The 110,761-nt window shown below is 62.2% G+C and carries 118 protein-coding genes, 1 tRNA gene and 1 pseudogene (2 of these 120 cut by a window edge); 60 read left to right on the forward strand and 60 right to left on the reverse strand.

Annotated features, from left to right (window positions below; genetic code table 11):
• Window positions 1-389: the 5' portion of a tRNA (N6-threonylcarbamoyladenosine(37)-N6)-methyltransferase TrmO gene (tsaA, locus tag AC0JZ4_RS03935; protein ID WP_471885139.1), read on the reverse strand. 139 nt of this gene lie to the left of the window's left edge; 389 of the gene's 528 nt are visible here — the first part of the coding sequence; it begins with the start codon at window positions 387-389; its stop codon lies beyond the left edge, outside the window.
• Window positions 390-552: 163 nt separating this feature from the next.
• Here tsaA and AC0JZ4_RS03940 point away from each other — a divergent pair, with 163 nt between their 5' ends.
• Window positions 553-1,137, forward strand: a complete 585-nt coding sequence (locus AC0JZ4_RS03940) for an IMPACT family protein (protein WP_471885140.1) — start codon at window positions 553-555, stop codon at window positions 1,135-1,137.
• A 376-nt stretch (window positions 1,138-1,513) separates the two neighbouring features.
• Here the strand turns inward: AC0JZ4_RS03940 and AC0JZ4_RS03945 are convergent, their stop codons facing one another.
• Window positions 1,514-3,097: a peptide chain release factor 3 gene (locus AC0JZ4_RS03945; RefSeq protein WP_471885141.1), complete on the reverse strand. Its 1,584-nt coding sequence runs from the start codon at window positions 3,095-3,097 to the stop codon at window positions 1,514-1,516.
• Between the two features lie 98 nt (window positions 3,098-3,195).
• Between AC0JZ4_RS03945 and dut the strand changes: the two genes are divergently transcribed.
• Complete coding sequence (gene dut / locus AC0JZ4_RS03950) at window positions 3,196-3,666, forward strand: dUTP diphosphatase (protein WP_471885142.1); 471 nt, start codon at window positions 3,196-3,198, stop codon at window positions 3,664-3,666.
• A 14-nt stretch (window positions 3,667-3,680) separates the two neighbouring features.
• On the opposite strand, the gene AC0JZ4_RS03955 is transcribed toward dut, so the two are convergent.
• Complete coding sequence (locus AC0JZ4_RS03955) at window positions 3,681-4,619, reverse strand: IS110 family RNA-guided transposase (RefSeq protein WP_471885143.1); 939 nt, start codon at window positions 4,617-4,619, stop codon at window positions 3,681-3,683.
• Window positions 4,620-5,568: 949 nt separating this feature from the next.
• On the opposite strand from AC0JZ4_RS03955, the gene cysK reads away from it, so the two are divergent.
• The gene (gene cysK, locus AC0JZ4_RS03960) at window positions 5,569-6,558 is read left to right on the forward strand and encodes a cysteine synthase A (protein WP_471885144.1); all 990 of its coding nucleotides are present in this window, start codon (window positions 5,569-5,571) and stop codon (window positions 6,556-6,558) included.
• Window positions 6,559-6,565: 7 nt separating this feature from the next.
• Here cysK and AC0JZ4_RS03965 read toward each other — a convergent pair whose 3' ends face one another.
• The 8 genes from AC0JZ4_RS03965 to rsmI all read right to left on the reverse strand — a co-directional run bounded on the left by AC0JZ4_RS03965 (window position 6,566) and on the right by rsmI (window position 15,024).
• Window positions 6,566-8,101, reverse strand: a complete 1,536-nt coding sequence (locus AC0JZ4_RS03965) for a YifB family Mg chelatase-like AAA ATPase (protein WP_471885145.1) — start codon at window positions 8,099-8,101, stop codon at window positions 6,566-6,568.
• A 185-nt stretch (window positions 8,102-8,286) separates the two neighbouring features.
• On the reverse strand, window positions 8,287-9,234 hold the full coding sequence (gene gshB / locus AC0JZ4_RS03970; protein ID WP_471885146.1) for a glutathione synthase: 948 nt from the start codon (window positions 9,232-9,234) through the stop codon (window positions 8,287-8,289).
• Window positions 9,235-9,376: 142 nt separating this feature from the next.
• The gene (locus AC0JZ4_RS03975) at window positions 9,377-10,489 is read right to left on the reverse strand and encodes a sn-glycerol-3-phosphate import ATP-binding protein UgpC (protein ID WP_471885147.1); all 1,113 of its coding nucleotides are present in this window, start codon (window positions 10,487-10,489) and stop codon (window positions 9,377-9,379) included.
• Window position 10,490: 1 nt separating this feature from the next.
• The gene (gene ugpE / locus AC0JZ4_RS03980; protein WP_471885148.1) at window positions 10,491-11,339 is read right to left on the reverse strand and encodes a sn-glycerol-3-phosphate ABC transporter permease UgpE; all 849 of its coding nucleotides are present in this window, start codon (window positions 11,337-11,339) and stop codon (window positions 10,491-10,493) included.
• A gap of 9 nt (window positions 11,340-11,348) precedes the next feature.
• Window positions 11,349-12,233 (reverse strand): sn-glycerol-3-phosphate ABC transporter permease UgpA, encoded by an 885-nt coding sequence (ugpA, locus tag AC0JZ4_RS03985; protein WP_471885149.1) that lies wholly within the window; start codon window positions 12,231-12,233, stop codon window positions 11,349-11,351.
• A gap of 78 nt (window positions 12,234-12,311) precedes the next feature.
• Entirely contained in the window at window positions 12,312-13,634 is a 1,323-nt protein-coding gene (gene ugpB / locus AC0JZ4_RS03990; RefSeq protein ID WP_471885150.1) for a sn-glycerol-3-phosphate ABC transporter substrate-binding protein UgpB, read from the reverse strand.
• A gap of 126 nt (window positions 13,635-13,760) precedes the next feature.
• Window positions 13,761-14,129 carry a YraN family protein gene (locus tag AC0JZ4_RS03995; protein ID WP_471885151.1) on the reverse strand — a complete coding sequence of 123 codons (369 nt, stop codon included), beginning with the start codon at window positions 14,127-14,129 and terminating at the stop codon, window positions 13,761-13,763.
• On the reverse strand, window positions 14,113-15,024 hold the full coding sequence (rsmI, locus tag AC0JZ4_RS04000) for a 16S rRNA (cytidine(1402)-2'-O)-methyltransferase (RefSeq protein ID WP_471885152.1): 912 nt from the start codon (window positions 15,022-15,024) through the stop codon (window positions 14,113-14,115). The genes AC0JZ4_RS03995 and rsmI overlap by 17 nt, the downstream gene beginning before the upstream one ends.
• 255 nt (window positions 15,025-15,279) lie before the next feature.
• Between rsmI and dnaN the strand changes: the two genes are divergently transcribed.
• The 4 genes from dnaN (at window position 15,280) to pyrF (ending at window position 18,491) form a co-directional block, all read left to right on the forward strand.
• The gene (gene dnaN, locus AC0JZ4_RS04005) at window positions 15,280-16,398 is read left to right on the forward strand and encodes a DNA polymerase III subunit beta (RefSeq protein WP_471885153.1); all 1,119 of its coding nucleotides are present in this window, start codon (window positions 15,280-15,282) and stop codon (window positions 16,396-16,398) included.
• Window positions 16,399-16,542: 144 nt separating this feature from the next.
• On the forward strand, window positions 16,543-17,136 hold the full coding sequence (gene pmtA, locus AC0JZ4_RS04010; RefSeq protein WP_471885154.1) for a phospholipid N-methyltransferase PmtA: 594 nt from the start codon (window positions 16,543-16,545) through the stop codon (window positions 17,134-17,136).
• A 69-nt stretch (window positions 17,137-17,205) separates the two neighbouring features.
• A complete protein-coding gene (locus AC0JZ4_RS04015; RefSeq protein WP_471885155.1) occupies window positions 17,206-17,793 on the forward strand; it encodes a histidine phosphatase family protein in 588 nt (195 codons plus the stop codon).
• A 5-nt stretch (window positions 17,794-17,798) separates the two neighbouring features.
• A complete protein-coding gene (gene pyrF, locus AC0JZ4_RS04020; RefSeq protein WP_471885156.1) occupies window positions 17,799-18,491 on the forward strand; it encodes an orotidine-5'-phosphate decarboxylase in 693 nt (230 codons plus the stop codon).
• A gap of 23 nt (window positions 18,492-18,514) precedes the next feature.
• Here the strand turns inward: pyrF and AC0JZ4_RS04025 are convergent, their stop codons facing one another.
• Window positions 18,515-19,573, reverse strand: coding sequence for a right-handed parallel beta-helix repeat-containing protein (locus AC0JZ4_RS04025; protein WP_471885157.1), 1,059 nt, complete (start codon window positions 19,571-19,573; stop codon window positions 18,515-18,517).
• A 64-nt stretch (window positions 19,574-19,637) separates the two neighbouring features.
• Here AC0JZ4_RS04025 and AC0JZ4_RS04030 point away from each other — a divergent pair, with 64 nt between their 5' ends.
• The 3 genes from AC0JZ4_RS04030 (at window position 19,638) to AC0JZ4_RS04040 (ending at window position 21,460) form a co-directional block, all read left to right on the forward strand.
• Window positions 19,638-19,925: a DUF1330 domain-containing protein gene (locus AC0JZ4_RS04030; protein WP_471885158.1), complete on the forward strand. Its 288-nt coding sequence runs from the start codon at window positions 19,638-19,640 to the stop codon at window positions 19,923-19,925.
• A gap of 186 nt (window positions 19,926-20,111) precedes the next feature.
• Window positions 20,112-21,092 carry a complex I NDUFA9 subunit family protein gene (locus tag AC0JZ4_RS04035; protein ID WP_471885159.1) on the forward strand — a complete coding sequence of 327 codons (981 nt, stop codon included), beginning with the start codon at window positions 20,112-20,114 and terminating at the stop codon, window positions 21,090-21,092.
• 107 nt (window positions 21,093-21,199) lie between these two features.
• Complete coding sequence (locus AC0JZ4_RS04040) at window positions 21,200-21,460, forward strand: hypothetical protein (RefSeq protein ID WP_471887939.1); 261 nt, start codon at window positions 21,200-21,202, stop codon at window positions 21,458-21,460.
• A gap of 61 nt (window positions 21,461-21,521) precedes the next feature.
• Here AC0JZ4_RS04040 and AC0JZ4_RS04045 read toward each other — a convergent pair whose 3' ends face one another.
• Window positions 21,522-22,325, reverse strand: a complete 804-nt coding sequence (locus AC0JZ4_RS04045; protein ID WP_471885160.1) for an undecaprenyl-diphosphate phosphatase — start codon at window positions 22,323-22,325, stop codon at window positions 21,522-21,524.
• Between the two features lie 167 nt (window positions 22,326-22,492).
• Here AC0JZ4_RS04045 and AC0JZ4_RS04050 point away from each other — a divergent pair, with 167 nt between their 5' ends.
• The 9 genes from AC0JZ4_RS04050 (at window position 22,493) to AC0JZ4_RS04090 (ending at window position 32,651) form a co-directional block, all read left to right on the forward strand.
• Complete coding sequence (locus AC0JZ4_RS04050) at window positions 22,493-23,185, forward strand: glutathione S-transferase family protein (protein ID WP_471885161.1); 693 nt, start codon at window positions 22,493-22,495, stop codon at window positions 23,183-23,185.
• Window positions 23,166-24,368 carry a tRNA epoxyqueuosine(34) reductase QueG gene (gene queG / locus AC0JZ4_RS04055; RefSeq protein WP_471885162.1) on the forward strand — a complete coding sequence of 401 codons (1,203 nt, stop codon included), beginning with the start codon at window positions 23,166-23,168 and terminating at the stop codon, window positions 24,366-24,368. Before AC0JZ4_RS04050 ends, queG begins: the two co-directional genes overlap by 20 nt.
• A complete protein-coding gene (locus AC0JZ4_RS04060) occupies window positions 24,365-25,237 on the forward strand; it encodes an SDR family oxidoreductase (protein ID WP_471885163.1) in 873 nt (290 codons plus the stop codon). Before queG ends, AC0JZ4_RS04060 begins: the two co-directional genes overlap by 4 nt.
• A 381-nt stretch (window positions 25,238-25,618) precedes the next feature.
• On the forward strand, window positions 25,619-26,026 hold the full coding sequence (locus tag AC0JZ4_RS04065; RefSeq protein ID WP_471885164.1) for a septal ring lytic transglycosylase RlpA family protein: 408 nt from the start codon (window positions 25,619-25,621) through the stop codon (window positions 26,024-26,026).
• A gap of 111 nt (window positions 26,027-26,137) precedes the next feature.
• On the forward strand, window positions 26,138-27,427 hold the full coding sequence (locus AC0JZ4_RS04070; RefSeq protein WP_471885165.1) for an RsmB/NOP family class I SAM-dependent RNA methyltransferase: 1,290 nt from the start codon (window positions 26,138-26,140) through the stop codon (window positions 27,425-27,427).
• A 127-nt stretch (window positions 27,428-27,554) separates the two neighbouring features.
• Complete coding sequence (locus AC0JZ4_RS04075; protein WP_471885166.1) at window positions 27,555-28,832, forward strand: imelysin family protein; 1,278 nt, start codon at window positions 27,555-27,557, stop codon at window positions 28,830-28,832.
• Between the two features lie 45 nt (window positions 28,833-28,877).
• Window positions 28,878-30,416, forward strand: coding sequence for a di-heme oxidoreductase family protein (locus AC0JZ4_RS04080; protein ID WP_471885167.1), 1,539 nt, complete (start codon window positions 28,878-28,880; stop codon window positions 30,414-30,416).
• Window positions 30,416-31,558, forward strand: a complete 1,143-nt coding sequence (locus AC0JZ4_RS04085; RefSeq protein ID WP_471885168.1) for an imelysin family protein — start codon at window positions 30,416-30,418, stop codon at window positions 31,556-31,558. Before AC0JZ4_RS04080 ends, AC0JZ4_RS04085 begins: the two co-directional genes overlap by 1 nt.
• Before the next feature lie 4 nt (window positions 31,559-31,562).
• Window positions 31,563-32,651 (forward strand): DUF1513 domain-containing protein, encoded by a 1,089-nt coding sequence (locus AC0JZ4_RS04090; protein WP_471885169.1) that lies wholly within the window; start codon window positions 31,563-31,565, stop codon window positions 32,649-32,651.
• A 49-nt stretch (window positions 32,652-32,700) separates the two neighbouring features.
• Here the strand turns inward: AC0JZ4_RS04090 and AC0JZ4_RS04095 are convergent, their stop codons facing one another.
• Window positions 32,701-33,108, reverse strand: a complete 408-nt coding sequence (locus AC0JZ4_RS04095) for an ester cyclase (RefSeq protein WP_471885170.1) — start codon at window positions 33,106-33,108, stop codon at window positions 32,701-32,703.
• Window positions 33,109-33,401: 293 nt separating this feature from the next.
• On the opposite strand from AC0JZ4_RS04095, the gene AC0JZ4_RS04100 reads away from it, so the two are divergent.
• From AC0JZ4_RS04100 to AC0JZ4_RS04140, 9 genes are all read left to right on the forward strand, one after another.
• Entirely contained in the window at window positions 33,402-33,851 is a 450-nt protein-coding gene (locus tag AC0JZ4_RS04100; RefSeq protein ID WP_471885171.1) for a PaaI family thioesterase, read from the forward strand.
• Complete coding sequence (locus AC0JZ4_RS04105; RefSeq protein WP_471885172.1) at window positions 33,848-34,486, forward strand: 5'-methylthioadenosine/S-adenosylhomocysteine nucleosidase; 639 nt, start codon at window positions 33,848-33,850, stop codon at window positions 34,484-34,486. Before AC0JZ4_RS04100 ends, AC0JZ4_RS04105 begins: the two co-directional genes overlap by 4 nt.
• A gap of 83 nt (window positions 34,487-34,569) precedes the next feature.
• Window positions 34,570-36,147, forward strand: a complete 1,578-nt coding sequence (gene guaA / locus AC0JZ4_RS04110) for a glutamine-hydrolyzing GMP synthase (protein ID WP_471885173.1) — start codon at window positions 34,570-34,572, stop codon at window positions 36,145-36,147.
• 118 nt (window positions 36,148-36,265) lie between these two features.
• Window positions 36,266-36,556, forward strand: coding sequence for an AbrB/MazE/SpoVT family DNA-binding domain-containing protein (locus AC0JZ4_RS04115; RefSeq protein WP_471885174.1), 291 nt, complete (start codon window positions 36,266-36,268; stop codon window positions 36,554-36,556).
• The gene (locus AC0JZ4_RS04120; protein WP_471885175.1) at window positions 36,553-36,942 is read left to right on the forward strand and encodes a type II toxin-antitoxin system VapC family toxin; all 390 of its coding nucleotides are present in this window, start codon (window positions 36,553-36,555) and stop codon (window positions 36,940-36,942) included. Before AC0JZ4_RS04115 ends, AC0JZ4_RS04120 begins: the two co-directional genes overlap by 4 nt.
• Window positions 36,943-37,103: 161 nt before the next feature.
• Window positions 37,104-37,712, forward strand: coding sequence for a YkoF family thiamine/hydroxymethylpyrimidine-binding protein (locus tag AC0JZ4_RS04125; protein WP_471885176.1), 609 nt, complete (start codon window positions 37,104-37,106; stop codon window positions 37,710-37,712).
• Window positions 37,713-37,751: 39 nt separating this feature from the next.
• Complete coding sequence (locus AC0JZ4_RS04130; protein ID WP_471885177.1) at window positions 37,752-38,570, forward strand: ABC transporter permease; 819 nt, start codon at window positions 37,752-37,754, stop codon at window positions 38,568-38,570.
• On the forward strand, window positions 38,567-39,358 hold the full coding sequence (locus AC0JZ4_RS04135) for an ABC transporter ATP-binding protein (protein WP_471885178.1): 792 nt from the start codon (window positions 38,567-38,569) through the stop codon (window positions 39,356-39,358). The genes AC0JZ4_RS04130 and AC0JZ4_RS04135 overlap by 4 nt, the downstream gene beginning before the upstream one ends.
• A gap of 31 nt (window positions 39,359-39,389) precedes the next feature.
• Window positions 39,390-40,409, forward strand: a complete 1,020-nt coding sequence (locus AC0JZ4_RS04140) for an ABC transporter substrate-binding protein (protein WP_471885179.1) — start codon at window positions 39,390-39,392, stop codon at window positions 40,407-40,409.
• Between the two features lie 24 nt (window positions 40,410-40,433).
• On the opposite strand, the gene AC0JZ4_RS04145 is transcribed toward AC0JZ4_RS04140, so the two are convergent.
• Together AC0JZ4_RS04145 and AC0JZ4_RS04150 are read right to left on the reverse strand one after the other, a co-directional pair.
• Window positions 40,434-40,988 carry a methylated-DNA--[protein]-cysteine S-methyltransferase gene (locus tag AC0JZ4_RS04145; protein ID WP_471885180.1) on the reverse strand — a complete coding sequence of 185 codons (555 nt, stop codon included), beginning with the start codon at window positions 40,986-40,988 and terminating at the stop codon, window positions 40,434-40,436.
• Window positions 40,989-41,147: 159 nt separating this feature from the next.
• Window positions 41,148-41,312 (reverse strand): hypothetical protein, encoded by a 165-nt coding sequence (locus tag AC0JZ4_RS04150; RefSeq protein ID WP_471885181.1) that lies wholly within the window; start codon window positions 41,310-41,312, stop codon window positions 41,148-41,150.
• A 176-nt stretch (window positions 41,313-41,488) separates the two neighbouring features.
• Here AC0JZ4_RS04150 and AC0JZ4_RS04155 point away from each other — a divergent pair, with 176 nt between their 5' ends.
• The 6 genes from AC0JZ4_RS04155 to AC0JZ4_RS04180 all read left to right on the forward strand — a co-directional run bounded on the left by AC0JZ4_RS04155 (window position 41,489) and on the right by AC0JZ4_RS04180 (window position 45,325).
• Window positions 41,489-41,836, forward strand: coding sequence for an ArsC family reductase (locus tag AC0JZ4_RS04155; protein WP_471885182.1), 348 nt, complete (start codon window positions 41,489-41,491; stop codon window positions 41,834-41,836).
• A 40-nt stretch (window positions 41,837-41,876) separates the two neighbouring features.
• On the forward strand, window positions 41,877-42,305 hold the full coding sequence (locus AC0JZ4_RS04160) for a putative toxin-antitoxin system toxin component, PIN family (RefSeq protein WP_471885183.1): 429 nt from the start codon (window positions 41,877-41,879) through the stop codon (window positions 42,303-42,305).
• Window positions 42,302-42,532, forward strand: coding sequence for a toxin-antitoxin system HicB family antitoxin (locus tag AC0JZ4_RS04165; protein WP_471885184.1), 231 nt, complete (start codon window positions 42,302-42,304; stop codon window positions 42,530-42,532). The genes AC0JZ4_RS04160 and AC0JZ4_RS04165 overlap by 4 nt, the downstream gene beginning before the upstream one ends.
• Window positions 42,533-42,535: 3 nt before the next feature.
• Window positions 42,536-43,009, forward strand: coding sequence for a Cys-tRNA(Pro) deacylase (gene ybaK / locus AC0JZ4_RS04170; RefSeq protein ID WP_471885185.1), 474 nt, complete (start codon window positions 42,536-42,538; stop codon window positions 43,007-43,009).
• A gap of 104 nt (window positions 43,010-43,113) precedes the next feature.
• Window positions 43,114-44,367, forward strand: coding sequence for an aminopeptidase (locus tag AC0JZ4_RS04175; RefSeq protein ID WP_471885186.1), 1,254 nt, complete (start codon window positions 43,114-43,116; stop codon window positions 44,365-44,367).
• 202 nt (window positions 44,368-44,569) lie between these two features.
• Entirely contained in the window at window positions 44,570-45,325 is a 756-nt protein-coding gene (locus tag AC0JZ4_RS04180; RefSeq protein WP_471885187.1) for an AAA family ATPase, read from the forward strand.
• Between the two features lie 47 nt (window positions 45,326-45,372).
• Here AC0JZ4_RS04180 and xseA read toward each other — a convergent pair whose 3' ends face one another.
• On the reverse strand, window positions 45,373-47,094 hold the full coding sequence (gene xseA, locus AC0JZ4_RS04185) for an exodeoxyribonuclease VII large subunit (protein WP_471885188.1): 1,722 nt from the start codon (window positions 47,092-47,094) through the stop codon (window positions 45,373-45,375).
• A 336-nt stretch (window positions 47,095-47,430) separates the two neighbouring features.
• Between xseA and AC0JZ4_RS04190 the strand changes: the two genes are divergently transcribed.
• Entirely contained in the window at window positions 47,431-47,655 is a 225-nt protein-coding gene (locus AC0JZ4_RS04190; RefSeq protein WP_471885189.1) for a hypothetical protein, read from the forward strand.
• A 31-nt stretch (window positions 47,656-47,686) separates the two neighbouring features.
• Here AC0JZ4_RS04190 and AC0JZ4_RS04195 read toward each other — a convergent pair whose 3' ends face one another.
• Window positions 47,687-49,546 (reverse strand): hypothetical protein, encoded by a 1,860-nt coding sequence (locus AC0JZ4_RS04195; RefSeq protein ID WP_471885190.1) that lies wholly within the window; start codon window positions 49,544-49,546, stop codon window positions 47,687-47,689.
• A 118-nt stretch (window positions 49,547-49,664) separates the two neighbouring features.
• On the opposite strand from AC0JZ4_RS04195, the gene AC0JZ4_RS04200 reads away from it, so the two are divergent.
• A complete protein-coding gene (locus AC0JZ4_RS04200) occupies window positions 49,665-50,738 on the forward strand; it encodes a glycosyltransferase (protein ID WP_471885191.1) in 1,074 nt (357 codons plus the stop codon).
• Complete coding sequence (locus tag AC0JZ4_RS04205; RefSeq protein ID WP_471885192.1) at window positions 50,735-51,112, forward strand: GtrA family protein; 378 nt, start codon at window positions 50,735-50,737, stop codon at window positions 51,110-51,112. Before AC0JZ4_RS04200 ends, AC0JZ4_RS04205 begins: the two co-directional genes overlap by 4 nt.
• 2 nt (window positions 51,113-51,114) lie before the next feature.
• On the opposite strand, the gene AC0JZ4_RS04210 is transcribed toward AC0JZ4_RS04205, so the two are convergent.
• On the reverse strand, window positions 51,115-52,101 hold the full coding sequence (locus AC0JZ4_RS04210) for a Gfo/Idh/MocA family protein (RefSeq protein ID WP_471885193.1): 987 nt from the start codon (window positions 52,099-52,101) through the stop codon (window positions 51,115-51,117).
• A 256-nt stretch (window positions 52,102-52,357) separates the two neighbouring features.
• Here AC0JZ4_RS04210 and AC0JZ4_RS04215 point away from each other — a divergent pair, with 256 nt between their 5' ends.
• On the forward strand, window positions 52,358-53,305 hold the full coding sequence (locus tag AC0JZ4_RS04215) for an aldo/keto reductase (RefSeq protein WP_471885194.1): 948 nt from the start codon (window positions 52,358-52,360) through the stop codon (window positions 53,303-53,305).
• Between the two features lie 110 nt (window positions 53,306-53,415).
• On the opposite strand, the gene AC0JZ4_RS04220 is transcribed toward AC0JZ4_RS04215, so the two are convergent.
• From AC0JZ4_RS04220 to infC, 9 genes are all read right to left on the reverse strand, one after another.
• Complete coding sequence (locus tag AC0JZ4_RS04220) at window positions 53,416-54,033, reverse strand: hypothetical protein (RefSeq protein WP_471885195.1); 618 nt, start codon at window positions 54,031-54,033, stop codon at window positions 53,416-53,418.
• 73 nt (window positions 54,034-54,106) lie between these two features.
• The gene (pheT, locus tag AC0JZ4_RS04225) at window positions 54,107-56,554 is read right to left on the reverse strand and encodes a phenylalanine--tRNA ligase subunit beta (protein ID WP_471885196.1); all 2,448 of its coding nucleotides are present in this window, start codon (window positions 56,552-56,554) and stop codon (window positions 54,107-54,109) included.
• Complete coding sequence (locus AC0JZ4_RS04230; RefSeq protein ID WP_471885197.1) at window positions 56,551-57,210, reverse strand: hypothetical protein; 660 nt, start codon at window positions 57,208-57,210, stop codon at window positions 56,551-56,553. Before AC0JZ4_RS04230 ends, pheT begins: the two co-directional genes overlap by 4 nt.
• 3 nt (window positions 57,211-57,213) lie before the next feature.
• Window positions 57,214-57,489: a DUF2442 domain-containing protein gene (locus tag AC0JZ4_RS04235; protein ID WP_471885198.1), complete on the reverse strand. Its 276-nt coding sequence runs from the start codon at window positions 57,487-57,489 to the stop codon at window positions 57,214-57,216.
• Window positions 57,470-57,706, reverse strand: a complete 237-nt coding sequence (locus AC0JZ4_RS04240) for a DUF4160 domain-containing protein (RefSeq protein ID WP_471885199.1) — start codon at window positions 57,704-57,706, stop codon at window positions 57,470-57,472. Before AC0JZ4_RS04240 ends, AC0JZ4_RS04235 begins: the two co-directional genes overlap by 20 nt.
• Before the next feature lie 4 nt (window positions 57,707-57,710).
• Window positions 57,711-58,793: a phenylalanine--tRNA ligase subunit alpha gene (gene pheS / locus AC0JZ4_RS04245; protein ID WP_471885200.1), complete on the reverse strand. Its 1,083-nt coding sequence runs from the start codon at window positions 58,791-58,793 to the stop codon at window positions 57,711-57,713.
• Between the two features lie 130 nt (window positions 58,794-58,923).
• Window positions 58,924-59,328 carry a 50S ribosomal protein L20 gene (rplT, locus tag AC0JZ4_RS04250; RefSeq protein ID WP_471885201.1) on the reverse strand — a complete coding sequence of 135 codons (405 nt, stop codon included), beginning with the start codon at window positions 59,326-59,328 and terminating at the stop codon, window positions 58,924-58,926.
• A 40-nt stretch (window positions 59,329-59,368) separates the two neighbouring features.
• Window positions 59,369-59,572 carry a 50S ribosomal protein L35 gene (rpmI, locus tag AC0JZ4_RS04255; protein WP_046793986.1) on the reverse strand — a complete coding sequence of 68 codons (204 nt, stop codon included), beginning with the start codon at window positions 59,570-59,572 and terminating at the stop codon, window positions 59,369-59,371.
• 198 nt (window positions 59,573-59,770) lie between these two features.
• Entirely contained in the window at window positions 59,771-60,307 is a 537-nt protein-coding gene (gene infC, locus AC0JZ4_RS04260) for a translation initiation factor IF-3 (RefSeq protein WP_471887778.1), read from the reverse strand.
• 182 nt (window positions 60,308-60,489) lie between these two features.
• Here infC and AC0JZ4_RS04265 point away from each other — a divergent pair, with 182 nt between their 5' ends.
• From AC0JZ4_RS04265 to AC0JZ4_RS04275, 3 genes are all read left to right on the forward strand, one after another.
• A complete protein-coding gene (locus AC0JZ4_RS04265) occupies window positions 60,490-61,305 on the forward strand; it encodes an alpha/beta hydrolase (protein ID WP_471885202.1) in 816 nt (271 codons plus the stop codon).
• Window positions 61,306-61,425: 120 nt separating this feature from the next.
• Entirely contained in the window at window positions 61,426-62,040 is a 615-nt protein-coding gene (locus AC0JZ4_RS04270; protein ID WP_471885203.1) for a transglutaminase-like cysteine peptidase, read from the forward strand.
• A 146-nt stretch (window positions 62,041-62,186) separates the two neighbouring features.
• Entirely contained in the window at window positions 62,187-63,773 is a 1,587-nt protein-coding gene (locus tag AC0JZ4_RS04275) for a sensor histidine kinase (protein ID WP_471885204.1), read from the forward strand.
• Between the two features lie 88 nt (window positions 63,774-63,861).
• On the opposite strand, the gene mbfA is transcribed toward AC0JZ4_RS04275, so the two are convergent.
• Window positions 63,862-64,845, reverse strand: coding sequence for an iron exporter MbfA (gene mbfA / locus AC0JZ4_RS04280; RefSeq protein ID WP_471885205.1), 984 nt, complete (start codon window positions 64,843-64,845; stop codon window positions 63,862-63,864).
• Window positions 64,846-65,095: 250 nt separating this feature from the next.
• On the opposite strand from mbfA, the gene AC0JZ4_RS04285 reads away from it, so the two are divergent.
• Window positions 65,096-66,202: a TRAP transporter substrate-binding protein gene (locus tag AC0JZ4_RS04285; protein WP_471885206.1), complete on the forward strand. Its 1,107-nt coding sequence runs from the start codon at window positions 65,096-65,098 to the stop codon at window positions 66,200-66,202.
• A gap of 194 nt (window positions 66,203-66,396) precedes the next feature.
• Window positions 66,397-67,500 carry a TRAP transporter substrate-binding protein gene (locus AC0JZ4_RS04290; protein WP_471885207.1) on the forward strand — a complete coding sequence of 368 codons (1,104 nt, stop codon included), beginning with the start codon at window positions 66,397-66,399 and terminating at the stop codon, window positions 67,498-67,500.
• An 81-nt stretch (window positions 67,501-67,581) separates the two neighbouring features.
• Here the strand turns inward: AC0JZ4_RS04290 and AC0JZ4_RS04295 are convergent, their stop codons facing one another.
• Window positions 67,582-67,749: a hypothetical protein gene (locus AC0JZ4_RS04295; protein ID WP_471885208.1), complete on the reverse strand. Its 168-nt coding sequence runs from the start codon at window positions 67,747-67,749 to the stop codon at window positions 67,582-67,584.
• Between the two features lie 158 nt (window positions 67,750-67,907).
• Between AC0JZ4_RS04295 and AC0JZ4_RS04300 the strand changes: the two genes are divergently transcribed.
• The 3 genes from AC0JZ4_RS04300 to AC0JZ4_RS04310 all read left to right on the forward strand — a co-directional run bounded on the left by AC0JZ4_RS04300 (window position 67,908) and on the right by AC0JZ4_RS04310 (window position 71,074).
• A complete protein-coding gene (locus tag AC0JZ4_RS04300; RefSeq protein WP_471885209.1) occupies window positions 67,908-68,537 on the forward strand; it encodes a TetR/AcrR family transcriptional regulator in 630 nt (209 codons plus the stop codon).
• A 138-nt stretch (window positions 68,538-68,675) separates the two neighbouring features.
• The gene (locus AC0JZ4_RS04305) at window positions 68,676-69,851 is read left to right on the forward strand and encodes an MFS transporter (RefSeq protein WP_471887779.1); all 1,176 of its coding nucleotides are present in this window, start codon (window positions 68,676-68,678) and stop codon (window positions 69,849-69,851) included.
• A 113-nt stretch (window positions 69,852-69,964) separates the two neighbouring features.
• Complete coding sequence (locus AC0JZ4_RS04310; RefSeq protein ID WP_471885210.1) at window positions 69,965-71,074, forward strand: alpha/beta hydrolase family protein; 1,110 nt, start codon at window positions 69,965-69,967, stop codon at window positions 71,072-71,074.
• 95 nt (window positions 71,075-71,169) lie between these two features.
• On the opposite strand, the gene AC0JZ4_RS04315 is transcribed toward AC0JZ4_RS04310, so the two are convergent.
• Window positions 71,170-71,691 (reverse strand): GNAT family N-acetyltransferase, encoded by a 522-nt coding sequence (locus tag AC0JZ4_RS04315; RefSeq protein ID WP_471885211.1) that lies wholly within the window; start codon window positions 71,689-71,691, stop codon window positions 71,170-71,172.
• Window positions 71,692-71,904: 213 nt separating this feature from the next.
• On the opposite strand from AC0JZ4_RS04315, the gene AC0JZ4_RS04320 reads away from it, so the two are divergent.
• Together AC0JZ4_RS04320 and lepA are read left to right on the forward strand one after the other, a co-directional pair.
• Entirely contained in the window at window positions 71,905-73,197 is a 1,293-nt protein-coding gene (locus AC0JZ4_RS04320) for an MFS transporter (protein ID WP_471885212.1), read from the forward strand.
• 106 nt (window positions 73,198-73,303) lie between these two features.
• A complete protein-coding gene (gene lepA / locus AC0JZ4_RS04325) occupies window positions 73,304-75,127 on the forward strand; it encodes a translation elongation factor 4 (protein WP_471885213.1) in 1,824 nt (607 codons plus the stop codon).
• Window positions 75,128-75,734: 607 nt separating this feature from the next.
• Here the strand turns inward: lepA and AC0JZ4_RS04330 are convergent.
• The gene (locus tag AC0JZ4_RS04330; RefSeq protein WP_471885214.1) at window positions 75,735-75,974 is read right to left on the reverse strand and encodes a hypothetical protein; all 240 of its coding nucleotides are present in this window, start codon (window positions 75,972-75,974) and stop codon (window positions 75,735-75,737) included.
• A 232-nt stretch (window positions 75,975-76,206) separates the two neighbouring features.
• Here AC0JZ4_RS04330 and AC0JZ4_RS04335 point away from each other — a divergent pair, with 232 nt between their 5' ends.
• Window positions 76,207-78,018, forward strand: a complete 1,812-nt coding sequence (locus AC0JZ4_RS04335) for a methyl-accepting chemotaxis protein (protein WP_471885215.1) — start codon at window positions 76,207-76,209, stop codon at window positions 78,016-78,018.
• Between the two features lie 94 nt (window positions 78,019-78,112).
• Here the strand turns inward: AC0JZ4_RS04335 and AC0JZ4_RS04340 are convergent, their stop codons facing one another.
• A complete protein-coding gene (locus AC0JZ4_RS04340) occupies window positions 78,113-78,424 on the reverse strand; it encodes a hypothetical protein (RefSeq protein WP_471885216.1) in 312 nt (103 codons plus the stop codon).
• A gap of 240 nt (window positions 78,425-78,664) precedes the next feature.
• Here AC0JZ4_RS04340 and AC0JZ4_RS04345 point away from each other — a divergent pair.
• The 3 genes and pseudogenes from AC0JZ4_RS04345 to AC0JZ4_RS04355 all read left to right on the forward strand — a co-directional run.
• Window positions 78,665-79,447, forward strand: a pseudogene (locus tag AC0JZ4_RS04345) (NAD(P)-dependent oxidoreductase); the annotation flags it as partial.
• A gap of 63 nt (window positions 79,448-79,510) precedes the next feature.
• Window positions 79,511-79,834: an Rdx family protein gene (locus AC0JZ4_RS04350; protein ID WP_471887780.1), complete on the forward strand. Its 324-nt coding sequence runs from the start codon at window positions 79,511-79,513 to the stop codon at window positions 79,832-79,834.
• A 92-nt stretch (window positions 79,835-79,926) separates the two neighbouring features.
• Window positions 79,927-80,013 (forward strand) — tRNA-Leu (locus AC0JZ4_RS04355).
• Window positions 80,014-80,182: 169 nt separating this feature from the next.
• Here the strand turns inward: AC0JZ4_RS04355 and AC0JZ4_RS04360 are convergent.
• The 4 genes from AC0JZ4_RS04360 to AC0JZ4_RS04375 form a co-directional block, all read right to left on the reverse strand.
• A complete protein-coding gene (locus AC0JZ4_RS04360; RefSeq protein ID WP_471885217.1) occupies window positions 80,183-80,542 on the reverse strand; it encodes a hypothetical protein in 360 nt (119 codons plus the stop codon).
• A gap of 171 nt (window positions 80,543-80,713) precedes the next feature.
• Window positions 80,714-81,559 (reverse strand): C40 family peptidase, encoded by an 846-nt coding sequence (locus tag AC0JZ4_RS04365; protein WP_471885218.1) that lies wholly within the window; start codon window positions 81,557-81,559, stop codon window positions 80,714-80,716.
• A gap of 97 nt (window positions 81,560-81,656) precedes the next feature.
• Window positions 81,657-82,004, reverse strand: a complete 348-nt coding sequence (locus AC0JZ4_RS04370; protein ID WP_471885219.1) for a MarR family transcriptional regulator — start codon at window positions 82,002-82,004, stop codon at window positions 81,657-81,659.
• Window positions 82,005-82,111: 107 nt separating this feature from the next.
• Window positions 82,112-83,506 carry a leucyl aminopeptidase family protein gene (locus tag AC0JZ4_RS04375; RefSeq protein ID WP_471885220.1) on the reverse strand — a complete coding sequence of 465 codons (1,395 nt, stop codon included), beginning with the start codon at window positions 83,504-83,506 and terminating at the stop codon, window positions 82,112-82,114.
• Window positions 83,507-83,656: 150 nt separating this feature from the next.
• Here AC0JZ4_RS04375 and AC0JZ4_RS04380 point away from each other — a divergent pair, with 150 nt between their 5' ends.
• The gene (locus AC0JZ4_RS04380; RefSeq protein WP_471885221.1) at window positions 83,657-84,499 is read left to right on the forward strand and encodes a tetratricopeptide repeat protein; all 843 of its coding nucleotides are present in this window, start codon (window positions 83,657-83,659) and stop codon (window positions 84,497-84,499) included.
• 149 nt (window positions 84,500-84,648) lie between these two features.
• Here the strand turns inward: AC0JZ4_RS04380 and AC0JZ4_RS04385 are convergent, their stop codons facing one another.
• From AC0JZ4_RS04385 to AC0JZ4_RS04430, 10 genes are all read right to left on the reverse strand, one after another.
• Entirely contained in the window at window positions 84,649-85,077 is a 429-nt protein-coding gene (locus tag AC0JZ4_RS04385; RefSeq protein ID WP_471887781.1) for a GFA family protein, read from the reverse strand.
• 60 nt (window positions 85,078-85,137) lie between these two features.
• Window positions 85,138-86,079 carry a type II secretion system F family protein gene (locus AC0JZ4_RS04390; protein ID WP_471887782.1) on the reverse strand — a complete coding sequence of 314 codons (942 nt, stop codon included), beginning with the start codon at window positions 86,077-86,079 and terminating at the stop codon, window positions 85,138-85,140.
• Window positions 86,080-86,125: 46 nt separating this feature from the next.
• Window positions 86,126-87,139, reverse strand: a complete 1,014-nt coding sequence (locus tag AC0JZ4_RS04395; RefSeq protein ID WP_471885222.1) for a type II secretion system F family protein — start codon at window positions 87,137-87,139, stop codon at window positions 86,126-86,128.
• A gap of 77 nt (window positions 87,140-87,216) precedes the next feature.
• Window positions 87,217-88,698, reverse strand: coding sequence for a CpaF family protein (locus AC0JZ4_RS04400; protein WP_471885223.1), 1,482 nt, complete (start codon window positions 88,696-88,698; stop codon window positions 87,217-87,219).
• A 32-nt stretch (window positions 88,699-88,730) separates the two neighbouring features.
• Window positions 88,731-90,014 carry an AAA family ATPase gene (locus AC0JZ4_RS04405; protein ID WP_471887783.1) on the reverse strand — a complete coding sequence of 428 codons (1,284 nt, stop codon included), beginning with the start codon at window positions 90,012-90,014 and terminating at the stop codon, window positions 88,731-88,733.
• Between the two features lie 2 nt (window positions 90,015-90,016).
• Window positions 90,017-90,679: a CpaD family pilus assembly protein gene (locus AC0JZ4_RS04410; protein ID WP_471885224.1), complete on the reverse strand. Its 663-nt coding sequence runs from the start codon at window positions 90,677-90,679 to the stop codon at window positions 90,017-90,019.
• A 77-nt stretch (window positions 90,680-90,756) separates the two neighbouring features.
• On the reverse strand, window positions 90,757-92,250 hold the full coding sequence (locus AC0JZ4_RS04415; protein ID WP_471885225.1) for a type II and III secretion system protein family protein: 1,494 nt from the start codon (window positions 92,248-92,250) through the stop codon (window positions 90,757-90,759).
• Between the two features lie 16 nt (window positions 92,251-92,266).
• Window positions 92,267-93,067 (reverse strand): Flp pilus assembly protein CpaB, encoded by an 801-nt coding sequence (gene cpaB / locus AC0JZ4_RS04420; RefSeq protein WP_471885226.1) that lies wholly within the window; start codon window positions 93,065-93,067, stop codon window positions 92,267-92,269.
• 87 nt (window positions 93,068-93,154) lie between these two features.
• On the reverse strand, window positions 93,155-93,697 hold the full coding sequence (locus AC0JZ4_RS04425; protein ID WP_471885227.1) for an A24 family peptidase: 543 nt from the start codon (window positions 93,695-93,697) through the stop codon (window positions 93,155-93,157).
• 103 nt (window positions 93,698-93,800) lie between these two features.
• Entirely contained in the window at window positions 93,801-93,992 is a 192-nt protein-coding gene (locus tag AC0JZ4_RS04430; protein WP_471885228.1) for a Flp family type IVb pilin, read from the reverse strand.
• Between the two features lie 412 nt (window positions 93,993-94,404).
• On the opposite strand from AC0JZ4_RS04430, the gene AC0JZ4_RS04435 reads away from it, so the two are divergent.
• The 7 genes from AC0JZ4_RS04435 to AC0JZ4_RS04465 all read left to right on the forward strand — a co-directional run bounded on the left by AC0JZ4_RS04435 (window position 94,405) and on the right by AC0JZ4_RS04465 (window position 99,905).
• The gene (locus tag AC0JZ4_RS04435; RefSeq protein WP_471887784.1) at window positions 94,405-94,806 is read left to right on the forward strand and encodes a pilus assembly protein N-terminal domain-containing protein; all 402 of its coding nucleotides are present in this window, start codon (window positions 94,405-94,407) and stop codon (window positions 94,804-94,806) included.
• Between the two features lie 119 nt (window positions 94,807-94,925).
• Entirely contained in the window at window positions 94,926-95,561 is a 636-nt protein-coding gene (locus AC0JZ4_RS04440) for a TadE/TadG family type IV pilus assembly protein (protein ID WP_471885229.1), read from the forward strand.
• Window positions 95,561-96,151: a TadE/TadG family type IV pilus assembly protein gene (locus AC0JZ4_RS04445; RefSeq protein WP_471885230.1), complete on the forward strand. Its 591-nt coding sequence runs from the start codon at window positions 95,561-95,563 to the stop codon at window positions 96,149-96,151. Before AC0JZ4_RS04440 ends, AC0JZ4_RS04445 begins: the two co-directional genes overlap by 1 nt.
• Window positions 96,152-96,323: 172 nt before the next feature.
• Entirely contained in the window at window positions 96,324-97,544 is a 1,221-nt protein-coding gene (locus tag AC0JZ4_RS04450; protein WP_471885231.1) for a phosphopentomutase, read from the forward strand.
• The gene (locus tag AC0JZ4_RS04455; protein WP_471885232.1) at window positions 97,541-98,554 is read left to right on the forward strand and encodes an adenosine deaminase; all 1,014 of its coding nucleotides are present in this window, start codon (window positions 97,541-97,543) and stop codon (window positions 98,552-98,554) included. The genes AC0JZ4_RS04450 and AC0JZ4_RS04455 overlap by 4 nt, the downstream gene beginning before the upstream one ends.
• A gap of 68 nt (window positions 98,555-98,622) precedes the next feature.
• Window positions 98,623-99,252, forward strand: coding sequence for a uracil phosphoribosyltransferase (upp, locus tag AC0JZ4_RS04460; RefSeq protein WP_471885233.1), 630 nt, complete (start codon window positions 98,623-98,625; stop codon window positions 99,250-99,252).
• Window positions 99,253-99,368: 116 nt separating this feature from the next.
• A complete protein-coding gene (locus tag AC0JZ4_RS04465) occupies window positions 99,369-99,905 on the forward strand; it encodes a TIGR02281 family clan AA aspartic protease (RefSeq protein ID WP_471885234.1) in 537 nt (178 codons plus the stop codon).
• A 30-nt stretch (window positions 99,906-99,935) separates the two neighbouring features.
• Here AC0JZ4_RS04465 and AC0JZ4_RS04470 read toward each other — a convergent pair whose 3' ends face one another.
• From AC0JZ4_RS04470 to AC0JZ4_RS04530, 13 genes are all read right to left on the reverse strand, one after another.
• Window positions 99,936-100,325, reverse strand: a complete 390-nt coding sequence (locus AC0JZ4_RS04470; protein ID WP_471885235.1) for a type II toxin-antitoxin system RelE/ParE family toxin — start codon at window positions 100,323-100,325, stop codon at window positions 99,936-99,938.
• Window positions 100,214-100,450, reverse strand: coding sequence for a hypothetical protein (locus AC0JZ4_RS04475; RefSeq protein WP_471887940.1), 237 nt, complete (start codon window positions 100,448-100,450; stop codon window positions 100,214-100,216). The genes AC0JZ4_RS04470 and AC0JZ4_RS04475 overlap by 112 nt, the downstream gene beginning before the upstream one ends.
• A gap of 36 nt (window positions 100,451-100,486) precedes the next feature.
• Window positions 100,487-101,797 (reverse strand): thymidine phosphorylase, encoded by a 1,311-nt coding sequence (deoA, locus tag AC0JZ4_RS04480; RefSeq protein WP_471885236.1) that lies wholly within the window; start codon window positions 101,795-101,797, stop codon window positions 100,487-100,489.
• A gap of 3 nt (window positions 101,798-101,800) precedes the next feature.
• Window positions 101,801-102,574 (reverse strand): deoxyribose-phosphate aldolase, encoded by a 774-nt coding sequence (gene deoC / locus AC0JZ4_RS04485; RefSeq protein ID WP_471885237.1) that lies wholly within the window; start codon window positions 102,572-102,574, stop codon window positions 101,801-101,803.
• A gap of 106 nt (window positions 102,575-102,680) precedes the next feature.
• On the reverse strand, window positions 102,681-103,481 hold the full coding sequence (locus AC0JZ4_RS04490; protein ID WP_471885238.1) for a purine-nucleoside phosphorylase: 801 nt from the start codon (window positions 103,479-103,481) through the stop codon (window positions 102,681-102,683).
• A complete protein-coding gene (locus AC0JZ4_RS04495) occupies window positions 103,478-103,870 on the reverse strand; it encodes a cytidine deaminase (RefSeq protein ID WP_471885239.1) in 393 nt (130 codons plus the stop codon). The genes AC0JZ4_RS04490 and AC0JZ4_RS04495 overlap by 4 nt, the downstream gene beginning before the upstream one ends.
• 3 nt (window positions 103,871-103,873) lie before the next feature.
• Entirely contained in the window at window positions 103,874-104,845 is a 972-nt protein-coding gene (locus tag AC0JZ4_RS04500) for an ABC transporter permease (protein ID WP_471885240.1), read from the reverse strand.
• Window positions 104,846-104,848: 3 nt separating this feature from the next.
• Window positions 104,849-105,952 (reverse strand): ABC transporter permease, encoded by a 1,104-nt coding sequence (locus tag AC0JZ4_RS04505; protein ID WP_471885241.1) that lies wholly within the window; start codon window positions 105,950-105,952, stop codon window positions 104,849-104,851.
• Between the two features lie 79 nt (window positions 105,953-106,031).
• On the reverse strand, window positions 106,032-107,558 hold the full coding sequence (locus tag AC0JZ4_RS04510) for an ABC transporter ATP-binding protein (RefSeq protein ID WP_471885242.1): 1,527 nt from the start codon (window positions 107,556-107,558) through the stop codon (window positions 106,032-106,034).
• 72 nt (window positions 107,559-107,630) lie between these two features.
• On the reverse strand, window positions 107,631-108,623 hold the full coding sequence (locus AC0JZ4_RS04515) for a BMP family lipoprotein (protein ID WP_471887785.1): 993 nt from the start codon (window positions 108,621-108,623) through the stop codon (window positions 107,631-107,633).
• Between the two features lie 236 nt (window positions 108,624-108,859).
• Window positions 108,860-109,519: a peptide-methionine (S)-S-oxide reductase MsrA gene (msrA, locus tag AC0JZ4_RS04520; protein WP_471885243.1), complete on the reverse strand. Its 660-nt coding sequence runs from the start codon at window positions 109,517-109,519 to the stop codon at window positions 108,860-108,862.
• Between the two features lie 108 nt (window positions 109,520-109,627).
• Window positions 109,628-109,954: a hypothetical protein gene (locus AC0JZ4_RS04525; protein ID WP_471885244.1), complete on the reverse strand. Its 327-nt coding sequence runs from the start codon at window positions 109,952-109,954 to the stop codon at window positions 109,628-109,630.
• 123 nt (window positions 109,955-110,077) lie between these two features.
• Window positions 110,078-110,761: the 3' portion of a hypothetical protein gene (locus tag AC0JZ4_RS04530; protein ID WP_471885245.1), read on the reverse strand. It continues 69 nt past the right edge of the window; the window shows 684 of its 753 coding nt (coding positions 70-753); its start codon lies beyond the right edge, outside the window; its stop codon occupies window positions 110,078-110,080.

A 110,761-nucleotide genomic window follows, 5' to 3' on the forward strand; every position in this document is an offset into this window, starting at 1 on the left:
CCGCGGACGAGAAGCAGATTGCCCTCGACACCTTCAAGTTTGACGATCGAGGTACCGATCGGGTTCGGCCGAACCGGCGAGCGCAGCGAAAACGTGCCATGCACCTTGCCGTTGCTGGCCGGGCTCTGCAGCACAAGGTCCCGGCGCGACTGATGCAGCCAGTAGAGGATTTCCAGCCGCTCGAAAGCCTCGACGCCCGTCAGTGCCGCAACCCATGGCTCATAGATCTCGATCCGGCAAAGCGGGCCGTCATGACGGCCCTGGCGCGGCGTCTCCATGCGCGAGGTCCAGGGGGTCGAAATGCGCCCGATGAAGGTCAGCCCGGCATCGGTCGGCGCAGGCGGCGTCACCTGCACCTCGTTTTCCCGAACTTCGTTTTCGCGCACCATCGGCTTGTCCTCCAGGTTCAGAAAAGCCCGTGAAAGGGCTCTTGCCGAGAGCTACCGCAAACGCATCGATATATCCAACAAAAACCATCGACCGACTTTTCCGGCCAACATGATCGGCCGACGGTCACTTCCCTCCGGCCAAGAGCTTGGATATGGCTCGACCATGTTTCAGCTAGAGCACATCGCCGCATTCGAGCAGATCATCAAGAAGAGCCGCTTTCTGGCCATCGCCGTTCCCGTATCGACCGAAGACGAGGCGAAGGAGGTGCTTGCCGCGCACGGCAATGCGGCCGCAAACCACAATTGCTGGGCGTGGCGGATCGGCGCCGCCTATCGCTTTTCCGACGACGGCGAGCCGAGCGGCACGGCGGGAAAGCCGATCCTCGCGGCCATCGACGGCCAGTCGCTCGACAATGTCGTGGTGATCGTCACACGCTGGTTCGGCGGCATATTGCTGGGCAGCGGCGGGCTGGTGCGCGCCTATGGCGGCACGGCGGCGGCCTGCCTGCGGGCCGCGCCACTTGTCGAACTGAAGCCGACGATCGAGGCCATGGTCGCGATCGAGTTTTCCGATCTTGCCCGCCTCAAGGCCAAACTTCTTTCCATCGACGGCCTGACGATCGCCGAGGAAGCGTTTACCGCGACAGGTGCCGATCTTACCCTGCGGATCCCGGAGGCGGAAATCGCCACCGTCGCGCGACTGGTGTCCGACCTGACAAGCGGCCGGACGGAGCTGATCGTCGACTAGAGCGTTTCCTGGTTAAATTGAAGCGCTCTGCCGGAGCAGGTTTTCGTCAGGGCAAAGGCGATTGGCGAAGGGCATACCCAAAGGTACGGTCGAGCCGATCGCCTTTGATCCTGGCGGAAAGATGCCCGGCCCTTCGGGTTGGCTGAAACGGGCCGGCTGATCGTCCGGCCGGCTTGGCCGTATGCTGAAGCTACGACGCGCGCCTGCCGGACGACCATCCGACTCCGTTTGAGCCAACAGAGCGGTTAAATTTAACCAGGAAACGCTCTAGACCAAAGCGCGCAGCCGTGCTTCAGATCCGCGTGCCGGTCCCAGGCGCCCTGGTTTCGGCCTGCCTTCCGCAAAGCGGTCCCGCTTGCGGAAAACAGGCTATCGCTCACGCCGCCTTGGCGACGTGATATTCCTTGATCGCAACCATCTTGATCGACGGGAAGCGCTCCGACTCGTAGCGCAGCGAGAATGCGTCCTGCGCCAGGAACACCGGATCGCCATCGAGATCGCGGGCAATGTCGCCGCGCTTGACGGTGACGAACTTTTCCAGCTCCGCCTTGTCATCGCAGGAGACCCAGCGGCAGACCGAGAAGCGCGACATTTCGAACGTGACCGGCAGGCTGTATTCCGCCGAAAGCCGCTCTTTAAGAACATCGAGCTGCAATGCGCCGACGACCCCGACGATGGCGGGCGAGCCATCTTCCGGCTGGAACAGCTGCACGACGCCTTCTTCCGCCATCTGCTGCAGCGCTTCCTTCAGCTTCTTTGCCTTCATCGCATCGCCGAGACGCACGCGGCGCAGGATTTCCGGCGAGAAGTTCGGTACGCCCTGGAAGACCAGCGCCTCGCCTTCGGTCAAGGTATCGCCGATCCTGAGCGTGCCGTGGTTCGGAATGCCGACAACATCGCCGGCAAAGGCGGTATCGGCCAGCTGGCGCTGCGAGGCGAAGAAAAATTGCGGCGCGGTTAGGCCGAGCTGCTTGCCGGTGCGCGCCAGACGCGCCTTCATGCCGCGCTCCAGCTTGCCGGAGCAGATTCGGGCAAAGGCGATGCGGTCGCGGTGGTTCGGGTCCATGTTCGCCTGGATCTTGAAGACGAAGGCCGTCATCTTTTCTTCCGCGGCATGGACGGTGCGGATATCGGCCACCTGGTCACGCGGCGGCGGGGCGAAATCGCCCAGCGCATTGATGAGATCGCGGACACCGAAATTGCGCAGCGCCGAACCGAAGAAGACCGGCGTCATGTGGCCTTCGAGAAACGCCTTCCGGTCGAACGGGCGGCAGGCTTCGATTGCGAGGTCGACCTCATCGACGAAGGCGCTGCGCTCGTTTTCCGGCAGGCGATCGGCGACGGCCTGCGGGCCGTTGACCTTTGTCGGCACCACTTCCGTATCCGACCCACGCACCGTGTTTTCCGCCAGATTGTAGGAGCCGCAGAAGCTCTTCGACCGACCGATCGGCCAGGTAATCGGGGCCGTGTCGAGCGCCAGCTTCTCCTCGACCTCGTCAAGGATCTCGAAGATATCGCGGCTCTCGCGGTCCATCTTGTTGACGAAGGTGATGATCGGAATGTCGCGCATGCGGCAGACTTCGAACAGTTTCAGCGTTCGCGGCTCGATGCCCTTGGCGGCGTCGATGACCATGACGGCCGCATCCACCGCCGTCAGCGTGCGATAGGTATCGTCGGCGAAGTCTTCGTGGCCAGGCGTATCGAGAATATTGAAGACATTGCCTTCATATTCGAAAGTCATGACCGAGGTGACGACCGAGATACCGCGCTCGCGCTCGATCTTCATCCAGTCCGAGCGGGTCTGGATACGGTCCTTCTTGGCCTTGACCTCGCCGGCGAGCTGGATTGCGCCGCCGAACAGCAGCAGCTTTTCGGTGAGCGTCGTCTTGCCCGCATCCGGGTGGGCGATGATCGCGAATGTACGGCGGCGAGAAACCGCCTCTGCCAGAGTTTCGGCCATGTTTCAGAAATCCTTCGAGTTGCCGCGTATCTAGCGACTTAGTGGATAACTTTCAATTCGTGTTTGACCCCCACGGCCGCGGGCGGGCTAATGGCGGCATGAACATTCACACGTCCGCCTCGCCCAAACTCCACCTTAAGCGCCTGCCGAACGGCGCCGGGCTCGATCTGCCAAGCTACGAGACGACGGGAGCTGCCGGGATGGACCTGCGCGCCGCAGTCGACGACGGCGATCCCTTGGTTCTTGCGCCCGGCAGCCGCGCCCTGGTGCCGACCGGCTTCATCTTCGAAATTCCGGCCGGTTTCGAGGCGCAGATCCGCCCGCGCTCCGGCCTCGCCTTCCGATACGGTATTACCTGCCTCAACACGCCCGGCACGATCGACAGCGATTATCGCGGCGAGGTAAAGGTTCTGCTCGTCAATCTCGGCGAGGAGGATTTTTCCATCACGCGCGGCATGCGGATCGCCCAGATGGTGGTGGCACCGGTGACGCAGGTCGAGGTTGCCGAAATCACCGAAACGACGGCGACCGGACGCGGCGCCGGCGGCTTCGGCTCGACAGGCGTCTAGAGTATCCGTTTTGATCAAGCCGTTTTTGGCGTCCATTTTTGCTGTTTTCGCAAGAGTGCGTTTGCGAGGACAACGAGCTTTCGCATGATGGCGGTTATCGCGACTTTGGGTGGCTTTCTGGCTTTTCTCAAAGCGTCGTATTTTGCCTTGAGATCGGGATTGAAGCGCGTGGCGACGAGAGCCGGCATGTAGAGCGCCTGTCGGACGATGGCCCGACCGCCGACGATGAAGGCGCGTCCGGTCCATCGCCCGGATTGCCTGTCGCTTGGAGCAAGGCCCGCAAGCTTGCCGGCTGCCTTCTCATCGAGTTCGCCCAGTTCCGGCATCTCGATGAGAAGCGTAAAGGCTGTGATCCTTGACAGCCCAGGTATGGAAACAACGATATCGAAGCGCGTCTTGAGGCTTTCGTCGATCGCAATCTGGTCGGCGATGGCCTGCTCGACCTGGACGAGCTGTGTCTCGATCTGCTTCAGGCGGGCAGCGTTTTGCCGTTTGAGGAGCGGCTGGGTGATGTTCTTGCTCCGGTTCTTCGCAGCCGTTCTGTCTTTCACCAGCGCCAGGCGTGCGGCATGCAACTGCTTGAGTTCGGAGAAAGAAGCAATATCCGGGTGCAAAAGACGCGGGTTTAGCAGCATGCCGAATTGCGCCAGCATCTCGGCATCCGCACGGTCTGTCTTGGCCAGCTTTCCAGTCGCCTGCGCAAACCGTCGCGCCTGACGCGGATTGACCTTGGAAAGCGGCAGCCCCCGGGTGAGCATGAAGCGTTCGAAAGCCTTGTGATAGGCGCCGGTCGGTTCATAGACGATACGCGCGACAGGCGTGTCGCCGATCCAGCCGAGGATGGCGGCAAACCCGGTACGGTCGTTGGTGATGCGCAGCCTGTCGCCATTTGGCCGACGATGCAGATCGATATGGTCTTTCGAGATATCGGCACCGATGGTAATCTCAGTCATCTTTTCCGTCTCCCATGCTTGTCATCCGAGCCAGAAGCTCGGGTATCCGTTCAGGACGATTGGAAAAGATGGGGCGATCACACTTTAGCTCGGCCCGGCATTCAACAGAATGGTGGCCTGCACGTCTCCGATCCATCCCCCATCGCCGGCAAGGGCGGCTACCCGAGCCGGCGCTTCTTTTTCTCACAAGAAGCGGCGATAGTCATAAGACAAGCGTTTCTATTTAAACTCACTCGCTCTGCTGGCTCAAATGGCGCGGGATGGTCGTCCGGCAGGCGCACGTCGTGGCCTTAATCTTAACGCCCAGTCGGCCGGACAATCCGCCGGCCCGTTTCAGCCAACCTTAAGGGCCGGGCATCTTTCCCCCGGAATCAAAGGCGAGCGGCTCGACCGGATATTCGGGTATGCCCTCCGCCAATCGCCTTTGCCCTGACGAAAACCTGCTCCGGCAGAGCGTTTCAAACGGGACAGGAAACGCTCCAGGACACGTCTCGCTCTCCCAGAAACGCTTGCCGTTTTTCAATTGCCTGTTTTGCCCCTGCCTGCCGAAACCGGTGACCATTCCCTAGAGGCGTGGCAGAGCATTTTTCTGTCATGATTTTATCCACGGCAATGCTCTCGCTCTCATTTGCCGCTGGCCGCTACCCGCTACCCCGGGCGCATGGCGTCAGCAGGACTACCGACGATCACCACATGATCGATGGCGCGGCTTTTTCCGGCATGGCTATAGAGACCACACCACCGAACTTGGCTCGGCGACAGCTCCCCGACTGACGCCTGTCAAGGGCTCGTACACCGGCGAAACGAGATTGCGCGAAAAACGGAAACCGAGGCTATTTCTTTGCCTCTTTTCTGCAGGACGGGAACAAGTCCCCTCGCTTAGCGATTGATCGCGCCCTATTTTCCGATCAGACCTCACATGATCACAGGGCTTAGGGAGAAAATGACGATGTCGGACGACAACACGGGCAACCAACAGGCCAAGAAACCTGGCCGCGGCCGGATCTATTCCTCGATCACCGAGACGATCGGCGACACGCCGCTTGTCAGCCTCGACAAGCTGGCGAAGGAAAAGGGCGTGAAGGCCAGGATCCTCGCTAAGCTGGAATTCTTCAACCCGATCGCCTCGGTCAAGGACCGAATCGGCGTGGCGATGATCGAAAGTCTCGAGGCGCAAGGCAAGATCGCACCGGGCAAGACCACGCTGGTTGAGCCGACCTCCGGCAATACCGGCATCGCGCTTGCCTTCGCCGCCGCCGCCAAGGGCTACAAGCTGATCCTGACCATGCCCGAAACGATGTCGATCGAGCGCCGCAAGATGCTGGCGCTGCTCGGTGCCGAGCTGGTGTTGACCGAAGGTCCGAAGGGCATGAAGGGCGCGATCGCCAAGGCCGAGGAACTCGCAGCAACGCTTCCCGACGCGATCATTCCGCAGCAATTCGAAAATCCGGCCAACCCCGAGATCCACCGCAAGACGACCGCCGAAGAAATCTGGAACGACACGGACGGCAAGGTCGACATTTTCATTGCCGGTATCGGCACCGGCGGCACGATCACCGGCGTCGGTCAGGTCTTGAAGGGCCGTAACCCCGAGCTCAAGGTCATCGCCGTCGAGCCGAAAGAATCCCCGGTGCTTTCCGGCGGCGAACCCGGCCCTCACAAGATCCAGGGCATCGGCGCCGGATTTGCGCCGAAAATCCTCGATACGCATATCTATGACGAAGTCGTCACCGTCGCGAGCGCCGATGCATTGGAAACCGCACGCCATGTCGCAAGACTGGAGGGCGTTCCCGTCGGCATTTCCTCAGGTGCGGCACTCAAGGCCGCAATCGAGATCGGCAGCCGCGACGAAAACGCCGGCAAGACAATCGTGGTGATCATTCCCTCGTTTGCGGAGCGCTACCTTTCCACGGCGCTTTTCGAAGGCCTCGGCGAATAGGCAACCATCATGCCGCCGCGATGGCGAGCCGCTCGCTCGCCATCCGGTATGAGATCGCCTCGGCCAGATGCAGGCGGCCGACCGTCTGCTGGCCGTCGAGATCGGCCAGGGTGCGCGCCACCCTCAGCACCCGATGATAGCCACGGGCGGAGAATCTCAGCTTCTCCGCCGCGTCCCTCAGCAATTGCAGGCCAGACGGATCAGGTGCGGCCACCTGTTCGATCAGAGATGTCGAGCAGCGCGCATTGGTGAGCGGACCACGCAGGCCGGCCGTCTCATAGCGGTCCTGCTGCAGCTCCCTTGCGGCAAGGACCCGCTTTGCCACATCCGCACTCGTCTCTGCCGGCGCCGGACGAATGAGGTCGGAGGCGGAGACCGCCGGCACGTCGATACGGATATCGATCCGGTCCATCAGCGGCGCCGAGATACGCCCCTGATACTCGGCAGCGCAGCGTGGCCCGCGGGCGCAGGCGTGACCCGGCTCGCCCGCCATGCCGCAGCGGCACGGGTTCATCGCCGCTATGAGCTGGATGTTGGCCGGATAGGATACCCGGTGATTGGCACGGGCGATGACGCATTCGCCCGTTTCCAGCGGCTGCCGCAATGCATCGAGAACCTGCGGTGAAAATTCCGGAAACTCGTCGAGGAACAGCACGCCATGATGAGCAAGCGACGCCTCGCCGGGCCGTGCCCGGAAACCACCGCCCACGAGTGCCGCCATGGTCGCCGAATGATGCGGCGTGCGATAAGGGCGCCGGTCGGAAAGCTTGCCACCCGAAAGTTGTCCGGCTATCGAGTGGATCATCGACACTTCGAGCAGTTCGGCGGCCGAAAGCGGTGGCAGGATGGACGGAAGACGGGCCGCCAGCATGGATTTTCCCGACCCGGGCGGACCGACGTAAAGCAGATTGTGACCGCCTGCCGCCGCCACTTCGAGCGCCCGCTTGGCACTTTCCTGTCCCTTGATCTCGGCCAGATCCGGCAGGTTGGCCGGTGCTGCGCGAATGGCCGGGTGCGGTCGCGATATCACCTGCGTGCCGCGGAAATGGTTGGCGAGCGCGATCAGGCTGCGTGGCGCGACAATCTCGACATCCGGCCCGGCCCAGGCCGCCTCCGGTCCGCTGTCCGCCGGGCAGATCAGCCCCTTGCCGAGCGCATTGGCGCTGATTGCCGCCGGCAACGCCCCGGCCACAGGCGCCAACGTGCCGTCGAGATTGAGTTCGCCGATGACGACATGATCGGCCACCGCATCGCCGGGAATGGCACCAAGCGCCGCCATCAGGCCGAGCGCGATCGGGAGGTCGAAATGCGAGCCCTCCTTCGGCAGATCCGCCGGCGCCAGATTGATCGTCACCTTCTTGTGCGGCACCGCAAGGCCCGAAGCGTGCAAAGCTGCCTGCACCCGCTCGCGGCTTTCGGCCACCGCCTTGTCCGGCAGGCCGACAATATGCATGCCGACCTTGCCAGGTCCGATCATGACCTGCACGTCGACCGGAACTCCATCAATGCCCTGGAATGCAACCGTACTGACGCGTGAAACCATGCGATCCGCTCCCCGATATCATTTCAGGATGCCGGCTTTCTGCCGATTTACGAGAAACGTCCCTTCGCGCCAGCACAACCATAAGCTGACACAGGCCTGAAATTAAAACAAGAACAAAAATCGAACAAACGGAACAAAAAAACGGGCGCCTCGGCGCCCGTCTATTGGTCCAGATGCGACAAGCATCAGTTCTTCGCTTCGATCGCGTCCCACATCAGGCTCGCGACATCGGCACCGCCGAATTTCTTTACTTCTCGGATGCCGGTCGGCGACGTCACGTTGATTTCGGTCATGTAGTCGCCGATGACGTCGATGCCGACGAAGATGAAACCGCGTTCGCGCAGGGCCGGTCCGATGCGGGCGCAGATTTCCTTTTCGCGCGTCGTCAGTTCGGTCGGCTCGGCGCGACCGCCGACGTGCATGTTGGAGCGGCTGTCGGTTTCGGCCGGAACGCGGTTGATCGCGCCGACGGGCTCGCCGTCGACGAGCAGGATGCGCTTGTCGCCCTTGCGCACGTCCGGCAGATAGGCCTGGGCGATATAGGGCTCGCCGCGATACATCTGGCCGAACATTTCCAGAAGCGAGGTGAAGTTGCGGTCGTCGCGGGTGGAATGGAAGACCCCGGCGCCGCCATTGCCATAGAGCGGCTTGAGGATGATGTCGCCCATTTCCTGGCGGAAGGCGGCGATCTCGGTCGGGTCACGCGAGATCAGCGTTGCCGGCATCAGGTCGGCGAATTCCGTGACGAAGATCTTTTCCGGCGAGTTGCGCACCCAGGCCGGATCGTTGACGACAAGCGTCTTGGGGTGGATGCGTTCCAGAAGATGCGTCGAGGTGATGTAGCCCATGTCGAAGGGCGGGTCTTGGCGCAACAGCACGACGTCCATCTGCGACATGTCCACCCGCTGCTTTTCGCCCAGCGTGAAATGATCGCCGTTGATATCGCGCACCTGCAGCGGCTCGACGGCTGCAAAGATCTTGCCATCGCGCATGGTCAGCCGGTCCGGCGTATAGTGGAACAGCTCATAGCCGCGGGATTGGGCCTCCAAGGTCATTGCGAAGGTGGAATCGCCGGCAATGTTGATGCCGGAAATATGGTCCATCTGGATTGCGACCTTGCGAACATGCGCCATGAGATATGTCCCTGAGTAAGAATGCGCCTCAATTTGGGCCTGCCTGATTTAGGATGGCGATGGCCCGAAAGCAATGCGGCCGGGAACAATCCCGGCCGCATGATAAATGAAGGCCCACACGTCGCCCTTTGGCAATCTGATCTCAGCCGACCGGCTGGGCCGCCGGTGCGGACGCCCCAGCGAGATCCGACGCCGGGGCCGGCGTCTCGATCCGTCTGCCGGTCTCGGCGTTGAAGAAATGCAATCGTGACCGCTCGACCGCCACCTGCATCTGATCTCCGAGTTCGGCTTCCGAAGAGACCGCCACGGTCACCGGCTGATCGCCGATCAGGCCGTGAACGAGGCGCTGCGCTCCCAGTTCCTCGGCATATTCGGTCTTGAACGGCAGCGTGTTCGGTCCGGCTGCAACAAAGCGGACGTCCTCTGCCCGCATGCCGACGGTAACCGCGCCGGATGCCGGCGCGAAGCCGGCAAGGTCGATCATCGCCGGGCCGATCGCTAGCTTGTCGCCATGCAGCTCGCCCTTGACGAGGTTCATGGCCGGCGAGCCGATGAAGCTTGCAACAAAGGTCGAGGCCGGCCTGTGGTAAACTTCGAGCGGTGCGCCGACCTGCTCGATCTGCCCTCCGTTCAACACCACGAGGCGATCGGCGAGCGTCATCGCCTCCAGCTGGTCGTGGGTAACGTAGAGTGACGTCGTGCCGAGACGGCGCTGCAGGCGCTTGATCTCGCCGCGCATGGAAACGCGCAGCTTGGCGTCGAGGTTGGACAGCGGCTCATCGAAGAGGAAGACGGCCGGCTTGCGGACGATGGCGCGGCCCATGGCGACGCGCTGGCGCTGGCCGCCGGAAAGCGCACGCGGCTTGCGGTCGAGATACTGGGTGATCTCCAGCATGCGGGCGGCTTCCGTCACGCGCGCATCGATCTCGGCCTTCGGCGTCTTGCGGTTCTTCAGGCCGTATTCCAGGTTCTGTCGCACCGTCATATGCGGGTAAAGCGCATAGTTCTGGAATACCATGGCGATGTCGCGGTCGGCCGGTTCGGCCTTGTTGACCACCTTATCGCCAATCTTCACCGTGCCTTCCGAAATCGCCTCAAGCCCGGCCACCATGCGCAGCAGCGTGGATTTGCCACAGCCGGACGGGCCGACCAGCACGATGAATTCGCCGTCCTTGATCGCCAGGTTGATGTCCGAGACAGCCCGAACGCCGCCGGTATAGATCTTTCCGACTTTTTCGACGTCGATGGATGCCATTTCACTTCTCCGTTTCTGTCAGGCCGCGGATGAACAGCCGCTGCATGAAAATGACGATCAGGATGGGGGGCAGCATGGCCATGACCGAGCCCGCCATCACATAGTTCCAGGCGATCACACCGTCCTGGGCCGTGACCATGCGCTTCATGCCCATCATCAGCGTGTAGTAACCGGTGTCGGTGGTCACCAGCAGCGGCCACAGATACTGGACCCAGCCGTAGATGAAGAGGATGACGCAGAGCGCGCCGATATTGGTGCGCGAGAGCGGCAGGAGAATATCCCAGAAGAATTTGATCGCGCCCGCGCCATCGACGCGCGCCGCTTCCAGGATCTCGTCAGGCACGGTCATGAAGAACTGGCGGAACAGGAATGTGGCGGTGGCCGAGGCGATCAGCGGGATCGTCAGGCCCGCCCAGGAATTCAGCATGCCGAGATCGGCGACGATCTTGTAGGTCGGCATGATGCGCACCTCGACCGGCAGCATCAGCGTGACGAAGATGATCCAGAAGGCCAGCACCCGGAAGGGGAAGCGGAAATAGACGATCGCGAATGCCGAAGTGATCGAGATCAGGATCTTTCCGACCGTGATGACGAGCGCCATGACCAGCGAATTGAGCGCCATGTGGGAATAGTTCGGCAGGCCGTGGGCGGCCGAGACATTGGTCAGGATCGCCGAATAATTCTCGATGAAATGCGACCCCGGCAGAAGCGGCACCGCACCGGTCAAAAGCGTCTGCAGGTCATGGGTGGAGGCAACCACCGCCACATAGACCGGCAGCGCGACGATGGCGAAGCCGAAAATGAGGAAGGCATGAGTGATAAATGTCAGGAATGGGCGGTTTTCAACCATGGTCGATCCTCAATATTGCACCCGGCGTTCGACATAGCGGAACTGCACGAAGGTCAGGACCATGACGATCAGCATCAGCAGAACCGACTGGGCAGACGACGAACCGAGGTTCAGGCCGATGAAGCCGTCCTGATAGACCTTGTAGACCATGATGTTGGTCGACTGGGCGGGGCCGCCCGAGGTCGTCGCATCGACGATCGGAAACGTGTCGAACATGGCGTAGTTCACGTTGATGATGAACAGGAAGAATGTGGTGGGCGAAAGCAGCGGCAGCGCGATGGTGAAGAAGCGCTTCACCGGGCCTGCGCCATCGATCGCGCCCGCTTCCATCAGCGCATGCGGAACCGATTGCAGGCCGGCGAGGAAGAACAGGAAATTGTAGGAAATCTGCTTCCACGCGGCGGCGATGATGATCAGGATCATCGCATGGGTACCGTTCAGGTCATGGTTCCAGTTGATGCCGAATTGCGACAGGAAATACGGCATGATGCCGGTCGAGGTGTTGAACAGGAACCACCAGAGAACGCCGGCAATGACCGGAGCGACCGCATAGGGCCAGACCAGCAGGGTCGTGTAGATGCGCGAGGTGCGGTTCAACCGGTCGACGGCGGCGGCAAAGGCCAGGCCGAGCCCCATCGACAGAACGGTGACGGCAACGGCGAAGACGCCGGTTCGCAGAAGGCTGTCGAGATAGTTCGGATCGGCCAGAAGCCGCTTGTAGTGGGTCAGCCCGACGAACACGGTCGAGAAGCCGAACGGATCTTCGCGTTCGACGGAGGATTTTACCGCCTGCGCAGCGGGCCAGATGAAGAACACCAGGGTGATGATCAGCTGTGGCGCCAATAGAAGATAGGGCAGCAGCCTGTTGTTGAAGGTCGTTCGTTTGGTATCCATGGGGTCTCCACCGGGTTTGCCGGAAAGCAGATGGAGGCCGGCTTTCGCCGGCCTCCGAGTGTCACCGATCAAAAAGGATCAGTTGGAGTTTGCAGCCTGGAACTCGCGCAGGATGCCGTTGCCACGCTCAACCGCGCTGTCGAGAGCCTGCTTGGCATCCTTCTGGCCGGAGAGAAGCGACTGGAATTCCTCGTCCACGACGGTGCGGACCTGGGCGAAATTGCCGAAGCGGACGCCCTTGGAATTGGCCGACGGGGTACCGCGCATGATCTGCTTGATCGAAACGTCGGAACCGGGGTTCTTCTCGTAGTAACCCTGGCTCTGGCCAAGCTCGTAGGCAGCATTGGTGATCGGCAGATAACCGGTGAACTGGTGCCAGTCGGCCTGGACTTCCGGCTGCGACAGGTAGGAGAAGAACTTTGCGACGCCCTTGTAGGTCGCATCGTCCTTGCCGTTCAGGACCCAGAGGGTCGCGCCGCCGATGATGGAGTTTTTCGGCTCCTTGGTCTCGTCGTCGTAGTAGGGAAGCGGCGCAAAGCCCGGCGTGAAGTTCTTGGCGTTGCCGATGACGCCGGCGCGGCCAGCCGACGAGTTCATCGTGATGGCGCATTCCTGAGCGTAGAACATGGTCGCCGCCTGATCGCCACCGACCGGACCGCCATACTTGAAGAGGCCTTCATCCTGCCACTTCTTCAGGTTGGCCCAATGCTTTACCTGCAGGTCGCCATTGAACTGGAACTCGGTGTCGAAACCGCCAAAACCGTTTTCGAGCGAGCCGAACGGCTTGTCATGGATGGCCGACAGGTTTTCGGTCTGGACCCAGGTGATCCAGGCGGAGGTGAAGCCGCACTTGGCAGCGCCGGAGGAGACGATCTTCTTGGAGAATTCCTCGACTTCGGCCCAGGTCTTCGGCGCGACTTCCGGGTCAAGGCCGGCTTTCTTGAAGACGTCCTTGTTGTAATACATGATCGGCGTCGACGAGTTGAAGGGCAGCGACAGGATGTTGCCCTCGGTGTCGGAATAATAGCCGGTTACCGGGCCGAGGAAGGTCTTCGTGTCGAAGGCTTCACCCTGGTCGGCCATCAGCTTGTAGACCGGATAGACGGCGCCCTTGGCGGCCATCATCGTGCCGGTACCGACTTCGAAGACCTGTACGATTGCCGGCTGCTGGTTGGCGCGGAATGCTGCGATGGCGGCGTTCAGCGTCTCGGGATAGGTCCCCTTGTAGACCGGGGTGACCTTGTATTCGGTCTGGCTTTCATTGAATTTCTGGGCGACTTCCTCGAGCTTCTTGCCAAGCTCCCCACCCATTGCATGCCACCAGGTGACTTCGGTTGCGGCCAGCGACGTGGTTGCAGACAGAGCCACCACAGCGGCCGCGAAAGATAGCGTTTTGAACATTGTTGAGCTCCTCGCCCACCTGAACGTGGGGTGAGGATGGCCATAAGGTCGCCCCGTGACATGACCTTAACAGTTTTGTTTCAATTCCATGACAGTGCACGGCTTTGCAAAAACTTCACGGCATCGTCAAAAAGCATCCGGGAAATGCCGGGGAAGCCGGCCAGGCAGGACGGCGACGACATCATAACGCGATGAAAGCGAGTGGGCATCGCGGCGGCGCGACAGCCAGATCTCGCTTGCCGCCCTGATCCGCCGCTGGGCTTCATAGCTCACAGCATCGATAGCATCGGATTCGCGGGTCCGCGCCTTGACCTCGATGAAGGCTACAAGCGTGCCCTTTCGGGCGATGAGATCGATCTCGCCCACTTTGGTGCGATAGCGGAATGCGAGAATGCGGTAGCCTTTGAGGAAAAGACAGGCAGCAGCGAGATATTCGGAGACATGGCCGCGCCGCTCCGCCTTTCTTCGCTTTTGCCGATCAATTCCTGTCGCCATCTCCATCCTTCATCGTGACGAGACGCTGGTAGAGATCGCGCTTGGCAAGACCGGTGAGGCGCGCGGCCTCGGCTGCCGCCTTCGAGGCCGGCATGGATGCCGCAAGCTCACCGAGCAAAGCATCGACATCGACGGCCGTCGGCACCTCGTCTGCCGCCGGCGGACCGACGAGAAAGACGATCTCCCCCTTGACGGTGCGATCCGCGAAGGCTTCCGCCAGCTCGCCGAGCGTGCCGCGGCTGACTTCCTCGAAGGCTTTGGTCAGTTCGCGCCCGACACAGGCGGCGCGCGTGGCACCCAGAACGTCGGCGGCAGCGGCAAGCGTCGCGGTGATGCGGTGCGGGCTTTCGAAAAAGATCAGCGTCGCCGGGATCTTCGACAGTTCCGCCAGCCGGTCGCGCTTGGCCTTGTCCTTTGCCGGCAGGAAGCCGGTAAACAGGAAGGCATCATTGGGCAGGCCGGAGGCGACCAGTGCGGCGAGCGGTGCGGAGGCGCCGGGAATGGGGACGACCCGATATCCGGCCGCGATCGCCAGCTGGCCGAGACGATAGCCGGGGTCCGACACGAGCGGCGTGCCGGCATCGGAGACGAGCGCCACCGACTTGCCCTCCGCAAGCGCCGCCAGAAGACGCGGCCCCATCTCGTCGGCATTGTACTCGTGATAGGCGTAGGGCTTGTTGGCGATGCCGAAGCGATCGAGCAGTACGCGGGTGACGCGGGTATCCTCGCAGGCCAGCACATCGGCACCGGCAAGCGTTTCCAGCGCCCGCAACGTGATGTCGCCGAGATTGCCGATCGGGGTGGCGACCAGATAGAGCGCCGGCTCCAGCGGCCGCGACGGTACGAATGTATTGGCTACGCGGTAGCCGCGGGTCGCTTCAGAAGGTCCGGCCAAGGGCTTTGCAATTCGATTGGATGATCATCGCCCTTTATGCGCAAGGCGGCGAGCGCCCGCAAGCGCGCGGGCCCCAAGTTTTCTGTGTGCAGCTTAACCTCAGTATCGAAATGACGCAGGCGTCAGCGCTTCTGCTCTTGCCTTCAAAGCCCGATCTCTGCCAAGTTGCCCGTCCACTTAATGCGGCTCTCATCGAGCCGAAGAATATCAGGCGACCCGCCTTGCGGGACGCCCAGGTCGAAAGCGGTTGAGTCCATGCGTATTACTCTCGAGCGGTCCAATCTTCTGAAATCGTTGAGCCACGTTCACCGCGTGGTAGAACGCCGCAACACAATCCCGATCCTCTCCAACGTCCTGATGCGCGCTTCCGGCGCCAATGTCGAGTTGAAGGCAACCGACCTCGACCTGGAGATCACCGAAAGCGTTCCGGCCATGGTCGAGACCGCCGGCGCAACGACGGTTCCCGCCCACCTTCTCTATGAAATCGTCCGCAAGCTGCCGGATGGTTCCGAAGTGCTGCTGGCGACGACACCGGACGGCGGAACGATGACGGTGCAGTCCGGCCGCTCCAAGTTCTCGCTGCAGTGCCTGCCGGAAACAGACTTCCCGGATCTGACCGCCGGCTCTTTCAGCCATACGTTCAAGCTGAAGGCGACCGACCTCAAGATGCTGATCGATCGCACCCAGTTCGCGATCTCGACCGAGGAAACCCGCTATTACCTGAACGGCATCTTCTTCCACACGATCGAGGCCGGCGGCGACCTGAAGCTGCGCGCCGTTGCCACCGATGGTCACCGTCTGGCGCGCGCCGATGTCGAGGCGCCTTCGGGTTCTGAAGGCATGCCGGGCATCATCATTCCGCGCAAGACGGTCGGCGAACTGCAGAAACTCGTCGATGACCCGGAAGCCCTGGTCACGGTAGAAGTGTCCGACGCCAAGATCCGCCTGTCGATCGCCGACATCATCATGACATCGAAGCTGATCGACGGCACGTTCCCGGATTACCAGCGCGTCATCCCGACCGGCAACGACAAGGAAATGCGCGTCGATTGCCAGACCTTCGCCAAGGCCGTCGACCGCGTCTCGACCATTTCTTCGGAGCGCGGCCGCGCGGTCAAGCTGTCGCTGACCGAAGGCCAGCTAATGCTGACGGTCAACAACCCGGATTCGGGCAGCGCCACGGAGGAAGTCGCGGTCGGTTATGAAAACGACGCGATGGAAATCGGTTTCAACGCCAAATACCTGCTCGACATCACTTCGCAGCTTTCCGGCGACGATGCGATCTTCATGCTGGCGGATGCCGGGTCTCCCACCCTCGTCCGCGACACGGCGGGCGACGATGCGCTCTACGTGTTGATGCCGATGCGCGTATAAAACCAATCAGGCGGCCGGGAATTCCGAGCCGCCTTTTTTATGCCGTTTTCCGATTGCGACATTCTTGCTGACTTTTGCGTCATACGTCTTGATCCTGCCGGATGGACGACCAGATAGACAGATAACAATAGAGAGGGTGACCAGATGGAATTACGCTTGAAGGAACGGCTCGGCCGCAAGTTCGACGAGGAAATCCGTTTCTTCAAAGGCTGGATGGATGGCCCTAAAAGCGTCGGCGCGATCTGCCCCACCTCCTCCATCACCGCCAAGCGCATGGCGAGCGTCATCGATACATCCTCCGGCCTTCCGGTCCTCGAACTCGGTCCCGGCACCGGCGTCATCACCAAGGCGATCCTGGAACGCGGCGTTGCACCGGAAAATCTCGTCTCCGTCGAGTATTCGACGGATTTCTACCAGAACCTGATCAAGACCTATCACGGCGTCCATTTCATCAATGGCGATGCGTTCGATCTCAGCCGCACGCTCGGCGAGAAGAATTCGGTGATCTTCGACAGCGTGGTCTGTGCCATCCCGCTGCTGAGCTTTCCGATGGAAAGCCGCATCGCGCTTCTGGAAGACCTGCTCAACCGGATGCCGGCCGGCCGGCCCGTCATCCAGATCACCTATGGCCCGGTCTCGCCGATCATCGCCAACCCGGACCGCTACAAGATCAAGCATTACGACTTCGTCGTGCGCAACATCCCGCCGGCGCAGCTGTGGACCTACACCCGCCCCTGATCTTTCATACCGGCGTCATCCGGCCGCTTTAAGCGGGTCGCCATCGACCCGCGAACGGAGCCCTGCGCCATGACATTCGGCCTCTACATCACCCATCCGCAGGTGCGCATCGACCCGGACGTACCGGTACCGCGTTGGGGCCTGTCGGATGTCGGGCAGCAACGCGCCGAGCAGGCCGCATCACTCCCCTGGGCGGGATCGCTCGGACGGATCATCGCAAGCGACGAAACCAAGGCGATCGAGACCGCCGAAATCATTGCCCTCGCCGCCGGCGTAAAGACCGAGATCGTCGAGAACATGCACGAGAACGACCGCTCCGCCACAGGCTTCCTGCCGCCGCCGCAATTCGAGGCGGCCGCCGACTGGTTCTTTGCCAACCCGACGGAGAGCTTCAGGGGCTGGGAGATGGCTGCGCAGGCACAGGCCCGCATCGTCTCGGCGGTAGAGACAATCCTCGCCGATCACGACCCTTCCCTGCCGATCGCCTTCGTCGGCCATGGCGGCGTCGGCACGCTTCTGAAATGCCACCTGAGGCAGGTCCCAATCTCCCGCGCCGAGGACCAGAAAGGCGGCGGCGGCAATCTCTTCCGCTTCACTCTTGCGGATCGTGCCGTCTCGTGCGACTGGACCCCCATCGAAACATGGAAGGGAGACTGAAGAACATGCAAGCGCGTGACCGACTGATCGTGGGCCTCGACATCCCGACCGTTGCGGAAGCCGAGAAGATGGTAACCACCCTCGGCGATACCGTCTCCTTCTACAAGATCGGCTATCAGCTGGCCTTTGCCGGCGGCCTGGAATTCGCCCGCGACCTCGCCAAGGACGGCAAGAACGTCTTTCTCGACATGAAGCTCCTCGACATCGACAACACGGTGGCGAAGGGCGTCGAGAACATCGCCAAGATGGGCATGACCATGCTGACGCTGCACGCCTATCCGAAGGCCATGCGCGCCGCAGTCGAAGCCGCCAGGGGTTCCGACCTCTGCCTGCTCGGCGTTACCGTGCTCACCTCGATGGATGCGGCCGACGTGACGGAAGCGGGCTATGCCCAGACACCGGAGCAGCTCGTCCGCACCCGCGCGCAACAGGCGCGCGATGCCGGCATGGGTGGCATCGTCTGCTCGGCCGAGGAATCCGCTGCCGTGCGCACCATCGTCGGCTCGACCATGGCGATCGTCACCCCCGGCATCCGCCCAACCGGCTCGGACGCCGGCGACCAGAAGCGCGTCGTCACGCCGGGCGATGCCCTCAGGAACGGCTCGACCCACCTTGTCGTCGCCCGCCCGATCGTCAAGGCTGCCGATCCGAAGGCCGCCGCACAGGCAATCCTTGCCGAGATGCAGGCAGTTCTCTAAGCCAGCCCTGCTCCCAACCGCGTCTACCGATTGTTGGAGACGCGGTTGCGGCTGCCTTCGTCGACGATCAGGTTCTGCGATGCGCCGATAAGCCGGTTGCTTGTGACGGTATTGTTTGTGGCACCGTCATTGTGGTCGAGACTGCCGAGCAGCATTTTCGGCTGGACCAGGCAGTAGCTGTTGAAGACACTCAGGCCCTGTCGACTGCCGATCCACACAGCCGGACGCGCCACCGGCAGATCATAGCGGAACGTGTTGCCGCTGATGACATTGCCGCGCGGAGACTGGTGGCGGAACGTGCCGCCCTCGCCGCAGTTGCGATAGAGATAGATCCCGCCGGAATAGGCATTGACGAAGGTATTGTTCTCGATGCGATTGTCGGCCGAGCCGTCGACGGCCAGGACCTCGCGCCATTCCGGCCGCGCCGAAAACGTGTTGCCGATGATCGTGTTGCGCGCCGATTCCGCATCCAGATAGACGACTGTCGAGCTTGCCTTGCCGGTAAAGCGCGAATTCTGCAGCGTCACGTCGGTGACGCCCGGTGCGAGATAGAGCGCCACGCCGACACTGCCGGAAAAGGTCAGGTTGTCGAGCAGGATACCGGTCGGCGCCGCGGCTTGTGCGCGCTCGGTGTGCCCATCCCGGTTGGAGGAAGCCTTCACCTCCTTCGCCTGACCGTTGTGGCCGAGGCCGACGATGCGCAGATCGCCCTTGATGCGGCAGTTGCGGACGGTGATATCGGTCGGCACATCCCACTTGCCGTCCTTGCCCTTGCGCGACTGGATCAGCACCGTGCGCCCTTTGGCACCGCTGCCATCGATCATCGCGCCGTTGCAATCGAACACAGAACCCGATGCCCGGCTGCCGGTGAAGACGATGCGTTGTGCGATCGTGTCATTCTTGTTCAACGCGACATCGCAGTTGATCTGCACCGGCTTGGCATCCTTGCCTGCCGGCGCACGCAAGGCGTCCATCACATTTGCGGGGCACTGCGCCGCCGCGGCACCAGATGCCCCGGCGAGAAACGACACGGATGCGGCCAGCATGGCACCAGCCAGACCAAGGATTGCGGAATGCCTCATATTGACTTGTCTCCCGATTCGCCCGAACTCCTGATCCGATCATAACCGAGGAGGAGGAAATTTCATGGCCAAGGGATACTGGATCGCCCGCGTCGATGTGCACGACCCCGAGCGATACAAGGATTACGTCACCGCCGCCAAGGTGGCATTCGAGAAATACGGCGCCAATTTCCTCGCCCGCGGCGGGCCGATGACAGAGCTCGAAGGCACGGCGCGGGTGCGCAATGTGGTGATCGAATTCCCGTCGATGCAGGCCGCCGTCGACTGCTACAATTCGCCCGAATACCAGATCGCCGCAAAAATTCGCCAGGAGGTCGCGGACGCGGAAATGGTGGTGGTCGAAGGACTGTAAGCGCAACCGTCCGTTAAACCGGTTTTTGATCGGCCATTTGCGCAGGATCAATGCAAGGATGCCGGCATCCTGCGGTCATGGGGCATGCAGATTGCAGCCGAAGCGAGCATGCAAGCCCTTCACCTGACAGGGCGTTTCGGCTAAGAAGGTGCGACAACCCGCCACAGGCCCATTCCGGAGCAGACCATGACCGTGAACAATCTTCCGCCGCTCGTCACCGTGTTCGGAGGATCCGGTTTCGTCGGGCGCCATGTCGTTCGAACACTCGCCAAGCGTGGTTATCGCGTCCGTGTCGCCGTGCGCCGCCCCGACCTCGCGGGCTTCGTGCTGCCGGCCGGCTATGTCGGCCAGATCGCACTCGTGCAGGCCAATATCCGCAATCGCCAGTCGGTCGATCGCGCCGTCAAGGGAGCAGACCACGTCATCAACTGTGTCGGCATCCTGTTCGAAAGCGGCCGCAACACGTTCGATGCGGTGCAGGATTTCGGTGGCCGTTCCGTTGCCGAAGCCGCCAACGCTGCCGGCGCGAAGCTGACGCATATCTCGGCCATCGGCGCCGACGTCAATTCCGGTTCGTCCTATGCAAAGAGCAAGGGGCGCGCAGAAGAGGCCGTCAAGTCGCTTCTGCCGGATGCCGTCATCCTGCGTCCGTCGATCGTGTTCGGACCGGAAGACAATTTCTTCAACAAGTTCGCCGGCATGGCCCGCAGCCTGCCCGCCCTGCCTTTGATCGGCGGCGGCAAGACGAAGCTGCAGCCGGTCTATGTCGAGGATGTCGCCGAAGTGGTCGGCCGGTCCGTCGACGGCACGATCGCGGCGGCCAAGACCTATGAACTCGGCGGCGCCGAAGTCATGACCTTCCGCGACTGTCTCGAAACGGTGCTGCGCGTGACCAACCGCAAGCGCGCGCTCGTTTCGCTGCCCTTCGGTGTCGCCTCGATGATCGGCAACCTTGCTTCTCTGATCCCGTTTGTCGCCCCGCCGATCACCGCAGATCAGGTGGAACTGCTGAAAACCGACAATGTCGTTTCCGAAGCAGCGACGCAGGAAGGCCGCACGCTCGCCGGCATCGGCATCCGTCCGGTCACGCCGGGCTCCATCCTCGCGTCCTATCTCGTGCATTTCCGTCCGCAGGGCCAGTATACCGGCAGTGGCAAGGCCGCCTGAACACTGCTCACCGATAAGGCAGCAACGCCTTTCGCATCGGGATTGTGCATCCCGATGCCCACGCCTGTGGCACGAAAACCTCACTCGCCCAAGTCCTTGCGTTAACCGTGGGTTTAGCAAAAACCGATATTGAATTCGGTGTCGGCGGCCAATACATCGAACCCACTCAATCGGCCGGTGGCGACACCCGTTTTCTTCTGAAAGGCGTCTTCATGGGCAAGCCTATCGCCCTTTTCTTTGCATGTGCAGCACTCGTCATTCTCGCAGGCTCGTTCATGGCGCCCCAGACGGCCGCCAGCGGCAAGGCCAATTGCGCTCCGGCCTATGGCGTCGACCCCTGCAGCAGCACGGCGTCGATCCCGAACTGATCCAAAAAAGGGCGGCCAACGGGCCGCCCTTTTCTTTGCCACGCCTGAAAGGCAGCGCGCATCATGCGCCCGTCAGAAGCGCCACGAGGCCGATCGCCCCGACGATGATGCGCCAATAGGCAAACGGTGCGTAGCCGCGGCTCGAAATGAAATCCAGGAGAGAGCGGACGACGAAGATCGCCGTGACGAAGGACGCGACGAAGCCGATTCCGATGATGAGGCCGTCATCGGCGCTCAGCATGTTGCCGTTCTTGATCAGATCCAGCGTGAAGGCGCCGACCATGGTCGGCATGGCGAGGAAGAAAGAGTATTCCGCCGCCGAGCGCTTGTCGGCACCGAGCAGCAGCGCACCAACGATGGTCGCACCGGAACGCGACGTGCCGGGGATCATCGCGAGGCACTGGCAGAAGCCGATCTTGATCGCCAGCGACACCGGGTAATCCATCACGTCATGATACTTCGGCTCGAACTTCATCCGATCGACCGCAAGCAGGATGAAACCGCCGACGATCAGCATGACACAGATCAGCACCGGGGTTTCGAACAGCACCGACTTGATGAAGTCATGGGCAAGAGCACCGATGATGGCGGCCGGCAGAAAGCCCATCAGCACGACCAGAACGAAGCGGCGCGATTGCGCGCTGGTCGGCAAAGAGCAGGCGATCGAAATCAGCTTTTGCGCATAGACAAGAAGAATGGCGAGGATCGCACCCAATTGGATCAGCACCGCGAATGTATTGCCTGGAGATTGAAAGCCGAGGAAATGGCCTGCGAGAAGAACGTGAGCGGTGGAGGACACCGGCAGGAATTCCGTAAGCCCCTCGATAATGCCAAGCACAAGGGCGCTGATGATCGGTTGATCCACTCTTCTTAATCCTTTGCTGAGAAAATACAGGCAATTTGAAACAGGCCCGCAGTTTGTGGTCGCTTGCTTGTGTCGGCCCTACCAAATCCGTATAGCTGATTTATGTCTGACGGGCGTGAAACAGCCCTGTCCAATCCCATTTCACTATAGACAAAGCCCAAATCCCGATGCCCACCCTTTACCATCACCCCATGTCGTCTGCTTCGCGATTTGTACGCCTGATTTTGGCAGAATATGGATTTCAGGCCGATCTCGTCGAGGAGCAGCCGTGGGAAAAGCGCCGGGAGTTCCTCAGTCTCAATCCGGCGGCGACACTTCCGGTCTATGTCGATGACAGCATGCGGGTGCTGTGCGGCCCTTCTGTGCTGCTCGAATTTCTCGACGAGACGCATGGTGTTCTGAAGCGCGAGCGCCGGTTGCTCGCCGAAGATCCATGGCACCGCGCCGAGATCCGCCGGCTGACGGAATGGTTCCTGCAGAAAATGGAGCAGGACGTCACACGTCCGCTCACCCGCGAGCGCGTCTACAAGCTGCAGATGACCGCAGCCCAAGGCGGCGGCGCACCGGACAGCAAGGCACTGCGCACGTCGCGCGCCAATATCCGCCAGCACATGAAGTATCTCTCCTGGCTGTCCGGCTCGCGGCCATGGCTTGCCGGCGACCGCCTGAGCTATGCCGACCTTGCCGCCGCCGCATCGATTTCCGTGCTCGATTACCTCGGCGAGATCGAATGGGCGGAATTCCCGATCGCCAAGGACTGGTACCAGCGGCTGAAATCGCGTCCTTCTTTCCGTCCGCTGCTTGCCGAGCGCATTCGCGGCATTACCCCGGTTTCCCACTATGCGGACCTCGATTTCTAGCGCCACGCCCGAAGGGGACGAAAAAGCGCTTGAACGGGCGAACGAGAAGGCGCGCATCCGCCGCGAAAAGCTTTCCGCCTTCATCCGCGAGGAAGCGGCAGCGCAAGGCTTCGACCTCTGTCGCATTACCCTGCCCGACAGCATTCCGCGCGCACCCGAACGGCTGGCGACCTTCCTCGACGACCAGCATCACGGCACGATGGAGTGGATGGCGGAGACACAAGAACGTCGCGCCGATCCGAAAGTGCTGTGGAGCGAGGTGCGCTCGATCGTCATGTTCGGCCTCAATTACGGACCGGAGGAAGACCCCCGCTATCTTCAGGCATGCAAGGACAAGGCGGCGATTTCCGTCTACGCCCGCAATCGCGACTATCACGACGTCATCAAGGGACGGCTGAAGGAGATAGCCACGCGCTTTGCCGCACGCGCCGGCGAGGATGTGAAAGTCTTCGTCGATACCGCGCCGGTGATGGAAAAGCCGCTGGCGGAAGCCGCCGGCCTCGGCTGGCAGGGCAAGCATACCAACCTTGTTTCTCGCACGCATGGCTCCTGGCTGTTTCTCGGCAGCCTGTTCACCACCGCCGAGCTTGAGATCGATGCGCGCGAAAAGGATCATTGCGGCTCCTGCCGCGCCTGTCTCGACGCCTGCCCGACCGCAGCCTTCCCGGCACCCTACCGGATCGATGCGCGACGCTGCATTTCCTATCTGACGATCGAGCACAAGGGGCCGATCGACCCGGAATTAAGGCCGATGATCGGCAACCGCATCTATGGCTGCGACGACTGTCTGTCGGCCTGTCCGTGGAACAAGTTCGCTGCCAGCGCATCCGAGATGAAGCTTCAGGCACGCGAGGACCTGAAGGAGCCGTCGATCGCTTTCCTGCTGACGCTCGACGATCCGGCCTTCCGCACCTTCTTCTCCGGTTCGCCCGTCAAGCGCATCGGTCGCGACCGGTTCGTCCGCAACGTGCTGATCGCCGCCGGCAATTCCGGCGATGCGACACTCATCCCGCAATGCCTCACCCTTGCCGAGGATGCCTCGCCCGTCGTGCGCGCCATGTCCATTTGGGCGTTGAAACGGCTGATGGACGATGACGCCTTTGCCGCATTCGCATACGGTCGGGCAGACGATAATGATGAAGACGTGCGCCGCGAATGGCAGATGGCAGGAGTGAACGGATGACGGCGATAATCTTCGGATGCGGATATTCGGGCAAGGCGATCGCCAGGGCATTCTCGACCCTAGGTTTTTCGGTTTCCGGCACCGTCCGCACACCGGAAGGCTCGCAGGCGCTTGCTGCGGAGGGCATCACGCCGTTCATCTTCGACGGCAGCACCTTCGGCCCGGCGCTCGAGGAAGCCATGAAGGGCGTCACCCATCTCATCCAGTCGATCCCGCCCGGCAAGGATCACGATCCGCTTTTGAAACTCGTTGCCGGCCGCCTTGCCGCGCTTTGCCCGAAGCTCGAATGGATCGGCTATCTGTCGACCGTCGGCGTCTATGGCGATCACGGCGGCGGCTGGGTGACGGAAGAGACGCCCGGAAGCCCGATCCTCGGCAGGTCGATCGAGCGGGTCGATACGGAAGAGGCGTGGGCGGAAGAAGGCCGAAAGGCCGGCGTGCCGGTTGCGGCCCTTAGGCTATCCGGCATCTACGGTCCCGGCCGCAATGCCTTCGTCAATCTCGATCGCGGCAGTGCGCGCCGTATCATAAAGAAGGACCAGGTGTTCAACCGTATCCGTGTCGAGGACATCGGCGCGGCCACGCTGTTCCTCGCCGGGCGCAAGCTTTCCGGTCTCTACAATGTCACAGACGACGAGCCCTGCCCGCCGCAGGACGTGATCGTCGAGGCCGCCCGGCTGATGGATGTGGCACCGCCGCCGGAAGTCGATTTCGACACCGCCGAGATGACGCCGATGGCGCGCTCCTTTTACGGCGCCAACAAGCGCGTCTCGAACGCAAAAATCCGCGAACTCGGCTTCGAATTCCGCTTCCCGAACTACCGGATTTCGCTGGCCCAGATGTGGGCCGATGGCGCCTGGAAGGGCTGAATTGCAGCCGTCGAAACGGTTGAAATTTCCATCCCAGGCCGCTCCGCAGGTTAATATTTCTTAATTCCTACGGCAGTTCGCCACATTATCTGTCCAATTTGGGCGGAAACCCCCGTGCGACGATAAATTTTTTTCGCCTGTTTTCGTGATCGGCGTCGCGGATGGCGCCCTCGGGAACATAGTTCCGACTAATGACTGATTCATAAGGTTTTATTCCAATATTGATTATCCGGCTCATTAAAAATACCGGCGGCAATCTAATCACAAATGTTACATATTTTAACATTCCGTGATTTCCAGCCCCACTTTTTCGCCATTTTTCGCCCTGCCTTAGCCCTTCAGCACACGACGTGCAGGGACTAAACGACGGGGACGACCGGTTTGAGAAAATTCAGAAACTCGACTGCCGCCGCGGCCGCCATTGCTGCTTTTGCACTACTCGGCTCCGCACCGGCGAATGCTGCGCCCGGATGCGGACACGCTTCCTGGTACGCACTCACCTCCAAGACCGCTTCGGGTGAGCGCATGAATCCTGCCAAGTTGACGGCGGCACATCGCTCGCTGCCCTTCGGCACCAAGGTGCTGGTCACCAACAAGCGCAACGGCAAAAGCGTCATCGTTCGCATCAACGATCGCGGCCCGTTCATCCGCGGACGTGTCATCGATGTTTCCAAGGCTGCGGCCGCCAACATCGGCATGGTCAGTTCGGGCACCGCGCAGGTCTGTTATCAGATCATCGCCGACAACCAGAAGGTCGCCGGCAAGGGTATCAAGGGCATCGACGGCTAACAGCGGACGAGCCTGACCAGGGGCGCAGGCAAACGCGCCTGCCCCTTGCCCTATCGGCCAATCGCAGGTACTTGCAGCTCCATACGGGTTCAACCGACACGGAGACATGACATGCGACTGGGCGGCCGAGTAGCTGGAGCAATCGAGGTTCTGGCAGATATCGAAGCGCGCAAACGCCCGGTGGCGGATGCATTGAAGGACTGGGGCCTTGCCCATCGTTTCGCCGGATCCGGCGACCGTGCGGCCATCGGCAACATCGTCTACGACGCATTGCGCATGCGTCTTTCCCACGCCTTCCTGATGGATGACGAAAGCCCCGTGGCACTCGCCTATGCGGTTCTTTTGCGCCAGTGGGGTTTCACGACCGAAACGCTTGCCGCCGAATTCACCGAAGACAAGTTCGCGCCGCCCGCCCTGACCGACGCCCAGGCCGCCGCTTTCATGAGCCGCAAGCTGGAAGACGCGCCCCTGCATGTCCAGGGCGACATTCCGGACTGGGTACAGGCCTCGTTCGAAACCAATTTCGGCGATAACTGGCTTGCGGAAGCCAAGGCGCTTGCCGAGCGCCCGACGCTCGACCTGCGCGCCAACACGCTGAAGGCCAATCGCGACAAGGTGGTCAAGGCGCTGGAACGCGCCGGGGCCAAGCCTGCGACCATCGCCCGCAACGGTATTCGCGTCGCCGCCGGCGAAGGCGCATCGCGTCTGCCGAACGTGACGGCAGAACTTTCCTTCCAGAAGGGCTGGTTCGAGGTGCAGGACGAAGGCTCGCAGATCGTCGCAGATCTGGTGCAGCCAGGCGAACACGACCAGGTGCTCGACTATTGCGCCGGCGGCGGCGGCAAGACGCTCGCCATGTCGGCCGCCATGAACAACAAGGGCCAGGTGCATGCCTATGACGCCGATCGCAAGCGCCTGGCGCCGATCATCGAGCGCCTGCGCCGTGCCGGTACCCGCAACGTGCAGGTCCATGACGACCCGCGCCAGCTCGATGCAATGGTGGGCAAACTCGACGCGGTCCTCGTCGATGCCCCCTGCACCGGCACCGGTACATGGCGCCGGCGTCCTGACACCAAGTGGCGGCTGACGAGCAAGAACCTCGACGAACGGGTTTCACAGCAGCAGGACGCACTCGGCGAAGCCGCACGCTTCGTCAAGCCGGGCGGCGCGCTGCTCTATGTCACCTGTTCCGTCCTGCCGGAAGAGAACGATCGCCAGGCTGAGCGTTTCTGCGCCGACAATCCCGAGTTTTCGATTGCCTCGGCGATGCCGCATTGGCAGAAAATCTTCGGTGCGTCAGCCCCGCTTCCACGCGCTACGGATGCGGGCACTATTACACTGACGCCCGCAAGTACCGATACGGACGGATTCTTTTTCTGTCGTATGCAACGCAAGGTTTGATTTTGCCAGCCAGAGATCAACCATAGATTCAAATGGTTCTAAACTAGAACATTTGACACTAGTTTTATTTCGCGCGAAGAAATCTCTTCAAGCGGCTCGTGGGATCGATGCCGCGAAGGAGAGGGACATGATCCGCAAAACCCTGATCGGCGCCGGGATGGCGCTGTTTGCCGCTTCCACGGCTTTCACGGCGATACCTGCCCGCGCAGAGACTACGCCTGAAGCCGTGCTGAAGCACTATGCCGAATTGGCGCATGCGAAATACGAGGACTCGCTGACGACGGCGCAAGCGCTCGACAAGGCGATCGACGCCCTGATTGCAACGCCTGGCGAAGACACGCTGAAAGCCGCGAAAGCCGCCTGGATCGCAGCGCGCGTTCCCTACCAGCAATCGGAAGTCTATCGCTTCGGCAATCCGCTCGTCGACGAGTGGGAAGGCAAGGTCAACGCCTGGCCGCTGGATGAGGGCCTGATCGACTATGTCGATCCGTCCTACGGCACGGAGAGCGACGAGAATGCGCTCTACACCGCCAATGTCATCGCCAACCCAAAGATCGAGATCAATGGCGAAGCAATCGATCTGACCGCGATCACTCCGGACGCGATCCGTGGCCTCAACGAGGCCGGCGAGATCGAGGCCAATGTGGCGACCGGCTATCACGCGATCGAGTTCCTGCTCTGGGGACAGGACCTGCACGGCACCGAAGCCGGTTCCGGCGAACGGCCCTATACCGACTACGACAAGGCCAATTGCACCAACGGCAATTGCGACCGCCGCGCCGCCTATCTGAAGGCGGCCTCCACCCTGCTGGTTTCCGACCTCAAGGAAATGGTCACCGCCTGGGCGCCGGACGGCGAAGCGGCAAAGAATGTCGAGGCTGATGGCAAGGCGGGGCTGACCGCCATCCTCACCGGCATGGGTTCGCTTTCCTATGGCGAACTTGCCGGCGAGCGCATGAAGCTCGGCGTATTGCTGCACGACCCGGAAGAAGAGCATGACTGCTTCTCCGACAACACCCATGCCTCGCACCTGAACGATGCGGTGGGCATCAAGTCCGCCTATACGGGCGAATATACCCGTGTCGACGGCACCAGGATGACCGGCCCATCCGTCTCGGATCTCGTGGTCGCCAAGGACAAGGCGCTCGATACCGAGATGAAAGGCAAGCTCGATGCGACGCTTTCCGCCATGAATGCGATGGCAGACCGTGCGCAGAAGGTCGAAGCCTATGACCAGATGATCGGCGAGAACAACACCGAGGGCAATGCGGTGGTGCAGAAGGCGATCGATGGGCTGATCGACCAGACCAGGACGATCGAGCGCGTCATTGCGTCGCTGGATCTCGGCACGATCGCGCTTGAAGGTTCCGACAGCCTCGATAATCCTGACGCTGTCTTTCAATAATTGATGAAAAGGCGGGCCTCGCTCGACCGCGAGGCCCGGTTTGCCATGGGCACATTCAGAGGCTTGCCATTTCTGCTGCCTGTCTTTTCCGGCGCGCTGGTGCTTGCGCCGCTCATCGCCACCGGCAGCGATGCACTCATTCCCACATCCAGAACCGACCTCAATCCGAAGGATCTCAAACGCGTCGAGCGAGTGACGAAGCCGACGGAGGATTTTTCCAAGGCGGAGCAGTTCGAGACCATGTCCGGAGGTGCGGCAACGACGAAGGCGATCGTCAATGGCGACGCGTTCTCACATTTCTCGCCGAACATCACTTTCGCGGAAGAGGAAAATTTCAAGCTCGGCAATGCGCTCTTCACCAAGCTGTGGGTCTCCGCCCCCTCCTCCACCCAGGCCTCCGATGGATTGGGGCCGCTGTTCAATGCGCGGGCCTGCCAGAGCTGTCACCTGAAGGACGGCCGCGGCCATCCGCCGGAAGGCGCGGCCGATTCGACCTCGATGTTCTTACGGCTTGCGCGCCCCGCCCGCACGGATGAGGAGCGCGAGGCGATCGCCGATTACCGCAAGGTGAACTTCCCCGATGCCGTCTATGGCGAGCAGCTGCAGGATCTTGCGGTTCCCGGCCTGAAATCCGAAGGCCGAATGGAAATTTCCTACGAGGAGATCCCGGTGACGCTCGGCGATGGCGAGGCCGTCAGCCTGCGCAAGCCGAGCTATTCGGTCGCCAATCTGGGCTTCGGCCCGCTCGAAGGCGACGTGACACTGTCGCCGCGCATCGCACCACCGATGATCGGCATGGGCCTCATCCAGGCGATCCACGAGGCCGACATTCTCGCCAACGCCGACCCCGACGACGAGGATGGCGACGGCATTTCCGGCAAGCCGGCCTTCGTGCGCGATCACCTGAGCGGCGAGTTGAAGCTCGGCCGCTTCGGCTTCAAGGCGCAGAATGCGACGATCCGCGACCAGACGTCATCGGCCTTTGTCGGCGATATCGGCATTTCGACCCCCGACAATCCCTTCTCGCACGGTGACTGCACCAAGGCGCAGGCCGACTGTCTCGCCATGCCGACCGGTGTGCAGGAGAGACTTGGCCCGGTCGAAGCGCCGGATCCCGTGCTGCCGCTCGTCACCTTCTATTCTGAAAATCTCGCCGTGCCCGCCCGCCGCGGCATCGACGATCCGACCGTCCTGAAGGGCAAGGAGATGTTCTACGCGGCCGGCTGCACCGCCTGCCACACGCCGAAATTCGTCACCCGCCGCGATGCCGGCAACAAGGCGCATGCCTTCCAGCTGATCTGGCCCCATTCCGATTTCCTGCTGCACGACATGGGTGAAGGTCTTGCCGATGGCCAGCAGGTGGGTGTCGCCAATGGGCAGGAATGGCGCACCCAGCCGCTGTGGGGCATCGGCCTCACAAAAACCGTCAACAACCACACATTCTTCCTGCATGATGGACGTGCCCGCAACCTGACCGAGGCGATCCTCTGGCATGGCGGCGAGGCGCAGGCCGCGCGCGACAGTTTCGCAGGCATGGACCGCCAGGATCGAACGGCCCTCCTCACCTTTCTGGAGTCTCTCTGATGTGCAGAACCTTCGCCGCCGCCCTGATCGCCTTCGCCCCATCAGCCGTCATTCCTCCAGCCATCATTGCGGTTGCCTTCGCCGGCGGCGCACAGGCGCAGGAGGCCGGTGCGGCACCGGCCGTCGAGCTGCCGGCCGCGACGGTGACAAAGGTGATGACGGCTGCCGTCGACGGTTTCATTCGCCCTGGTTACAACGCCTTGAAAACGTCCGCCGACGGCATGGCCGGCACGATGAAGACACTGTGCGAGGCGCCGAGCGCCGCAAACCTTGCGGCCGCGCAGGCCGGATTCGGCACGCTCGCGGCCAGCTGGGCGCATATCGAGATCGTCCGCACCGGCCCGATCATCGAGCAGAACCGCTTCGAGCGCATCCTCTTCTATCCCGACCGCAAGAGTACGGGGCTGAAACAGGTGCAGAGCGTGCTTGCGAGGTCCGACGAAACGGCGACCGATCCCAAGACGCTCGCCACCAAAAGCGTCGCGACGCAGGGGCTCGGCGCTCTGGAATTCCTGCTCTATGGCACCGGCTCTGAAACACTCGCTACCGGCAACGATTTCCGCTGCCGGTACGGTGTGAGCGTGGCGCAGAATGTCGGCGATGTGGCTGCCGAAGTCGCGGCTATCTGGGACGCACCGGACGGTATCCAACAGGCCTGGGAGGCTCCCGGCCCCGACAATCCCGTCTTCCGCACCGGCGGCGAGGCGATCACCGGCCTGCTGGGCATTCTCGTGCACGGGTCGGAAGCCGTGCGCGACCAGCGTATCGAAACCTTCTACAAGGGCGCAGACAAGGCGAAATTTCCCAAACAGGCGCTGTTCTGGCGCTCTGAGAACACATGGCCGACGATCAAGGCCAATCTCGAAGGACTTGCCGAACTGCTCGTAACCTCCCGCATGGTCGAACTTCTGCCGGAAAAGGAAAAGCCGGTGGTTGCCGCCGCCGAGGCGCAGTTCAAGGCGATGGCAAAACTTGCGACAGAGGTGACGCCCGATCTCGAAAAGGCCGTGGCAGACGAAACCGAGCGGAAAAAGCTCGATACGCTGCTGGCGGACGGCAAGGGCGTGATCTCCAAACTGAACGATGGTTATGGCGGCGCGATCGGCCTGTCCTCCGGCTTCTCCTTTGCCGACGGGGACTGACCAGATGACCTGGAACGGCGAGGCGATCGACCGCCGGGCATTCCTGAAGGCCGCCGGTATCGGCTTTGCGGCCGCACTCGCGCCGGGCCAGCTGCGTGCATTGGAGCGCGCCGATGCGGTCTATGCCTCCGGGTTTCGCGCCCGCGACGGCTCTTTCGGCATCGCCACGGTTTCCGAGCGCGGCGAAATCATCGATCGGGTGGCGCTGCCGGCCCGCGCGCATGGCATGGCCCATAGCACCGCCACCGGCCGTACCGTCGCCTTTGCAAGGCGTCCCGGCACATTCGCCATGGTCTTCGATGCGTCGCGACAGGCGGAACCGGTGATGATCACCGCGCCGGAGGGACGGCACTTCTACGGTCACGGACATTTTTCACCGGACGGTGCAACGCTTTATGCCAGCGAGAACGATTTCGACGGCAACCGCGGCATGATCGGGCTTTATGACGCCCGCGACCGATTCCGCCGGATCGGCGAGTTCGACGCGCACGGCATCGGCACGCATGACATGACCGTCTCGGACGACGGATCGCTCATCGTGATCGCCAATGGCGGCATCGAGACCCACCCGGATTTCGGCCGTACGAAGCTCAATCTCGACCACATGGAACCGTCTCTGGTCATGCTCGATGCAAAAAGCGGCGTGCCGGTGCAGAAGCACACGCTGCCTGCATCGCTGCGCCAGCTTTCCACGCGCCACCTCGATATCGCCGGGAACGGCCGCGTCTGGTTCGCATGCCAATGGGAAGGTGCGCGCAACGAAACCCCGCCACTCGCCGGCTGGTTTTCGAAGGGCGAAGACATTGCGCTGCTCTCGCTGCCCGACGAGACGACGGCACGGCTTGGTAATTATGTCGGGGCCATCGCCGTCAATCGGCGCGAAAACATCGTCGGCCTCACCTCGCCCATCGGCGGCGCATCCGTCACACTCGATGCGAAGACGGGCCGCGTGCTGAGGGAGGATGCGGTGCGCGAGGCCGCCGGAGTCGCACCGGCCGCAACAGGCATTGCCGTTTCCACCTATGACGGCCGGTTCAACGCGACCCGAAGCGATGTCGCCTGGGACCAGCATATCATCCGGCTCACCTCATAGTCCGGCCTGAGCCGCCCTTGCGGATTTCGGGCCTGATCCTTGCGCCGTGTCAGGCGCCGCTGATCTGCGACAGAAGCAGTTGCGTATCCATCAGCGCCACCATGTCCTGAATCTTGCCGCCGTTCAGTTTGACCACCGTGACGAAGGGAACGTCGATCGCCTTGCCGCTTGCCGGCATGCCGAACAGCTCCGCCGAATGCACGGCAAGCAACGTGCCCTGCACCGCGACCCGGCTGCCGTCGGCAACCACTGCATCGCAGCGGTGGATGAAACTTTTCAGCGGTTCGCGAATGACATCGACGAACGCCCAGTATTCGGCGGCATCCATGGCGCGGCCGGTCCCCTGCATCCTGGCCGTGAAGGCCGGGTCCAGAAGCGCGAACAGACCCTCGCGATCGCCCCGATCCAGAGCCGCATAGAAGGCAGGCATGATGTCACGGTCAGCGGCAGATGACATGGTCTCGTATCCTTTTGGCGATGCACTGTTGCGCATCCATGGCGCGCACCCGTGCATCTAGTCGCACTTGCCGTCCGCGATAATAGCGCTGGACCGCATGGGCCTATGAAACAGAAACATGGATGCCCCCGGTGCGACGGCCGGCAGGATCACCGCCCACGACCGGAGGACACGATCGTTTGGGCGTGCTTGTTGGCTCGCTCGTCGGGCCAGATCTTGGGGCCAGCTCCCAGGGAATGACTTGCCCGTGGCGCGCCGCCGTGCCATTTTTCGCCTCCGAACAAGGGCAGACCATGACGATTACCGATCCGGGCGACTTTCACCAGCGCATCCGCCGAAGCTTTCAGAACCAGAATGCGATGGCGATGCTCGGCGCGGAGCTCTCCCGCATCCAGCAGGGCATGGTGGAAATCGAGCTGCCCTTCGAGCCGCGCCTCACCCAGCAGCACGGCTTCCTGCATGGCGGCGTGATCTCGGCGCCGCTGGAAACCGCCTGCACCTACGCCGCCTATTCGGTGATCGAACCGAACGTCTCGCTGCTGACGATCGAGTTCAAGGTCAATCTCCTGTCTCCCGGTCGCGGCGAGCGCTTTCTCTTTCGCGGCGAAGTCACCAAGCCCGGCTCGACGATCATCGTCGCCGATGGACGCGCCTATGCGATCGGCGACGGACCGGCAAAGCTGATCGCCTCGATGACCTCGTCGATGATGGTCATACGCGACCGACTGGATGTGGTCGAATGAGTTTCGAGCTGAGGGACGTTGCCGGCCGCAAGGTCCTCTTCGTCATGGCCGTCGATGCCGAGTACGGCCCGCATCTGAAATCCCGCATCAAGCCTTTGATGACCGGCGTCGGCCCGGTCGAAGCCGCGATCGTGCTGACCCACGCGCTGACCAGATTGCAGGCGTCCGGCACGATGCCAAACCTGATCGTCTCGCTCGGATCGGCCGGTTCGCGCAGCCTCGAGCAGACGGAAGTCTATCAGGTCACCTCGGTCTCCTACCGGGACATGGATGCCTCTCCGCTCGGTTTCGAGAAAGGCCGCACGCCGTTCCTCGATCACCCGGCCATCATGCCGCTGCCGCTTCGCATCCCCGGCGTCGCCGAGGCTTCGCTGTCGACCGGCGGCCATATCGTATCCGGCGCGGCCTACGACCTGATCGCGGCCGACATGGTGGATATGGAAACCTTCGCCGTGATGCGCTGCTGCCAGCTATTCGGCATCCCGCTGATCGGCCTGCGCGGTATTTCCGACGGGAAGGCGGAGCTGAAACACGTCGACAACTGGACGGAATACCTGCATGTCATCGACGAGAAACTCGCCGACGTCATCGACCGATTGGCACAGGCAGTTGAAAGCGGCGGCATTCCGCTATGATCTGAGGGAAAATCCGCTATGCAGCAGCGGATTTCCGTGTTTGTCCGGTTGCCAGAAATGCCAAGTTTCTCTAAAGGCTCGCCATGACCCAGATAGCTCATCCCGACAGCATCCTCATCATCGATTTCGGCAGCCAGGTGACGCAGCTGATTGCGCGCCGCGTGCGTGAAGCAGGCGTCTACTGCGAAATCCATCCCTTCCAGAGCGCCGCAGAGGCCTTTGACAAGCTCGCGCCCAAGGGCGTGATCTTCTCCGGCGGCCCGGCTTCGGTCACCACCGAAGGCAGCCCGCGCGCGCCGCAGGCAGTATTCGACAGCGGTGTGCCGATCCTTGGCATCTGCTATGGCCAGCAGACGCTCTGCACCCAGCTCGGCGGTGTTGTCGAAGGTGGCCATGCCGCCGAATTCGGCCGCGCCGATGTGGAAGTCAAAAAAGCGAGCCCGCTGTTCGACGGTTTCTGGGAACAGGATGGGCGCTACCCGGTGTGGATGAGCCACGGCGACCGCGTGACGAAGCTGCCGGAAGGTTTTGAGGTCATCGCGACCTCGGAAAATGCACCGTTCGCCATCGCTGCCGATGAAAGCCGCCATTACTATACGACGATGTTCCACCCGGAAGTGGTGCATACGCCGGATGGCGCCAAGCTGCTTTCCAACTTCGTGCACAAGATCGTCGGCCTGAAGTCCGACTGGACGATGTCGGCCTACCGCGCCGAGATGATCCGCAAGATCAAGGATCAGGTCGGCAATGAGCGCGTCATCTGCGGCCTGTCGGGCGGCGTCGACTCATCTGTTGCGGCTATTCTTATCCACGAAGCGATCGGCGACCAGCTGACCTGCATCTATGTCGATCACGGCCTGATGCGTCAGGGCGAGACCGAGCAGGTTGTCGGCATGTTCCGCGACCACTACAACATCCCGCTTGTGGCTGTTGATGCATCCGACCTGTTCCTGACCCAGCTTGCCGGCGAAAGCGACCCGGAAGTGAAGCGCAAGACGATCGGCCGCCTGTTCATCGAAGTGTTCGAGGCGGAAGCGGCCAAGATCGCCGCCGACGGCAAGGGCGCACCACGTTTCCTGGCACAGGGCACGCTTTACCCGGACGTCATCGAAAGCGTTTCCTTCTCCGGCGGCCCTTCGGTCACGATCAAGAGCCACCACAATGTCGGCGGTCTTCCCGAGCGTATGAACATGCAGCTCGTCGAACCCTTGCGCGAACTGTTCAAGGACGAAGTCCGCGCGCTCGGCCGCGAACTCGGCATGCCGGAATCGTTCATTGGCCGCCACCCCTTCCCGGGTCCGGGCCTTGCCATCCGCTGCCCGGGTGGCGTGACCAAGGAGAAGCTCGACATTCTGCGCAAGGCGGATGCGATCTATCTCGACGAAATCCGCAAGGCCGGTCTCTACGACACGATCTGGCAGGCTTTTGCCGTGCTGCTGCCGGTACAGACCGTTGGCGTCATGGGTGACTATCGCACCTACGAGTTTGTCTGCGCGCTGCGTGCCGTCACCTCGGTCGACGGCATGACGGCGGATTTCTACCCCTACGACATGAACTTCCTCGGCCGCGCTGCCACCCGCATCATCAACGAAGTCCGCGGCATCAACCGCGTCGTTTATGACGTGACCAGCAAGCCGCCGGGCACGATCGAGTGGGAATAGACCGGAACAGTTTGTTCTGAAACTTGAAAGGGAGGGCGAAACCCCTCCCTTTTTGTTTGGCTTGATCACGGAACGCTTCGATCCTATCCTGATGTCTCCACATCAGGCAGGCTGTGCGATGGATCATCAGGATAAGCTGACGACAACCGTTTCCCCCGATGGGCAGATCGCCCTGCCGAGCGGCGTCAGCAGGCGCCAGAACTGGAACGCCGGCATGAAGCTGGTTATCGAGGAAACGGCAGACGGCGTAATCTTGAAACGCGCACCGGCGTTTGCTCCGACGAAACCGGCCGATGTCTTCGGAATGCTCAAATACAAGGGCAAGCCGAAGACGCTTGAGGAAATGGACGAAGACGTACTTCGGGAAGCCGACCGCAGCTTTCGGCGCAGTGTCGACCCCGACGCATGATCGCGATCGACACCAATCTTGTCATCAGATACCTCACCGGCGACGATAGCCAGCAGTCGCAGCGCGCCCGTGAGATCATCAACGGGCGCACGGTGTTTGTCGCCATCACCGTATTGCTTGAAGTCGAATGGGTGTTGAAAAGCAGCTTTGGTCTTGCTCGCCTGGCGCGCGGCAAGGCGATACGTGATTTTTCCGGCCTGCCGACGGTAACGATCGAGGATACCGATATCGTCGCCGCCGCGCTTGATCTCCTCGATCAAGGCATGGACTTCGCCGATGCCCTGCATCTTCTGCGAACCCGGCATTGCGGTGCGTTCGTTACGTTTGACCAGAAGCTCATCAAACTCGCGATCAAGGCTGGCTGCCAGAACATCATTGAGGGATGAAACGCCCGGCCCTCAATATTCCCGCCTTGCCATCACCCACCCATCCGGTCTAAGAACGCGCCATCACAGGGGTGCTCCGTATGGCCGGGGCTGAGATTTGGTCGTCATGGCCATGGACCCTCAAGCTGATCTGGATAATGCCAGCGGAGCGAGGTAGAGCGATGTTTTCCGGCGCGCAGATTTCTTTGTATCCCATGACGGACGATTTCGTCGGCGTCATCACGAACGCGCTGTCGGCGCTCGATCCCTATCGCGAGAAGCTGCGCATCGAGACGGATGACATCTCCACCCTGCTGGTCGGCACGCCCGATATCGTATTTGCCGCCATGCGCGACCTGTTCGCCGCGGCGGCAAAGAGCGGCAAGCATTGCGTCCTGCACGCCACCATCTCGCGCGGCTGCCCCGGCGAGCCGGATGATCCGATGTGCCAGGTGCCGGAATTTTCAGGCCCCTGGGCGCCGCTCGACGAACGCAAGGCGAAGGCGCATGCCGGCGTGGCAAGCGCGCCCGTAACGGGACAGGAATCCGCCGCGCAATTCTCGCTCTATACGCTCGGCATCGACGGCCATATGGACGAAATCTACGGCTGCATCGACTTCGTCAAAAACTCCGGCACGTTCGAGAAATCGAAGAATTTCTGCACCAAGCTGCGCGGGGATACCGGTGCGGTTTTCGCCACCGTGCACGAGGCGCTGGTGCGTTTCGGGCCGCCGGCCGGCCATGTGACGATCGATCTGACAGTTTCCGCCAACAGCCCTTCAAAACGCTGATCCCGGTCACGCGTCTTCCCGTTTGGTCGAGGCCCCGTCATGTCGTCATTGCAGTCAAAGAGCGAGCGGCGCGCCGCCCAGGCAATCTCCCACCTGCGCCACGCGCTGCCAGCAATCCTTGCCGTCGGCAGCCTCGTGCTGGTCTGGGAGGCCTATGCCCGGCTTTCCGGCGTTTCGCCGACGACGCTGCCTGCCCCCTCTCGGGTGCTGGCGCAGGCCTTCGAATACCGGCAGGCGTTGTTCGACAACACGCTGCCGACGCTGCAGGCGACGCTGACCGGATTTACCGTCTCGCTCATCACCGCCTTCCTGCTCTCGGTCGCCGTCGATTTCGCGCCGAAGCTGAAACGGGCGCTGTTTCCCGTGTTCATCATCAGCCAGACCCTGCCGCTCGTCGCCATCGCGCCGCTTGTCGTCCTGTGGTTCGGTTTCGGACTTCTGCCAAAGATCCTGCTGGTGGCGCTCGTCACCTTCTTCCCCATGCTGGTGGCGCTTTCCAAGGGCTATGAGGCGACCGAGCCGGAACTCGAACAACTCATTGCCTCCATGGGCGCGCCGCGCTGGAAACTGTTCCTGATGGCGCGCCTGCCGTCCGCCCTCCCCTTCTTCTTCGCGGGTTTGAGGATCTCCATCACCTATGCCGTCGTCGGGGCGATCTTTGCCGAATATGCAGGTGCCGCGAAGGGGCTCGGCATCTACATGCTGAACGCCAAGAACAATTTTCGCCCCGACCTCGTGCTCGCCGCCGTGCTGGTCAGCGCCGCACTGACACTCTGCCTGTTCGCGCTTGCGGTTCTGGCAGAACGGCTGGCGATGCCGTGGACGCGTCGCCCCCTGAGCGGAGGGCAAGCCCGATGACCGAACCGCGCCTGACGTTGGATCATGTCAATTGCCGTTACGGCGACCTGCCGGTGCTCGAAAAAATTTCCATGACCGTTCAGCCCGGCGAATTCGTCTCCATTCTCGGCCCTTCCGGCTCGGGAAAATCGACGCTGTTCCGGCTGCTGACCGGCGCGATGTCCGCCGAAGCCGGCACGATCGCATTCGACGGCAAGCCGCTTGCCGAGGCGGACCGCCCCTTCGCCTTCATGCCGCAGCGCGACGCGCTGATGCCATGGCGAAAAATCATCGACAACACCACGCTCGGGCTCGAAGTGCAGGGCATGCGCCGGAAGAACGCGCGCGCCCGCGTCGCGCCGCTGTTTGCCGAATTCGGGCTTTCCGGCTTCGAGCAGCATTACCCGGCCGAGCTTTCCGGCGGCATGCGCCAGCGCGCAGCGCTGTTGCGCACCGTCGTGCAGGACAAGCCGATGCTTCTGCTCGACGAACCCTTCGGCGCACTCGATGCGCTGACGCGCGCCGGCATGCAGCGCTGGCTGGAGGACATGTGGGCAAAGCACCGCTGGACGGCAATGCTGGTGACCCATGACGTGCGCGAGGCCGTGCATCTGTCCGACCGCATCTATGTTCTGTCGCCACGACCCGCACGGATAATCCGCGAGATCGAAATCGATCTGCCACGCCCTCGCGGGCGCGATGTGACAACACGCGCACGCGCGGCAGCGATCGAGGCCGACATTCTCGACACGCTCCTCAAGCCCACAGCTTCCGACAGCCCGCGGGCGCAGGAACCTGCCGTCGAATAGAAACTTACGCGTTTCAGGAGGATCGAACGCCATGACGACCATGCTTACCCGCCGCACAGCCCTTGCATCCGTCGCGGGCCTTGCCCTTTCTCCGCTTTTGGCACTTCCGGCGCGCGCGGAAAGCCAGCCGGTCAAGGTGGCGCTCGACTGGACGCCGAACACCAACCATATCGGCCTCTTCGTCGCCCGCGACAAAGGCTTCTATCGGGATGCGGGGCTGGATGTGGAAATCCTGCCCTATACCGACACCTCAGCCGGCACGCTGGTGGCCAACCATGTGGCCGATTGCGGCGTGATCGGCTCGATCGGCCTGTTCACCCAGCATTCGGCCGGTGCTGACCTCGTCGGCACCTACGCCATCGTCCAGCACGAGACCGGCCGCCTGGTGTTCAGCGGTAGCCGCGACGACATAAAAAGCCCGAAGGATCTCGACGGCAAGACTTATGGCGGTTTCGGCAGCGCTTGGGAAAACGCGCTGATCGGCGCGATGATCCGCCATGATGGCGGCAAGGGTGAATTCGAGACGGTCACGCTCGGCACCTCCGCCTATCAGGCGCTTGCCAACGGCTCGGTCGATTTCACGCTGGAAGTCTATACGTGGGAAGGTGTTCAAGCCGAATTGGAGGGCCTGAAGCAAAAGGCATTCCGCTACGCCGATTACGGCGTTCCGGACGAGCATACGGCGCTTCTCGGCTCCAGCCGCAAATTCCTCGATGCCAAGCCGGACGTGGCAAAGGCATTCCTCCAGGCGACGCAAAAGGGCTACGCCTTTGCCGTCGACCAGCCCGACGAAGCGACCGACATCCTTATCGCCGCCAACAGGGACGCGCTGACCAATCGGTCACTCATCAGGGCGTCATTGCAGGCGCTGATCGACGGTCACTATCTGCGCACGGCAAGCGGCGTGGTCGGCACAATCGATCCGGCCAAGATGGAGGCGATCGGCAGCTACCTGTTCGACGCGGAAATCCTGAAAGACGGAGACGGCAAGGTTCTGGAGGCGAAGCCGGATATCGGCCGCTATTTTACAAATGCAGCGCTTGCCGGTTGAGGGATAGGCCTTATCCGCGAAGGATCAGAACAACGATTGCTGCGCCGGTTCCGCCGGCGCCAGCCTGACGCCCTCGAGTTCCAGCATGCGCTGTTTCGACATCGCCCCGCCGGGCGCTGAAAAGCCGCCAAGCTTGCCGCCGGCGGCCAATACGCGATGACAGGGAATGATCAGGGCCACCGGGTTTTTCGCCATGGCCTGGCCTACATCACGCGCCTTTTCGGGGCCGAAACCGAGTTCCCGCGCGAGCGTGCCATAGGTCGTCGTATGACCCCAGCCGATACGGCGGGCCGCGACATAGATGGTCTTGAAGAATTCGTCCTGGCTGCCGATATCCAGTCTGACGGCGGAGAAATCGATGCGCTCGCCGGCAAAATAGCGCTCAACGCGCGCAATCACCTGCTGAATGGTCTCGCTTGGCGGGGCCTTCTGCCCACCACCAATGCGTCGCAGCAACAAGTTTTCCGTAGCTATCTCGCTATCGGTCGGAAGCTGGAAGCGGGTCACACACTCGCCATTCCAGGCGATGCCACAAAAGCCGCCCTGCGTTTTGAAGACACAATAATGATGTGACTGCATCTCGACCTCCGACCATGATGTACGGAGGATTGACCGGGTCGGAAATTTCTTCAACCCGTTTTTCAACCTCTACCCCGGCGTTCCGCAACTGCGGCAACGCCATGCGCGGGAAGAGGCCAGGAACCGCTGCCAACGAGCGGTTCCAACCATCAGGCTGAATTAGCCGATACGATCGAAAGCCTTCGGGTCGATGCCGAGTGTGTCGAGATCGCTTGCCTTCGGGCGGCGGCGGTTTTCAACTGCAGCCGAAGCGGCAATGGCTGCACCGAAGATTGCGAATGCACGGCCGAAACGGCTACCACGATTGCTGTTGTGAATGGACATGACGTGACTCCTTGTCTGTTGGCTAATATATGCGCGTCGCCCGTGTTTTGCACAATGCACACGCGGGCAGCACAGCCATGCAGATTCGACATGACATCTTTTGATCTGCCTCATTTGCTTGCATTGATGGATATGCTGTTGCTATCGCTTCGCCATCAGCATTGAGGGACGGCGACATGGCGATCACGATCTACGGCATCAAGAACTGCGACACGATGAAGAAGGCCCGCACCTGGCTGGACCAGAAGGGCCTCGCCTATGCCTTCCACGACTACAAGTCTGCCGGGATCGATCGCGCCCACCTCGAAGACTGGGTCGCAAAGGCCGGCTGGGAAACGGTGCTCAACCGCGCCGGCACGACCTTCAAGAAACTCGACGAGGCCGACCGTCAGGACATCGATGCCGCAAAGGCGATCACGCTGATGCTCGCCCAGCCTTCGATGATCAAGCGCCCGGTACTTGAAGCCGACGGCAAACTCGTCATCGGCTTCAAGCCGGAGATTTACGAAGGCACGTTTGTCTGAAGCGTTGAAAAAATTCCGATAGCATATATGCTATCGTCTCATGAAGATCGTTGTCGATACGAATATCTTTGTGTCCGCCTTGTTGAATGCGGCGACCGCACCCCGGCAGGTGATAAGGCTGTGTTTGCAAGGTCTTGTAACGCCGCTGATGGGCAACGCCCTGTTTTCGGAATACGAAGATGTCTGCAATCGGGAAATCCCCCTCAAAAGATCGCAGATAGGGGTTGAGGAAAGAGTTATCCTTCTCGATGCGTTTTTGTCGTCTTGCCAGTGGACACCGATCTATTTTCTCTGGCGTCCAAACCTTCGCGACGAAGCCGACAACCATCTTGTCGAACTGGCCGTAGCCGGAGGCGCAAGCGCAATCGTGACTGCCAATAAGAGAGACTTCGTGGCGGCGGAGCTTGCTTTTCCCGACCTTAAAATAGTCAACGCAGCAGAATTTCTGATTTGGAGAGAGAAGCTATGAGCGTTCTGACAATTCGACTACCAGCGGAACAGCATGAGCGACTGAAGGCGCTGGCGGCGGCGCGTGGCACCAGCCTCAACAAGCTGTTTGAGGATTTCTCCGCGAGAGCACTCGCCGAGTTCGATACGGAATCGCGATACCGACTGCGCGCGGCGCGGGGAGACAAGGCGCGCGGGCTGGAACTTCTGGACAAACTCGACGAAGCGTACTCACAGAAAGCCCCGTAAAGCATGTCCAAGACGACCCGTGCCACGCAGGCCCTCGACCGGCTGAAGATCGCCTATATGACCGTGAGCTACGACTACGATCCGAATGCCGACAGGATCGGGCTGCAGGCGGCGGAGGCGATCGGCGAGGCGCCTCGGCAGGTGCTGAAGACCCTGATGGCCGAGGTCGACGGCAAGCCGGTCTGCGTCGTCGTGCCGTCCGACCACGAGGTTTCGATGAAGAAGCTTGCGGCGGCCTTCGGCGGCAAGTCGGCAGCCATGATGAAGCCCGCCGATGCGGAGCGCGCCACCGGCTATCATGTCGGCGGCATCAGCCCGCTCGGGCAGAAGAAGCCGGTGCGCACCGCCATCGAGATCACCGCGTTCGAAGAACCCTACGTCTTCATCAATGGCGGACAGCGCGGATTGCAGATCAGGCTCTCGCCCGCAGACGCCAAGGCAGCCCTCAACGCCATCGCCGCGCCGCTGATCGCATAATCTCCAAGCGCGACAGCCACCGCATTCGGATCGGCACGGTCGCCCTTCAATTTCGCCCCAAAGCTCTCTAAATCTGTCCCAGCAGACAAACCAGAGAGGCCACCATGACCGTCATGCCGAATTTCCAGAACGCGATCGACCAGCAGAAGCTCGAGAAGCTCGGCGAGGTCGCGGTCAAGGTGGGGCTCGGGCTGGAAAAGGGCCAGGATCTCGTCATCACCGCGCCGATCGCCGCGCTGCCGCTCGTGCGCTTCATCACCAAGCATGCCTATATGGCCGGCGCAGGCATCGTCTCCGCCTTCTATACCGACGAGGAGACGACGCTCGCCCGCTACCAGCATGCGCCGGATGCAAGCTTCGACAAGGCGGCCGGCTGGCTCTACGAGGGCATGGCGAAGGCCTATGAGAATGGCGCAGCCCGCCTGGCAATCGCCGGCGACAACCCGATGCTGCTGGCCGCGCAGGACCCGGCCAAGGTGGCGCGCGCCAACAAGGCCAATTCGATGGCCTACAAGCCGGCGCTCGAAAAGATCGCCAATTTCGACATCAACTGGAACATCGTCTCCTATCCCAACCCGTCCTGGGCAAAACAGGTGTTTCCCGACCTGCCGGAAGACGCGGCCGTCGCAAAGCTTGCCGAGGCGATCTTCGCCGCCTCGCGCGTCGATGTCACAGATCCCGTCGCCGCATGGGCGCAGCACAATGCCAGCCTGAAGACGCGCTCAACCTGGCTGAACGGCGAGCGCTTTTCAGCCCTTCACTTCACCGGCCCCGGCACCGACCTGACGGTCGGCCTTGCTGACGGCCACGAATGGCACGGCGGCGCTTCCACCGCCAAGAACGGCATTACCTGTAACCCCAACATCCCGACCGAGGAAGTGTTCACGACGCCGCATGCGTTCAAGGTCGAAGGCCATGTGTCGAGCACCAAGCCGCTGTCGCATCAGGGCACCTTGATCGACAATATCCAGGTCCGCTTCGAAGGCGGCCGCATCGTCGAGGCGAAGGCCACCAAGGGTGAGGAAGTGCTCAACAAGGTGCTGGATACGGATGAAGGCGCACGGCGGCTGGGCGAAGTGGCGCTGGTGCCGCATTCCTCACCGATCTCTGCGAGCGGCATCCTGTTCTACAACACGCTCTTCGACGAAAACGCTTCCTGCCATATCGCGCTCGGCCAGTGCTATTCGAAATGCTTCCTCGACGGCGCAAATCTTTCACCGGAGCAGATCAAGGCGCAGGGCGGCAATGCCTCGCTCATTCACATCGACTGGATGATCGGCTCCGACAAGGTCGATATCGACGGCATCCGACCGGATGGCTCGAAGGTGCCGGTCATGCGCAAGGGCGAATGGGCGTAACCGGATACCGCAGTCAAGTTTCCATCAAATATTCCTGATAATAGATCTGGAATTATACTTATTTCATGCGTCGCGCATCCAAGACCAGCGCGGCGCAAGCTTGTTGGTCAAGCATCCGCAAATCATCACGAGACGAGCGGACAAGAACAGGCCAAGAACAATGGCTCTCCCCGTGATGTTCACCTGAACCGGAGGGCTATGAATGCCAGTCATTACATTTGCAAATACGAAGGGCGGCGCCGGCAAGACGACGATGGCGCTCGTCGCGGCCGGGGAATTAGCAAGAAGAGGCTTTCGCGTCGCCATGCTCGATGCCGACCCGCAGCAGTGGGTCGCCCGCTCGATGACGAAGATCGGCACGACAACGGGCAAGCAGCCGAAATTCTCGATCGTCGCCAATATCGATGCCGACAATATCGAGACCACCATCAAGGAGCTGAAGAAGCGCGCCGACTATGTTGTCGTCGACCTGCCCTGCGGCGTCACCCCGCTGCTCGCCAAGGGTCTTGGGCTCTCCGACCACGTGCTTGTGCCGGTGCAGGGTTGCGCGCTCGATGCCGCCGGCGGTGCCCAGGTGCTCGAGATCCTGCAGAAGCTGAAAAGCGAATGCGGTATCGACATTGCCCATTCGGTGGCGCTCAACCGCGTCAGCTCGATCATCACCACCCGCGCGCTTCTGGCGGTCAAGGGCATGCTGGCGCAACAGGGCGTCCATGTTCTGGCCACCCCTCTCATCGAACGCGCCGCCTATCGCGACATGTTCGATGCCGGCACGCTGATCGATGCACTGGCACCGGATGCCGTCAGCAACCTTGCCAAGGCACAGGAAAACGCCCGCCTTCTGGTCGACGAGGTCACCACGCTGGTGCCGCTGCCTGTCAAGGTTCCGAAGGCTGCAAAAACCGCTGCCGCAAAGCCGGCCCCGGCCCGCAAGACCGCTGCCAGGAAGGCAGCCTGATCCGCATCAAACGGCTGGAAGACACGCTTCCGGCCTTTTCTCCGCCATCAGAAAAGGCTGCCCTGCTTCGGCGGCTCGGCCACGACCTCAGGCTTCGGCGCCTTCCGCTTCACGGCAGCGGGTGCTGGAGCAGCGGCGACGACAGACCCGGCTTCCGCCGGAGTGCGCGGCTCGCCGCCTGAACTCCCGCCCGAAGTCCCACCCGAAGGCCCACTTGGGGTCCCACCCGAATTCACGCCTGACGATCCGCCAGCCGGACCACCGCCCTCGCCGGCCACCGCCGCAACACGACCATCGGCGAACTCGATCGACAGCGCCATCCCATCGGCAACAGATACCGCCCGCGTCAGCGGCCGGTTCTCGCCATCGCGCACGACCGCATAACCGCGTTTCAACACATTCTTGTAGGAGAGCGACTGCAACACGCGATCCTGCGCGGCAACCGCCGAGCGGTTGCGCGACAGGGCGTGACTGACAGCGCTGTCGGCCTGCCGCATCAGGGCCGCCACATGCTGGCTTTCGCGTTGCAAATGCCCCGTCAGGCGCGCCGGCAGCGCCTTCAGCGAGGCATCCAGTCTCGAAACCCTGCCTTTCTCGCTCAGCACCTGACGCTCCAGGCAGCGGTCGGCACGCAACATTCGGTCCGACAGTGCCTGTCTCTGCTGGCCAAGCCGATTGGTCAGAAGCTCCAGCCGCAGGCCGGAGGAGGCGCGCTCGAAGGCCCGCCGCTTGACGATCGTCGTGCGCTCCAGCCCGCGACCAAGCCCGCCCGCCGCCTCGTCGAAACGGCGGCGCGGCAGCGCCAGCAACTGGTCGAGCGAAGGCAGCGCGCGCACGAGTGCGCGCAAAGACTGGCGTCGATGCTCCATCTGGCGCGAGGCGCTGCCGCGCAGGCGGGCCGCAAGATTGGCAAGTTGCGCATCGAGATCGGCCTTGACCGGCACCGCCATTTCGGCGGCCCCCGTCGGCGTCGGCGCGCGGACATCGGCAGCGTGGTCGATCAGCGTCCAGTCGGTTTCGTGACCAACCGCGGAAATCAGCGGGATCTGGCTTTCGGCCGCGGCCCGCACGACGATCTCGTCGTTGAAACTCCACAGGTCCTCAAGGCTGCCACCGCCCCGTGCAACGATCAGCACATCAGGCCGCGGCATTGCATCGCCCGGCGCGACCGCGTTGAAGCCACGGATTGCGGCGGCCACCTCCTCGCCCGACCCCTCGCCCTGCACCTTGACCGGCCAGACGACGACATGGACCGGAAAGCGGTCGGTGATGCGGTGCAGGATGTCGCGGATGACGGCTCCTGTCGGCGAGGTGACGACACCGATGACGCGAGGAAGGTATGGAAGCGGACGCTTGCGCTCGCGGTCGAACAGGCCCTCGGCCGCAAGCTTGCGGCGACGCTCCTCAAGCAGCGCCATCAGTGCACCGGCACCGGCAGGTTCGAGGTTTTCGATAACGATCTGGTACTTGGAAGATCCGGGGAAGGTCGTCACCTTGCCGGTGGCGATCACTTCCATTCCCTCTTCCGGCCTGAATTTAAGCCGCGAAAACGTCCCCTTCCAAACCACGGCGTCGATACGGGCGCGATCATCCTTCAACGAAAAATAGGCATGACCTGAAGAATGCGGGCCGCGATAGCCGGAAATCTCGCCCCGAACCCTCACATGATCGAAGGCGTTCTCGACGGTTCGCTTGATCGAACCGGAAAGCTCCGACACCGAAAATTCGGTCAGGTTGCTCTGTGTATCGCTCTCGAACATGCTGCTCATGCAAAAGTTCTAACCGATTGCCGGGCGGATTTCATCCAGTCGCCGGCGCTTTGATGTGGACGGCCCAAAAACCGCTGCATGCGAGCGATAGGATCGGCGAAACTGCCGCATTGTTTAGAAGCCTCTTTAATGCCATAATGGAACTATGCCGGCGGTGGGACGTTCGGCTCTAGGAGGATTTGGACTTAGGTCCGAAAACAAAATGGTCCCTAAGTCCTCAATGCGTTCGGACGATCAAAGGCGTAAACCTTGATCCGTCGTTAGGCATGTTGTTTGAGCCTTTCTTAGACGGTCACAGGGTAAGAGATCTCCAGCGCACAAGGAAGGAGATCGGCTGTGCTTTTTCTGACGGCAACATTCATCGGCTTTCTGGCCGGCATGACCCGCAACGTCGCATCCATTCTCGCGGCGGCGTTCCTCATTCCCGTTGCGTTTCTCGCAGCTGCCGCGTTCGGGGCGACCTCACCGACCGATCTTCTGATCGCTATCCTCGGCTATAATTTCGGCCTCATCAACCTCGTGGCCGCCATGACGCTGATCGAGAGCTTTCGCCACGCCTGATCCCGTCTGCGCCCTGCACTTGCCAGCAGCGTTACGGATTGACCGTAAAAAGGCGGAACTTTCCTTCGTTCTCCACGGGTGAGAGATAAGGCGGAATTTCACCCCGGCCAAGCGCTGCATAAAGCCCGTCCGGCTTCACCTTGATGATATCCGCCGTCTGCGGGTCTGTCTTGCAGTAAGCAAGAACCGTGACCTTTGCCCCTTTCAGGAAGGCCAGAGCCTCTGCCGGCATCGCCATGCCGATATGCAGTTCCGTCAGCATGCCGCCCTGATTGCGGTGATAAGGCGCCGCAAGGGCGCGATGGCTGGTGAAGCGCAGGATTTCGGCACCACTGTTGGATGGCGAAGCGACGGTACCGGGCGGCAACGTCCGCAAGGCAGCCATGTCCGCATCGTTGCCGCACTCACCCGGATCGTTCGGACCGGTCGTCGACAGTGCATCGGCACTGACAGAAGAAAGGCCTGCCTCCCAAGCGGCCCCGCCCACGGCCCAGACCGCCGGAACCGCCGCAAGCGAGACCGCCGCAAAGGCAGCCGCCAGCGGCACGCTGTTCGGCTTTTCCCTGACCTTCATCTGCAACTGGGCAATCAGCAGCGCAACGGGCGCAATGCTCATCAGGCTGGCAAAGAACGTACCGCGCACCTGGATCAGCGACACGCCCCAGGTCGATACGAGAAGCATCAGGAAAAGCAGGTGGATGCCGCGCTTCTCGCGGCGCAGAATACGCACCATGCAAATGATGATCGCGCCCAGCCCGACCGCATAAAAGCCACCGGCCGAATAAGGCTCGATGCGGATCTGCTCGGTCACCGACCGCGCTTCCGTCACGGCTCTCAGCCACATTTCCACAAGCAGCGGATCAAGACCGGCGAGCGGACTGGCAAGGCATTGCGGCGCGATGACGACAGCCGCAAGGCCGACGACACCCGCCAGCAGCACCGCTCCCGTAACCCGGACACCCAGCCCCGACCGCACCGGCAGGCAGGCAAGACCGAAGAGACCCGCGCCGCCCAGGGCCGACAATGCGTAGAAGCCGAGCGAGAGGTTGTCACAGGTGACGACCGAGTAGCTATAAGGCGGTACGGTGGCGAAGAAGGCCGCGCTGATCGACAGCGCCAGGGACAAGCCGAAGGCGCGTGCAGCTGGCGCAAAGGCGCTGCCCTGCCAGATCCAGCGCAGGGCGACGCAGGCGCAGGCGGTGGCGACAAAGGGCACGGTTTCGGCCCCCACCGCAATCGCGAAGGCGCAGGCAAGGCCTGCAAGCGCATGGTCGCGTGCATTGCCCTTCCCATTGCCCACCTTCCCGTCGCCCATCTGGCGATCAGCCAGCAGCGCCGCGATCGCAATCGCAAGCATCAGCTGGACATTGTGATGGTCGATCGCACCGGGTCGAAACTTGCCGCAGCTGAAGGCAAACAACGCGCCGAGCCCGAGCGCGATATGCATCACCCGTGGTCCACCGAGCTTGCGTCCGGCAAGGCCGACGAAAAACAGAAGCGGCCAGCAGAGCAGCAGCGGCCACACGGTCGCCGCCAGGTTCTCTGCCATTTCCATCGGCATGACGGTCGAGAAAAGGCGGATCAGCCCGCCGATCGGCGCGTCGATGAAGCGCGACCAGTGCATCAGCGTGCCGCCATCCAGCCCCAGCCGATACTGCATGAGATCGAACCAGCCCTGGCCGGAAAGCCAGTCGCGCACCTCTACGAGACGCATCACGTCGTCATTGTCCGGCCCGATGAAATCTTTCGCGTTCGGCAGGAATATGAGCGCCATGGCGATCACCGTCGCACCCCAGTAGGCCGTGGCCGCCGGCAGAAGCCGCGAGAACCTTGGAAGCGTGGCCGGGGCGCTGGCTTGCGCGAATGTCTGTCGTGCCGGCTGATCGGTCATCCAAGATTACTTCCGTGAGACTGGAGAGCCGGCAACCTAAACTTAACCTTCCCAAGAAATAGTAAAGCGGACAGGCAGAAAGCATCTGTGCTGGTTTTCCGTGTATCGAGTGAAAATCATGATCGAAGCCCAAACGGGTGTCAGTTCGGGCATCAGGACCGCCGGCAATGCCGGCGCCCTTGGCAGCAATCTTGCGATTGCCGTCCTGCTTCCCTGCTATAACGAGGCGTCGACGATCGAGGCGGTGGTGCGCGATTTCCGCGCCGCGCTGCCGGATGCGCGCATCTATGTCTATGACAACAATTCCACTGACGGCACGGCGCTGAAAGCGATGCTGGCGGGCGCCGAGGTGATGCGCGAGCGCCGCCAGGGCAAGGGCCATGTGGTGCGCCGCATGTTCGCCGATATCGAAGCCGACATCTACATCATGGCCGATGGCGACGGCACCTATTCGCCGAAGGATTCCGAGGAGCTGATCCGCACGCTTCTGACCGAACGCGCCGACATGGTGGTCGGCACGCGCCGCGGCGTGCATGACGATGCCGGCCGCAACGGCCATGCCGCCGGCAACCGGTTGTTCAACATCCTCTACCGCGCCATTTTCGGCCGCGATTTTACCGATATCTTTTCCGGCTACCGCGCCTTTTCCCGCCGTTTCGTCAAAAGCTTCCCGGCGGTGTCCGCCGGTTTCGAGATCGAGACGGAAATGTCGGTGCATGCCTCGCGGCTGAAACTGCCGGTCTTCGAGATCGAGCTCGATTACGGCCGTCGGCCGGAAGGCTCGCACTCAAAGCTCTCCACCTTCAAGGACGGCGCGAAGATCCTCTGGATGTTCGCCATGCTGATGAAGGAAACGCGGCCCTTCGCCTTTTTCGGCGCGATCAGCGCAGGCTTCATGGCGACAAGCCTCGTCTTCATGACGCCGGTTCTCATCGCCTATTTCCAGACCGGCCTCGTCGACCGCATGCCGACCTGGGTGTTCTCGCTGGTGCTGATGGTGCTGTCGTCGCTGATGTTCACCGCCGGCCTGATCCTCGATTCGGTCTCGCGCGCCAGAGCCGAGCAGCTGCGTATCCACTATATGAGCCTGCCGCTCCGGGACGCTGCGCCCATCGCGGCCGCAAGCGGCAACACCGTCATGGACGCCACGGACACCAGGGGCGAGATGGACAAGAAGCAGAGCGTGGCATGAAGCGGATCTTCTGGTTCATGTTTGCCGGCGGCATCGGTTTCCTGATCGATGTCGGCGTCAACCACGTCCTTTTGACCTACACTCCGGTCGGACCGTTCCTGTCGCGTATCCCCGCGATCATGGCCGCGATGAGCTTCACCTGGTTCGTCAACCGCAACCGCACCTTCGACCCCTCGCCGCATTCGCTGGCGGTCGAAGGCTTTCGCTACTGGACAGTCGGCATCACCTCCGCGCTGATCAATTATGCGATCTATTCGCTGCTGATTGCCCGTGCGCCGATCCAGCCCGCCGTGGCGATCGTCTTCGCCTCGGCGGCTGCAACGGTCTACAGCTTCTTCGGCTATTCGCGCTTCGTCTTCCGCCACAAGAACTGACGTCAGACCTTTTCCCAGCCGTCATGTTCGCCGGCGCGGTAGACCGCATCCAGAAAACGCTGGTTGCTGACCGAGCTTTCGAGCGTGACGATCTCCGCCGCCTCACCTGCAACAGCGGCCGCAAATGCCTCCGTCTGCCTGCGGTACTGCCGGCTGTCCTGGAAGCGCAGGATCTGCGAGACAGTGTGCTTCTGGTTGGTCAGTTCGATTTCCTCGGCGCCGTAGCGATCGGCATTGAAGGGCGACTTCACCTCGATGAAGCCTTCCGTCCCGTGGAAGACCATGACCTGACGATTGGCCATCTGGGTGGAGATGTAGAAGCTCAGTTCGAAGCCGCCAAAATCCGCCTTCACGCTGGCATAGATGTCGGTGCCGAAATCCGGGTCGCGCCGCACCACGGCCTGCACGCGCTGCGGCTCGGCACCGGTCGCAAAGCGGGTGGCGATCGTCGGATAGCAGCCGATATCGGGCAGCGCGCCGCCGCCGAGTTCGGGAATGTTGCGCATGTTCGCCGCATCGCGGTTGAAATAGCTGAAAGCGCCCTGCACATGCTTCAGCTCGCCGATCGCCCCTTCGGCCAGGAGTTCGCGCACCTTATGCCAGACCGGCGCATAGGTGACCATGAAGGCTTCCGACACGACGACGCCATTACGATCGCGCGCCTCAATGAGCGCATCGAGGTCGGCGGCCTTCAGCGCCAGCGGCTTTTCCACCAGCACATGCTTGCCGGCATCGGCCGCCTTGATCGCCCATTCGACATGCTGGCTGGTCGGCAGCGGAATATAGACCGCATCGATCACGTCGGAGGCCAGCATGCCCTCATAGGTTCCGAAGGCATGCGGCACACCGAACCGGTCGGCCAGCGCCCGCGCCTTGGACAGATCACGGCTCGCCACCGCCGTGATCACCGCATTCTCGGCATCCTGGATCGCCGGCATCACGGCATCCCTTGCAATCTTCGCCGTCGACAGAATTCCGAACCGCAGCATCGCACTCTCCCTGAAGTTTTTGTTCCCCAAAGCTTAGGGTGATAGGAGAAGGGCTTCAATGCCAAGTTCTGGGCCAAGTGCTGGGCCAAGTTCTGGGTCGAGTTCCGGAGCAAGTGCAGGGCCAAGTGTCGGCATCCTTGAAAAAGCGACCATGCGCTCAACTTAGTGGATTGCGGCGCAGACCTTTCGGGGTCTAACCTTGCCGCTCCCTCCGCATCATCCATCAGCGAACAATCAAGAATATCGGGAGACCACCATGGAGAAGCGCAAGCTTGGCCGCACCGGACTTTCCATCGCCCCCGTCGTCTTCGGCGGCAACGTGTTCGGCTGGACCGCCGACGAGAAAACCTCCTTCGACCTGCTCGACCGCTTCTTCGATGCCGGCTTCGACACGATCGATACGGCCGACGTCTATTCGAAATGGGTCGACGGCCATCAAGGCGGCGAGAGCGAGGCGGTGATCGGCAGATGGCTGAAACGCGGCACGATTGCCCGCGACAAGGCAATCATCGTCACCAAGGTCGGCCATCCGTCGATGGACGACCGCAAGCTCAAGGCCGGCTGGATCATGGAGGCCGTCGAGAACTCGCTGAAGCGCCTGCAGACCGAGTATATCGATCTCTACCTGTCGCATTTCCCCGACGACGACACGCCGCATGAAGAGACGCTTGCCGCCTATGCCAAGCTCAAGGATCAGGGCAAGATCCGCGCCATCGGCTGCTCCAACTACAGCGCCGAACAGCTGAAAGCCGCGCTTGAAGTCGCAGACAAGAGCGGCCTGCCGCGTTACGATGTGCTGCAGCCGGAATACAATCTCTACACCCGCGGCAAATTCGAGGGTGCTCTCGCCGATCTCTGCATCGCGGAGGATATCGGCGTGATCAGCTATTATGCGCTGGCCGCCGGCTTCCTCACCGGCAAGTACCGCAAGCCGGAGGATGCTGCCGGCAGTGCCCGCGGATACCGCATCCCGGACTACCTCAACAACCGCGGCACGAAGGTTCTCGCAGCACTCGATCAGGTCGCCGCCGAGACCGGCGAGACGCTCGCCACCATCGCCATCGCCTGGGTTGCCGCACGTCCGGGCATCACCGCCCCGATCGCATCGGCCACGAGCCTCAGACAGCTCGATGCCATGATCGCCGCCGGCAGGCTGGCCCTCACCGACGCACAGATGGCACTCCTGAACGAGGCCGGCGCCTGATACCGATATTGGGGCAATTGCGCTTTTCTTCGAACGGCAAGATTGCCCCGGCTCTTTGATTTGACACCGTTCCGGACGCAAGACCGCTTCGCACTTTTCTGGAACCGCTCTCAGCGCGAAAGCTGCGGAAATCCCTCATACCATTCGGCATGGCTGCCTTCATGGTTGGCCATGCCCGGTCTGGTGAGAATGCCGCGCGGCTCGGCATAGCTGGAAATGACCCGCGCCGGCCGCTCGTGCCAGCTGACATTGACAGCCCAGAGCTTGGGAAAGAATTCGAGCGCCGAATAGGGCAGGTTGTCGTGAACCCACCACGCCAGCCTGCGCCAGTCGCCGTCCCCGGTAAACCTGTCCGCCACCCATGGAATGACGATGCAGGCCGTGGCACCGATACAGCCCTCGGCATCGCGCAGGTCCCAGATATGACCGGCGGCATTGGCGGCGTTCGATGCGCAGTTGAGCTTGTTCCTGTTGCCGAAGTCGTTGACGGCGGGCGACCGGTAGGAGGAGCGGATATGCAGCCGGCCGAACGTCGCCTGCAGCGGCTCCAGCAGTTCCTCGCAGAGATGCCTTCCCGCCTCTATGGCGATGTCGGGCTCATCAGGGATGTTGGCAATGCCATAAAAACTGGCGATTTCGGAATGGAGAAAATCCCGGAAGAAGAAATTCTCCGACAGCCGCACCCGGCCCAACTCCTCAAGCCCCTTCATCGATCCCGGTTTGCGCATCCTCGCTCCCAACAAAAAGCCTGCCCCAATGGGAGCAGGCTAATTTGTCGCCGGAACTTACACCACCCGAAAATCAGGCGCGCAGCACGCCGCCCGTCACCTTCTCGACATTGGCGACAACCTTGCCTGTCAGCGCTTCGAAATCCTCGTCCGTCAGGGTCTTGTCGACCGGCTGGATGAGAACCTCGATCGCCACCGACTTCCTGCCCTCGCCGAGCGACGCGCCCTCGAACACGTCGAAGACATTGACGCCGGCGATCAGCTTGCGGTCGGCGCTTACCGCCGCCTTGATGATCGCGCCGGCTTCCACCCGTGAAGCCACGACGAAGGCGAAGTCGCGCTTGACCGCCTGGAAGGGCGAAAGCTCGAGGCCCGGCTTGGTGCGGGTCGCCTTCTTCTTCGGCTCGGGCATGGCGTCGAGATAGATCTCGAAGCCGCACAGCGCGCCGGACACGTCGAGCGCGCCCAGCGTCTTCGGATGGAATTCGCCGAAATGCCCAAGCACCACCTTCGGGCCCATCTTGATCGTGCCGGAACGGCCCGGATGATACCAGGCGGGACCGCCCTGCTCGATCTGGACATTGCCCATCGGCAGGCCGCAGGCTTCGATCACGGCCAGCGCATCGGCCTTGGCGTCATAAACGTCGACCGGCTTGCCGCCGCCCTTCGTTGCATTCGACCACATCCGTCCGGCGCCATTGATCGAGGCGGTGCCGCGACGGATGCCGCCGGCGACGCGGCGCTGGCCTTCCGGCGTGTCGTTTTCATAGGTGCCCGACACTTCGAAGATCGCCACATCGCCAAAGCCCTTGTCCGCATTGCGCTGGGCAGCGGTCAAAAGGCCGGGCAGAAGCGACGGACGCATGTCCGACATGTCGGCCGCGATCGGATTGGCGAGCTTGAGCGAAGCCGAACCGCCGCCGAAGAGTTTTGCCTGGTCTTCCGGAATGAACGACCAGGTGACGGCTTCCAGCATGCCGCGTGATGCCAGCGCACGCTTGGCCGTGCGGGTGCGGATCTGCAGCGTCGTCAGGATGCGGCTATTGACGGCCGAGAGCCTTTCGAGCGGTACCGGCTTGATCTGATCGACGCCGTGGATACGCATGACCTCTTCGACGAGATCGGCCTTGCCGTCGACGTCCGGGCGCCACGAGGGCACCTTGACGGAAACCGTCTCGCCCGTCCCTCCCCCTTGGCCTTCGACGGTGAAGCCGAGGCGGCCGAGGATCTCGCGGCTTTCGTCGGCCGAGATTTCCAAGCCGGTCAGGCGCTTCACTTCCGCAAACGGAAACTCGACGGCCTTGGCCTCATAGCCCTTGTAACCGACGATCTTCTCCTTCGCGGCCACGCCGCCGCAGAGGTCGAGCACCAGCTGCGTCGTGAGGTCGAGACCCGGAACCATGTATTCCGGGTCGACGCCGCGTTCGAAACGGTAGCGTGCATCGGTGATGATGCCCAGCGTGCGGCCGGATTTCGCGATGTTGATCGGGTCCCACAGCGCGCTCTCGATCAGCACATCGACGGTGTTCTCGTCGCAGCCGGAATGTTCGCCGCCCATGATGCCGCCGATCGACTCGACGCCGTTGTCGTCGGCGATGACCACGTTATTCGGCCCAAGCCTGTATTCGTGGGTATCGAGCGCAAGAACCGTTTCGCCTTCGCTGGCGCGGCGGACGGTCAGATCGCCCATGACCTTGGCAGCGTCGAAGACGTGCATCGGGCGGCCCTGGTCGAAGGTCATGTAGTTGGTGATATCGACCAGCGCGTTGATCGGACGAAGGCCGATCGCCTTGAGGCGCGTCTGCATCCAGGCCGGGCTCGGGCCGTTCTTCACACCGCGCACGAGGCGCAGGCCGAAGCCGGGGCACAGCTTTTCGTCGTCGAGATCGATCGTCAGGCCGACCGTGGTTTCGCCTTCGAGCTTCAGCGCCGGTTCAACCGGAACCTTCAGCGTGCCGAGACCGGAGGCCGCGAGATCGCGGGCGATGCCGTAAATCGAGGTGCAGTCCGGGCGGTTCGGCGTCAGGTTGATCTCGATCATCGGATCGTCGAGACCGGCGTAAGCCGCGAAGGATGTGCCGACCGGCGCGTTTTCGGGCAGGTCGATGATGCCGTTATGCTCGTCCGACATGTTGAGCTCCTTTTCGGAGCACATCATGCCGTGGCTTTCGACACCGCGGATCTTGCCGACGCCTAGCGTCACGTCGAGGCCGGGAACGTAGTCACCCGGACGCGCCAGCGCGCCGACGAGGCCGGCGCGGGCATTCGGCGCACCGCAAACGATCTGCAGTGGCTTGCCGCCGTTGACGCCCGGGCCGGCATCGACGGAAAGAACCCTGAGGCGGTCAGCCTCGGGATGCTGTTCGGCCGTCAGGATCTTTGCGATGACGAAGGGCTTGTAGGCCGCCTTGTCATCGACATCCTCGACTTCGAGGCCGATCGCCGTCAGGCGCTCGCAGATCTGGTCGAGGGTGGCGTCGGTCTCAAGATGATCCTTGAGCCAGGAAAGCGTGAATTTCATTTTAAGACTTTCTTACCGGCGTCCGCAATTTCGGACGGCGTTACCAATGCCAACAGATCACCTTGCGAAAGGCGCTCGGGCCGTTTGTCTATGTGGGCGTAGTAGCGTTTGGATTCCGGCCCCCAATTGAAGTGCAGGCCAGTTTCTAAATTTCGTAGCGCTTGAGCCTGATCTTCCGAAACATCTAGCTTGGTATCGAAGAGCAACACCGTCCGGCTGGTCCCGACGATATTGCCAAATACTTGAAGCTCATGGCTACCAGATTGAAAAGTGAAGTTTGTCTGATCCGGGGCCAGAACAAAATGATGGTTGGTCACCACACCATCTTGCCCGACAAACAATCCACCACCTACGGACAAGTTTTTCGACTCACCATGAAACCACGCAGAGAAGTTTTGTATGGCTTCGCCGCGACTTAGCCTGACGTAGAGATTTTCAATCAACTGACCTCTTTTTGACGTAGAAAAAAGAAGCCCGCGCAAGAAGATCTTAGGGTCTGGCCTCCCAGGGGAATTATCGTAGCCAAAGAAGATAAGGCTAGGCCGTGTCATCATAAGCTTGCCCCGTCGGAAGAACGTCAACCAAGCAGTGATAGCGGATATGGCAAGTGCCATTCCGCTGATGATCAAGGCAACATTTGCCGACAAACTCTCCATATGTCAGGCGGCCTTTTCCGGGGCTTTGGCACCTGGTGCCTTTATGCCTAGAAACATGCTCTTGACTGAAATTCCTTCATCGATGGCAGTCCACCAGATTCCTTCATACATCAGCTCGATGTCATTCAGTTCGGCATCATTAAGCTCGGACAAAAAGGGATACCACCAGAGAGGAGCTGAGATGGCCCGGCCGTCGACGAGCGCGACGTGAACCTCGCCGCCAGCACACCAAGCCCGAACGGGTCGCATTTCGTCGGTTTCAAAGACCAAAGAACTCATCCCAAGCGCCTATCCATTGATCACGGTGTTGCGCGGCCACTTCCAGCAGCCTGCCGATTTCCTGCTCACTATAGCCCTTGTTATGGGCCACCTCCAAATTCTTCAGCCAGAGCTTCAGGGACTTGCCGTCCTTGACGATATGGACATGAGGCGGCTCTCCGACATCAAGGGCGTAGAACCGGAATTTGTAGCCGTGCCAGATGAGCAGCGTCGGCATCCCTTTAGCTGCTCAAACCGCCGAACAGCGTCGGCATGTCGAGCGGGCGGAAGCCGTAGTGGTTCATCCAGCGGACATCGGCGTTGAAGAAGTCGCGCAGGTCCGGCATGCCGTATTTCAGCATGGCGATGCGGTCCAGCCCCATGCCCCAGGCAAAGCCCTGATACTCGTCCGGGTCCAGCCCGCCGGAGCGCAGCACGTTCGGATGCACCATGCCGCAGCCGAGGATTTCCATCCAGTCGGTGCCTTCGCCGAACTTGACGATCGGGCCGGAGCGGTCGCACTGGATGTCGACCTCGAAGGACGGCTCGGTGAACGGGAAGAAGGACGGGCGGAAGCGCATCGTCACCGACGGCACTTCGAAGAAGGTCTTGCAGAACTCTTCCAGAACCCAGCGCATGTTGGCGACATTCGCCTTCTTGTCGATGACGAGGCCCTCGACCTGATGGAACATCGGCGAGTGCGTCGCGTCACTGTCCTGGCGATAGGTCTTGCCCGGAATGACGATGCGGATCGGCGGATCCTGCGCTTCCATCGTGCGCACCTGAACCGGCGACGTGTGGGTGCGCAGAACCTTGCGCTCGCCCTTTTCGTCTGCCTGGAAGAAGAAGGTGTCGTGCATCTCGCGGGCCGGGTGGCCTTCGGGGAAGTTCAGCGCGGTGAAATTGTAATAGTCGGTCTCGACATCCGGGCCTTCGGCAATCGAGAAGCCCATGTCGGCGAAGACGGCGGTGATTTCGTCGACGATCTGGCTGATCGGATGGATGCGGCCGCGCTCGGCAGGCGACGAGCGAACCGGCAGCGACACGTCGAGCGTCTCGGCCTTCAGGCGCGCGTCGATCGCAGCGTCCTTCAAGACGGTCTTGCGGGTGGTGATCGCCTCGGTGATCTCGTTCTTCAAAGCGTTGATCGCGGCACCGCGGGTCTGGCGCTCTTCCGGCGACATGGCGCCCAGCGTCTTCAGAAGCTCGGAAACGGAGCCCTTCTTGCCCATGGCATTGACGCGGACGGCTTCGATCGCCGCTTCATCGGAGGCGGCTGCGATTTCCGCCAGAAGCGTGGTTTTCAGGTTTTCCAGATCGGACATGGTTTCTTCCGTTATGCTCGGAGAGACAAGCTATTGCGACGGTATGACGAGCAAAAGAAAAACCCGCGCCAGCTCGAACCAGCGCGGGTTTCCCAAAATCAGTAAAGCTCAAAAGCCTGGGAAGCGCTGGTTACTTGACCGCGCTTTCAAACTCGTTGGCAGTGCCGGTCTTCTTCAGATAGGCAAGTGCCTTCTTGGAAGCTTCAACCAGCGCGCCGAATGTCGCCGGCTCATGGATTGCCATGTCGGACAGAACCTTGCGGTCGACTTCGATGCCAGCCTTGTTGAGGCCGTCGATGAAGCGGCCGTAGGTCAGGCCGGATTCGCGGACGGCAGCGTTGATACGCTGGATCCACAGAGCGCGGAAGTTGCGCTTCTTGACGCGACGGTCGCGGGTGGCGAACTGACGCGAACGATCGACGGCTGCCTTGGCGGCGCGGATCGTATTCTTGCGGCGGCCGTAGAAGCCCTTGGCTGCCTTGAGGGTCTTGGTGTGCTTGGCGCGGGAAGTTACGCCACGTTTTACGCGTGCCATGTCATGATCTCCTTAACTGTTCCAAAAAGCCGTAAAAGTCTCAGAGACCGTTGGGCAGGTAGTTCTTGATAACCTTCTTGCCATCCGGCTCAGCGAGGATCATCGTGCCGCGTGCATCGCGGATGAACTTGTTGGAACGCTTGATCATGCCGTGGCGCTTGCCAGCGGCAGCTGCAACGACCTTACCGGTGGCGGTTACCTTGAACCGCTTCTTGGCAGCCGATTTCGTCTTCATCTTGGGCATTTTGCTACTCCGTTTTGTATCGAAGCCGACTGAAGAGGTCGACTTCAAGCATTTGGAACGGCCACGGCATGCCCTGCCGGACCGTTCGGACGCGCGCTTATAACCGCAGCCGGTCAAAAGCGCAATGGGGGATTTCCTCGATCGGAAAACCGGCAGGATGCCGGCTGAACCGCCACTTAGGCGGAAGAGGACTGGCGCTTATTTCGGCGCCAGTACCATCATCATCTGACGGCCTTCGAGCTTCGGCTCGGCCTCGACCTTGGCGATTTCGAGCGTGTCTTCCTTGACCTGAAGAAGAAGCTTCATGCCGAGTTCCTGGTGGGCCATTTCGCGGCCGCGGAACTTCAGCGTCACCTTCACCTTGTCGCCTTCTTCAAAGAAACGGTTCATCGCCTTCATCTTCACGTCATAGTCATGCGTGTCGATGTTGGGGCGCATCTTGATTTCTTTGACTTCGACAACCTTCTGCTTCTTGCGCGCTTCGGATGCCTTCTTCTGGTTCGCGTATTTCAGCTTGCCGAGGTCAAGGATCTTGCACACCGGCGGATCATTGTTCGGCGAGATTTCTACGAGGTCCAGTCCTGCTTCCTCGGCCATCTTGAGGGCCTGGTCGGTGGGTACTGCACCGAGATTCACGCCTTCGGCATCGATAAGCTGGACCTTGGGAACGCGAATTTCCCGGTTTGAGCGCGGGCCTTCCTTGACGGGGGCATCGGCTTTGAATGGTCTGCGAATGGTCGTATTCTCCTAGATAGTTTAAGACCGTGGGCAACGGCTTTTTCGCCACTCGGCCCAGGGCCGAGCGGAATGTCGTCATTGCCGGATAGAAGTCAATAGCATACCGGCGCGAAAAGATCACCACCTGACAACCGGTTTAAATCTGCTTTATAGCTCGGCGCAAAAGCAGGAGTGAACAGATGACGAAAGCAACCGCCCCGACGCCTAGAACCATCGCCGTCGGATCAGGCACGGAGGCGCGCGAGATCGCCATCCTCCACCGCCCAGATACCGGCGAAGCCGCGCGGCCCGCACTCGTCTGGCTCGGCGGCTACCGTTCCGACATGACCGGCACCAAGGCGATCGCGCTCGATGAACTTGCCGAAAAGCTCAGCTCCGAATGCATCCGCTTCGACTATTCCGGCCACGGCGCCTCCGGCGGCGAATTCCGCGACGGCACGATTTCGCGCTGGCTGGAAGAGGCGCTGGCCGTCATAGCGGCGCTCGAGACGCGCCGCGTCGTCCTCGTCGGCTCGTCGATGGGCGGCTGGATCGCGCTGCGCCTCGTGCAGGAACTGAAGGGCCGTCCGAACGGCGCGACGGTCGCCGGCATGCTCTTGATCGCACCTGCCCCGGATTTCACCAGCGAACTGATCGAACCCAACCTCACCGACACGGAGCGCCAGTCGCTTGCCGAACGCGGCTTTTTCGAGGAACTGTCCGAATACAGCCCGGAGCCGAACATCTACACGCGGGCGCTGATGGAGGACGGCGCGAAGAACCGCGTCATGAAGGACATCATAGAGACGGGCTGCCCCGTTCACATCCTGCAGGGCATGGCCGACCCGGACGTGCCTTACGCACACGCGCTGAAACTCGTCGAATTCCTGCCGGCGGACGATGTGGTGATGACGCTGATCCGCGACGGCGATCACCGCCTGTCGCGACCGCAGGACCTCCAAAAGATGGAGGCTGCGGCACAGGCCCTCGTTCTCAATGATGAGAAATCACGCTGAGACCCAAAAGCCGCAGTCTTAACCATATTCGAAAAGACGGCATCTTAACAAAACCTGAACAATTGACTTACCTGCCCTTCACCTCTTAACTTTTTGTTAGGACTTCAAAGGGACGGGTAGATGACATTAGCCCAGATGGCACGGCATGCCGCCGTGATCCTTATCGGTGTGCTTGCGCCTGTGAGCGTCGCCATTCCGGCGCCGCAGGCAGCCGTATCGATGGTGACCGGCGCCGTGACCTCGCAGCCGATCGGCCATTACGACTTCTGCCAGCGTCTGCCGGCCGAATGCACCGTCAAGAGCCGGTCCGCACCGGCCGTGCGCCTCAATGCCCAGGCATGGGAAGCCGTGCGCGCCGTCAACAGCGCCGTCAACGCCCGCTATATCGCCAAGACCGATATCGAGGCCTATGGCGTCGAGGAATACTGGACCTATCCGACCGTCTTTGCCGATTGCGAAGACTTTGCCCTGCAGAAGCGCAAGGAACTGGCCGAACTCGGCTTTGCGCTCTCCGATCTGCTGATCACCGTCGTGCGCAAGCCGGACGGCGAAGGCCATGCCGTGCTGACGCTGCGCACCGCCGACGGCGATTTCATTCTGGACAACCTCGAAAGCGAGGTTCTCGCCTGGTACGAGACGCCCTATACGTTCCTCAAACGTCAGGCGAGCTTCAACACGGGCCGATGGGTGACGATCGAAAACGGTCGCGATCTCCTGGTCGGTGCACTGCGCTAAAACTACCGGACGTTAATCATAAAACCCGCCCTGCTTGCAGAGGCGGGTTTGCGTATCTACTCTTTCGGGAAATGCCTCCCTATTTCAATCCATCTGCCTGATGCCGGAGGGTTTTATGGGAACGCCTCCCCCGACCGGAGCACACCGTGCGTGACGATCGACTGAAAAGCCTGCTGCCCTCGCATGCAAGCACCCGACCGTCCCTGCCACTCTGGCTTGCCGGCGTCCTGATCGCGGCCGTCCTCAGCGTCGGGGCGCTCACCGTCTACGAGAATTACAACAATGCGCTGAGGGAGGGTGAAGCCCGCGCGCTGTCCTCGGCGCAGGTCGTTTCCGCCCATCTGGAATGGATGATGGAGGCCAGCGATCTGGCGCTCCAGCGCGTCGAAGCCGCCATCGGCGGCCGGCCGATCGATTCCTCGGCCGAACTGATCACCGACATGGAGCGCGCCGTCGGCGAACTGCCGGCCGGTTTCCAGTACGCGCTTCTTGATCAGGATGGGCAGACCCGCTTTGCCAGCGCCGCGGACACCGCCCTGCCCAACCACGCGGAGCACTCCTATTTCCAGCGATTGCGTGACGGAGAGCAGCTGACCTTCAGCCGGCTGATCGACAATGGCGGCAGCCGCACGCCGTCCTTCATCGTCGCAAGACGGATTTCCAGCGGCCCGGATTTCCTCGGTGTCGCGGCGATCGCCATTCCCAACGATACGCTCGACCGGTTCTGGGCCTCGCTCGACTTCGGGCCGAATTCGACGATCTCGGTGATGCGCAGCGATGGCTGGCTGCTCGCCCGCCGCCCGGCGACCCATCAGCAGATCAACCTGTCGACGACCGAATGGTTTCCGCTGACGCATGACAAGAACAGCGGCTTCCACCACAATCCCGTCTCCCAGATCGACGGCATGGCCCGCGTCGTCGGCTTCTACAAGGTGCCCGGCTGGCCTTTGATCTCGCTTGCGGCAATCGAACGGCAGGAAGTGCTCGACCAGTTCTGGCGCAACCTGTTTTCCGATGCACTGCTGGTCGTGCCACTGATGGCGATCCTGGTCGCCGCCTCGATCTGGATCTACGGCCTTCTCTACCGCACCGCAGCGCGCAACGAGGAGCTGGAACAGGCGGTCGAGCGCAACCATTTTCTGCTGCGCGAAATCCACCATCGGGTGAAGAACAACCTGCAGGCGGTGCTGGCACTGGTGCGCCTGCAGCGCCTGCCGCAGGAAGTGCGCGACGACATGGCGCGGCGCATCGGCGCAATGATCGCGGTGCACGAGCAGATCTACAACAACGACCAGTTCGAAGTGGTCGAAGTGGCCCCCTATGCGGAGCGGCTGATCACCGATATCGCGTCCGGCTACGACATGCCGGTGACGCTGGACCTCGATATCCAGCCGATCTCGCTCGACAGGGATCTCGCCCTGCCGCTCGGCATGATAATCAACGAGGTGGTGTCCAACGCCTTCAAATACGCCTTTACCGGCCGCGACGATGGCAAGCTTTCCGTTCGCCTGACGGAAGAAGACAGCGCGTTGAAACTGACGATCCGCGACAACGGGCCGGGGCCGGATGCCGTATCGGGCAGCGCGGAAGATCAACGCGGCACCGGCATGGGGACACGGCTGATCAGCAGCTTCGTGCGCCAGCTCGGTGGCCAGTCGGACCTTTATAACGACGACGGCGCGGTCTTCACCCTGTCCGCGCCGCTCGAAGCGGAAGGCCGGGAGCCGGCCTGAGCCGCTCCCGGATGGAACACCGGTCGAGCCCGGATCCAGGTCTCAGATCTTGGGGCCAGGCTTGAGGCCCAGACTTCAGGCCCAGACGTCAGGCATTGCCGATGAAGATGCCGGCTGCCAGAACCAGCGAGCCGCCGAAGACGACCTGGAAGACGGCGCGCATGAACGGCGTTTCCATATAACGGTTCTGGATGAAGGCGATCGCCCACAGTTCGAAGAAGACGACGATGGCAGCGACGATCGTCGCGGTCCAGAAATGCGGGATCAGATAGGGCAGCGCGTGACCGAGGCCGCCGACCGCCGTCATGATGCCCGAAGCCAGACCACGCTTCAAAGGCGAGCCGCGACCGGAAATCTTGCCGTCGTCATGGGCGGCTTCCGTAAAGCCCATCGAAATACCGGCGCCGACCGAGGCCGACAGGCCGATCAGGAAGGTGGACCATGTGTCACCGGTGGCAAACGCCGCGGCAAAGATCGGCGCCAGCGTCGAGACCGAACCGTCCATGAGCCCCGCCAGCCCCGGCTGCACATAGGTGAGGATGAACTGACGGCGCGCCGTCTCGTTCTCCTCGCCGCGCGCCTCTTCCGTCACGTTGCGCTCGGTCAGCATGCGGGCGATGTCCTCATGCCCCTCTTCCGCCAGCGCCAGATCGCCGAGCAGCTTGCGCGTCGAGGCATCGGAGACGCATTGCGTCGCCTCGCGATAGAAGCGGGCCGCCTGTTGCTCCATCGCCTTGGCCTGCTCCCGCGCCGTCTCCAGCGGCAGGTTCTTGCGCAACCATTCCGGCTTGCGTGCATAAAAACCCTGCACATGCTCGCGGCGGATCAGCGGAATGCGCTCGCCGAAACGCTGCCGGAACATCTCGATCAGCATGTTCTTATGGGTGTGCTCGACCTCGGCCATGTCCTCGAAAACCTTCGCCGAGGCCGGATATTGGCCCCGCAGACCATCCGCATAGCCGAGATAGATGCGCGCATCCTCCTCTTCCGAAGCGATGGCAAGGGCGAGGATTTCTTCCTCCGACAGGGATGAAAACGGCCGGCGGGACGACGGCATGAGGCGGCGCAGCATCGAGAACTCCAATTTAGAATAATTCTAAATTATAGGCTTTCATCGCGATTTTCAAGCCAGCCGGACGGCCCGTTGAAGACTGCGACAAAATGCAACCGCTACGACCCATGATCGAAACATCCCGAAAAATGCGAAACCCGCGACGTAACATATGAAAAATTCCACTTGCTCCAGACGAAACAATCAATCTATGAGCAAACCCGAACGGGCAGGTTGAGGACCTGCCCATCGATTGGGAGGCTTATTTTTCATGAACCGCAGACATTTCTTCCGTCAGGCTGCCACCGCAGGTGTCGGCGCCGCGGCGGCAACCGCACTGGCTGCTCCGGCAATTGCCCAGGAAAGCCCGAAGATCACCTGGCGCCTGACCTCGTCGTTTACCAAGAACACCGATATCCTCTGGTCCGCCAGCACCGATATCGCGGCTAGCGTCAAGGAAGCCTCGGACGGCAATTTCACCATCAACACCTACGCCGCCGGTGAAATCGTGCCCGGACTGCAGGCGGCCGACGCCGTCTCCAACGGCACGGTCGAGATGGCGCATTCCTGCTGCTATTATTACATCGGCAAGGACCCGACATTCGCGCTCGGCACCGCCGTTCCCTTCGGGCTGAACGCACGCCAGACCAATGCCTGGTTCACCATCGGCGGCGGCAACGAACTGCTCAACGAATTCCTTGCCGGTCATGGCCTCTATGCCCTGCCGGCCGGTAATACCGGTGCCCAGATGGGCGGCTGGTATCGCAAGGAAATCAACACGGTCGCCGATCTCAACGGCTTGAAGATGCGCATCGCAGGCCTTGCCGGCCAGGTGATGCAGAAGCTCGGCGTCACGCCGCAGCAGATCGCCGGCGGCGACGTCTATGCCGCGCTCGAAAAAGGCACGATCGACGCCACCGAATTCGTCGGCCCCTATGACGACCAGAAGCTCGGCTTCGTCAAGGTCGCCAAGTATTACTACTATCCGGCATGGTGGGAAGGCGGCCCGGCGGTTCACGCCTTCTTCAACCTGGAAAAGTTCAACGCCCTGCCCAAGAGCTACCAGCGCATGCTGAAGGACGCCTGCGCCGCCGCCAACCAGAACATGCTGGCCCGCTACGACGCCCATAACGCCAAGGCGTTGAAGCAGCTCGTCGCGGAAGGCGCTGTCCTGAAGCCGTTCACCCACGAGATCCTCGACGCCAGCTACAAGGCGGCGCAGGAAGTCTATGCGGAACTGAACGCCAAGAACGCGGCCTTCAAGAAGATCTACGACAGCCAGCAGGCGTTCAAGAAGGACGGCTATCTGTGGAACCAGATCGCCGAGTACAGCTATGACGCCTTCATGATGACGCAGCAGCGCAAGGGCACGCTGTAACAGGCGAATTTGCCATCATCTGATGACAAAAGCGGCAAAGCCCGGAGCCATCTCCGGGCTTTGCCGTACCGGTTGTAAATTATCGGCCATACCGCCTGTTTTTCCGCAGTTTGCCCTTGTTCTCGACATATCGATGGGTTTTACACGAGCCGCATCGCGACAGGCGCATTTCGGCAACGGGGAGGAACTCATTCATGGATCGCAGGCATTTCTTCAAGAAGGCGACGACCGCCGGCCTCGGTGCTGCGGCGGCAACGGCATTGGCCGCGCCGGCAATCGCCCAGGAGAGCCCGAAGATCACCTGGCGCATGACCTCGTCCTTCCCGAAAAGCCTCGACATCATCTTCGGTGCCGGCAACGAACTGGCGCAGATCGTCCGCGATGCGACCGACGGCAATTTCAATATCCAGACCTATGCCGCCGGCGAACTGGTGCCCGGCCTGCAGGCCGCCGATGCGGTTGCCAACGGCACGGTCGAGATGGCCCATACCTGCTCCTATTACTACATCGGCCAGGACCCGGCCTTCGCGCTCGGCACCGCCATCCCCTTCGGCCTCAATGCCCGCATGACGAACGCATGGTTCGAAAACGGCGGCAACGAGCTGATGAACGAGTTTCTCGCGCCGCGCGGCCTCTATGCGCTGCCCGCCGGCAACAGCGGCACGCAGATGGGCGGCTGGTTCCGCAAGGAAATCGTCACGATCGACGATCTGAAGGGCCTGAAGATGCGCATCGCAGGCCTTGCCGGCCAGGTGCTCTCCAGGGTCGGCGTCACCCCGCAGCAGATCGCCGGCGGCGATGTCTATGCCGCGCTCGAAAAAGGCACGATCGACGCCACCGAATTCGTCGGCCCCTACGACGACCAGAAGCTCGGCTTCGTCAAGGTCGCCAAATACTACTATTACCCGGCTTGGTGGGAAGGCGGTCCGACCATGCATGCCTTCTTCAACCTGGAAAAGTTCAACGCCCTGCCGACGCGTTACCAGGCCATCCTGAAGACCGCCTGCGCCTCTGCCAATACCAGCATGCTCGCCAATTACGATGCCAGCAACGCGGTTGCACTGCGCAAGCTTGTCGCCGAAGGCGCGGTGCTGAAACCGTTCAGCCGCGAAATCCTCGAAACCTGCTTCAAGGCGGCAATGGAGGTCTATGCGGACCTCTCGGAAAAGAGCCCGTCCTTCAAGAAGATCTATGACCACCAGCAGGCCTTCAAGAAGGAAGCCTATCTCTGGTCCCAGGTTGCCGAATACAGCTACGACACGTTCATGATGATGCAGCAGCGCAACGGCGCGCTGTAAGCGCATTACAGCCTTCCATCATACAGAAAGGCCCTGCACGCGGCAGGGCCTTGTTTCTCTGCATCATGTGTCGAGGTGACGTCAGCTGCCGCTGTTGGTCCGCTTGTTGCCGACATTCGCGTTCATCGACGATGTCTTGCCGTCAGGGTTCTGGCCATAATAGGTGCCGCCCAGATGGCCGCCGGAACTGGTGTTCTCCACCTGTCGTTTGGCGCGTTTGACTGCCTGTTGTACGTCACTTTTACTCATAATGGTCCTCCAGCTTTTCGGTTGGTGACACCGAACCAACCCCTCAACAGCCAAACCGTTCCGAAATTTCCCGCCTTCATGCCGTTGCGCACCGGTCTTGACGGCCGTCATCCTTGCGCCTATTTGGAAACGAACATTTCCTAATAGGGTCTTCCACGATGCGCACCGATATCGACACAAGCCAGACGGGCCGCAGCGCCGGGCGGCCGCGCGCGTTCGACATCGACGAGGCGCTCGACAAGGCGATCGCCGTGTTCAGCCAGCAGGGTTATCACGGCACATCGATTACCGACCTGGGTGAAGCGATGGGGCTCACGGCCGGAAGCCTCTACAAGGCTTTCAAGGACAAGCGCGCGATCTTCCTCGCCACCTTCGACCGCTACAAGCACGTGCGCAACGCGCTGCTCGATGCGGAACTGGCCAAGGCATCGAGCGGGCGCGACGCCGTCCACCGGATGCTGTCCTTCTATGCCGAGGCCGCCCATGGCGAGGCCGGGCGTCATGGCTGCCTGACGGTCGGAACCGCCGTGGAACTCGCCGTCTACGACGACGAGGCGGCCGCCCGCGTCAGCCGCTCGATGGACCGTTTCGAAGAGACATTCGAGACGCTGATCCTGCGTGGCCAGGAAGACGGCTCCGTCGGCCGCTCCGTCAACGCCAAGGCGACCGCGCGACTGCTCCTGACCCTCGTCCAGGGCCTGCGCGTGCTCGGCAAGACCAGCCCCGACCGGGCCCAGACATTTTGCGTGGTCGAGACGGCGATGACGCTGCTCGACCGCGATCTTTGAAGCATACCACCCGTTAGGACCTGCCCCATGACCACTCCCACCCCCACCCGCTTGATTGAGCCATCGCTCGCCCCCGCTGCGCCATCCTCTGAGACCACCCTATCCGCCACACTCGATGCGCCCGCCAGCCATTCCCACATGAGCGCCGGCCTCGCCTTCGTCATGGCGGCCGCCAGCGGCCTCGTCGTCGCCAACCTCTATTACGCGCAGCCACTTGCCGGTCCGATCGCTCAATCGATCGGCCTGCCGCCGCACCTGACAGGCCTGATCGTGACGCTGACGCAGATCGGCTACGGCCTCGGCCTGCTGTTCATCGTGCCGCTCGGCGATCTCGTCGAAAACCGCCGGCTGATCGTCACCATGATCGGCGCCACCGCAGTCGCGCTCGTCGCCGCCGGCCTGTCGACGGCCGCCATTCCCTTCCTCGTCGCCTCGCTCGCCATCGGGCTTGCCTCCACCGCGGTGCAGATGATCGTACCGTTTGCGGCGGGCCTTGCGCCGGAGGAAAGCCGCGGCCGCGTGGTCGGCAACGTGATGAGCGGACTGATGATCGGCATCATGATGGCGCGGCCGGTCTCAAGCTTCATCACCGGGCTGACCTCATGGCACACGGTCTTCTATCTCTCCGCCATCGTCATGATCGCGCTCTGCTTCATCCTCGCCGCCAAGCTGCCGAAGCGCGCGCCGCGCAAGACGCTTTCCTATGGCCGGCTGATCGCCTCGCTCGGCACGCTTTACGCCACCCAGCCGGTGCTGCGCCGCCGCGGCTTCTACCAGTTCTGCCAGTTTTCAGCCTTCAGCCTGTTCTGGACCGTGACGCCGCTGGTGCTCGCCGGTCCCGCCTTCAATCTCGGCCAGTCGGGCATCGCCCTCTTCGCACTTGTCGGCGTCGCCGGCGCCATCGCCTCGCCGATTGCCGGCCGTCTCGCCGACCGTGATCTCAGCCGGCCGGCCACCGCCTTCGGCATCGCCGCCGTCGGCCTTTCCTTCCTGATCACCCATATCGCCCCGGACGGCTCGACCGCCGCGCTCGTCATTCTCGGCCTTGCCGCAGTCCTGCTCGATTTCGGCGTGTCGATGACGCTCGTCATCAGCCAGCGCGCCATCTATTCGCTCAGCGCCGAGCTGCGCTCGCGTCTCAACGGCCTGTTCATGGCAACCGCCTTTGCCGGCGGCGCGCTCGGCTCGGCCATCGGCGCGTGGGCGTTCGCGGAGGGCGGCTGGATGCTGGCCTCCATCTTCGGCACGGCATTGTCCGCCGTGGCGCTTGCCTACTTCCTCACGGAGCGCAGGCCGCGTCACCAAAAGGCCTGACCGGTTCGTCCGGCCGTACCCCGCCGACAAAACGACCTCGATCGCGTTCGAGGTCGAACATTCCCAGGCTCCCCCTCATGGTCGACCCGTTCTCCAACCCGACGAGGTCGACCATGAGACTGACAGCCATCCCCCTTCCGTTCGCCGCCACGCTCGCAATGTGCTGCGCCGCGACAACCCTCCACGCCGCCGAGCCGGCAATCGCCAACGTTGGCGCCAACCCCGTCGGCGTCGCAAGGATCAGCGTTGTCACGCAGGATTATCCCCGCCCCCTCGCCGTCACCCTCTGGTATCCGTCGAAAGGCGACGGGCAGACGGTCGCTAAGGATTACGAGCGGATCTTCGAGACCGCCGACGCAAAGACCGGCGCCACCATCCGCGACGGGCGTTTTCCGCTAGTGCTGCTGTCGCACGGCTCCGGTTCGCGCACCGACGGCATGGGCTGGATCGCGGCAAAACTGGCGCAGGCCGGATATATCGTCGCCGGCCCAAATCATCCCGGCACGACAAGCGGCGATTCCACGCCTGCCGCCACGCCAAAAATCTGGGAGCGCACGCAGGACATATCGGTGCTGATCACGGCGCTCACCACCACCGGGGGCCGCTGGCAATCGTCGATCGATCCCGGCCGCATCGGCATTCTCGGCTTCTCGCTCGGCGGCACGACCGCCATGGAACTTGCCGGCGCCCGCGCCGATCTTGCCGCCTATATCCGCTACTGCGACGAAAGCCCGGCGATGATGGATTGCCGGTGGTTTTCAGGCGGCAGAGGCTATGCCGGCGGCGAACGGGTCGATGTCGAACCGCTGCACCTCGCCGATGTCGACAAGGCGAAGTTCGAGCAACAGAACCGCGACGCCCGCATCACCGCCGTCGTCGCCGTCGATCCAGGCCTTGCCACGACATTCGATCGCGACAGCCTCAAGGCGATCGGCGTGCCGGTCACGCTGATCAATCTCGGCGGTTCCGGCCATGTGCCGAAAGCCGTGATCGCCGACCAGCTGGCGCGCGACATTCCCGCCGCATCCTACGCGCAGGTCGACGGCGCCGATCACTTCAGCTTCCTGCCGGTGTGCAAGCCCGGCGCCGACGCCTTCCTCAAGTCGGTCGGCGAACAGGATCCGATCTGCGAGGACGCCGCGCGGCCTCGGGCCGAAATCCAGGCGGACCTGTCCAGCCTCATCACGAAGGCCTTCGACCGGACGCTTCAGGCCGCCGACTGACCCGGTGACTGACAGTGACCAAGGATATGCGCAAGGGGGCCGGCCACCGGCCTCCCACCGGCCCCCGACCGGCCACCCGATCCGCCTCGTCGCCATCAGCCGATCCGCTTGTAAAACAGCGTCGTGCCGCAGAGGCCGCCCTGCGGCCAGAGCGCATAATCGGGGATCACGCCGACGCGCTCCCAGCCGAGACGCGGATAGATCGCCTCCGCCTCGCTTCCCGTCGCCGTGTCGAGCACCAGAAGCGTGCGGCCGCGGCTTGCCGCCTCCTTCTCCACCGCCTCGTTCAGCCTGCGCGACAGGCCGAGCCCGCGGGCGCAACGGTGCACGAGAAGCTTCATCAGGTCGCCGCGATGCGGCTGGTTCGGTTTCGACGCCAGACCGATCTGCACCGTGCCGACCACCCGGCCATCGACCTCGGCCACGCCGAGAATGATGCCACCCTTTTCCACTTCGTCGGCAATGCCGTGCCAGTAGCCTGTCGCATCCTGTGGCGCAAACGGCAGCATGAAGCCCAGCGACGCACCGCCATTGATGCAGTCGGACAGGACCTCGCAGAGATCGGGAATGGCGGCACGGGCGGCAGTCGCATCGAGAATGCGGATGGTGGCGGTCACGAAATCGGCCTTTCTTCGGGGATGAAATTCCGCCCAAGCCACACGAAACGATCACGCAAATCAAGCCGTTCCTCGAGCCGTCGATCACCCCATCCATGACAGGCTTGCGAAATTTCATCGCGGTGACGTTTGTGCGATAGCGTAGCGGCCATGCGATAGGCTATGAGGCCGAAGCATGCCGCGGCAGACAAGCGGTTTCCGGAGACATTCACGATGACGACAGAGGCACCGGCTGCTCAGGCACAGGTCAGGGTTTCGCCCCTGTCGATCGCCAGCATCATCATCTCGATGACGATCGCGGCGATCGGCAGCGGCATCATGGCCACCTATGTGCCCTTCGTCCTGACCCAGAACGGCGAAACATGGGCCGCGCGCATGGCCGTGCCGGCGCTCGCCTTCGGCGGCCTGCTGGGCTGCGTGCTGGCCGGCCCGCTGATCCGCCGTGTCGGTCATGCGCGCCTCTTCGCCTGCTCGATGTCGATCGTCATCATCGGCGCCGTCCTCGTCGCTGCCGACCTGCCCGCCGCCTGGTGGATTCTGGCGCGGGCGCTCTATGGCGCGGCGTCGAACGTCAATTTCATCATCGCCCAGAGCTGGCTCAACCACGCTGCCTCCAACGAATGGCGCGGACGGGCCATGTCGTTCTTCTACATGTCCTTCGTTCTGGCGCTCGGCGGCGGCGCATGGCTGTTCGGCCAGGTACCGGCCGACAGCAATCTCGCACCTCTCATCGTCGTCTTCGTCACGGCGCTTTCGATCATCCCGATCGGGCTGACCCGCCTGCCGAACCCGCCGGCGCCGGCCAGTGTCAGCGTCAACGTGAAGATGGCCTGGAAGATTTCTCCGGTCGGCCTCGCCGGGGTTCTGGCCTCCGGCGGACTGTCCATGGTGGTACAGGGGTTCACGCCGATCTATGCGACGCTCAACGGCGTATCGCAGGGAGAAGTGGCGCTCCTGATGTTCGTCATGCAGACCGGGCTTCTGTTCATCCAGTACCCGCTCGGCATGATCTCCGACCGTATCGACCGTCGCGTCATCCTGCTTTTCACCTGCGGACTCATCATCGTTTCGGGCGTCGCCGCCCTGATGGTCTCGTTTACCACCTTCATGCTCCTGATGATCGTTTTCCTCGTCTTCGGCGGCGCCGTCGAAACCGTCTATTCGGTCGCCAACGCGCATGCCAACGACCGCGCCGATCCGGGCGATTTCGTGCCCTTGTCATCGACGCTGCTCGTCGCATGGTCGACGGCCGCCACCATCGTGCCGCTCGTCATCACCTTCCTCGCACCTGTCACCGGCCAGCAGACCTATATCTACGCCATCATCCTGGTCGCCACCGCCTACGGCATCTTCGTCGCCCAGCGCCTGAAGGAACGCGGCCGGGCGCCGGAGGACGAGCGCGAAAGCCACGAGATGCGAAGCGCCCAGATGCCGAATGCGGCGATCATCACCGAACCGGGTGCCGCGATCGCCCAGGCGGAAGCCGCGCAGGCCCGCGAGGGGTAAGCCAGCCAAAAGTTGCCGCCGGTCACAACCGGCAGCGATAACATCCTCAACAAACCCTTATCTTTCCGCTTTGCGGCGGCTTGCGGCGCTGATATATGCGCGAACCATGAGCACCTCGTCCCGCACGCCCCTCGACCATATCCGCAACTTCTCGATCGTGGCGCATATCGACCACGGCAAATCGACACTCGCCGACCGTCTGATCCAGACGACAGGCGGCCTTGCCGAACGCGATATGTCGGAACAGGTCCTCGACAGCATGGATATCGAGCGCGAGCGCGGCATCACCATCAAGGCCCAGACCGTTCGCCTGCATTACAAGGCCAATAACGGCGAAACCTACGTGCTGAACCTCATCGACACGCCCGGCCACGTCGACTTCGCCTACGAAGTCTCGCGTTCGCTGTCGGCCTGCGAAGGTTCGCTGCTCGTCGTCGACGCATCCCAGGGCGTCGAAGCCCAGACGCTCGCCAACGTCTACCAGGCAATCGACAACAACCACGAGATCGTTACCGTTCTCAACAAGATCGACTTGCCCGCCGCCGAGCCGGAGCGGATCAAGGAACAGATCGAGGAAGTGATCGGCATCGACGCCTCCCAGGCCGTGCTGATCTCGGCCAAGACGGGTCTCGGCATTCCCGACGTTCTCGAAGCCATCGTCCATCAGCTGCCGGCGCCGAAAAGCGAAGCCGGCGACAAGGGGCCGCTGAAGGCCCTGCTGGTCGACAGCTGGTACGACACCTATCTCGGCGTCATGGTGCTCGTCCGCATTCTCGACGGCGTGCTTTCGAAGGGCATGACCATCCGCATGATGGGAACCGATGCCAAGTATCAGGTCGAACGCGTCGGCGTGCTGACCCCGAAGATGCTGGCGGTGGACAGCCTCGGTCCGGGCGAGATCGGTTTCTTCACGGGCTCGATCAAGGAAGTGGCCGATACCCGCGTCGGCGATACGATCACCGAAGACAAGAAGCCGACGGCGAAGGCGCTGCCGGGCTTCAAGCCGGCCCAGCCGGTCGTCTTCTGCGGCCTCTTCCCCGTCGATGCCGCCGATTTCGAAGACCTGCGCGCCGCCATGGGCAAGCTGCGCCTCAACGATGCGTCCTTCTCCTTCGAAATGGAGAGTTCCGCAGCGCTCGGCTTCGGTTTCCGCTGCGGCTTCCTCGGCCTCTTGCATCTGGAAATCATCCAGGAGCGCCTGGAGCGCGAATTCAACCTCGACCTCATCGCAACCGCACCTTCGGTCGTCTACCAGATGACGATGAGCGACGGTTCCGAGCGCGAGCTGCACAACCCGGCCGACATGCCGGACGTCGTCAAGATCGCCGAAATCCGCGAACCGTGGATCAAGGCGACGATCCTGACACCCGACGATTATCTCGGCGGCATCCTGAAACTCTGCCAGGACCGTCGCGGCATCCAGACCGAACTGACCTATGTCGGCAAGCGCGCCATGCTCACCTACGAACTGCCGCTCAACGAAGTGGTGTTCGACTTCTACGACCGCCTGAAGTCGATCTCCAAGGGCTATGCCTCGTTCGACTACCATCTGCACGGCTACCGCGAGGGCAACCTCGTGAAGATGTCGATCATGGTCAATGGCGAGCCGGTCGACGCGCTGTCGATGCTGGTCCACCGCTCGGCCGCCGAGAAGCGTGGTCGCGACATGGTGGAGAAGCTGAAGGACCTGATCCCGCGGCACATGTTCAAGATCCCGATCCAGGCCGCCATCGGCGGCAACGTGATCGCCCGCGAAACGATCTCGGCGATGCGCAAGGACGTGACCGCCAAGTGTTATGGCGGCGACGCCACCCGCAAGCGCAAACTTCTGGAAAAGCAGAAGGAAGGCAAGAAGCGCATGCGCCAGTTCGGCAAGGTCGACATCCCGCAGGAGGCGTTCATCGCCGCCCTGAAGATGAAGGACGACTGATCCCCAAAGGCGCCCTCGGGCGCCTTTTTCGTTCGGGACACCGGCACGGCGTACACTTGGCCGCGAGGCGAGGTCGGCGCAGCCACACTCCACGCCCATATCAGGGGCGCCCCCCGGCAAAAACCACCCCAGCTCCGAAAATCTGCACGCCGATTGAACAATATCAATGACTTGCGAGCAGTCTCATCCCCGTGCTTTCAACCTGTGCCTATAATCGCCCCGTTCCGCTTCGGCTACACCGGTCAGCATTGCCGGCGAGGCGGGGCCGGTGATCGCATGGACCGCCCTGATGCAAGCGGAACATGCGGGGCTGCGCAGAAAATGGTCCGCCCCCTCCGCTGAGGGCGTGCGTGTGTCGCACACAAACCGGCTGGCAAAGTCAATAAGCCCAGTCGCTGTAGACGGACCGGAGTTGCGTGGAAAAACACACCGAACGGGGCACGTCGTGTGTCACCTATTAAAATTACATTCGAGGCACCCGACGTGTCCCGGCCGAATTTCGAAAATCTCCCGATCACCAAGGGCGGAGTCCGCCCGGTGACGGCAACGAAGAAGGGAACGGCAACACGGAACCGTCTGCGGGCAATCGGCCGGAGTGTGACCGCCGTCAGTGGCCCGGTCGCGGCAGATCGGACGGCGTGATCCACACGCGCCCATCGAAAGCGAGCTCGCCATGGTCAAGCTTGCGTGATGCGATCGTCTCGATCAGGCCGAGCTTCGAGCGGACATCGCCGATGCGCTCGTCATGCAGGATGCAGACCGCCTGGCGGCTATCTCCACCGTCCATCATGATGATCGTATGATTATGATTTTCAACGATTTTTCCCGGCATCACCACAAGCATCATGCTCTTCCTTTTCGGCTGGGTTAGCGACACGAGGCCACCGCTATATCCTTCTCCGATATGGTTAACGAAAGGTTAATTTCTTTGGCGAGGACTACCAATGCGAGCGCCGCGAACGCCCGACTAAACCAACCGAAATACATGATAATCTGTTGTATTATCTGTATTTTAACGAGGTTACTTTAGTCAGGCGGGGAAATATTGCGGCAACCTAGTTCATCTTCGGGATCTTCACATGCCTTTGTTTCAATCGAACTCGGACAACATTCTGAATGCGCTCGATCTGTCGATGGCGATCATCGAGTTCGATCTCCAGGGCCGCATTCTCAAGGCGAACAGGAATTTCTGCGAGGTGATGGGCTACCGCCCGGAGGAGATCGTCGGCAAGCATCACAGCCTCTTCGTCGACAAGGACCATGCCGTATCGCGCGACTACGCCGCGTTCTGGGCGGAACTGCGCAAAGGTCAGTTCTTTGCCAACGACTACAAGCGGATCGCCAAGGGCGGACGGGAAGTATTCATCCGGGGCAATTACAACCCGATCAAGAACAGCAGCGGCAAGGTGCTGAAGATCGTCAAGTTCGCCAGCGACATCACCGACAGCAAGCTGCATGCGCTCGACAGCAATGCCAAGATCGCCGCGATCTCCCGCGCCCAGGCAACGATCGAATTCAATACCGACGGCACGATCATCGGAGCCAACGAGAATTTCCTCTCAACGCTCGGCTATTCGCTCGGCGAGATCGTCGGGCGGCATCACCGCATGTTCGTCGAGACGGGCTACTCCACCTCACGCGAATATGCCGGCTTCTGGGAACGCCTGCTGTCGGGCGAATTCGTCGCCGGCGAGTTTCCGCGTCTGGGCAAAGGCGGCCGCCGGGTGTTCATCCAGGCCTCCTACAATCCGGTCTTCGACGATGCCGGACGGGTGATCAAGGTCGTCAAGTTCGCCACCGACGTCACCGAACGCGTCGAGAATGTCGAGCGGCTGGCCGGTTGTCTCACCAACATGGCCGAGGGCGATCTCTCCCAGACGATCGACAGGCCGTTCATCACCTCGCTGGAGAGGTTGAGGGTCGACTTCAACACCGCATCCGCCAGGCTGCGCGATGCCATGGCCAATGTCGCCGACAACGCCGAGGCGATCGCGGCAAGCTCGAACGAGATCCGGGTGGCGGCAGACGACCTTTCGCAACGTACCGAACGGCAGGCGGCCTCCGTCGAGCAAACCGCGGCAGCGCTCGAGGAGATCACCACGACGGTCAAGGATTCCAGCCGCCGTGCGGAAGAGTCCGGCGCGCTGGTCAGCCGTGCCAAGACCCAGGCCGAGCATTCCGGCAGGATCGTCGGCGACGCGATCAAGGCGATGGATGCGATCAGCACCTCGTCGCGCGAGATTTCCAACATTATCGGCGTGATCGACGAGATCGCTTTTCAGACCAACCTGCTTGCGCTCAATGCCGGCGTTGAAGCGGCGCGTGCCGGCGAGGCAGGCAAGGGATTTGCCGTTGTCGCCCAGGAGGTGCGCGAACTGGCGCAGCGTTCCGCCTCAGCCGCCAAGGAAATCAAGGCGCTGATCACCGCATCCGGCGGCCATGTGTCGAACGGCGTCGAGCTGGTCAGCAAGACCGGGACAGCGCTGGAGGAGATCGGCAGCCAGGTGCACCGGATCAATGCAGACATTCTGGCGATCGTCGATGGCTCGCGCGAACAGTCGACCGCCCTCGGCGAGATCAACAAGGCGGTCAACGAGGTCGATCAGGGAACGCAACAGAATGCCGCGATGGTCGAGCAGCAGACAGCCGCCAGCCGCAGCCTCGCGCAGGAATCCCAGGCGCTGTTTGCCCTGCTCGAGCAGTTCCACTTCGGCCAGCCACAGAACCGCGCCCAGACGAAAGTCGCCACCGCGATGCCCTCCCCGGCAGTCTCGCGGGTCGAGCCGGTGCGGCGCGGCGCGGTTGCCGTCCAGCCGGCCAGAAAGCCGACCATGCCGCGCTCCGTCGGCGCAACGGCGCTGGCCGTCGACCCGGATTGGGAAGAGTTCTGAGACAGCACGCCATGCGGCGTGCCTAACCTGAAACAGCGAAGGCCGCCCGTTCTGCCACGGGCGGCCTTCGTCAGTTGATGATCGTCGATCGACCTTAGTTATTGGTCGCGCCACCACCCGTAGCCGGGGCTGCCGGAGCGGGCGTTGCCGGGGCAGGCGTTGCGGGTGCCGGGGTGGCCGGGGCCGCAGGCGCTGCCGGAGCCATCTGCTCAGCGGCCGGCGGCGTGGTCGAGGATGTCGTGGTCGGATCGGTCGAGGAACCGCCCATCTGCGACCAGACGAAGGCACCTACGACGACGACTGCGAGAACCGCGATCCAGCCCATCCATGACGATCCGCCACGCGGCGGCTCCGGCGGAGTGCGAAGATCGGGACGATTTGCATTCGGGTTCGGATCATAAGCCATTTCTGTTTCCTCCATTTCCAGACAGTAAAATGCTCGTGAGCGGCGTTTGTTCCATCCCGGTGCAACGGGCCGGTGCCCCGAGCCGGTGCAACGAGCCCGTGCGCCTGAAGCCGACGGCTGCAAAAGGCGCTTGCACCGGACGGCGGATCGGTCGACACCTGACGGGCAGACAAAAGGGAGCCCTCATCCATGACCAAACCGCATATCGGCATCATCGGGCTCGGCCGCATGGGGCGGGCCATGGCGACACGCCTGGAGGCCGAAGGCTTTGCCGTTTCCGGCTGGAACCGCAGCGGCCTTGCCGCAGGTGTCACCGACACGAGCGGCATGACGAGAGCCGAAAGCCTTGGCGACCTCGTTGCCGGGTCGGACCTGATCATCCTGGCGCTTCTCGACGACGCGGCGGTGCATGCGGTCATGACGGCGCTCGAAGGCCTCGAGCTTGGCGGCAAGCTGATCATCGACACGAGCACGGTCAGTCCATTGACGCTGCGCGCCCATCGGGACGTCGTCGAAGGCGTCGGCGGCAGGCTCCTCGATGCGCCGATCTCAGGCGGGCCGGAAACACTGCTGGCCGGCAAGGCGGGTCTTTACATCGGCGGCGAGCGACCGGATTTCGAGCGGTTTCTGCCGGTTGCGGAACGGCTCTCGGACCGCATCCACCATGTCGGGGCGCTCGGCCATGGCGCAACCGCGAAGCTTTTGAACAACATGATGCTGTCGGGCCTGTGGGAAAGCCTGAAGGAAGCGCTGCAACTGGGGGCCAGGGCCGGCCTCGACCGCGCCCGGATGATCGAGGTCCTGTCCGGCAGCCCCGCCGCAAGCCCGGCGATGAAGGGACGCCTGCCGGTCGTTCTGGGCGAAAGCGAGCATGTCGGCTTTCCCGTCTCGGGCGTGGTCAAGGACCTGAGCGTCGTGCGCGATTTCGCCGACCGGATCGACACCGGCATCCCGGCCATGCGAGCCGCGCTGAAAAGCTTCGAAGACGCGGCCGCGGCCGGCCATGCGGATGCCGACCTCGCGGTGATGGTCAGACGCGCCCTCGAGGAGACGACGCCCGCCGCAAGCCACGGCCTCGCCAAACCGATCCCGGAGCGACCGCGCGTGACCATTCTCTACTGCACCCAGTGCAACTGGCTGCTGCGCGCCGGATGGATGGCGCAGGAGCTTCTGCAGACCTTTGGCGATGCGCTCGGCCAGGTCGGGCTCATTCCCGGCACCGGCGGCGCGTTCGAAATCCGCGTCGACGGGATGCTGATCTGGGAACGAAAGCGCGATGGCGGTTTTCCCGGACCGAAGGAACTGAAGCAGAGGGTTCGCGACGTTATCGAGCCGCAGCGCGACCTTGGCCATCTCGACCGGCATCATGCCGCCGCCGAGCCGAAAACAGACGGCGGAACTGGGGGTTAGGCGACGTTTCAAAAACTTTTTTGCCAACTGACACAGAAAGTTCAAAAACCCGGTTGACTTACCCCGCCGGCCCTCGTACATCGCTCTCCGTCGCCCAGATGGCGGAATTGGTAGACGCGCCAGCTTCAGGTGCTGGTATCCGAAAGGATGTGGAGGTTCGAGTCCTCTTCTGGGCACCATTCCCATTGATTATACTTAGTAATTGGCCCGCTTGCGGGCCTTTGCTATTTCTGGACCACAGCAGAAATCAACCGGTTTTCGGGCATGAATTCTGCTGCGGCGGAGGCTGTTTTCAGCCTTGCCCGCCCGCGTCAGATCTACCCTGAAGACAGGTGTTCCGGCGCTTGATTATTTCGGCAGGTGATGCGGGTTGAGGCCGGGGACCCATTGGGTGTTCGGCATGCTGCGGCCGGTATAGGTGGTGCCGTTCGGCGACTGGCAGCGATAGACCTGAACCGGCATGTCATCGAGGATGCTGTGGCGCGAGCGGCCGATGCGTGGCGACGTGTAGCCGACGCCGGTGGTGCAGCGATACTCGTCGCGCTTGACCCGCTCTTCCTGCGGCACGACGCCTGGCAGATCCTTGAAGTAGGTGTTCATCGACCGGCCGAAGGGATCGCCATCGGCGGCAAAGACGACCGAAGGCACTGCCGCCAGAAGGAGAACGAACAGCATCACCGCCGGCAATATCCATGCACCCTTGAGCATCCGTCTTCACTCCGCATTGCTTCGTCGCATCGTTGACACAGAGATAGGGGCTCGATGTGGGCCATGCCATGACGGACAGGCCAACATTCTCGTGATGGGGCGCGTTTGTCGCGACCGCTGTGGCGAAGAGGCCTCAGCCGACACGCCGCGGCGGCCTGATATCACCCGATATCAGAGGATGCGCCGATAGCCGGTCGGCTGTTCGTAGAGCCAGCCGATGCGCTTGACGGCCGCTTCGAAATTTTCGCGGGCGACGGTCATCGTATGGCCGTTGGCATGAAGCAGCGTCTCGGCATCCTCCATGATGCCGACATGGCCTTTCCAGAAGACGAGATCGCCGCGGGTGAGTTCGCCGCGATCGATCGCCTCACCGAAGGAGGCCTGCATGTCGCTGTCGCGCGGGGCGGGTCTGCCGACCATCATCAGCGCCAGCTGGACGAGGCCGGAGCAATCGATGCCGAAGCCGGAGCGGCCGCCCCACAGATAGGGCGTTTCGAGAAGCCTTGCGGCGACCGCGACGTAATCGTCTTCCGCCGTCTGCCCGAGCGGAATGCAATGGGCGGCGATGACCGCCCCTCCCCCTTCCAGCAGAAGATATCCGGTGCCACGGGTTTCCGCCTCGCCGATAACGGTCACGAGGCTGCCCATGGAAAGCGCGCGCAGTGCCGGCTTGCGCAGCTCGGCCTCGGGATAGACGAAGGTGCGCGGGGCGGCGATGCGGTGGGTGGCGGCCAGAGGTGCGCCGATCATCGCTTCCGGAAGATAGCCGACATAACCGTCGGCATCCGCCTGCACCCAAGCAAAACCCTCCGCCCGGTCGAAGACGCGCACGGTCTCGCCGCACAGAAGCTCGGTATCGATGCCGCGCCCGAGATCCGGCAGCGGGCGCAGGGCTGCGACAGGCGTCAGGACGCGGGCCGCATCGCCCTTGACGAAACGGGCAGCCTCGACCCGGCCCTTGAGGGCTTCCGCTGCGAGATCCGGTCGAAAGGCGTTGAGGCGTCTGTCCAGCTGCATGAGCTTGTCCTTGGTCGGCGGGTGGGGTCGGGCTGAATTCGTCATGTCAGGTTTGTCGGGCCAGGTTCGTCAGGCCGGTTTCGTCGGATTAAATTCGTCAGGCAATACGGCCGGCTTCGCGGATGATCAGGTCCCCGAGCTTTTCGAGGTAGAGCGCGCCGCCGACGGTTCTTCTTATCACGACATTGCGGCGATCGCGATCATCGCGTTGGCGTTCCACGAGACCAAGCTCGCCCATCGTATCGAGCGCGCGGGTGATGACCGGTTTGGTGACGCCGAGCATCGCGGCCAGGCCGCGTACCGTATGCGGCGGCGGCACCATGTAGATATGCAGGAGGATCGCCAGCTGGCGTTGCGTCAGATCCGGCGCATCGTTGCGCACCGCTTCGACGAAAACGCTGTGCCAGAGGCCAAGCGCCTGCGTCGCCGTCAGCTCGATCGACATTTTTGAAGCTCCGGGGCCGATGTTTCCTATCGGCCCCGATTTTAGCGGCAAACCGTTACCGGTCTGTTTGCCGGCCGGTTCAGCGATCGGTATCGGGGATTAGGGATTTAGCCCTTGGCCATGTCGCGAATGACGCTGTAAAGCGCGCGGATGGCGAAGGCTTCGCCGCCGACCGGGGCATGCGGCTTTTCCGCGAGGTTCCAGCCATAGATATCGAGATGGACCCAGCTCGGCGAGGCGGTGACGAAGCGCTTGAGGAAGAGGGCTGCCGTGATCGCGCCGGCCATGCCGCCGGAGGGCGCGTTGGTGATATCGGCCGCCTTGGAGCGGATATCCTTGTCATAGCCCATCCACAGCGGCATGCGCCAGACGGGATCGGCGGCGACCTTGGCGGCCAGCGACAGGCGGCCGGCAAGCGTTTCGTCGTCGGTGAAGAAGGGCGCCAGTTCGGTACCGACCGCGACGCGGGCGGCGCCGGTGAGCGTCGCCATGTCGATCAGCAGATCCGGCGGTGTCTCGTCGGCATAGGCCAGCGCATCGGCCAGGATCAGGCGGCCTTCGGCATCGGTATTGTCGATCTGCACCGTGATTCCCTTGCGGCTCCTGTAGATATCGCCGGGGCGGAAGGCATTGCCGGCGATGGAATTTTCGACCGCCGGGACGAGGACCTGAAGATCGATGTCGAGGCCGGCATCCATGATCATCAGGGCAAGACCCATGACGTTGGCGGCGCCACCCATATCCTTCTTCATCAGCGCCATGTTGGCGGCGCCCTTCAAGTCGAGGCCGCCGGTATCGAAGCAGACACCCTTGCCGACCAGCGTGACGCGGGGCGCGCCCTTGCGGCCCCAGCGAAGCTCGAGCAGGCGGGGCGCCACGGCGCTGGCGCGGCCGACCGTGTGGATCAGCGGAAAGTTCTTTTCCAGCAGATGTTCGCCGACGATGGAGGTGACCGTGGCGCCGTAATGCTGACCGAGCGCGCGGAATGCCTCCTCGAGATCATTCGGCCCCATGTCGTTGGTCGGCGTATTGATGAGGTCACGGGCAAGCACGATACCGGCGAGCTGACGCTCGACATCGGCGGCATCGACGCCTGCGGGGACGGCAAGGCGGACATCACGCGGCTTTTCGGCCTTGTATTTGGTGAAGGCATAGCTGCCGAGGCCGAAGCCGAGCGCCAGCTGGGACGGCTCCATGCCCTTGGCCTCGATCGACCAGTCGCCGGCCGGAAGCAGCCTGGCGAGCTTGCCGGCGAGGAAGGGCGTGTCGCTCGGATCGGCGCCGAGGCCGAAGAGAAAGCCGTCGACGGCCCCGTTTTTACCGGCCAGCGCAAGCACCGTGCCCGCCTCCGCCTTGAAGCCCGCGGCCGTCGCCCAGGCCGCAATTGCCGGATCGAGCGATCCATCGCCAAGCGCTGCGGTCGTGACCGCGGTCACGGGCCTCGTTACGGCATCGGACGGGCTGAAGGGTGTCGGGCGGGGAATATGCTGGAAGGGCGTCATGGCCGGTTTCTAACCTTCGGGAATCGCGGAATTTAAGAATTCGTTAGGGTTAACAGTTTATTGCTGAATGGGAAATGCGCCGCTTGGGTGAAGCCAGCCGGACCGGCCGGCCACCGCGATCGCTAAAGGCAACGGACCCGCGAGACGACGATGACTGCAGCAAAGACCCTTTTTCCGCGTTCATCCACCCGGCGTTCCTCGATGACGAGCGCTGCCGCCGTCATCTGCCTTGCGCTGGGCGTAACGGGCTGCAACACGACAAAGCATGACAATGTCACGACCGGCTCGATTCCCAAGGTTTCGGCCGCACCGCTTGACGGCATGAATGCGGCAGAACTGGCCGAGACAGAACGGGCGATCGGCGCAGCTTACGTGAAAAACCCGAAGGACCGCGATATCGGCCTGCGCTATGCGACCGTGCTGGGCATGACCGGCAAGCACACGCAGGCGCTGGCGGTGATGCAGCAGGTGGCGATCGCCAACCCGACCGACCGTCAGGTGCTGTCCTCCTACGGCAAGGCGCAGGCGGCCGCCGGCCAGCTGGAACAGGCGCTGGCGACGATCGGCCGGGCGCAGACACCGGATCATCCCGACTGGCGGCTCTATTCGGCGGAGGGCGCCGTGCTCGACCAGCTCGGCCGCTCCAGCGAGGCGCGTCAGAAATACCGCATGGCGCTGCAGACCCAGCCGAACGAACCGAGCGTGATGTCGAACCTCGGCATGTCCTATGTGCTTTCGGGCGACCTGAAGACGGCTGAAACCTATATGCGCAACGCGACGCAGCAGCCTGCCGCCGACAGCCGCGTGCGGCAGAACCTGGCGCTCGTCGTCGGCCTGCAGGGGCGCTTTTCGGAAGCCGAGACGATTGCCCGCAAGGAGCTTTCGCAGTCCCAGGCCGACGCCAATGTCACCTATCTGCGCTCGATGCTGTCGCAGCAGAACTCCTGGGCAAAGCTTGCCGACAAGGACAAGGCACAGACGGCGACGAACTGAGTTTCGTCATTGCGGCTGGCCCGATCTTTCGGCCCACGCCCTGCCCCTTGGAGCCATTCCGATTTTCCTCGAAACGCCAAATTGCTCTGAACCCATGTTTTGAAGCGGTTGCAGACGCAAAACCGCTACGCACTTTTGCTGGAACTGCGCTATTCCGCGATGAACTTGAGAATGCCGGCGCGGCCGGATTTTCCCTCCAGCTTGCCGTCCGACGGATGGGCAATGCCGTCGTTGACGATGACCGAGGGGAAATCGAAGGGGCTGATGCCTTCCAGGCAGGCGACGTTGACGCCGTACTGGTTCGGGTTCGACCGCCGCTGGTGGTGGGTGTAGATGCCGCAGACCGAGCAGAAATAGTGTTTCGCCGTGCCGGTGTTGAACTGGTAGCGTGTCAACGCCTCCTCGCCCGACAGGATCTCGATGTCGCCAAGATTGGCGGTCACGGCGATCGCGCCGCGCATGCGGCAATAGGAACAGGTGCAGCGTCTGGCGCTGCGCAGGCCATTCACCAGTCGGACATGGAAACGAACCGTGCCGCAGTGGCAGGCTCCATCGATGGCCTCGATATCTTCATTCAGCATGCGGCTTCCTTACGTTTCGAACGGCTGGACGCGCATGATAGCGTAAAGCGATGACGGTCAGAACCTGTCGGAGACCTGGATACCGGCGGGGCCGAGGATGATGGCGACGAGAACCGGCAGGAAGAACAGGATCATCGGCACGGTCAGCTTGGGCGGCAGGGCGGCGGCCTTCTTTTCCGCCTCGTTCATGCGCTCGTCGCGGCCTTCCTGGGCGAGAACGCGCAGCGCCTGGGCGACCGGGGTGCCGTAGCGATCCGCCTGGATGAGCGCCTGGACGACGGAGCGGACGATATCGAGCTGGGTACGGTTTCCGAGGTTTTCGAGCGCCGTCTTGCGGTCCTGCAGGAAGGAGAGTTCGGCGGTCGTCAGCACAAGTTCCTCGGCAAGTTCCGGCGAGGAGGTGCCGATCTCTTCCGCCGCGCGGCGCATGGCCGCCTCGATGGAAATGCCGGATTCAACGCAGATCAGCATCAGGTCGAGCGCATCCGGCCATGCCCGCTTGATCGAGGCCTGGCGCTTGTTGACCTTGTTGGAGACGTAGATGTTGGGGGCGTAGAAACCGAGATAGGCGAAGACGATGACCGCCAGAATGCGGATGCCCATCGGTCGCGATTCGAGATTGCCGAGAGCGAAGACCCAGATCGCGGCGATGACGAGAAACAGGAACGGCAGAAGGAAGCGCGCGACGAGGAACATGTTCATCGCGTTCTGGCTGCGCAGACCAGCGGCGCGCAGCTTGTTGGTCGTTCCCTCGTCGGCCAGCGCCTCGCGCAGGTTGAAGCGCTCGACGATCTGGCGGACATTGTGGTTGTTCTGCGTGCGCAGACTGGCCTTCGATCCTTCGGCGTTCATGCGCGCACGCTCTCGGGCACGCATTTCCTCGCGTTCCGTCGCAACCGCCTTCATCCGCTTGTCGAGATCGCCGCGATCCAGCCACGGCATGACCAGCGTATAGAGCGTCAGGAAAACGGCGACGGCGACGAGGATGGCGAAAAGCATCGTCGGCTCGGTGATGGTTTCTGCAAGCGCTTTCACCGGCCGGTCCTCATATGTCGAAGTTGATCATGTTGCGCATCACGACGATGCCGATCGTCATCCAGACGCCGGAGACCAGCATGATGATATGCCCGCGCGGATCGGAGAAGAGGACTGTCATGTATTCCGGCGAGGTGAGATAGACGAGCGTTGCGACGATGAAGGGCAATGCGCCGATGATCACCGCCGATGCCTTGGCTTCCATCGACAGGGCCTGGACCTTGGCCTTCATCTTCTTGCGTTCGCGCAGGACGCGGGAAAGGTTGCCGAGCGCTTCCGACAGGTTGCCGCCGGCTTGGCTCTGGATGGCGATGACGATGGCGAAGAAGTTGACCTCGTTAAGCGGCATGGTCTGCAGCATGCGGGCACAGGCTTCCGGAATGCCGATACCGATCTGCTGAGCCTCGATGACACGCTGGAACTCGCGCTTGACCGGCTCGCGACCGTCGGATGCGATCAGCCGGATCGCATCGTTGAGCGGCAGGCCCGACCTGATCGAGCGGACCATGACGTCGAGCGCATTGGGCATTTCGTCGAGGAACTTGTTCTGCCGGCGCTTGATGAGGAAGCCGATGATCCAGCGCGGCAGGCCGGCGCCGAGCGCGAAGCCGGCGCCGAGCGAGGCGAGCAGCGACATGCCGAGAATGAGCGCGGCGAGAAAGGCGACAAGGCCGAGCGCCGCGGACAGGGTGTAGAAGCGCCCTATGGTGATGGACATGCCGGTCTGGGAGAGACGCGACTTGAGGCTCTTGTCGCCGATATACTTGTTCTTTTCCTGCTGCTTCTTTTCCAGATCCTTGAGCGAATCCTGCAGCGATTTGCGACGCTTCGACAGTTCCTGGACGCGGTCGCGCGCAGCCTTGGCCTTGCCGACATCGCTTTCGGCGGCCTTGACGCGGTTCAGGCGGGCGCCCGTCTTCTTTTCCGCCTCGATGCGCGAAAACAGAAAGGCATAGGCCACCGAGGCCGCCGAGATGGCAGCCAGAAGGACGACCAGAAGCATGGTCATATCAAGCCCGAACATGCGAACCTTCCCTTAAGCCTAAAGTCTGTGCATCCGGATCCACGCAAACCCGGTCACCGCAGCCCGGTACACGCATATCAATCCCTGGCCGTTTCCATGGCGTCGAGGGCTGCCGTCAGGCGACGCTCCTCGCCGAAGTAGCGCACGCGATCCCAGAAATGCGGCTTGACGATGCCGGTCGAGACATGCCGGCCGATGATGCGGCCATTGGCGTCTTCGCCGTCCATCTCGTAGCGCATCAGGTCCTGGGTGATGATGACGTCGCCTTCCATGCCGACGACCTCGGTGATCTGCGTGATGCGGCGCGAACCGTCACGCAGGCGGGCAGCCTGGATGACAACGTCAACCGAGCCCGAAATGATTTCGCGCACCGTCTTGGCCGGCAGCGTATAGCCGCCCATGGCGATCATCGATTCCATACGGCTCAGGCATTCGCGCGGCGTGTTGGAGTGGATCGTGCCCATCGAGCCGTCGTGGCCGGTGTTCATCGCCTGCAGCAGGTCGAAGACTTCCGGTCCGCGCACTTCGCCGACGATGATGCGTTCAGGGCGCATGCGCAGGCAGTTCTTGACGAGATCGCGCATTGTGATCTCGCCCTCGCCTTCGATATTCGGCGGGCGGGTTTCCAGGCGGACCACATGCGGCTGCTGCAGCTGCAGTTCGGCCGTATCCTCGCAGGTGATGACGCGCTCGTCGGCATCGATATAGCCGGTGAGGCAGTTCAGGAGCGTCGTCTTGCCGGAGCCGGTACCGCCAGAAATGACGACATTGCAGCGCACGCGGCCGATGATCTGCAACAGGACCGCACCTTCCGGCGTGATGGCGCCGAACTTGACCAGCTGGTCGAGGGTGAGCTTGTCCTTCTTGAACTTGCGGATCGTCAGGGTCGGACCGTCGAGCGACAACGGCGGGGCGATGACGTTGACACGCGAGCCATCGGGAAGACGGGCGTCGCAGATCGGCGAGCTCTCATCGACGCGGCGGCCGACCTGGCTGACGATGCGCTGGCAGATCGACAGAAGCTGGGCGTTGTCACGGAAGCGGATTTCCGACTCGATCGTCTTGCCCGCCACTTCGATGAAGGTCTGTCCGGCGCCGTTGACCATGATGTCGGCGATGTCGTCGCGGGCCAGAAGCGGCTCGAGCGGGCCGTAGCCGAGCACGTCGTTGCAGATGTCGTCAAGCAGCTCCTCCTGCTCGGAAATCGACATCGCGAAGTTCTTGATCGTGATGATATCGTTGACGATATCACGGATTTCCTCGCGCGCGCTTTCGGTATCCAGCTTGGAAAGCTGCGACAGGTCGATCGTGTCGATAAGGGCCGAAAAGACCTGGCTCTTGGTATCGTAGTAATTCTCGGTGCGCGCCTGGCGCTTGCGGGTAGGTGCAGCGGCGACCTGCGGCGATGGCGCGGCGGTCTGACGGGACGGGTTGCTGTCGGCCGGGACCTCCGGTCTTGCAGACGCGCTTTCGGGGCGCGCGGGCGTATAAGCGGCCGCAGGCGGCGGCGTCAGCGTACCGGCCTTCCCGAACCCATCGTTTCCGCGCTTTCCAAACATGCTTGCGTCCCAATTCCTTGAGCTGGTGTGACTTACTTGCGTCCGAGCATGCCGAGGACCTTGCCCAGACCGCCCTTTTTCGCCTTTTTCATCGCGATCCGGCCGGTTACCACATGGGCGATCTGCGAGAAGGTTTCCGCGGTGGCGGATTTCGCGTCGACTTCGGAGATCATCCGGCCGCTGTTGGCAGCATTGCCGAACAGCGGTGCATCGAAGGGAATGATGGCGATCGGCTCGATTTCCAGCGCCTCGGTGAAGTCCTGCGGGCTGATTTCCGGCCGCTTGGGCATGCCGACCTGATTGAGCACGACATGCGGCACGCGGTCGTTCGGCCGCAGCTTCTTGAGTGCATCGAGCATGTTCTTGGTATTGCGCAGGTTGGCAAGATCGGGCACGGCGCAGATGACGACCTCATCGGTTTCGCCCAGCAAAGAGGTGGTCCATTCGTTCCAGGCATGCGGCACGTCGAGCACCGCCACCGGCGCGCTGCGCTGGAGGATTTCGACGACGGGCTGGAAGGCGCGGCCATCGAAATCATAGGCGCGGTCGAGAAGCGATGGGGCGGCCAGCAGCGAGAGATGGTCGGAGCATTTGGTCAGGAGACGGTCGAGGAAGACCTCGTCCAGCCGCTCGGGCGAAAACACCGCTTCAGCGATACCCTGCATCGGGTCCTGGTCGAAATCGATATTGGCCGTGCCGAAAGGCAGGTCCAGATCGGCCAGGATGGTTTCGGTCGAGAACAGGCTGGATATGCCGAAGGCGCAGTTGTGGGCGATGGTCGAGGCACCGACGCCGCCCTTGGCGCCGATGAAGGCGATCGACTTGCCAAGCGGTTCCGCATCCGGGTCGACGAAGATGGCGGAGATGGCCGCCATCATGTCGCTCATGGCGACGGGCGCGACGAGATATTCGGAAATGCCGTTGCGCACGAGTTCGCGGTAGAGCGCGATGTCGTTATAGCGGCCGATGATGATGACGCGTGTCGTCGGGTCGCAGACCTCGGCCAGCGGCGCAAGCTCGGAGAGCAGGTTCTTCGGCTCGGCCGTCGTCTCGATGACGATGAGGTTCGGCGTTGGCGCGGATGAAAACATGTTGGCGGCCGCGCTGGTGCCGCCGCTGGTCACCCGCAGGTTGACCTTGGACATGCGGCGGTCGCGGGCCATCGCATCGCCCATGCGCTGCACGGCTTCGCTTTCGCAGAAGATGTGCACTGAAATGCGCGGCAGGGGGCGTACGGTTTCCAGATCGATCGACGAAGGCCTTGCGGCCTCGCCATCCGCAGACTGACCGGTCACGTCGTAATTGACGGTGCTGATCATCACATATCCTCCAACTCGACGACCGCTTCACGATAGCGCTCGATCGCCTGGCCGCGCTGCTCGCCATCCGGCGGCGTCATGCGGCGCGGGCCGAGGATGTCGTTCGGATTGGCCATCTGGGCGGCAAGGTTGCTCTGGCTGGCGCAGCCGAAATTGTAATAGTTCTTGTTGGAGAAGGTGTTGAGCGTCATGTCCGCCGGCCATTCGCCGCAGGGACCGGCCTTGGCGGCAATCGCCACATAGCTGAGGCGCATCGGTGCGGATTCACCGAATTCCGACGGGAAATGCGACATCAGGATCTTCTGCGCCGGAACGCCCATCTTGACCATCAGCTTGCGGGTGGCGGACGCTGCGGAGGCCGCAGCCCCTTCGTTGGCCGAGCCGCGCGGTGCAATGACCTGGATGATGCCGGAGGAGGAGCGGCGGTATTCGGCGACGAAACCGGCAATGACTTCCTGCTGGCCGCGGCCAAGGCCGCTGTCGCCGCTCGCGATCGGGATATCGATGACCTTTTCCGCCTCGCCGACGACGATCGGATGACGGGTGCGGTAATCATCCGGCAGCGAGCCCGTGGTCATGCTGTCCTTGCCGGCACAGGAGGACAGAAGCGCCGCGGCGCCGATCAGAAGCGCGGTCGCGATATGCTTCTTCGCAAATGTCATCGTCTTTCGCGGATCCATGGATGGATGCCTTTCCTGCGCGTGGCGGCCGCCGGTGAAGTGGATTTGCGTGCGCTTGATCATTTGTAGATAAACCCGACATTGCCCTGGTACGGCGCCTGCGGCGGCGCTTCCTTGCGGCCATAGATCTTGTTCACCCGGCCAAGGAAGACGCTTTCGAGATCGCTTGCCGGCTGGAAATTGTCATCCGGGCGCGACAGCTCGTTGCGGGCGACGGGGCGCACCAGATACGGCGTGACGATGATGACAAGCTCGGTTTCGTTGCGTTCATAGCGCTTCTGGCGAAACAGACCGCCAAGAATCGGCACCTTGGATGCACCAGGCGTGCCGCGCATGTTCTGCTGTATTTCATCTTGAAGCAGGCCGGCCACCGCGATCGAGCCGCCGGAGGGCAGTTCGACGACCGTCTCGGCATCCCGCTTGCGGAATTCAGCTCCACCCGTCGTGTTGGCAACCGGTTCGGAAACACGCGTCTGGATGCGCAGACTGATGCGGCCGGACGACAGGACCGTAGGCGTAAAGCCGAGGGACACACCGAAATTGTAGGGCGTCAGCGTCGATACACCGTCTGTACCAAGCGTCGAGTAGAGCCGCTCGCCGCCGGAATTGAATGTCGCGGACTGACCGGAAATGGCCGTCAAAGTGGGTTCCGCGAGGGTGCGAACGGCGTTTGCCTGCTCCAGCGCACTCATGATCATGTCGAAGCTGAACTTGCCTACATTGCCTGTTACCTGACCGACGAGGCCATCGGTCGCGTTCGTTGCGGCACCCAGGACGGACAGTCCAGAGCCGCTGGCGGACGCATCGCGCTGGAAGACATTGTCGAAGCCAAGCTGCTTGATGATTTCACGGCGAATTTCGGCCACCGTCACCTTCACCGTCACCTGGTCTTCGCCTTCGACCGTGAGCATGTTCTGGATCTGCGATACCTGGCGCTGTTCCGCGAAGATCGCGCCGGTGCCACCCTCGCTGCCGCTCACCGAGCGCTCACGCGTCGTCGCTTCACCGCCTCTGAGGAACATGCCGGCAAGCTGAGCCGCCTTGGCCGAATCCTGTGGTGTCCTGACGCTGCCGGTGAGGATGATGTTGTCCGAGACGATCTCGACCTTGATGTTTGAATCGGGCAGGAAGCGGCGAAGATTGGCTTCGAGGCCGGAAATGTCGCGTTCGATCTCGACATCAAGCGTGACGATTTCCTCGCCGTTCGGGCCGAAGACGAAGATGTTGGTCTGGCCGACCGTCTTGCCGAACAGATAGATGCGGCGTGAGGTGCGGGTGACGGCATCGGCCATGGACGGATCAGCGACGAGGATATCATGGGCATCGGACGGCAGATCGATGACCAGCGCCTTGTTGAGACCGATCGCGAGACGGCGCTTCACACCGACACCACCCTGCGCAATGCGGATAACGCCGCTATCGGCGGCGGCGGCTTCGGTGACGGACAGCATAGACGGGGCAATGAAACCGAGGGGACCGGGAATACCGGACACGGCCAGGCAGAAGGCGAGGCCGGCCGAAGCGGTAGCGCGGGTCTTGCGTTTGAAACTCATCAGCTCATCGCTCCGTTCAGTTCGCCTGCGTCGAGCCGGTGACGATCGACCCCGACTTGATAACCTGGATATCTGCCTTGCCGCCGCCCTGGAGGAGATAGTCGGCGGCAACCGTATCCTCTTCCTGCGCATCGGCGACCGAGCGCAGGGCAAGCGTCAGCCGCTCCGCCATCTGCTGGGCGACCGTGATGACCTTGGCCTGATCGGGCGTCAGTTCGAGCGTGGCGGTGGTGCCGACGACAGACTTGCTGCCATCCGGCGCTTCCTGGATGTTCTGGTCGATCGCCAGAACGCGGACATTGTTCAGGACATTTTCGGTGATGAAGCCGGTGCCGCCATCGCGGTTGCTGCGCACCATGATGACGTCGACGCGGTCGTTTGGCAGGACAAAGCCGCCGGCGCCGGTGGCAACGGAAATTTCGGTGGCCACCGCGCGCTTGCCCGACGGCAGAAGCGAGGACATGATGCGACTGGAGCTGTCGGCGACCTTTTCGGCCCGCAGCGGCTCACCCTTGAAGATCGGCAGGCGGACGACGGAGCCTTCGAGCTCCTTCATCGCATCGGGACGGGTATCGCTGGTGATGAAACCTTCGGCGACCGCGCCGCTTGGCCAGTCGAGCCATTCCAGCGTCTGCTCGTTGAGGCGGCTGCCGACGGGCAGATTATCCGCAGAGACCAGAACCTTGACGGTCGGTTCCTTGACGACGGTTTCCACCAGCTGCGGCGCCTGTGTGCCGGACATGCGCATGGCCAGCAGGCCGGCGAGGCCTGCAGCCAGAACGGCCACAGCGAGAATGATGATGCGAGCGGGCTTCATTACCTAATCCCGAGAGAATCCCTGATATTCCCGGCAGGATGGGCGGCAATGGTGTAATTATAGTTAACAGGAAGCTTACAATGCTGGTTAACGCAGTATTGATAGCGCCTTGACGACATCGAGTGCGCGTATTGCGATCGGCGATGACCAGAAGGCGACGAGGCCGCCGATGGCAATCGCGATTCCATAGGGGATCTTCCTGGCGGTGGTCAGCGATACGGGAAGCGGTATGCCCATGGCAGCCACCGCATCAGCGCGCCATCTCAAGAGGATGAACAGCAGCGTGACGACCCCGCCGGCATAGGCGACCCAGATGATGAAAGCGGCAAGTGACGGCGAAAGGCCGAACCAGAGCGTGGTCGCCGTCAAAAGCTTGGCATCACCGCCACCCATGACATTGAGCGAGAACAGCGCGAAGCAGACGGCAAAGACCACTGCTGCGACAGCGAAGCTCCAGCCGATGGCCGCAAGCGGGATACCGAGAAGCGGTGCAAGACAGATGAACGCGGCGATCAGGATGATCGACAGGCGGTTCGGGATGGTCATGGTCAGAAAATCGCTGACCGCGGCCCAGACGAGGATCACGGGAAAGACGACAAGAGCCGGGATGGCAGCTGCCAACGTCAACATGGAGCACTCACTGTCTGGCGATCAAGGGGGCGCAGAACGGACAAAGCCGCCCACACGGGACGGCTTCTACCGTTGTCATAGGTGCCGAACGGACGGCTAGCCGTTATCGGTTCGTCGCAGTGGTGTTCGCATTGGTCATCTTGGTCGTGATCGTTGCGAACGTACCGTTAAGGGCGTTACCGAGGGTGGAAGCACCAGCGATGATGGCGACAGAGATGAGGGCGGCGATCAGGCCATACTCGATGGCGGTCGCGCCGGATTCATCCTTGCGAAAACGAGCGAAAATCTTGGACATTGGACTCTCCTACTCCAGAAAGAATGGTTGTTCAGCACTTACCGACAACTGTTCCTCGTTGTTCGGTTCGACCAAAAACTACCGCCGGAGGATTGCCAAGCACTTAAAAGGCAAAGTTAGCAAATCGTTAAATGGAGCAATTCGGCCGCTCGTGGTAAATATTTCCGTTAAGGGAAGGGTAGAGTTTTCAGTATTTGTCGCGCGATGACATGATCGCCGCGAAATGATTTCATATCATGTATTTAACCCGGAAATCCGATTGCGCAAACAAGTTCCGTTACTTGGTTTTGCGGCTGGCGAGGCGATGCGCGGCAACAAAAGCGCAGGATTTAAGGCTTCGTTCACCATTGCGGGTCATCCTTCGTTCATATCGAAATCCGCCCGAGGAAATGTTCAGATGGCGCTGCGTGCAATGCTGGCTGCCTTTACAATCGCATCGAGCCTTGTCTCGGGGCCGTTAGCCTTTGCCCAGGAGCAGGATCTTCTGCGCGTATTCATGAATCAGGCGCGGGTGCTGAAGCTCGATCGGCCGGTGGCCAAGGTGATCGTCGGCAATGCCGAAGTCGCCGATGCGACGGTGGCCGACGCGACGACGATCGTGCTGACTGGCCGCAGTTTCGGCACCACCAACCTCGTGCTGCTCGACGCCGACGGAAACGCGATCGCCGACGAACGGGTGCTGGTGTCGATCGACGAGGGCAATACGGTGCGGATGTTCAAGCAGACGGAGCGCACCGTGCTTTCCTGCACACCCAATTGCGAGCAGCATTCGCAATCCAACGCCGCCGCCAGCGCGCCGGCCGCTGCGCCATAACCGTCCCCTGTCCTGCCAGCCCCGCTGATTGCACCAATTTGCGTCAACCGGGAAACGGATTTTCAATACTCGTTGAGTATGGTTCACGCTCGTCTTCGCCGTTTGCCGGATAGGAAGAAATGCAGCAGGACCAATCGCAAACGACCGCCGCCAGCGCGCCAAGAGGACGATTCAGGCGGCTTTTCCGCTCGAAGGACGGTGCTGCAGCGATCGAATTCGCGATCCTCGCCATTCCCTATTTCATCATCGTCTTCGCGATCATCGAAACCTTCGTCGCCTATACGGCGGAACAGCTGGTGGCCAATTCGGTCGATACGATGGGGCGGCAGCTGCGAACGGGCAATATTACCTTTGAACGCACGCCGAACACCAACAGTACCAACAAGACAGAGGCCGAGTTTCGCCGGCTGTTCTGCGGCGAGATCTCAATCCTGATAAAATGCAGTGAAACGGAAATAACGGACCCAACAGCCCAAACGAACAGGCTGTGGATCGACGTTAGAAGCTACACTAACTTTTCCGACATGCCGACAACGGTGCCGCTCACGTCAAATGGCGATCTCGATACGTCCAGAACGTCTCTCAACTATCTCCCCGGCGGACCCGGCACGCGCAACATGCTGCGCGCCTATTACAAGTGGGACATCATCACCGACCTTCTGCGCCCCTACATTTCCAATATTCGCCCGACAAGCGGATCGAAATACTTCCTCATCGTGGAGACCGCCGCCTACAAGAACGAGGACTATCCCTGATGTCCCCCAAGGTAAGGCGAAGATTTTCCAGGCTCCTTCTGCTCGACAGGCTGCAACGCTTCCGCAAGGATATCAGCGGTGTCGGCGGGGTGGAATTTGCGCTGATCGCGCCGCTTCTGCTGTTTCTCTACATTACCTCCTTCGAGCTGACGATCGGCCTCAGCGTCTCCAAGCGGGTGACGCGTTCGGCCAGCACGATCGCCGATCTGGTGACCCAGCAGTCCACCGTTTCGGCCTCCGACCTGCAGCAGATGGTGAACGTCACCAATGCCATCTTCACACCCTACAGGCCGGTGAACCTCTCGCTGAAGATTACCGGCGTCAAGCTCGACGCGTCGGGTAATCCAACGGTCGCCTGGTCGTGGAACCAGAGCGGCGGACGCCCCTATGCCAATAACGCGGCCGTCAATGTGCCGACCGACATGCGCTCGGCCAACACGTTTCTGGTTCGGGCGGAAGTTTCGGTGACGCACCAGCTGCTGATGTTCATGCCGGGACTGATGCCGAGCAACCTGCAGACGATCACGCTCAATCGCGAGTTCTTCTATCGCCAGCGCGTCGGTTCCAGCATTACCTGTGACGGATGCTGAGACGCCGGCAAACGGGGCCTTTGCCAGCCGCAAAAGCTGACTATATGAACTGCGTTTGACGGCGGTCCTTGCAGATTGCCGAAGAACGCATTCGCAGAGCAGTCTTTCAACGCAATTCCGCAGGCAAAACCGCTTTGCACCTTTGCCGGAATTGCCCTTGTCCCGGTGACCGATGGCACGCGCCTTTCTCTTCGTTCTTGATTCCTTCGGCGTCGGCGGCGCACGCGATGCGGCCGATTATGGTGACCTGGGCGCCAATACGCTCGGGCATATCGCCGAATTCTGTGCCGCCGGCTCGGGAGACCGGGCGGGGCTGCGATCCGGGCCGCTGAAGCTTCCCAACCTGACATCGCTCGGCCTGATGGACATCGCCAGGATGGCGAGCGGCGAGCATCCCGCCGGAATGCCGCTGCCGGAGCGGCTGTTCGGGCTTTACGGCACGGCCAGCGAACTATCGAACGGCAAGGATACGCCCTCAGGGCACTGGGAAATCGCCGGAACACCGGTGATGTTCGACTGGGGGTATTTTGCGGCGGAAGGCGATGCGTTTCCGGCCGAGCTGGTCGAAGCGATCTCCGAGCAGGGCGGTATTGACGGCATTCTGGGCAACTGCCACGCCTCTGGCACCGAGATCATCGCCAGGCTCGGAGAGGAGCATATCCGCACGGGCAAGCCGATCTGCTATACCTCGAGCGACAGCGTGTTCCAGATCGCCGCGCATGAGGAGCACTTTGGCCTCAATCGGTTGATGGCGCTGTGCGCCGTCGTGCGCGGGCTGCTCGACCCGCTCAATATCGGCCGGGTGATCGCCCGTCCGTTCATCGGCGAAACGGCGGAGGCATTCGAGCGCACCGGAAATCGCCGCGATTTTTCCATTCCCCCGCCCGAGCCGACATTGCTCGACCGACTGGTGGAGGCCGGGCGGACCGTGCATGCGGTGGGCAAGGTGGGCGATATATTCGCGCATCAGGGCGTCTCGCTCGTGATCAAGGCGAATGGCAATGCGGCGCTGATGGAGGCGACGCTTGCGGCCATGGAGGACGCAGGCGACGGCGATCTGGTGTTCACCAATTTCGTCGATTTCGACATGGTCTACGGGCATCGCCGCGATGTGCCGGGCTATGCGGCGGCACTTGAAGCCTTCGACCGCAGCCTGCCGGACATCTACCGCAAGCTGAAGCAAGGCGATCTGGTGATCCTGACCGCCGACCATGGGTGCGATCCGACCTGGCGGGGTACCGATCATACGCGCGAACGCGTGCCGATCATGGCATTCGGCCCAGGCATCCGGACCCGCTCGATCGGCGTGCGCTCCTCCTTTGCCGATATCGGCGAGACGATTGCGGCGCATCTGGGCATTGCCGCCGGCCGGCATGGATGGAGTTTCCTGTGACGCGCAATCTGCTGAAAGCCGAGATCCATTGTCATATCGAGGGCGCCGCATCACCGGAACTGGCGCAGGCACAGGCGGACAAGTACGGCGTCGATGCGAGCACCTTCCTGCACGACGGCGCCTATCGGTGGCGCGATTTTTCCGAATTCCTTGTCGCCTACGATGCGGTCGCCTCGCTGTTTCGCACGGCTGACGATTATGCGCTGCTGACGGAGACCTATCTCACCGAACTTGCCGCGATCGACACGATCTACAGCGAGATCATCGTGTCGCCCGATCACGGCGACCGGATCGGGCTCGGGGCCGACGCCTATCTGGCCGGGATCTGCGACGGGATTTTTGCGGCGAAGGAGAAGACCGGGATCGAGGCGCGCATCATCGTGACCGGCGAGCGGCATTTCGGACCGGACAGCGTGATTGCGGCCGCCAGCTATGCGGCGCGGGCGAAAAACCCTCTTGTGACCGGCTTCAACATGGCCGGCGAGGAGCGCATGGGACGGGTGGCCGATTACGCCCGCGCCTTCGACATTGCCCGCGACGCCGGGCTGGGGCTGACGATCCATGCCGGCGAGGTGTGCGGGGCATTCAGCGTCAGCGATGCGCTCGACCTTATCAAGCCGCAGCGGATCGGCCATGGGGTGCGGGCAATCGAGGACGAGGCGCTGGTGGCACGGCTTGCCGACCTCGGCACGGTGCTGGAGGTTTGCCCCGGTTCCAATATAGCGCTTTCCGTCTATCCGGATTTCGACAGTCATCCGTTGAAGGCGCTGAAGGCAGCGGGGGTTCGCGTCTGCATCAATTCCGACGATCCGCCGTTCTTTAAGACTTCGCTCTCGCGCGAATACGAGATCGCGTCGGCGGTGATGGGGATGAGCAATGCCGAGATCAACGGCATGACACGCACGGCGCTCGAGGCGGCATTCGTGGACGCGGCAACACGGGCGGCGCTGCTTGCCCGGTTCGACGCGGAAAATCAGCCGCGCAGACTGGGGATCATGAAAGGACCTTGATCTCGCCACTTGCGGAACCGATCGTTTTTCGGAAAAGAAGAGACAAGCAACGAAAAAGGAAGAAGCCCATGGACGGCGTCACAGTCATCGATCACCCGCTGGTGCAGCACAAGCTGACGATCATGCGCAAGAAGGAGACATCGACCGCCGGCTTCCGCAGGCTGTTGCGCGAAATCTCCATGCTGCTCTGCTACGAGGTGACCCGCGATCTGGAGCTGACGCTTGAGACGATCGAGACGCCGATCACCGAGATGCAGTCGCCGATCGTGGAAGGCAAGAAGCTGGTCTTCGTTTCCATCCTGCGCGCCGGCAACGGGCTTCTGGAAGGGATGCTGGAACTTGTGCCTTCGGCGCGCGTCTCGCATATCGGCCTCTACCGCGACCACGACACGCTGCAGCCGGTGGAATATTACTTCAAGGCCCCGGACGATCTCGACGAACGCCTGATGATCGTCGTCGATCCGATGCTGGCGACCGGCAATTCGGCGATCGCGGCCATCCAGAAGCTGAAGGAACGCGGCGCCAAGAACATTCGCTTCCTCTGCCTGCTGGCAGCGCCCGAAGGCATCGAGAATTTCCAGGAAGCGCATCCGGACGTGAAGATCTACACGGCTTCGGTCGACAGCCACCTGAACGAGAAGGGCTATATCGTGCCCGGTCTGGGCGATGCCGGCGACCGCATGTACGGCACCAAATAAAGGCTTCAGGCTTTTCTAACCAAGACTTCAGAAGGCGGCCGGCCGGCATGGCGCGGCCGCCTTTTTGTTTAGACAATGCGGGATAGACTTGTCGTCCTTAATCAAGGGACCCGATCATGCTGATCCGCACCGCCATCTTCGCAGCCATAGTGGCCGTTCTGGCAACGCAGATCCCGGCGCTCATGCAGCAGACCGAGGACTCAGTGCAGCCCGTTCCGGCCGTGCAGATGCCGCAGGCGGCGAAGCCCGCTCCCGCCGCGCCCCAGATCGCTTCCGTTTCGTCGGGGAGCACGGTTCTCGATGCCGACGGGCGCGGGCATTTCGTCGGGTCATTCAAGCTCAACGGCAAGCCGGTGACGGGACTGGTGGATACCGGTGCTTCGTCCATCGCCATCAACGAAAGCACCGCACGCAGGCTGGGTTTCAGCGGCAACAGCCTCGACTTCCGCTACACGGTGAACACGGCGAACGGCCAGACGGACGCGGCACGGGTGGTGCTGGACCGGGTCGAAATCGGCTCCATCCGGGTTCGCGACGTCGAGGCCGTGGTGCTGCGCGACAAGGCGCTTTCCGGCACGCTGATCGGCATGACTTTCCTGACCAAGCTGAAATCCTACCAGGTGAAGGGCAGCAGCCTGACGCTGGCGAATTGAGACAGGCTAAAGCGGGATCATGACTCCGACTTAGCGATCCGCCTCCCGGCCGGCGCGAACGGCCAGAATTATCACATGGCCGCCATCAAACCGGTAAAGCGCCACATAGCCGGACGCACCGAACTCGATCGGCCATTCGCGAAATTCGGGAGGCATATCCGCCATAGATCTGCCGGCTTCAGGATGTTGGCGCAGAAGTCTTACACCCTGCCTTATGGCCTTGACTGCTCGCCTGGCAGCATCCCTGTTCTTGCGAGCCAGAAAAGCGTTGAGACGGGCAATATCGTCCAGTGCCGCGGGCGACCAGATCAGCCGTGGCATGCGGGCGGCGGAAGGTCTTCGCCAGCCTCGAGCCGCGCCAGCCAAGCGTCGGCTTCCTCCTCGGTTACGTGGTGGCCGCTTGCCTGATAGGCTTTCCATGCAGCGAGGACCGCGGCGCGCGTATGCTCGCGATCATCGTTCTGTGCGACGTTCGGTTTCGGCTTAACCTGCATGTCGTCCTCGGCTGTGTGGGAAGAGGCACGATATAACACAATTGCAGCCATGCGCCAATTCTTAACGGCTCGGGTCCCCCGCTCGCCCTATCCGATCCGCTCGACGAAAACTGGTGAAAGCTGCGGGGCTTCCGTGGTGATGTGGTAGGCGTCCAAAACGGCCTTCACGGCCCGCTCCGCCTGATCCTGCGATGCGGCGTGGATGCGGGCGATGGGGTCTCCCATGGAGAGCCTCGATCCGAGGGGGAGGATGTGGCTGAGGCCGACGCGGTGATCGATCGCGTCGGAGACATCGCGGCGGCCACCACCGAGATCGACGACGGCGAGGCCCAGGGCGCGGGCGTCGCAGGTGGCGAGGTAACCTTCCCGTGGGGCCGGCACCTCGATGGTTACGGGGGCGTGCGGCAGGTGGGCCTCAGGGCGATCGCAAACATCGGCAGGGCCGCCGAGGGCGTGGACCATGCGGCCGAACATTTCCATGGCGCGGCCGGAGGAGAGTGCTTCGCTTGCCAGGCGAGTTCCCTCGGCGGGATCTGCCGCCAAACGGCCCTGGACAAGCATTTCGGCGGCTTGAGCGAGGACCAGCGTTTCGAGGCGGGTGCCGGTTTTCTTGCCGGCGAGAAAATCGATGCAGTTGGCGATTTCGAGCGCGTTGCCGGCAGCATCTGCCAAGGGTTCGTTCATGTCGGTGATCAGGGCCACCGTCGGTACCCCTGCCCCGCCGGCGACCTCGACCAGAGAGCGGGCCAGAATGCGGGCTTCGTCCAAATCCTGCATGAAGGCGCCGGTGCCGACCTTTACATCCATCAGAAGGGTCTGAAGACCTGCCGCGAGTTTTTTGGACAGGATGGAGGCGGTGATGAGGGGAACGGATTCGACCGTCGCCGTGACGTCGCGGATGGCATAGAGGCGGCGATCGGCAGGGGCGAGATCTGCGGTCTGGCCGACGATGGCGCAGCCGACCTCGCGCACAACCTGCCGGAAGCGAGCCTCGCTCGGAGCGATATCGTAACCGGGAATGGATTGCAGCTTGTCGAGCGTGCCGCCGGTGTGACCAAGCCCCCTGCCCGAGATCATCGGTACCGCAAGGCCGCATGCGGCGGCGATGGGAGCGAGCATGAGCGAGACATTGTCGCCGACGCCGCCGGTGGAATGCTTGTCGGCAACCGGGCGGTCGATGCCCGCCCATGACAGGACGGAGCCGGAATCACGCATGGCAAGCGTCAGGGCGACCGTTTCATCGCGTTCCATGCCGCGAAAGAAGATGGCCATGGCGAAGGCGGCCGCCTGGGCGTCCGATACGGTGTCGGTCGTCACGCCTTGGATGAAGGCCACGATCTCGTCACGCGACAGGATTTGTCCATCGCGCTTTCTGCGGATGATCTCCTGCGGCAGCATGGATCAGTAATTGCCGGCGGCTGCGCGCGGGGTCGAGGTGCCGCCGAGGACGGCCAGGATATCGTCCAGCAGGCTGGATGCGCCAAAACGGAAGGTCGAGGGCATGATCCAGTTGGCGCCCATGATGGTTTCGGCAAGGCGCAGATAGAGGTCGGCATCGGCAACCGTGGAAATGCCGCCGGCCGGTTTGAAGCCGACCTTGGCCTTCGACTGGCGGATGGCGGTGAGCATGATGTCGGCCGCTTCCAGCGTTGCATTGACCTGCACCTTGCCGGTCGATGTCTTGACGAAATCGGCACCGGCGGCGATCGCCAGTTCGGAGGCGCGGCGGACGAGATCGCGGCTCTTGATCTCGCCGGTTTCAAGAATGACCTTGAGGCTGGAATTCTGGCAGGCGGCGCGGGTGGCCTCGACCATCGCGGTCACGGCCGCTTCATCACCAGCGATGAAAGCCTTGTAGGGGATGACGAGGTCGATCTCGTCGGCGCCGTCTGCCACCGCCTTCTCGGTTTCGGCGACGACATCGGTCACCGTGAGATCACCGGAAGGGAAGTTGACGACGGTGGCGATGCGGACCGGATGATCGGCGCCGAGGATCTGACGGGCATGGGCGACGAAGCGCGGCCAGATGCAGATCGCGGCCACATTGCCATAGGGCGTCTGGGCGCGCAGGCAGAGGTTTTCGATCGCGGCGTCATCGCAATCGTCACGCAGGTTGGTCAGGTCTAGAAGAGACAGGGCAAAAGCCGCCGCCTCGCGCGGGCTCTTCAGTTCCATGGTGTCCTCCGATGATGATTGAGACGCCATCTTTAGCGTTCAACCGATTTGATGCAAGCTGCGCCTCTTGCCAAGGCTGCCCGATTGGCGGCAAGGCATTGAAACGTCAGGCGTTACCGGCAAGCATTTCGTGCAGGATTTTTGCCAGGCGGGCGCCGCCCAGAGGAGCCATGTCCTTGGTTTCCTCGTGGCTCAACTCGGCGCCGGTCATGCCCGCACCGTAATTGGTGATGACGGAGGCGGCCGCGACCTTCAAGCCGAAATAGCGGGCGAGGATGACTTCAGGGACGGTCGACATGCCGACGGCATCGGCCCCCAGCGTGCGGGCCATGCGGATTTCGGCCGGCGTCTCGAAGCTCGGGCCGGAGAACCACATGTAGACGCCTTCAAACAGGGGCAAGCCGGCGCGGATGGCGGCATTGCGCATTTTCAGCGCCAGGCCCGCGTCATAGGCGCTGGTCATGCCGACGAAACGGCCATCGCCATGTTCGCCGATCAGCGGGTTCATGCCGGAATAGTTGATGTGATCGGCGATCTGCATGACGGAGCCCGGCGGCATATCCTCGCGCACCGAGCCTGCGGCATTCGTCAGGATCAGCGACTGGACACCGATGCCTTGCAGGACCTGCAGGGGAAAGCGCATGGCGCGCGCATCGCCACGCTCGTAATAATGGGCGCGGCCGGAGAGCATTATGACCGGCTGGCTACCGAGATAACCGGCAACCAGTTCGCCCGCATGACCGGTGACGCCACTGACCGGAAAGCCGTCGAGCTCCCTATACGGGATACGGACCTGCTGGGTGACGCCTTCGACAAGCGAGCCCAATCCCGAGCCGAGCACGATCGCCACGCGGGGGACGAGGACGCCCAGCCGCTCGACGATGAGATCCGTCACCGTTGCCGTCATCCGATGACATCCGTCTCGAAGGCAAACGGCAGAAGCTCGGCCATGGTGACGGTTTTTGCGACACCCGTCTCATCGCAGAGATAGATGCGGGTATCGGCCGTGGCGAATTCGGAGATCTTCTGGCGGCAGCCGCCGCAGGGCGTGCAGAGCGGCAGCTTTTCGGCGATCACCGCCAGTTCGACGATCTTCTTAGCCCCGCCCATGACCATGGCGCCGATTGCGGTCGGTTCCGCACACCACCCTTGAGGGAAGGAGAGGTTCTCGATATTGGCGCCGAGATAGACCTGGCTGTCATCGGCCCTCAAGGCAACGCCGACCGGGAATTTCGAATAAGGGGCGTGGGCCTTGCCCATCGCCTGGCGGGCGGCTTCGAACAGTTCGTGCGACATTACTCAACGCTCCTTCGTATAGGCGACGCCGCCGGCCTTGGGCGGGCGGGCGACGCCGATGAAGCCGGCCAGCAGGATGCAGGTGAGGATATAGGGCAGCGCCTGGAAGATCTGTACCGGGACCTCGCCGATCAGCGGCAAGGACTTGCCCTGCATGAAATTGGCGAAGGCATCGAGGAAGCCGAAAAGCAGGCAGGCGAACATGACCGGCACGGGCTTCCACTTGGCGAAGATGAGGGCGGCGAGTGCGATATAGCCCTTGCCAGCCGACATGTTGTTGATGAAGGCGGCGGACTGGGCGATCGCCAGATAGGTGCCGGCGAAACCGGCGAGGAAGCCGGTGACGATGAGCGCACGGTAGCGCAGCCAGGTGACCGAAATGCCGGCCGTATCGACCGCGCCCGGATTTTCACCCACCGCGCGAAGCCGCAGGCCGAAGCGGGTGCGGTAGAGAACCCACCAGGAGACCGGCACCATGAGGAAGGCGATATAGGTGAGAATGTTGTTGCCGGAGATGACATTGGCATAGAGCGGGCCGATGATCGGCACGTCGCGCATCATCTCCGCGCCCGGCAGGACGATGCCGGAGAAACGGCCTTCCGGCGGCACCTGACCGGTGCGGCCGCCCTGGTTGAACCAGGCGGTGCCGAGCACGATGGTAAGCCCGGCGGCGATAAAATTCAGCGCCACGCCGGAGACGATCTGGTTGCCGCGATTGGTGATCGAGGCAAAGCCGTGCAACAGCGAGAAGACGATGGCGATGAGGATGCCGGCGCCGAGGCCGGCCCATGCATTGCCGGTCCAATAGGCGACACAGGCGGCGGCGAAGGCCGAGGCCAGCATCTTGCCTTCCAGGCCGATGTCGAAAATGCCGGCGCGCTCCGAGAAGAGGCCGGCCAGTGCGGTGAACAGAAGCGGTATGGACAGGCGGATGGCCGAGCCGAGGATGCTGACGAATGTATCGAAATATTCCATGGCTTATGTCCCCCTCGTCGCCTGATAGAGCCGCACCATGGCCGGACGCAGCATGTATTCCAGCGCACCGGCGAAGAAGATGACGAGACCCTGGATGACGACGATCATGTCGCGGGTGATGTTGGGCATTTCAAACGAGAGATCCGCGCCGCCCTGATAGAGAATGCCGAACAGGAAGGCCGCGATGATGATGCCGAGCGGGTGGCTGCGGCCCATCAGCGACACGGCGATGCCGACGAAGCCCGCGCCGGCGACGAATTCCACCTGCAGACGGGCCGAGGCGCCCATGACGGCGTTGAGCGCCATCATGCCGGCCAGACCGCCGGAAATCAGCATGGCGATGATGACGGTGCGCACATAAGGGATGCCGGCATAGACGGCGGCCGACGGGCTGATGCCGAGCGTGCGCATTTCATAACCGAGACGGGTGCGCCAGATGAGCAGCCAGACGAGAAAGCACATGACGAGCGCGATGATGAACGAGACGTTGAAGGGTGCCGGCCCGAGCCTCAGGCCGAACAATGCCATCAGCCAGTCGAGCTTGGGAAGCTGGCCGCCGGCCAGGAATGTGCGGGTTTCGGGCGCCATCTTGCCGGGCACGATGAAGACGTTGACCAGCAGATAGACCATCAGGGCCGCGGCGATGAAATTGAACATGATCGTCGTGATGACGACATGACTGCCCCGCTTGGCCTGCAGCCAGGCGGGAATGAAGGCCCAGGCGGCCCCGAAGATGGCGGCACCGGCAATGGCGAACGGCATGGTGACGTACCACGGCACGTAATGATCGAGCGACAGGGCAACGAGTGCGGCACCCAGGCCGCCGACATAGGCCTGACCTTCCGAACCGATATTGAACAGGCCGGCATGGAAGGCAACGGCGACCGAGAGGCCGGTGAAGATGAAGCTTGTCGTGTAGAACAGCGTGAAGCCGATCGCATCCCCGCGGCCGAGCGCGCCCTGAATGAGGAAGTTCAAGGCATCGAGCGGGCTTTCGCCGATCGACCAGACGACAAGGCCGGAGAAAAGCAGCGCGAGAACGAGGTTGAGGAGCGGGATGACGCCATAGTTGATCCAGGCGGGTAGCGGGACGGAAGCCGTGCTCATGCGCCCCTCCCCTCATCGCCGGTTTTGAGGCGTGCGTCGCGCATTGCGTACTCCAAAAGTCCATTCATTGCGGAAACCGTCATGCCGCGATACCCGCCATCATCAGGCCCAGCGTCTGCTCGTCCGCATCCGACGGCTTTTCGCCGACGACCTTGCCGGCGAACATGACGAGGATGCGGTCCGACAGCGAGCGGATCTCGTCGAGTTCGACCGAGACGAGCAGCACGGCCTTGCCGGCGTCGCGCATCTCGATGATGCGGCGGTGGATGAATTCGATCGCGCCGATATCGACGCCGCGGGTCGGCTGGCCGATCAGAAGCATTTTCGGATCGCGCTCGATCTCGCGGGCGACGACGATCTTCTGCTGGTTGCCGCCGGAAAAGTTTGCGGTCTTCAGCCGCGGGTTCGGCGGGCGGATGTCGTATTTGGCGATCTGCTCCTCGGCGCTTTTGCGGATCGCTTCGAGATCCAGCATCGCGCCGCGGCCATAGCGCTCGTCGTGGTGATAGCCGAGGATGGAATTCTCGTATTCCTCGAATTTCAGGACAAGGCCCATGTGATGGCGGTCTTCGGGGATATGGGCGAGGCCGAGCTTTCGCAGCAGAGCGGGATCGGCGGCCTCGACCGGCTTGCCTTCGACCAGGATCTGGCCGGAGACCGGCTTGCGGATGCCGGCCAGCGCCTCGAGCAGCTCCGACTGGCCGTTACCGGCAACACCGGCAATGCCGACGATTTCGCCGGCGCGGACATCGAAGGAGACGTCGTCGACCATGGTGACGCCGCGGCCATCCTTGACGCTCAGGTTCCTGACCGACAGAAGCACCGGGCCGGGATTGGCCTCTTCCTTTTCGACGCGCAGCAGAACGCGGCGGCCGACCATGAGTTCGGCGAGTTCGGCTGCACTCGTTTCCGCCGTCTTGCGGGTGGCCACCATTTCGCCGCGGCGCATGACCGAGACTTCATCGGTGATCGCCATGATCTCGCGCAGCTTGTGGGTGATGAGAAGGATGGTCTTGCCCTGATCGCGCAGGACTTCGAGGATGCGGAACAGGTGATCGGCCTCGGCGGGGGTGAGCACGCCCGTCGGCTCGTCGAGGATGAGGATATCGGCACCGCGATAGAGGGCCTTCAGGATCTCGACACGCTGCTGGCTGCCGACCGGCAGTTCCTCGATCAGTGCGTCCGGATCGACTTCAAGGCCGTAATCCGTCTCAAGCCGCTTCAGCTCCTTGCGGGCACCGGCGACGCCCTTTGCCAGAAGCTGGCCGCCTTCGGCCCCGAGCATGACATTTTCCAGGACGGTGAAATTCTCGACCAGCATGAAATGCTGGTGGACCATGCCGATGCCGGCGGCGATTGCCGTCTGGCTGTCGCGGATCGCCACGGGCCTGCCCTGGATGCGGATCTCGCCTTCGTCGGCATGGTAGAAGCCATAGAGGATCGACATCAGGGTCGACTTGCCGGCGCCGTTTTCGCCGATAATGCCGTGGATCGAGCCCTTGGCAACGGACAGATTGATGTTCTTGTTGGCGTGGACCTGCCCGAATTTCTTGTCGATGCCGACAAGTTCGATCGCAGGCTCGCGGTCTGGAGAAGACAGGCTCAATGGTTCAACCTTATCCTGATACGAAAAAAGGGCGCGCGGCGGATACCGCCACGCGCCCCTTCTACAGATGACTTACATCGGGCAGGAATTGTCCGTCATGTAGTCGTGAACCTTGACCGTGCCGGCAATGATATCGGCCTTGGCCTTGTCGACGGCGGCCTGCATTTCCGGCGTGATCAGCGCCTTGTTGTTGTCATCGATGGCAGCCGTCACGCCGTCGTCGGCGACGCCGTTTGCCTGGATGCCGGCAGTGAACTTGTCTTCAGCCGCATCCTTGTAGGCGTTGTAGACGGCGAGATCGACGCGCTTGACCATCGAGGTGAGGACCGAACCCGGATGCAGGTGGTTCTGGTTCGAATCGACGCCGATCGAGAACTTCTTGTTGTCGGCTGCCGTCTGCAGAACGCCGATACCGGATGCGCCGGCTGCCGCGTAGATGACATCGGCGCCCTGGTCGATCTGGTTCTTGGTCAGCTCACCGCCGCGAACCGGGTCGTTCCACGCCGCACCGGTCGTGCCGACCATGTTCTGGAAGACTTCCGCATCGGCCTTGACCGACTTGACGCCCTGCGCATAACCGCAGGCGAATTTGCGGATGAGCGGGATATCCATGCCACCGACGAAGCCGACCTTGCCGGTCTTCGACGCCATGCCGGCGAGAATGCCGGTGAGGTAGGAGCCTTCCTCTTCCTTGTAGACGACCGAACGGACATTCGGCAGTTCCACGACGGAATCAACGATGACGAACTTGGTGTCGGGGAATTCGGCTGCGACCTTTTCCATCGCCGAGGTCCAGGCGAAGGAGACGGCGACGACCGGATTATAGCCGCGGCTGGCGAAATTGCGGATCGCCTGCTCGCCCTGCGTGTCGCTGGTCGGTTCGAAATCGCGATATTCGGTGCCGGTTTCCGCCTTGTAGGCCTCGGCGCCGGCATGAGCCGCTTCATTGAAAGACTTGTCGAACTTGCCGCCGGTGCCATACACCAACGCCGGCCTGATTTCGGCGGCCAGAGCGGTCGTCGACATCGCAGCCACGGCAAGAAGGCTCAAAAGGGTTTTCTTCATCATGCAGCCCTGCTTTTTTAAATGTTTGGGTCCTCCCGCGGGCTCGACCAGCGAACGCCATGCGGTCACCTGCCCCCCTCTTCGAAGGCTTGGCTTTCTCTACTCTTGCATGTGCGGCAGAAAAATTCATCCGATTTTTTTCAACCGGTAAAATCGCCTATCCCTTTGGCAGGCTGCATAATTTAGCCGCGGATCTGCACAAATCCGCGGCGATCGGGATCAGGCTCCCGCGATGGTCATGCGACCTTGTCGACCGGGCAGGACACGCCGGTGCCCTTGAGCCCGCAATAGCCGGCCGGATTCTTGGCCAGGTATTGCTGGTGATAGTCTTCAGCGTAATAGAAGACCGGTGCGGGCGCGAGTTCCGTGGTGATCGGCGTGTCGCGGCCGGCACGGGCCAGCGCGTCCTGGAACGCATCCAGCGCCTCACGCGCCTGCCGTTCCTGCTCCTCGGTGGTGGTGTATATCGCCGAACGATAGGTGGTACCGATATCGTTGCCCTGACGCATGCCCTGGGTGGGATCATGCTCCTCGAAGAACAGTTTCAGCAACTGGCGGTAGGACACGAGTTTCGGATCGAAGACGATCTTGACGATTTCCGCGTGGCCGGTGAGGCCGGTGGTCGTTTCGTGATAGGTGGGGTTTGGCGTGATGCCGCCGGCATAGCCAACCGCCGTCACATGGACGCCCGGCAGTTTCCAGAACAGGCGCTCGGCACCCCAGAAGCAGCCCATGCCGAGATAGGCCACTTCAAGCCCCTGCGGATAGGGTTCCATCAGCGGGCGGCCGCTGACGAAATGCAGTTCGGATGTCGGGATCGGCTCGGGTCGGCCCGGCAGCGCGGTGTCGGCAGACGGCATGACCGTCTTCTTGTTGAAGATTTCGCTCAGGAACATTTTCACCTCCATATCCGACGACATTTTTCTGCGGCGGCCTTTCCGGCACCGAAACACGTTGCGATGCTTCCAAATGCGCCCGACGTGTAGCATCGTCCGGCTTCTGCCCTAGACCGAGAAACGGCCGGCAAAGGGGCGGTTTTTGTAGCCGAGCATCCAGAAGACCAGAGCCAGGGCCAGAAAAACCGCGGTTGCCGGCTGTGCCAGAACCGGCGCAACGAAAGGTCGCCATATATCGGCACTGATATAGTCACTAGCCGACAGTTCTGCCAGTGTCAGGCTTTCGGGATCGATGCTGAGCCAGGCATTGCCCAGGCTGGTGAGCACGACCTGCGACGAGGCGACCGACTGGATGGAATCGAGCGCGCCGATGAGGATCGCCGCGAGGAGAGCGATAAAGCTCAGCAGGACGAAAAACGCGCGCAGGCCAGCCACAGCGGGACTCCCGTTCCAAGGCAAAGACGAAATGAATGTGCGGCGCAACCATAGGCGCCGGGTGCAGCCTTGGCAATCGCGGCCTCGGCAATCGATCGCATGCGGTGCGGCGACGATAACGACCTATCTTGCGCCGGCAAGCATGAGCCCGATGGGCTGACCGCCGAAATGGGCACGCAGGGCGCCGTCGATGATCGACAGTTTGGCAGCCTGGATATCGAGGAAGCTCTCGACGAAGGCCTTCGAAACCCACATCGTGGAACGGCCCTTGGTGCCGCTCCACCCCAGAATTCCACGATCTTCCGCCTCATTGACCTTTCGTGCCGCGTGCGAGCGCGACAGGTTGATACCTTCCGTCAATTCGGCGATCGAGGACAGGGCCAGCGGCAGGGTATCGCCTTCGGCATCGTGATCCGAGAGCGCAGCGATAAGCCGTTCGGTGACCAGGAAGCCGCTGTTCATCCACATGAAATGGGCGAAAGCCTGATGCGGGTCACGGGTCGTCTGGTCGTGCAGAAGCCCCATGGCGATGGCCGGCTGCAGCAGGGCGACCGTTTCGGGCGAGGCATTCTCGAACCAAGCGAGACGCCCTCCCCCATCGAGTGCATCGAGCGACATGAAATGCAGGCCGATCCAGCCGGCGAAGGCTTCGACCGTCGCTTCCGCCGGCGCCATGATGCGCATGCGCCGGTCCGTCGGGTGGGGGTGCTGCCTGATGACGCCGTATTTGAGCATCTCGTTGAGAAAGGCGGATGCGGTGTTGCGGCTGGCGACCTGGTGATGCGTCACGCGACGGATGAAGCTTGC

It is taken from the genome of [Rhizobium] kunmingense (assembly GCF_977018605.1).

Bases quoted from the DNA above. Each gene is read 5' to 3' on its own strand.
- ybaK (WP_471885185.1), top strand. From the start codon at position 42,536: ATGTCCAAGACGACCCGTGCCACGCAGGCCCTCGACCGGCTGAAGATC.
- deoC (WP_471885237.1), bottom strand. From the start codon at position 102,574: ATGGAACTGAAGAGCCCGCGCGAGGCGGCGGCTTTTGCCCTGTCTCTT.
- AC0JZ4_RS04440 (WP_471885229.1), top strand. From the start codon at position 94,926: ATGCAGCAGGACCAATCGCAAACGACCGCCGCCAGCGCGCCAAGAGGA.
- pheT (WP_471885196.1), bottom strand. From the start codon at position 56,554: ATGAAATTCACGCTTTCCTGGCTCAAGGATCATCTTGAGACCGACGCC.
- AC0JZ4_RS04290 (WP_471885207.1), top strand. From the start codon at position 66,397: ATGGATCGCAGGCATTTCTTCAAGAAGGCGACGACCGCCGGCCTCGGT.
- AC0JZ4_RS04120 (WP_471885175.1), top strand. From the start codon at position 36,553: ATGATCGCGATCGACACCAATCTTGTCATCAGATACCTCACCGGCGAC.
- AC0JZ4_RS03995 (WP_471885151.1), bottom strand. From the start codon at position 14,129: ATGGCGACAGGAATTGATCGGCAAAAGCGAAGAAAGGCGGAGCGGCGC.
- ugpB (WP_471885150.1), bottom strand. From the start codon at position 13,634: ATGTTCAAAACGCTATCTTTCGCGGCCGCTGTGGTGGCTCTGTCTGCA.
- ugpA (WP_471885149.1), bottom strand. From the start codon at position 12,233: ATGGATACCAAACGAACGACCTTCAACAACAGGCTGCTGCCCTATCTT.
- AC0JZ4_RS04450 (WP_471885231.1), top strand. From the start codon at position 96,324: ATGGCACGCGCCTTTCTCTTCGTTCTTGATTCCTTCGGCGTCGGCGGC.
- AC0JZ4_RS03955 (WP_471885143.1), bottom strand. From the start codon at position 4,619: ATGACTGAGATTACCATCGGTGCCGATATCTCGAAAGACCATATCGAT.
- AC0JZ4_RS04025 (WP_471885157.1), bottom strand. From the start codon at position 19,573: ATGAGGCATTCCGCAATCCTTGGTCTGGCTGGTGCCATGCTGGCCGCA.
- AC0JZ4_RS04100 (WP_471885171.1), top strand. From the start codon at position 33,402: ATGACGATTACCGATCCGGGCGACTTTCACCAGCGCATCCGCCGAAGC.
- queG (WP_471885162.1), top strand. From the start codon at position 23,166: ATGCGGACCTCGATTTCTAGCGCCACGCCCGAAGGGGACGAAAAAGCG.
- AC0JZ4_RS04330 (WP_471885214.1), bottom strand. From the start codon at position 75,974: ATGATGCTTGTGGTGATGCCGGGAAAAATCGTTGAAAATCATAATCAT.
- pmtA (WP_471885154.1), top strand. From the start codon at position 16,543: ATGGAATTACGCTTGAAGGAACGGCTCGGCCGCAAGTTCGACGAGGAA.
- AC0JZ4_RS04090 (WP_471885169.1), top strand. From the start codon at position 31,563: ATGACCTGGAACGGCGAGGCGATCGACCGCCGGGCATTCCTGAAGGCC.
- AC0JZ4_RS04435 (WP_471887784.1), top strand. From the start codon at position 94,405: ATGCTGGCTGCCTTTACAATCGCATCGAGCCTTGTCTCGGGGCCGTTA.
- AC0JZ4_RS04320 (WP_471885212.1), top strand. From the start codon at position 71,905: ATGACGACAGAGGCACCGGCTGCTCAGGCACAGGTCAGGGTTTCGCCC.
- AC0JZ4_RS04145 (WP_471885180.1), bottom strand. From the start codon at position 40,988: ATGCAGTCACATCATTATTGTGTCTTCAAAACGCAGGGCGGCTTTTGT.
- cysK (WP_471885144.1), top strand. From the start codon at position 5,569: ATGTCGGACGACAACACGGGCAACCAACAGGCCAAGAAACCTGGCCGC.
- rpmI (WP_046793986.1), bottom strand. From the start codon at position 59,572: ATGCCCAAGATGAAGACGAAATCGGCTGCCAAGAAGCGGTTCAAGGTA.
- AC0JZ4_RS04200 (WP_471885191.1), top strand. From the start codon at position 49,665: ATGATCGAAGCCCAAACGGGTGTCAGTTCGGGCATCAGGACCGCCGGC.
- AC0JZ4_RS04155 (WP_471885182.1), top strand. From the start codon at position 41,489: ATGGCGATCACGATCTACGGCATCAAGAACTGCGACACGATGAAGAAG.
- AC0JZ4_RS03940 (WP_471885140.1), top strand. From the start codon at position 553: ATGTTTCAGCTAGAGCACATCGCCGCATTCGAGCAGATCATCAAGAAG.
- AC0JZ4_RS04160 (WP_471885183.1), top strand. From the start codon at position 41,877: ATGAAGATCGTTGTCGATACGAATATCTTTGTGTCCGCCTTGTTGAAT.
- AC0JZ4_RS04270 (WP_471885203.1), top strand. From the start codon at position 61,426: ATGACATTAGCCCAGATGGCACGGCATGCCGCCGTGATCCTTATCGGT.
- AC0JZ4_RS04335 (WP_471885215.1), top strand. From the start codon at position 76,207: ATGCCTTTGTTTCAATCGAACTCGGACAACATTCTGAATGCGCTCGAT.
- AC0JZ4_RS04515 (WP_471887785.1), bottom strand. From the start codon at position 108,623: ATGAAGAAAACCCTTTTGAGCCTTCTTGCCGTGGCTGCGATGTCGACG.
- AC0JZ4_RS04310 (WP_471885210.1), top strand. From the start codon at position 69,965: ATGAGACTGACAGCCATCCCCCTTCCGTTCGCCGCCACGCTCGCAATG.
- AC0JZ4_RS04150 (WP_471885181.1), bottom strand. From the start codon at position 41,312: ATGTCCATTCACAACAGCAATCGTGGTAGCCGTTTCGGCCGTGCATTC.
- AC0JZ4_RS04305 (WP_471887779.1), top strand. From the start codon at position 68,676: ATGAGCGCCGGCCTCGCCTTCGTCATGGCGGCCGCCAGCGGCCTCGTC.
- AC0JZ4_RS04195 (WP_471885190.1), bottom strand. From the start codon at position 49,546: ATGACCGATCAGCCGGCACGACAGACATTCGCGCAAGCCAGCGCCCCG.
- AC0JZ4_RS04105 (WP_471885172.1), top strand. From the start codon at position 33,848: ATGAGTTTCGAGCTGAGGGACGTTGCCGGCCGCAAGGTCCTCTTCGTC.
- pheS (WP_471885200.1), bottom strand. From the start codon at position 58,793: ATGTCCGATCTGGAAAACCTGAAAACCACGCTTCTGGCGGAAATCGCA.
- AC0JZ4_RS04370 (WP_471885219.1), bottom strand. From the start codon at position 82,004: ATGTCGATCGAGCTGACGGCGACGCAGGCGCTTGGCCTCTGGCACAGC.
- deoA (WP_471885236.1), bottom strand. From the start codon at position 101,797: ATGCTGCCGCAGGAGATCATCCGCAGAAAGCGCGATGGACAAATCCTG.
- AC0JZ4_RS04390 (WP_471887782.1), bottom strand. From the start codon at position 86,079: ATGCTTTTCGCCATCCTCGTCGCCGTCGCCGTTTTCCTGACGCTCTAT.
- AC0JZ4_RS04180 (WP_471885187.1), top strand. From the start codon at position 44,570: ATGCCAGTCATTACATTTGCAAATACGAAGGGCGGCGCCGGCAAGACG.
- AC0JZ4_RS04285 (WP_471885206.1), top strand. From the start codon at position 65,096: ATGAACCGCAGACATTTCTTCCGTCAGGCTGCCACCGCAGGTGTCGGC.
- dut (WP_471885142.1), top strand. From the start codon at position 3,196: ATGAACATTCACACGTCCGCCTCGCCCAAACTCCACCTTAAGCGCCTG.
- AC0JZ4_RS04365 (WP_471885218.1), bottom strand. From the start codon at position 81,559: ATGCAGCTGGACAGACGCCTCAACGCCTTTCGACCGGATCTCGCAGCG.
- guaA (WP_471885173.1), top strand. From the start codon at position 34,570: ATGACCCAGATAGCTCATCCCGACAGCATCCTCATCATCGATTTCGGC.
- AC0JZ4_RS04395 (WP_471885222.1), bottom strand. From the start codon at position 87,139: ATGTTCGGGCTTGATATGACCATGCTTCTGGTCGTCCTTCTGGCTGCC.
- pyrF (WP_471885156.1), top strand. From the start codon at position 17,799: ATGCAAGCGCGTGACCGACTGATCGTGGGCCTCGACATCCCGACCGTT.
- AC0JZ4_RS04050 (WP_471885161.1), top strand. From the start codon at position 22,493: ATGCCCACCCTTTACCATCACCCCATGTCGTCTGCTTCGCGATTTGTA.
- AC0JZ4_RS04210 (WP_471885193.1), bottom strand. From the start codon at position 52,101: ATGCTGCGGTTCGGAATTCTGTCGACGGCGAAGATTGCAAGGGATGCC.
- AC0JZ4_RS04490 (WP_471885238.1), bottom strand. From the start codon at position 103,481: ATGACGGCAACGGTGACGGATCTCATCGTCGAGCGGCTGGGCGTCCTC.
- rplT (WP_471885201.1), bottom strand. From the start codon at position 59,328: ATGGCACGCGTAAAACGTGGCGTAACTTCCCGCGCCAAGCACACCAAG.
- AC0JZ4_RS04085 (WP_471885168.1), top strand. From the start codon at position 30,416: ATGTGCAGAACCTTCGCCGCCGCCCTGATCGCCTTCGCCCCATCAGCC.
- xseA (WP_471885188.1), bottom strand. From the start codon at position 47,094: ATGAGCAGCATGTTCGAGAGCGATACACAGAGCAACCTGACCGAATTT.
- ugpE (WP_471885148.1), bottom strand. From the start codon at position 11,339: ATGGTTGAAAACCGCCCATTCCTGACATTTATCACTCATGCCTTCCTC.
- dnaN (WP_471885153.1), top strand. From the start codon at position 15,280: ATGCGTATTACTCTCGAGCGGTCCAATCTTCTGAAATCGTTGAGCCAC.
- AC0JZ4_RS04205 (WP_471885192.1), top strand. From the start codon at position 50,735: ATGAAGCGGATCTTCTGGTTCATGTTTGCCGGCGGCATCGGTTTCCTG.
- AC0JZ4_RS03965 (WP_471885145.1), bottom strand. From the start codon at position 8,101: ATGGTTTCACGCGTCAGTACGGTTGCATTCCAGGGCATTGATGGAGTT.
- cpaB (WP_471885226.1), bottom strand. From the start codon at position 93,067: ATGAAGCCCGCTCGCATCATCATTCTCGCTGTGGCCGTTCTGGCTGCA.
- AC0JZ4_RS04380 (WP_471885221.1), top strand. From the start codon at position 83,657: ATGACTGCAGCAAAGACCCTTTTTCCGCGTTCATCCACCCGGCGTTCC.
- AC0JZ4_RS04470 (WP_471885235.1), bottom strand. From the start codon at position 100,325: ATGGAAAGCCTATCAGGCAAGCGGCCACCACGTAACCGAGGAGGAAGC.
- AC0JZ4_RS04095 (WP_471885170.1), bottom strand. From the start codon at position 33,108: ATGTCATCTGCCGCTGACCGTGACATCATGCCTGCCTTCTATGCGGCT.
- AC0JZ4_RS03975 (WP_471885147.1), bottom strand. From the start codon at position 10,489: ATGGCATCCATCGACGTCGAAAAAGTCGGAAAGATCTATACCGGCGGC.
- msrA (WP_471885243.1), bottom strand. From the start codon at position 109,519: ATGTTCCTGAGCGAAATCTTCAACAAGAAGACGGTCATGCCGTCTGCC.
- AC0JZ4_RS04175 (WP_471885186.1), top strand. From the start codon at position 43,114: ATGACCGTCATGCCGAATTTCCAGAACGCGATCGACCAGCAGAAGCTC.
- AC0JZ4_RS04220 (WP_471885195.1), bottom strand. From the start codon at position 54,033: ATGCGCAAACCGGGATCGATGAAGGGGCTTGAGGAGTTGGGCCGGGTG.
- AC0JZ4_RS04475 (WP_471887940.1), bottom strand. From the start codon at position 100,450: ATGGCTGCAATTGTGTTATATCGTGCCTCTTCCCACACAGCCGAGGAC.
- AC0JZ4_RS04140 (WP_471885179.1), top strand. From the start codon at position 39,390: ATGACGACCATGCTTACCCGCCGCACAGCCCTTGCATCCGTCGCGGGC.
- AC0JZ4_RS04415 (WP_471885225.1), bottom strand. From the start codon at position 92,250: ATGAGTTTCAAACGCAAGACCCGCGCTACCGCTTCGGCCGGCCTCGCC.
- AC0JZ4_RS04400 (WP_471885223.1), bottom strand. From the start codon at position 88,698: ATGTTTGGAAAGCGCGGAAACGATGGGTTCGGGAAGGCCGGTACGCTG.
- AC0JZ4_RS04340 (WP_471885216.1), bottom strand. From the start codon at position 78,424: ATGGCTTATGATCCGAACCCGAATGCAAATCGTCCCGATCTTCGCACT.
- mbfA (WP_471885205.1), bottom strand. From the start codon at position 64,845: ATGCTGCGCCGCCTCATGCCGTCGTCCCGCCGGCCGTTTTCATCCCTG.
- AC0JZ4_RS04300 (WP_471885209.1), top strand. From the start codon at position 67,908: ATGCGCACCGATATCGACACAAGCCAGACGGGCCGCAGCGCCGGGCGG.
- AC0JZ4_RS04135 (WP_471885178.1), top strand. From the start codon at position 38,567: ATGACCGAACCGCGCCTGACGTTGGATCATGTCAATTGCCGTTACGGC.
- AC0JZ4_RS04375 (WP_471885220.1), bottom strand. From the start codon at position 83,506: ATGACGCCCTTCCAGCATATTCCCCGCCCGACACCCTTCAGCCCGTCC.
- AC0JZ4_RS04165 (WP_471885184.1), top strand. From the start codon at position 42,302: ATGAGCGTTCTGACAATTCGACTACCAGCGGAACAGCATGAGCGACTG.
- AC0JZ4_RS04125 (WP_471885176.1), top strand. From the start codon at position 37,104: ATGTTTTCCGGCGCGCAGATTTCTTTGTATCCCATGACGGACGATTTC.
- AC0JZ4_RS04265 (WP_471885202.1), top strand. From the start codon at position 60,490: ATGACGAAAGCAACCGCCCCGACGCCTAGAACCATCGCCGTCGGATCA.
- AC0JZ4_RS04295 (WP_471885208.1), bottom strand. From the start codon at position 67,749: ATGAGTAAAAGTGACGTACAACAGGCAGTCAAACGCGCCAAACGACAG.
- AC0JZ4_RS04505 (WP_471885241.1), bottom strand. From the start codon at position 105,952: ATGAGCACGGCTTCCGTCCCGCTACCCGCCTGGATCAACTATGGCGTC.
- AC0JZ4_RS04070 (WP_471885165.1), top strand. From the start codon at position 26,138: ATGCGACTGGGCGGCCGAGTAGCTGGAGCAATCGAGGTTCTGGCAGAT.
- AC0JZ4_RS04015 (WP_471885155.1), top strand. From the start codon at position 17,206: ATGACATTCGGCCTCTACATCACCCATCCGCAGGTGCGCATCGACCCG.
- gshB (WP_471885146.1), bottom strand. From the start codon at position 9,234: ATGGCGCATGTTCGCAAGGTCGCAATCCAGATGGACCATATTTCCGGC.
- AC0JZ4_RS04240 (WP_471885199.1), bottom strand. From the start codon at position 57,706: ATGCCGACGCTGCTCATCTGGCACGGCTACAAATTCCGGTTCTACGCC.
- AC0JZ4_RS04235 (WP_471885198.1), bottom strand. From the start codon at position 57,489: ATGAGTTCTTTGGTCTTTGAAACCGACGAAATGCGACCCGTTCGGGCT.
- AC0JZ4_RS04445 (WP_471885230.1), top strand. From the start codon at position 95,561: ATGTCCCCCAAGGTAAGGCGAAGATTTTCCAGGCTCCTTCTGCTCGAC.
- lepA (WP_471885213.1), top strand. From the start codon at position 73,304: ATGAGCACCTCGTCCCGCACGCCCCTCGACCATATCCGCAACTTCTCG.
- upp (WP_471885233.1), top strand. From the start codon at position 98,623: ATGGACGGCGTCACAGTCATCGATCACCCGCTGGTGCAGCACAAGCTG.
- AC0JZ4_RS04080 (WP_471885167.1), top strand. From the start codon at position 28,878: ATGGGCACATTCAGAGGCTTGCCATTTCTGCTGCCTGTCTTTTCCGGC.
- AC0JZ4_RS04060 (WP_471885163.1), top strand. From the start codon at position 24,365: ATGACGGCGATAATCTTCGGATGCGGATATTCGGGCAAGGCGATCGCC.
- AC0JZ4_RS04030 (WP_471885158.1), top strand. From the start codon at position 19,638: ATGGCCAAGGGATACTGGATCGCCCGCGTCGATGTGCACGACCCCGAG.
- AC0JZ4_RS04500 (WP_471885240.1), bottom strand. From the start codon at position 104,845: ATGGAATATTTCGATACATTCGTCAGCATCCTCGGCTCGGCCATCCGC.
- AC0JZ4_RS04230 (WP_471885197.1), bottom strand. From the start codon at position 57,210: ATGGAGAGTTTGTCGGCAAATGTTGCCTTGATCATCAGCGGAATGGCA.
- AC0JZ4_RS04035 (WP_471885159.1), top strand. From the start codon at position 20,112: ATGACCGTGAACAATCTTCCGCCGCTCGTCACCGTGTTCGGAGGATCC.
- AC0JZ4_RS04495 (WP_471885239.1), bottom strand. From the start codon at position 103,870: ATGTCGCACGAACTGTTCGAAGCCGCCCGCCAGGCGATGGGCAAGGCC.
- AC0JZ4_RS03945 (WP_471885141.1), bottom strand. From the start codon at position 3,097: ATGGCCGAAACTCTGGCAGAGGCGGTTTCTCGCCGCCGTACATTCGCG.
- AC0JZ4_RS04360 (WP_471885217.1), bottom strand. From the start codon at position 80,542: ATGCTCAAGGGTGCATGGATATTGCCGGCGGTGATGCTGTTCGTTCTC.
- AC0JZ4_RS04215 (WP_471885194.1), top strand. From the start codon at position 52,358: ATGGAGAAGCGCAAGCTTGGCCGCACCGGACTTTCCATCGCCCCCGTC.
- AC0JZ4_RS04430 (WP_471885228.1), bottom strand. From the start codon at position 93,992: ATGTCCAAGATTTTCGCTCGTTTTCGCAAGGATGAATCCGGCGCGACC.
- AC0JZ4_RS04130 (WP_471885177.1), top strand. From the start codon at position 37,752: ATGTCGTCATTGCAGTCAAAGAGCGAGCGGCGCGCCGCCCAGGCAATC.
- AC0JZ4_RS04410 (WP_471885224.1), bottom strand. From the start codon at position 90,679: ATGACATTTGCGAAGAAGCATATCGCGACCGCGCTTCTGATCGGCGCC.
- AC0JZ4_RS04115 (WP_471885174.1), top strand. From the start codon at position 36,266: ATGGATCATCAGGATAAGCTGACGACAACCGTTTCCCCCGATGGGCAG.
- AC0JZ4_RS04465 (WP_471885234.1), top strand. From the start codon at position 99,369: ATGCTGATCCGCACCGCCATCTTCGCAGCCATAGTGGCCGTTCTGGCA.
- AC0JZ4_RS04075 (WP_471885166.1), top strand. From the start codon at position 27,555: ATGATCCGCAAAACCCTGATCGGCGCCGGGATGGCGCTGTTTGCCGCT.
- AC0JZ4_RS04425 (WP_471885227.1), bottom strand. From the start codon at position 93,697: ATGTTGACGTTGGCAGCTGCCATCCCGGCTCTTGTCGTCTTTCCCGTG.